This is a genomic window from Terrisporobacter hibernicus (assembly GCF_020809405.1).
GTDB classification, from domain to species: domain Bacteria; phylum Bacillota; class Clostridia; order Peptostreptococcales; family Peptostreptococcaceae; genus Terrisporobacter; species Terrisporobacter petrolearius.
Genome location: NZ_CP081135.1, coordinates 634,386 through 749,728, shown reverse-complemented (window position 1 = coordinate 749,728; position 115,343 = coordinate 634,386). Strand labels below are relative to the sequence as shown.

113 protein-coding genes and 1 other RNA gene (2 of these 114 cut by a window edge) are annotated in these 115,343 nt (G+C 28.4%); 104 read left to right on the top strand and 10 right to left on the bottom strand.

Features of this window, described 5'->3' with window-relative positions; translation table 11 throughout:
- The 26 genes from JW646_RS03630 to JW646_RS03505 form a co-directional block, all read left to right on the top strand.
- A protein-coding gene (locus JW646_RS03630; protein ID WP_074918568.1) for a flagellar hook-basal body protein crosses the window boundary here: on the top strand, nt 1–539 show its 3' portion. Its footprint begins 274 nt before the window's first position; the window shows 539 of its 813 coding nt (coding positions 275–813); its start codon lies off the left edge, out of view; it ends in the stop codon at nt 537–539.
- Between the two features lie 19 nt (nt 540–558).
- Nucleotides 559–1,377 carry a motility protein A gene (locus JW646_RS03625; RefSeq protein ID WP_074918566.1) on the top strand — a complete coding sequence of 273 codons (819 nt, stop codon included), beginning with the start codon at nt 559–561 and terminating at the stop codon, nt 1,375–1,377.
- Nucleotides 1,367–2,071, top strand: a complete 705-nt coding sequence (locus JW646_RS03620; protein WP_074918564.1) for a flagellar motor protein MotB — start codon at nt 1,367–1,369, stop codon at nt 2,069–2,071. Before JW646_RS03625 ends, JW646_RS03620 begins: the two co-directional genes overlap by 11 nt.
- 1 nt (nt 2,072) lies before the next feature.
- Nucleotides 2,073–2,465 carry a flagellar biosynthetic protein FliO gene (locus JW646_RS03615; protein ID WP_074918562.1) on the top strand — a complete coding sequence of 131 codons (393 nt, stop codon included), beginning with the start codon at nt 2,073–2,075 and terminating at the stop codon, nt 2,463–2,465.
- Nucleotides 2,434–3,102 (top strand): flagellar type III secretion system pore protein FliP, encoded by a 669-nt coding sequence (fliP, locus tag JW646_RS03610; RefSeq protein WP_074918560.1) that lies wholly within the window; start codon nt 2,434–2,436, stop codon nt 3,100–3,102. The genes JW646_RS03615 and fliP overlap by 32 nt, the downstream gene beginning before the upstream one ends.
- Before the next feature lie 16 nt (nt 3,103–3,118).
- Nucleotides 3,119–3,388 (top strand): flagellar biosynthesis protein FliQ, encoded by a 270-nt coding sequence (gene fliQ, locus JW646_RS03605; RefSeq protein WP_018589231.1) that lies wholly within the window; start codon nt 3,119–3,121, stop codon nt 3,386–3,388.
- A gap of 3 nt (nt 3,389–3,391) precedes the next feature.
- On the top strand, nt 3,392–5,224 hold the full coding sequence (locus tag JW646_RS03600; RefSeq protein ID WP_074918558.1) for a fused FliR family export protein/FlhB family type III secretion system protein: 1,833 nt from the start codon (nt 3,392–3,394) through the stop codon (nt 5,222–5,224).
- Between the two features lie 22 nt (nt 5,225–5,246).
- Nucleotides 5,247–7,301, top strand: coding sequence for a flagellar biosynthesis protein FlhA (gene flhA, locus JW646_RS03595; protein WP_074918556.1), 2,055 nt, complete (start codon nt 5,247–5,249; stop codon nt 7,299–7,301).
- An 18-nt stretch (nt 7,302–7,319) separates the two neighbouring features.
- A complete protein-coding gene (locus JW646_RS03590; protein WP_083399351.1) occupies nt 7,320–8,033 on the top strand; it encodes a sigma-70 family RNA polymerase sigma factor in 714 nt (237 codons plus the stop codon).
- Nucleotides 8,034–8,045: 12 nt separating this feature from the next.
- Nucleotides 8,046–8,816: a flagellar hook-basal body complex protein gene (locus JW646_RS03585; RefSeq protein ID WP_074918552.1), complete on the top strand. Its 771-nt coding sequence runs from the start codon at nt 8,046–8,048 to the stop codon at nt 8,814–8,816.
- A gap of 17 nt (nt 8,817–8,833) precedes the next feature.
- Nucleotides 8,834–9,595 (top strand): flagellar hook-basal body complex protein, encoded by a 762-nt coding sequence (locus JW646_RS03580; protein ID WP_074918550.1) that lies wholly within the window; start codon nt 8,834–8,836, stop codon nt 9,593–9,595.
- Nucleotides 9,596–9,616: 21 nt separating this feature from the next.
- On the top strand, nt 9,617–10,504 hold the full coding sequence (locus JW646_RS03575) for a flagellar motor switch protein FliM (protein ID WP_074918548.1): 888 nt from the start codon (nt 9,617–9,619) through the stop codon (nt 10,502–10,504).
- 3 nt (nt 10,505–10,507) lie between these two features.
- Nucleotides 10,508–10,771: a flagellar motor switch protein FliN gene (gene fliN / locus JW646_RS03570; RefSeq protein ID WP_018589238.1), complete on the top strand. Its 264-nt coding sequence runs from the start codon at nt 10,508–10,510 to the stop codon at nt 10,769–10,771.
- Nucleotides 10,772–10,799: 28 nt separating this feature from the next.
- Nucleotides 10,800–11,930: a hypothetical protein gene (locus tag JW646_RS03565; protein ID WP_074918546.1), complete on the top strand. Its 1,131-nt coding sequence runs from the start codon at nt 10,800–10,802 to the stop codon at nt 11,928–11,930.
- A 166-nt stretch (nt 11,931–12,096) separates the two neighbouring features.
- Complete coding sequence (locus JW646_RS03560; RefSeq protein ID WP_074918544.1) at nt 12,097–13,812, top strand: methyl-accepting chemotaxis protein; 1,716 nt, start codon at nt 12,097–12,099, stop codon at nt 13,810–13,812.
- A 215-nt stretch (nt 13,813–14,027) separates the two neighbouring features.
- The gene (locus JW646_RS03555) at nt 14,028–15,800 is read left to right on the top strand and encodes a methyl-accepting chemotaxis protein (RefSeq protein ID WP_228416634.1); all 1,773 of its coding nucleotides are present in this window, start codon (nt 14,028–14,030) and stop codon (nt 15,798–15,800) included.
- Nucleotides 15,801–16,016: 216 nt separating this feature from the next.
- Entirely contained in the window at nt 16,017–18,164 is a 2,148-nt protein-coding gene (locus JW646_RS03550) for a chemotaxis protein CheA (protein WP_074918541.1), read from the top strand.
- 30 nt (nt 18,165–18,194) lie between these two features.
- Nucleotides 18,195–19,250 (top strand): protein-glutamate methylesterase/protein-glutamine glutaminase, encoded by a 1,056-nt coding sequence (locus JW646_RS03545; RefSeq protein ID WP_074918540.1) that lies wholly within the window; start codon nt 18,195–18,197, stop codon nt 19,248–19,250.
- Between the two features lie 29 nt (nt 19,251–19,279).
- Nucleotides 19,280–19,894, top strand: coding sequence for a chemotaxis protein CheC (locus tag JW646_RS03540; RefSeq protein ID WP_074918539.1), 615 nt, complete (start codon nt 19,280–19,282; stop codon nt 19,892–19,894).
- 9 nt (nt 19,895–19,903) lie between these two features.
- Nucleotides 19,904–20,383: a chemotaxis protein CheD gene (locus JW646_RS03535; RefSeq protein ID WP_074918538.1), complete on the top strand. Its 480-nt coding sequence runs from the start codon at nt 19,904–19,906 to the stop codon at nt 20,381–20,383.
- Between the two features lie 21 nt (nt 20,384–20,404).
- Nucleotides 20,405–20,887, top strand: a complete 483-nt coding sequence (locus JW646_RS03530) for a chemotaxis protein CheW (RefSeq protein WP_148557946.1) — start codon at nt 20,405–20,407, stop codon at nt 20,885–20,887.
- On the top strand, nt 20,871–21,683 hold the full coding sequence (locus tag JW646_RS03525; RefSeq protein ID WP_083399350.1) for a CheR family methyltransferase: 813 nt from the start codon (nt 20,871–20,873) through the stop codon (nt 21,681–21,683). The genes JW646_RS03530 and JW646_RS03525 overlap by 17 nt, the downstream gene beginning before the upstream one ends.
- A gap of 76 nt (nt 21,684–21,759) precedes the next feature.
- Nucleotides 21,760–22,113 carry a response regulator gene (locus JW646_RS03520; protein WP_018589248.1) on the top strand — a complete coding sequence of 118 codons (354 nt, stop codon included), beginning with the start codon at nt 21,760–21,762 and terminating at the stop codon, nt 22,111–22,113.
- Between the two features lie 315 nt (nt 22,114–22,428).
- Nucleotides 22,429–23,643 carry a carboxylate--amine ligase gene (locus JW646_RS03515; protein ID WP_074918536.1) on the top strand — a complete coding sequence of 405 codons (1,215 nt, stop codon included), beginning with the start codon at nt 22,429–22,431 and terminating at the stop codon, nt 23,641–23,643.
- A gap of 12 nt (nt 23,644–23,655) precedes the next feature.
- The gene (gene cuyB / locus JW646_RS03510) at nt 23,656–24,357 is read left to right on the top strand and encodes a cysteate racemase (protein ID WP_148557945.1); all 702 of its coding nucleotides are present in this window, start codon (nt 23,656–23,658) and stop codon (nt 24,355–24,357) included.
- Nucleotides 24,358–24,403: 46 nt separating this feature from the next.
- A complete protein-coding gene (locus tag JW646_RS03505) occupies nt 24,404–25,918 on the top strand; it encodes a UDP-N-acetylmuramoyl-L-alanyl-D-glutamate--2,6-diaminopimelate ligase (protein WP_206924652.1) in 1,515 nt (504 codons plus the stop codon).
- A 204-nt stretch (nt 25,919–26,122) separates the two neighbouring features.
- Here JW646_RS03505 and JW646_RS03500 read toward each other — a convergent pair whose 3' ends face one another.
- The gene (locus JW646_RS03500; RefSeq protein WP_083399349.1) at nt 26,123–26,524 is read right to left on the bottom strand and encodes a hypothetical protein; all 402 of its coding nucleotides are present in this window, start codon (nt 26,522–26,524) and stop codon (nt 26,123–26,125) included.
- Nucleotides 26,525–26,629: 105 nt separating this feature from the next.
- Between JW646_RS03500 and JW646_RS03495 the strand changes: the two genes are divergently transcribed.
- From JW646_RS03495 to JW646_RS03385, 23 genes are all read left to right on the top strand, one after another.
- On the top strand, nt 26,630–29,374 hold the full coding sequence (locus JW646_RS03495; protein ID WP_228416633.1) for a molybdopterin-dependent aldehyde oxidoreductase: 2,745 nt from the start codon (nt 26,630–26,632) through the stop codon (nt 29,372–29,374).
- A gap of 179 nt (nt 29,375–29,553) precedes the next feature.
- Nucleotides 29,554–31,779 (top strand): pyridine nucleotide-disulfide oxidoreductase/dicluster-binding protein, encoded by a 2,226-nt coding sequence (locus JW646_RS03490; RefSeq protein ID WP_228416632.1) that lies wholly within the window; start codon nt 29,554–29,556, stop codon nt 31,777–31,779.
- A complete protein-coding gene (locus JW646_RS03485) occupies nt 31,780–32,001 on the top strand; it encodes a DVU_1557 family redox protein (protein ID WP_074918528.1) in 222 nt (73 codons plus the stop codon).
- Nucleotides 31,998–32,630 (top strand): DVU_1556 family methyltransferase, encoded by a 633-nt coding sequence (gene trsM, locus JW646_RS03480; protein WP_074918526.1) that lies wholly within the window; start codon nt 31,998–32,000, stop codon nt 32,628–32,630. Before JW646_RS03485 ends, trsM begins: the two co-directional genes overlap by 4 nt.
- A gap of 4 nt (nt 32,631–32,634) precedes the next feature.
- Nucleotides 32,635–33,063, top strand: a complete 429-nt coding sequence (locus JW646_RS03475) for a DVU_1555 family C-GCAxxG-C-C protein (RefSeq protein ID WP_148557941.1) — start codon at nt 32,635–32,637, stop codon at nt 33,061–33,063.
- Between the two features lie 21 nt (nt 33,064–33,084).
- Nucleotides 33,085–34,122: an XdhC family aldehyde oxidoreductase maturation factor gene (locus tag JW646_RS03470; RefSeq protein WP_228416631.1), complete on the top strand. Its 1,038-nt coding sequence runs from the start codon at nt 33,085–33,087 to the stop codon at nt 34,120–34,122.
- Nucleotides 34,119–35,264 (top strand): DVU_1551 family NTP transferase, encoded by a 1,146-nt coding sequence (locus JW646_RS03465; RefSeq protein ID WP_228416630.1) that lies wholly within the window; start codon nt 34,119–34,121, stop codon nt 35,262–35,264. The genes JW646_RS03470 and JW646_RS03465 overlap by 4 nt, the downstream gene beginning before the upstream one ends.
- Nucleotides 35,248–36,366 (top strand): aminotransferase class V-fold PLP-dependent enzyme, encoded by a 1,119-nt coding sequence (locus JW646_RS03460; protein WP_228416629.1) that lies wholly within the window; start codon nt 35,248–35,250, stop codon nt 36,364–36,366. The genes JW646_RS03465 and JW646_RS03460 overlap by 17 nt, the downstream gene beginning before the upstream one ends.
- Nucleotides 36,359–36,643: a hypothetical protein gene (locus JW646_RS03455; protein WP_148557937.1), complete on the top strand. Its 285-nt coding sequence runs from the start codon at nt 36,359–36,361 to the stop codon at nt 36,641–36,643. Before JW646_RS03460 ends, JW646_RS03455 begins: the two co-directional genes overlap by 8 nt.
- A 26-nt stretch (nt 36,644–36,669) precedes the next feature.
- Complete coding sequence (trsS, locus tag JW646_RS03450; protein WP_228416628.1) at nt 36,670–37,995, top strand: radical SAM (seleno)protein TrsS; 1,326 nt, start codon at nt 36,670–36,672, stop codon at nt 37,993–37,995.
- A gap of 3 nt (nt 37,996–37,998) precedes the next feature.
- Entirely contained in the window at nt 37,999–39,318 is a 1,320-nt protein-coding gene (locus JW646_RS03445) for a DVU_1553 family AMP-dependent CoA ligase (protein WP_228416627.1), read from the top strand.
- A 13-nt stretch (nt 39,319–39,331) separates the two neighbouring features.
- Entirely contained in the window at nt 39,332–39,910 is a 579-nt protein-coding gene (locus JW646_RS03440; RefSeq protein WP_228416626.1) for a histidine phosphatase family protein, read from the top strand.
- A 306-nt stretch (nt 39,911–40,216) separates the two neighbouring features.
- Nucleotides 40,217–42,199 (top strand): sensor histidine kinase, encoded by a 1,983-nt coding sequence (locus tag JW646_RS03435; protein WP_228416625.1) that lies wholly within the window; start codon nt 40,217–40,219, stop codon nt 42,197–42,199.
- A 531-nt stretch (nt 42,200–42,730) separates the two neighbouring features.
- Nucleotides 42,731–43,666 carry an iron-hydroxamate ABC transporter substrate-binding protein gene (locus tag JW646_RS03430; RefSeq protein WP_074918506.1) on the top strand — a complete coding sequence of 312 codons (936 nt, stop codon included), beginning with the start codon at nt 42,731–42,733 and terminating at the stop codon, nt 43,664–43,666.
- Nucleotides 43,667–43,792: 126 nt separating this feature from the next.
- Nucleotides 43,793–44,803 carry a FecCD family ABC transporter permease gene (locus tag JW646_RS03425; protein ID WP_148557933.1) on the top strand — a complete coding sequence of 337 codons (1,011 nt, stop codon included), beginning with the start codon at nt 43,793–43,795 and terminating at the stop codon, nt 44,801–44,803.
- 6 nt (nt 44,804–44,809) lie between these two features.
- Entirely contained in the window at nt 44,810–45,817 is a 1,008-nt protein-coding gene (locus tag JW646_RS03420; RefSeq protein ID WP_228416623.1) for a FecCD family ABC transporter permease, read from the top strand.
- A gap of 15 nt (nt 45,818–45,832) precedes the next feature.
- A complete protein-coding gene (locus JW646_RS03415; protein ID WP_228416622.1) occupies nt 45,833–46,618 on the top strand; it encodes an ABC transporter ATP-binding protein in 786 nt (261 codons plus the stop codon).
- A gap of 8 nt (nt 46,619–46,626) precedes the next feature.
- Nucleotides 46,627–47,988, top strand: a complete 1,362-nt coding sequence (locus JW646_RS03410; protein WP_228416621.1) for an MATE family efflux transporter — start codon at nt 46,627–46,629, stop codon at nt 47,986–47,988.
- Between the two features lie 376 nt (nt 47,989–48,364).
- Nucleotides 48,365–49,291, top strand: a complete 927-nt coding sequence (locus JW646_RS03405) for an ABC transporter permease (RefSeq protein WP_074918495.1) — start codon at nt 48,365–48,367, stop codon at nt 49,289–49,291.
- Between the two features lie 19 nt (nt 49,292–49,310).
- Nucleotides 49,311–50,321, top strand: a complete 1,011-nt coding sequence (locus JW646_RS03400; protein WP_074918493.1) for an ABC transporter permease — start codon at nt 49,311–49,313, stop codon at nt 50,319–50,321.
- Between the two features lie 12 nt (nt 50,322–50,333).
- The gene (locus tag JW646_RS03395; RefSeq protein ID WP_074918491.1) at nt 50,334–51,344 is read left to right on the top strand and encodes an ABC transporter ATP-binding protein; all 1,011 of its coding nucleotides are present in this window, start codon (nt 50,334–50,336) and stop codon (nt 51,342–51,344) included.
- A gap of 3 nt (nt 51,345–51,347) precedes the next feature.
- Nucleotides 51,348–52,325, top strand: a complete 978-nt coding sequence (locus tag JW646_RS03390) for an ABC transporter ATP-binding protein (protein WP_083399347.1) — start codon at nt 51,348–51,350, stop codon at nt 52,323–52,325.
- 52 nt (nt 52,326–52,377) lie between these two features.
- Nucleotides 52,378–54,000 carry a peptide ABC transporter substrate-binding protein gene (locus tag JW646_RS03385; protein ID WP_228416620.1) on the top strand — a complete coding sequence of 541 codons (1,623 nt, stop codon included), beginning with the start codon at nt 52,378–52,380 and terminating at the stop codon, nt 53,998–54,000.
- Nucleotides 54,001–54,063: 63 nt separating this feature from the next.
- On the opposite strand, the gene JW646_RS03380 is transcribed toward JW646_RS03385, so the two are convergent.
- Together JW646_RS03380 and JW646_RS03375 are read right to left on the bottom strand one after the other, a co-directional pair.
- Nucleotides 54,064–54,291, bottom strand: coding sequence for a hypothetical protein (locus JW646_RS03380; RefSeq protein ID WP_228416618.1), 228 nt, complete (start codon nt 54,289–54,291; stop codon nt 54,064–54,066).
- Nucleotides 54,292–54,561: 270 nt separating this feature from the next.
- On the bottom strand, nt 54,562–57,468 hold the full coding sequence (locus JW646_RS03375; protein WP_228416616.1) for a fibronectin type III domain-containing protein: 2,907 nt from the start codon (nt 57,466–57,468) through the stop codon (nt 54,562–54,564).
- 180 nt (nt 57,469–57,648) lie between these two features.
- On the opposite strand from JW646_RS03375, the gene JW646_RS03370 reads away from it, so the two are divergent.
- From JW646_RS03370 to JW646_RS03240, 27 genes are all read left to right on the top strand, one after another.
- A complete protein-coding gene (locus tag JW646_RS03370) occupies nt 57,649–58,572 on the top strand; it encodes an exonuclease domain-containing protein (RefSeq protein WP_228416615.1) in 924 nt (307 codons plus the stop codon).
- Between the two features lie 79 nt (nt 58,573–58,651).
- On the top strand, nt 58,652–59,917 hold the full coding sequence (locus JW646_RS03365; protein ID WP_083399346.1) for a SulP family inorganic anion transporter: 1,266 nt from the start codon (nt 58,652–58,654) through the stop codon (nt 59,915–59,917).
- An 87-nt stretch (nt 59,918–60,004) separates the two neighbouring features.
- Nucleotides 60,005–61,351, top strand: a complete 1,347-nt coding sequence (locus JW646_RS03360; protein ID WP_228416613.1) for an MATE family efflux transporter — start codon at nt 60,005–60,007, stop codon at nt 61,349–61,351.
- 66 nt (nt 61,352–61,417) lie between these two features.
- A complete protein-coding gene (locus JW646_RS03355) occupies nt 61,418–62,239 on the top strand; it encodes a MerR family transcriptional regulator (protein ID WP_228416611.1) in 822 nt (273 codons plus the stop codon).
- Between the two features lie 169 nt (nt 62,240–62,408).
- Entirely contained in the window at nt 62,409–63,059 is a 651-nt protein-coding gene (locus JW646_RS03350) for a hypothetical protein (RefSeq protein ID WP_228416609.1), read from the top strand.
- A 189-nt stretch (nt 63,060–63,248) separates the two neighbouring features.
- Nucleotides 63,249–65,150: an anaerobic carbon-monoxide dehydrogenase catalytic subunit gene (gene cooS / locus JW646_RS03345; protein WP_228416607.1), complete on the top strand. Its 1,902-nt coding sequence runs from the start codon at nt 63,249–63,251 to the stop codon at nt 65,148–65,150.
- Nucleotides 65,143–65,598 (top strand): 4Fe-4S dicluster domain-containing protein, encoded by a 456-nt coding sequence (locus JW646_RS03340; RefSeq protein ID WP_228416606.1) that lies wholly within the window; start codon nt 65,143–65,145, stop codon nt 65,596–65,598. Before cooS ends, JW646_RS03340 begins: the two co-directional genes overlap by 8 nt.
- Entirely contained in the window at nt 65,588–66,886 is a 1,299-nt protein-coding gene (locus tag JW646_RS03335; RefSeq protein WP_228416605.1) for an NAD(P)/FAD-dependent oxidoreductase, read from the top strand. The genes JW646_RS03340 and JW646_RS03335 overlap by 11 nt, the downstream gene beginning before the upstream one ends.
- Nucleotides 66,887–67,154: 268 nt before the next feature.
- A complete protein-coding gene (locus JW646_RS03330; RefSeq protein ID WP_228416604.1) occupies nt 67,155–68,489 on the top strand; it encodes a hypothetical protein in 1,335 nt (444 codons plus the stop codon).
- 279 nt (nt 68,490–68,768) lie between these two features.
- Nucleotides 68,769–70,526: a cache domain-containing sensor histidine kinase gene (locus JW646_RS03325; protein ID WP_228416603.1), complete on the top strand. Its 1,758-nt coding sequence runs from the start codon at nt 68,769–68,771 to the stop codon at nt 70,524–70,526.
- A complete protein-coding gene (locus tag JW646_RS03320) occupies nt 70,520–71,272 on the top strand; it encodes a response regulator transcription factor (protein ID WP_074918467.1) in 753 nt (250 codons plus the stop codon). Before JW646_RS03325 ends, JW646_RS03320 begins: the two co-directional genes overlap by 7 nt.
- An 11-nt stretch (nt 71,273–71,283) precedes the next feature.
- Nucleotides 71,284–72,342, top strand: coding sequence for a BMP family ABC transporter substrate-binding protein (locus JW646_RS03315; protein WP_206924679.1), 1,059 nt, complete (start codon nt 71,284–71,286; stop codon nt 72,340–72,342).
- 220 nt (nt 72,343–72,562) lie between these two features.
- Nucleotides 72,563–73,864, top strand: coding sequence for a pyrimidine-nucleoside phosphorylase (locus tag JW646_RS03310; RefSeq protein ID WP_228416602.1), 1,302 nt, complete (start codon nt 72,563–72,565; stop codon nt 73,862–73,864).
- A 45-nt stretch (nt 73,865–73,909) separates the two neighbouring features.
- Complete coding sequence (deoC, locus tag JW646_RS03305) at nt 73,910–74,575, top strand: deoxyribose-phosphate aldolase (protein ID WP_206924681.1); 666 nt, start codon at nt 73,910–73,912, stop codon at nt 74,573–74,575.
- Between the two features lies 1 nt (nt 74,576).
- On the top strand, nt 74,577–75,776 hold the full coding sequence (locus JW646_RS03300; protein WP_074918459.1) for a phosphopentomutase: 1,200 nt from the start codon (nt 74,577–74,579) through the stop codon (nt 75,774–75,776).
- Between the two features lie 16 nt (nt 75,777–75,792).
- Nucleotides 75,793–77,079, top strand: a complete 1,287-nt coding sequence (locus JW646_RS03295; RefSeq protein ID WP_206924683.1) for a NupC/NupG family nucleoside CNT transporter — start codon at nt 75,793–75,795, stop codon at nt 77,077–77,079.
- 114 nt (nt 77,080–77,193) lie between these two features.
- Nucleotides 77,194–78,015, top strand: a complete 822-nt coding sequence (locus tag JW646_RS03290) for a purine-nucleoside phosphorylase (protein WP_228416601.1) — start codon at nt 77,194–77,196, stop codon at nt 78,013–78,015.
- 339 nt (nt 78,016–78,354) lie between these two features.
- A complete protein-coding gene (locus JW646_RS03285) occupies nt 78,355–79,251 on the top strand; it encodes a 3'-5' exoribonuclease YhaM family protein (protein ID WP_228416600.1) in 897 nt (298 codons plus the stop codon).
- Nucleotides 79,252–79,282: 31 nt separating this feature from the next.
- Nucleotides 79,283–80,050 carry a TIM barrel protein gene (locus JW646_RS03280; RefSeq protein WP_083399344.1) on the top strand — a complete coding sequence of 256 codons (768 nt, stop codon included), beginning with the start codon at nt 79,283–79,285 and terminating at the stop codon, nt 80,048–80,050.
- A 68-nt stretch (nt 80,051–80,118) separates the two neighbouring features.
- Entirely contained in the window at nt 80,119–80,787 is a 669-nt protein-coding gene (locus JW646_RS03275; RefSeq protein ID WP_228416599.1) for a hypothetical protein, read from the top strand.
- A gap of 15 nt (nt 80,788–80,802) precedes the next feature.
- Nucleotides 80,803–81,384, top strand: a complete 582-nt coding sequence (folE, locus tag JW646_RS03270) for a GTP cyclohydrolase I FolE (RefSeq protein ID WP_074918449.1) — start codon at nt 80,803–80,805, stop codon at nt 81,382–81,384.
- Between the two features lie 18 nt (nt 81,385–81,402).
- Nucleotides 81,403–82,194: a dihydropteroate synthase gene (gene folP, locus JW646_RS03265; RefSeq protein WP_148557912.1), complete on the top strand. Its 792-nt coding sequence runs from the start codon at nt 81,403–81,405 to the stop codon at nt 82,192–82,194.
- A 2-nt stretch (nt 82,195–82,196) separates the two neighbouring features.
- Nucleotides 82,197–82,562, top strand: coding sequence for a dihydroneopterin aldolase (gene folB / locus JW646_RS03260; protein WP_074918445.1), 366 nt, complete (start codon nt 82,197–82,199; stop codon nt 82,560–82,562).
- On the top strand, nt 82,555–83,049 hold the full coding sequence (gene folK / locus JW646_RS03255) for a 2-amino-4-hydroxy-6-hydroxymethyldihydropteridine diphosphokinase (protein ID WP_074918443.1): 495 nt from the start codon (nt 82,555–82,557) through the stop codon (nt 83,047–83,049). Before folB ends, folK begins: the two co-directional genes overlap by 8 nt.
- A 131-nt stretch (nt 83,050–83,180) precedes the next feature.
- Complete coding sequence (locus JW646_RS03250) at nt 83,181–84,509, top strand: MATE family efflux transporter (RefSeq protein ID WP_228416598.1); 1,329 nt, start codon at nt 83,181–83,183, stop codon at nt 84,507–84,509.
- 24 nt (nt 84,510–84,533) lie between these two features.
- A complete protein-coding gene (locus tag JW646_RS03245) occupies nt 84,534–84,827 on the top strand; it encodes a metal-sensing transcriptional repressor (RefSeq protein ID WP_074918440.1) in 294 nt (97 codons plus the stop codon).
- A gap of 459 nt (nt 84,828–85,286) precedes the next feature.
- On the top strand, nt 85,287–86,048 hold the full coding sequence (locus JW646_RS03240; protein ID WP_228416597.1) for an SH3 domain-containing protein: 762 nt from the start codon (nt 85,287–85,289) through the stop codon (nt 86,046–86,048).
- A 30-nt stretch (nt 86,049–86,078) separates the two neighbouring features.
- Here JW646_RS03240 and brnQ read toward each other — a convergent pair whose 3' ends face one another.
- Nucleotides 86,079–87,371: a branched-chain amino acid transport system II carrier protein gene (gene brnQ, locus JW646_RS03235; RefSeq protein WP_228416596.1), complete on the bottom strand. Its 1,293-nt coding sequence runs from the start codon at nt 87,369–87,371 to the stop codon at nt 86,079–86,081.
- Between the two features lie 490 nt (nt 87,372–87,861).
- On the opposite strand from brnQ, the gene JW646_RS03230 reads away from it, so the two are divergent.
- The 13 genes from JW646_RS03230 to JW646_RS03170 all read left to right on the top strand — a co-directional run bounded on the left by JW646_RS03230 (nt 87,862) and on the right by JW646_RS03170 (nt 99,246).
- Complete coding sequence (locus JW646_RS03230; RefSeq protein ID WP_228416595.1) at nt 87,862–89,070, top strand: NupC/NupG family nucleoside CNT transporter; 1,209 nt, start codon at nt 87,862–87,864, stop codon at nt 89,068–89,070.
- 166 nt (nt 89,071–89,236) lie between these two features.
- Nucleotides 89,237–89,580: RNase P RNA component class A (gene rnpB / locus JW646_RS03225), an RNA gene on the top strand.
- A 179-nt stretch (nt 89,581–89,759) separates the two neighbouring features.
- Nucleotides 89,760–90,851: an SH3 domain-containing protein gene (locus JW646_RS03220; protein ID WP_074918436.1), complete on the top strand. Its 1,092-nt coding sequence runs from the start codon at nt 89,760–89,762 to the stop codon at nt 90,849–90,851.
- A 166-nt stretch (nt 90,852–91,017) separates the two neighbouring features.
- Complete coding sequence (locus JW646_RS03215) at nt 91,018–91,455, top strand: COG2426 family protein (protein WP_228416594.1); 438 nt, start codon at nt 91,018–91,020, stop codon at nt 91,453–91,455.
- 98 nt (nt 91,456–91,553) lie between these two features.
- Nucleotides 91,554–92,885: an N-acetylmuramoyl-L-alanine amidase family protein gene (locus tag JW646_RS03210; RefSeq protein ID WP_074918434.1), complete on the top strand. Its 1,332-nt coding sequence runs from the start codon at nt 91,554–91,556 to the stop codon at nt 92,883–92,885.
- Between the two features lie 390 nt (nt 92,886–93,275).
- Nucleotides 93,276–93,950 carry a sugar transferase gene (locus JW646_RS03205; RefSeq protein WP_139216771.1) on the top strand — a complete coding sequence of 225 codons (675 nt, stop codon included), beginning with the start codon at nt 93,276–93,278 and terminating at the stop codon, nt 93,948–93,950.
- A 168-nt stretch (nt 93,951–94,118) separates the two neighbouring features.
- Entirely contained in the window at nt 94,119–94,880 is a 762-nt protein-coding gene (locus JW646_RS03200) for a glycosyltransferase family 2 protein (protein ID WP_228416593.1), read from the top strand.
- A 130-nt stretch (nt 94,881–95,010) separates the two neighbouring features.
- Nucleotides 95,011–96,006 (top strand): C40 family peptidase, encoded by a 996-nt coding sequence (locus tag JW646_RS03195; RefSeq protein ID WP_228416592.1) that lies wholly within the window; start codon nt 95,011–95,013, stop codon nt 96,004–96,006.
- Between the two features lie 137 nt (nt 96,007–96,143).
- Nucleotides 96,144–96,824, top strand: coding sequence for a hypothetical protein (locus tag JW646_RS03190; RefSeq protein ID WP_228416591.1), 681 nt, complete (start codon nt 96,144–96,146; stop codon nt 96,822–96,824).
- Between the two features lie 14 nt (nt 96,825–96,838).
- A complete protein-coding gene (locus JW646_RS03185) occupies nt 96,839–97,351 on the top strand; it encodes an amidase domain-containing protein (protein WP_148557901.1) in 513 nt (170 codons plus the stop codon).
- A 94-nt stretch (nt 97,352–97,445) separates the two neighbouring features.
- Entirely contained in the window at nt 97,446–98,258 is an 813-nt protein-coding gene (locus JW646_RS03180) for an N-acetylmuramoyl-L-alanine amidase family protein (RefSeq protein ID WP_228416590.1), read from the top strand.
- A gap of 16 nt (nt 98,259–98,274) precedes the next feature.
- On the top strand, nt 98,275–98,733 hold the full coding sequence (locus JW646_RS03175) for a hypothetical protein (RefSeq protein WP_074918427.1): 459 nt from the start codon (nt 98,275–98,277) through the stop codon (nt 98,731–98,733).
- A 111-nt stretch (nt 98,734–98,844) separates the two neighbouring features.
- Nucleotides 98,845–99,246, top strand: coding sequence for a hypothetical protein (locus JW646_RS03170; RefSeq protein WP_228416589.1), 402 nt, complete (start codon nt 98,845–98,847; stop codon nt 99,244–99,246).
- Between the two features lie 67 nt (nt 99,247–99,313).
- Here the strand turns inward: JW646_RS03170 and JW646_RS03165 are convergent, their stop codons facing one another.
- From JW646_RS03165 to JW646_RS03155, 3 genes are read right to left on the bottom strand one after another with little or no spacing between them, the layout of a single operon-like run.
- Nucleotides 99,314–99,886 carry a manganese catalase family protein gene (locus JW646_RS03165; protein WP_148557899.1) on the bottom strand — a complete coding sequence of 191 codons (573 nt, stop codon included), beginning with the start codon at nt 99,884–99,886 and terminating at the stop codon, nt 99,314–99,316.
- Nucleotides 99,887–99,910: 24 nt separating this feature from the next.
- Entirely contained in the window at nt 99,911–100,177 is a 267-nt protein-coding gene (locus JW646_RS03160; RefSeq protein WP_148557898.1) for a spore coat protein CotJB, read from the bottom strand.
- Nucleotides 100,177–100,383 carry a spore coat associated protein CotJA gene (locus JW646_RS03155; RefSeq protein WP_148557897.1) on the bottom strand — a complete coding sequence of 69 codons (207 nt, stop codon included), beginning with the start codon at nt 100,381–100,383 and terminating at the stop codon, nt 100,177–100,179. Before JW646_RS03155 ends, JW646_RS03160 begins: the two co-directional genes overlap by 1 nt.
- Before the next feature lie 153 nt (nt 100,384–100,536).
- Here JW646_RS03155 and JW646_RS03150 point away from each other — a divergent pair, with 153 nt between their 5' ends.
- The 12 genes from JW646_RS03150 (at nt 100,537) to JW646_RS03095 (ending at nt 110,860) form a co-directional block, all read left to right on the top strand.
- The gene (locus JW646_RS03150; RefSeq protein ID WP_074918419.1) at nt 100,537–101,406 is read left to right on the top strand and encodes a tRNA 2-thiocytidine biosynthesis TtcA family protein; all 870 of its coding nucleotides are present in this window, start codon (nt 100,537–100,539) and stop codon (nt 101,404–101,406) included.
- A gap of 95 nt (nt 101,407–101,501) precedes the next feature.
- Nucleotides 101,502–102,512 (top strand): 3'-5' exonuclease, encoded by a 1,011-nt coding sequence (locus tag JW646_RS03145; protein WP_074918417.1) that lies wholly within the window; start codon nt 101,502–101,504, stop codon nt 102,510–102,512.
- A gap of 92 nt (nt 102,513–102,604) precedes the next feature.
- Entirely contained in the window at nt 102,605–103,303 is a 699-nt protein-coding gene (locus JW646_RS03140) for an MORN repeat-containing protein (RefSeq protein WP_228416588.1), read from the top strand.
- Nucleotides 103,304–103,328: 25 nt separating this feature from the next.
- On the top strand, nt 103,329–104,258 hold the full coding sequence (locus tag JW646_RS03135; RefSeq protein WP_228416587.1) for a S8 family peptidase: 930 nt from the start codon (nt 103,329–103,331) through the stop codon (nt 104,256–104,258).
- Nucleotides 104,259–104,435: 177 nt separating this feature from the next.
- Nucleotides 104,436–105,107: a cell division ATP-binding protein FtsE gene (gene ftsE / locus JW646_RS03130; RefSeq protein WP_139216770.1), complete on the top strand. Its 672-nt coding sequence runs from the start codon at nt 104,436–104,438 to the stop codon at nt 105,105–105,107.
- A complete protein-coding gene (gene ftsX / locus JW646_RS03125) occupies nt 105,107–106,003 on the top strand; it encodes a permease-like cell division protein FtsX (RefSeq protein WP_148557893.1) in 897 nt (298 codons plus the stop codon). The genes ftsE and ftsX overlap by 1 nt, the downstream gene beginning before the upstream one ends.
- 18 nt (nt 106,004–106,021) lie before the next feature.
- Nucleotides 106,022–107,134, top strand: a complete 1,113-nt coding sequence (locus JW646_RS03120) for a murein hydrolase activator EnvC family protein (RefSeq protein WP_228416586.1) — start codon at nt 106,022–106,024, stop codon at nt 107,132–107,134.
- Nucleotides 107,135–107,159: 25 nt separating this feature from the next.
- Nucleotides 107,160–107,681: a 3'-5' exonuclease gene (locus tag JW646_RS03115; protein ID WP_148557891.1), complete on the top strand. Its 522-nt coding sequence runs from the start codon at nt 107,160–107,162 to the stop codon at nt 107,679–107,681.
- A gap of 114 nt (nt 107,682–107,795) precedes the next feature.
- Nucleotides 107,796–108,095 (top strand): hypothetical protein, encoded by a 300-nt coding sequence (locus JW646_RS03110; protein ID WP_074918405.1) that lies wholly within the window; start codon nt 107,796–107,798, stop codon nt 108,093–108,095.
- A complete protein-coding gene (locus tag JW646_RS03105) occupies nt 108,086–109,105 on the top strand; it encodes a serine/threonine-protein kinase (protein WP_148557890.1) in 1,020 nt (339 codons plus the stop codon). The genes JW646_RS03110 and JW646_RS03105 overlap by 10 nt, the downstream gene beginning before the upstream one ends.
- Nucleotides 109,106–109,321: 216 nt before the next feature.
- Complete coding sequence (locus JW646_RS03100; protein ID WP_228416584.1) at nt 109,322–109,798, top strand: hypothetical protein; 477 nt, start codon at nt 109,322–109,324, stop codon at nt 109,796–109,798.
- Nucleotides 109,799–109,957: 159 nt separating this feature from the next.
- Complete coding sequence (locus tag JW646_RS03095) at nt 109,958–110,860, top strand: transglycosylase domain-containing protein (RefSeq protein WP_148557888.1); 903 nt, start codon at nt 109,958–109,960, stop codon at nt 110,858–110,860.
- A gap of 426 nt (nt 110,861–111,286) precedes the next feature.
- Here JW646_RS03095 and JW646_RS03090 read toward each other — a convergent pair whose 3' ends face one another.
- A complete protein-coding gene (locus tag JW646_RS03090; RefSeq protein ID WP_228416582.1) occupies nt 111,287–112,204 on the bottom strand; it encodes a CPBP family intramembrane glutamic endopeptidase in 918 nt (305 codons plus the stop codon).
- 851 nt (nt 112,205–113,055) lie between these two features.
- Between JW646_RS03090 and JW646_RS03085 the strand changes: the two genes are divergently transcribed.
- Nucleotides 113,056–113,472 (top strand): DUF3785 family protein, encoded by a 417-nt coding sequence (locus JW646_RS03085; protein WP_148557886.1) that lies wholly within the window; start codon nt 113,056–113,058, stop codon nt 113,470–113,472.
- Nucleotides 113,473–113,599: 127 nt separating this feature from the next.
- Nucleotides 113,600–114,286 carry a YczE/YyaS/YitT family protein gene (locus JW646_RS03080; RefSeq protein WP_228416580.1) on the top strand — a complete coding sequence of 229 codons (687 nt, stop codon included), beginning with the start codon at nt 113,600–113,602 and terminating at the stop codon, nt 114,284–114,286.
- A 57-nt stretch (nt 114,287–114,343) separates the two neighbouring features.
- Here JW646_RS03080 and JW646_RS03075 read toward each other — a convergent pair whose 3' ends face one another.
- Nucleotides 114,344–114,664: a DUF1540 domain-containing protein gene (locus JW646_RS03075; RefSeq protein ID WP_074918394.1), complete on the bottom strand. Its 321-nt coding sequence runs from the start codon at nt 114,662–114,664 to the stop codon at nt 114,344–114,346.
- A 63-nt stretch (nt 114,665–114,727) separates the two neighbouring features.
- A complete protein-coding gene (locus JW646_RS03070; protein ID WP_074918393.1) occupies nt 114,728–115,165 on the bottom strand; it encodes a hypothetical protein in 438 nt (145 codons plus the stop codon).
- Between the two features lie 161 nt (nt 115,166–115,326).
- Here JW646_RS03070 and JW646_RS03065 point away from each other — a divergent pair, with 161 nt between their 5' ends.
- On the top strand, nt 115,327–115,343 hold the 5' end (the start) of the coding sequence (locus JW646_RS03065) for an ion channel (protein WP_228416578.1). Its footprint extends 1,183 nt past the window's final position; the window shows 17 of its 1,200 coding nt (coding positions 1–17); it begins with the start codon at nt 115,327–115,329; its stop codon lies off the right edge, out of view.

Genomic DNA, 115,343 nt, shown 5'->3' with positions numbered 1-115,343 from the left:
CTGATTTAGGTATTGACGGAGATGGATACTTTACTGTTCAAATTGGTCAAAATCAATATGCATATACTAGAGATGGATCTTTTAATATTGATAAAGAAGGTAATTTAGTTACAGCTGATGGATATAAAGTAGTTGGAACTGATAAAAAACCTATTCAAATACCTAAAGAACAAAATGGTCAAAAAGTATTATCTTATAATATATCAAGTGAGGGAGAGGTATCATATCTTTTGGCAGATGGTAGCAAATATCCACAAGGAGGAACTGGTGCTCAGAAACTAGGAATAGCAGTATTTCAAAATCCAGAGGGTCTTGAAGCATTAAGTAGTAACCTTTATGGTGTATCAGCTAACTCGGGAGATCCTATTTTAAATGCAGCTTACGGAAATATAAAACAAGGTGCTATAGAAATGTCAAATGTTGACTTATCAGAAGAGTTTACAGAAATGATAGTAACAACAAGAGCCTTTCAGGCAGCCAGTAAGGTAATAACTACTAGTGATGAGTTATTACAAGAAATTATTAATCTAAAAAGATAGAAAACAGAGGAGGTAAGACATGAAAAAGTCAGACATATTAACTCCTATTGGTTTTTTATTTGTATTAGCTGTTCTATTCTTTGGAATAGCACAAGATAAAGCAGGGGTGGGGGCATTTATAGATATGCCATCCTTTGTTATAACAGTAGGGGGTTCATTTGCTGCAGTATTAATTACATTCTCGTTAGACGATCTAAAACAGATTCCAGGGTCAATGAAAGTAGCTATGCAAATAAACAGAACTAATAAGGTAGATTTAGTTAGTCAATTTAAGGAACTATCTAGAAAAGTTAGAAAAGATGGACTACTATCAATCGAAGATAATGTTGAAGAAATAGAAAATGAATTTATGAAAAACGGATTAGAGCTTGTAATTGATGGTATTGATATGGAAAGTATAGAAGAAATACTAGAAAACCAGATTAATATATTTGAAAGTAAATATGAAAATAGTTCTAAAGTGTATAAATTATGGGGATCCTTTGCACCAGCAATGGGAATGGTTGGTACTTTAATTGGTCTTATACAAATGCTTGCAGGAGGACTTAACGATGCAGCTGCTATTTCATCAGGAATGGCAAAGGCATTAATAACAACTTTTTACGGTACAATACTTGCAAATACAATACTTAACCCAATAGGATACAATATACAAACTAAGTGTGAAAAAGAAGTTCAGCTTATGGAAATGATAATTTGTGGAATAGGAAGTATTCAAAATGGTGAAAGTTCAAGAATTATCGAAGAAAAATTATTAACATATTTAAGTGATTCAGAAAAGAAAAATTACTTTAAAAGAGATGTTGACGATAGTGAGGTAGATGGAGATGTCGCGTAAGAAAAAAAAAGGTGATGATATTAATCCTAACGCGTGGTTAGATACCTATGCAGATACAATAACACTCCTTCTTACATTTTTTATACTTCTATATTCAATGTCATCTGTTGATGCTAAAAAACTAAACGAATTATCAAATGCATTGCAAAGGTCTTTAAGAGGTGATGTTAAAGTAGAAGAACTATCAGATATTAAAGAAATAGCTACTAATAATGAAAAAACTTCAGAGCAAATACAAGAAGATCTAGTAAAAAAGGTAAATGAAACAATTGAAGCAAATTCCTTTACTGATGTTATTAAAGTTAGAGATGAAGATAGAGGGGTAGTGCTTCAACTAGATGAAACAATATTATTTGATCCTGGTAAAGCAGATTTGATGAAGAAAAGTCAAAATGTATTAAATATGGTTACAAAAATCGTTAAGGATCTACCAAATGATGTACTAATTGAAGGAAATACAGATGATATTCCTATGTTTAACAAAGAGTTTCAATCTAACTGGGAATTATCAACTGCAAGAGCAGTAAGTGTTGTAAAGTATTTTGTTTCAGACAAAAAATTAGATCCAACAAGATTTTCAGTTAAAGGATATGGTGAATACAAGCCCTTAGTAAAGAATAACTCTGCAAAAAATCGAACAATAAATAGAAGAGTTGATATATTAATAGTTAAGGAACAGCAAAAGGAGAAATAAAATGGACAATATACTAAAATATATTATAAATTTAATAGTATTTGTACCTTTTACCATTGCTTTAATAATAATAACTATAAGACTTAGTAAATCAAGCATTAATGGAATAGCAAAAAACAAATACATAAAAGTTTTAGAAAGAACAAATTTGAATAAAGATACAGAACTATATGTTTTAAAAGTAGGTGATGAAGGCTGCGTTATAGTCTCATCATCTACCAAAACAGACACAATAAAAGAGCTTACAAGTCATCAAATAGAAGAAATAGAAAGAAAACAAGAAGAGGTTAAAATTAATAATAGAAATAATATAAATTTAAAATTAAAAGACATAAAAAAATTTAGATTAAAGGAGATAAAAAATGAACGAAATAATACAAATGATTTCAAATAATCAACAAGAACTCACTCCTTTAATAGAACTATTTATTGTTATGACCCTTATGATGTTTTTGCCAACAATGGTTTTTATGATGACGAGCTTTATAAGAATCATCATTACATTTTCATTTATTAAGTCGGCTTTAGGTGCTACACAATCTATTCCAAATCAAATATTAATAGGAATAGCATTGTCATTAACAATTTTTATCATGGCTCCTACAATAAACTCAATAAATAATGAAGCTATTAAGCCCTATATGAATGAAGAAATAAAATTTGATGAGGCAGTAGAAAAGGCGCAAGTTCCTATTAAAAAATTCTTGCTAAATCAAACAAGAGAAGATGATTTAAAGCTATTTATAGAAAGTGCTGATATAGATAAAACTAATTTAAATAGAGAGAATGTACCGCTTAGTGTATTAGTACCAGCATTTGCAATAAGTGAATTAAAAACTGCTTTTCAGATCGGGTTTTTAGTTTATTTACCATTTTTACTAATAGACTTGGTAGTTTCAAGTACCCTAATGTCTATGGGGATGTTCATGCTTCCGCCAGCTATGATATCTTTGCCATTTAAATTATTGTTATTTATTATGGTAGATGGTTGGAATTTATTGATTAAATCTTTGTTATTAAGTTTCAAATAGTTAGGAGGAAAGTAGTATGTCAGAAAATATGGTAATGAGTATAGTAAAAGAAGCATTATATACAAGCATGTTAGTTGGGGGACCTATTTTAATTTTATCGTTGTTAGTTGGTTTGCTTGTAAGTATATTTCAAGCAACGACACAAATTCAGGAACAAACACTAACATTTGTTCCAAAAGTAATAGTAATAGCATTAACATTGGCACTAGGTGGAAATTGGATGTTAAATGAGATTATTAAATTTACAACTAAGATTATGAATATGATAGCTGTTATAAAGGGATAAAAAATGTTATTCATATTTATTAGAGTAATAACATTTTTCTCTTCTCTTAATATTTTATTTCCATCAGGAACCCCAAACACTTTTAAAGTATGCTTTTCAATATTAATGTCTATTATAATATCCTCTGGCGTTAATATTGATGTCAATGTACTTAATACATTTGACTTAATTAGATTAGTAGCAATGGAAACTGTAAATGGATTACTTTTAGGTTATATAACAAACTTATGTTTTAATAGCTTGAAAATAGCAGGTAGTTTAATTGACCAGCAAATAGGCTTGTCAATGAGTAGTATTTACGACCCAAATAGCAAAGAACAAGCAACTTTGATAGAAAATCTTATGTACTGGATGGGTATAATTATATTCTTTAGTATGAACGGTCACCACAAATTAATAATAGGCATACAGCAAAGTTTTCACTTAATAAAAATAGGTGAAAATTTAATACAAAATAATTTTTACTACATTATACATGTATTTGTACAGTGTTTTACTATAGGATTTAAAATTGCAGTTCCGGTCATATTATCACTTATATTTACAGATTTAATAATGGGGCTTATATCTAGAAGTGTACCCCAATTAAATGTAATGATAATAGGAATGCCTTTGAAGATGCTAGTTGGGGTGGTTTTCTTTATGATAGCACTTCCGTTTGTAATAACAGAAATACATAACTTATTAAATAAAATACCAGATATATTAGATGGAACCCTAAGTATGGTTAATGGTGATATGATGACATCACTTGGGCCAGTAGGTATAGTACTATCAATGGGTGGTGACAAAACAGAAGAACCTACAGCAAAGAAAAAAAGAGATGCTAGAAAAAAAGGTAATATTGCAAAAAGTAAAGAAGTAACAACCGCTATAACTCTAGTGGCTATGCTAATAATAATTTTTACTATGTCTGATTATATAATATTAGAGATTAAAAATTCTATGATTAACTTACTTAGTAGTAATTTTAGCTTAAACTTTGATAGTGGGGTAATGTTAAATTCACTTGGAAGTAAGATTTTACTTTCATTTATGAAAATATTTTTACCAATAGGATTTATCATAATGATATTTGGCGTAATCGGAAATCTTATTCAATCAGGTATGTTATTTACAGGAGAAGGACTTAAACCACAATTTTCAAAGTTAAATCCAATAAATGGATTTAAAAATATGTTTTCCCTTAAAGCTTTAGGGACTTTAGTTAAAAGTGTAGCTATTATAGGTGTATTATTATATATCGGTTATTCTTTTATGAATAAAAACTTTGAAGGAATTATGAAAAGTGCAGATATTTATCTTCCATATCTTTTAAATACAATAATTGAACTTATAAAATCATTACTTGGAAGAATATGTTTAGCTGTTGTTTTAATAGCCGTAGTAGATTATGGATATCAACGATTTACTCATAATAAAGAGTTAAAAATGACTAAGCAAGAAGTAAAAGAAGAATATAAACAGATGGAGGGAGATCCTCAAGTAAAAGGAAAAATAAAACAAAAACAAAGAGAAATATCTAATCGTAGAATGATACAAGCAGTGCCTAGTGCAACAGTTATTGTAACAAATCCTACACACATATCTATAGCAATTAAGTATGAAAAAGGGATAGATTCTACTCCAAGAGTAGTTGCAAAGGGGGCAGATGTTGTAGCATTTAAGATAAGAGAAGTTGCTAAAGAACATGATATACCAATTATTGAAAATAAACCACTTGCAAGACTTATATATAAAGAGGTTGATATAGATAAGGAAATACCAGAAGAAATGTATCAAGCAGTGGCAGAAGTATTGGTTGCAGTTTATAAAATCAAAAACAAATATAAATAGTTATTAAAGAGGTTAAAAATAGATGGAAAAATTAAATTATAATAAACGATTTGACGTAATAGTTGGATTTGGAATAATTGGTATTGTTTTAATGATAATAATACCTTTACCGACATTTTTACTAGATATAATGCTAGCAATAAATATATCATTTGCAGTATTAATATTACTATTAACTCTTTTATCAACTGATATATTACAATTATCAATATTTCCAACAATATTGCTTGTTACCACATTATTTAGAATAGCCCTAAATATATCGTCAACAAGATTAATATTAGGGCAAGGTTATGCAGGAAATGTAATAGAGGCCTTTGGTAGTTTCGTTGTTGGGGGAAATTATGTAGTAGGGGTAATTATATTCTTGATTATAGTAATTATCCAAATGGTAGTTATAACTAGTGGATCAAGTAGAGTATCAGAAGTTTCTGCAAGATTTACATTGGATGCAATGCCAGGTAAACAGATGAGTATAGATGCAGACTTAAATGCTGGAATGATAGATGAGAAGACAGCAAGAGAAAGAAGAAGAAAACTACAACAAGAAGCAGGGTTTTATGGGGCTATGGATGGTGCTTCAAAATTCGTAAAAGGTGATGCAATAGCAGGAATAATTATAACTTTAATAAATGTACTAGCAGGTATGGTAATTGGAGTTATGATGCTAGATATGAGTTTTTCAGATGCGGTCCAAACATATATAAGACTTACAATAGGTGATGGACTTGTGAGTCAAATACCAGCATTATTGATATCTGTTTCAGCAGGTATGTTAGTTACGAGAGCTGATAGCGATGAAAACTTTGGTAATTTATTTGGAAAACAGTTAATGTCTATTCCAAAAGCTATAGCCATGACAGGGGCAGTATTAATCGTAATGGGATTTATTCCAGGACTTCCTAAACTATCATTTTTTGCTCTAGGATTAGGAGCAATATTAATTGCATTTTTATTAAATAAAGAGGAAAAAGAAAATCAAAGGGTGTTAGAAAATGAAGTATTAGAAAAAAATGATGCACCACCTAGTATAGAAAATGCTGAGGATGTATCTAGTTATATAAATGTTGAGCCAATTGAGGTAGAGATTGGATATGGTTTAATACCACTGGTTGATGAATCTAGTGGAGGGGACTTACTTCAAAGAATTATATCAGTAAGAAAGCAATGTGCTATAGATATGGGAATAATAGTTCAGCCAATTAGAATAAGAGATAATTTACAACTTAATCCAAATCAATATAGCATAAAGATTAAAGGAAACGTTGTTGCAGTATACGACTTAATGCCTAATATGTTACTTTGTATGAATCCTATGGGACTTGCTATGGATATTGATGGAATACAAACAAAGGAACCAACATTTGGAATTGATGCACTGTGGATAAAAAAAGAAAAGGCAGAAGAAGCAGAACTGTGTGGATTCACTATTGTTGACCCAACGACTATATTAGTTACTCACTTACTTGAAATAATAAAAAGTAAATCTCATGAGTTGGTTGGAAGACAAGAAGTTAAAGAAATAATAGATGTGACTAAAGAGAGATATAGCGCAGTTGTAGATGAGTTAATACCAGATTTATTGACTTTAGGTGAAGTACAAAAAGTATTCCAAAACTTACTTAGAGAGAAAGTAGCCATTAAGGATAGGGTTACGATCTTAGAAACACTAGCAGATCATGCAAGAAATACTCGTGATATAGAACTTTTAACAGAATATGTAAGAATGGCAATGAGTAGAAGTATATGTTCAGACTTAGTGGATGAAAACAATTCTATGACTGTTGCAACACTATCTTTAGAATTAGAAAATATGATTAGCAATAATCTACAAAGATCTGTAAATGGAACTTATCCAGCAATTGATCCAGATACTACAAATTATATATTTAAAAATATACAAAATATAACTGAAGATATAAGTTTCAATAATAGACCTATATTATTGGTATCTCCAAAAATAAGGGCACCATTTAGAAAGTTAATAGAAATGGTATTTCCAAACGTAGTAATTTTATCACTTAATGAAGTACCAAGTGATATACAGATAAAATCTCAAGGAGTAGTTTGTATATAGTTAAGGGGGGAATATATAGTGAACACACATGAACAAGAAGAACTTATTGTAAATAATATGTCTCTTGTGAGGCACATAGCATCAAAATACTACACAAATAGAATTGGAATGGAATATGAAGATTTAGTAAGTTATGGAGTAATGGGGTTAATTGATGCAAGTACAAAGTTCGATAAAAATAGAGGTGTAAAATTTTCAACATTTGCATCTATTAGAATATCATCATATATAATTGATGAAATAAGAAGGCATTCCCCTATTTCTAGAACTTACACAAGTAAAATAAAAGAATATAATAAATGTGTTGAGGATTTACAAAATACCTACTATAGGCAACCTAGTTTGGAAGAAATATCAAAATATATGAATATATCTATAAAAGAAGCAAATGACATAAAATTGAAGATGATGAAAAGAAGTAATGTATCTTTGGACGGAGTAATATACGAAGATGAAAGTGAAGTTAAACTTATAGATACAATAAAAGAAAAAGAAGAACAATCACCTAGTGCTATTATTGAAAAGCAAGAGCTTCAAGAAGTAATGGCAAAGGCAATAGATAATTTAAAAGAAAAGGATAAATTAGTATTATCCCTTTATTATTATGAAGAGATGACATTAAAAGAAATAGGACTAGTTTTAGGAGTATCAGAATCGAGGGTATCACAGCTAAATACAAGGGCAATTTCAAATTTAAGAGCAGAGATGAAAAGAATAAAATATATAGATTAAGAAGGGGAAAATATGTTAAGAGGATTATATACATCAGTATCATCAATGTTAACACTTCAATCTAGGCAAGGTATTATTACTAATAATTTAGCTAATATAAATACTACAGGATATAAACAAGAAACTTTGCTTGGTAAGAGCTTTGATGAAGTTATGCTATCAAATAATGATAATTACAAAAATGGAAAAGCAAATAAGCAGATATTAGGAAATATGAGTTTTGGTGTAAGGATTGATGATACATTTACTAACTACAGCCAAGGAACTAATGTTTCAACGGAAAATAATATGGATTTTGCAATAGAGGGTAATGGATTTTTTGAAGTTATGGATAATCAAAATAATAGGTATTATACAAGAAATGGTGATTTTAGCGTTGATGCACAAGGATATTTAATAACAAGCTCAGGTCATTATGTTTTAGGGGTTAATAATACAACTGGAGCAACAGAACGTATTAATGTAGGTAATAACACTATGTCTGTTACTTCAGATAATGCAATTAATATTAATGGTCAAGAAAGATATAGATTTAGAGTAGTTGATTTTCAAAACTACGATAACTTAGAAAATACTGGGAATGGAGTTTATACAGGTACAAATCCAAACAATGCCACAAATTTTAATGTAAAGCAAGGTTACTTAGAAAGTTCAAATGTAGATTCTATAAATTCAGCAGCTTTACTTATGGAAACTGTAAAAGAATTTGAAGCTAACCAAAAAGTTGTGCAAGCAATGGATTCTATACTATATAAAATAGCTAATGAAATAGGAAGAGTATAAGATATGGGGGAAAGAATATGTACAATATATTACGTGCTAGCACATCTGGTATGATTGCAAATCAAGAAAAAATAAATATTGCATCTAATAATATAGTAAACTCTCAAACAACAGGTTATAAAAAATTAGATGTAGGATTTTTAGACTTATATACCAAATCTTTAGAGAGTAATTATAATCCTCATAGTTCAAATGGTAGTTTGACAGGTACAGGGACAAAAATAGCACAAGCAACTAGGAATATGGTTCAAGGACCTTTGAAAAATACTGGTATAGATACTAATTTAGCCATAGATGGAGAAGGTTATTTTTGCCTTATTCGACCTGATGGGACTCATTGCCTTACAAGAAATGGAGATTTTAGTTTAGATGCAAATGGAACCTTAGTTGATGCAAATGGCAATAGAGTAGATATTACATACACTAATGGATACAACAGAGGAAATGTTGACTTATCAGATGGAAAATTAAATATAAATAAAGAAGGACAAATATACCTAGACGACAAAATGGTGGGAAGAATTAATTTATATGTTACAGAAGGTACAAATGATTTGATTTCAGTCGGTGATAGTTTATTTGCTTTAAAAGAGGGAGCAGATATGTATGCATATAATGAAGCAGATATTAGACAGGGACATGTTGAAATGTCTAATGTGAATTTATCAAGTGAAATGACTGACTTAATTACGGTACAAAGAGCATTTCAATTTAATAGTAAGGGTATACAGGCTGTAGATGAGATGTGGAGTATGATTAATAATCTTCAGTCAAGATAAGAAAGGTAAAAGGAAAATACTATGGTACAGGATATAAAAAAATATGATTTTAAAAAACCTCAAAGATATTCTTCCGACAATATGAGATTCGTATCTGTTATCGCAGAGGAATTTTGTAAAAATATTAATATATTTATGAATTATGAATTAAAACAAAAAGATATAGTTTGTAAAGTAGAAAAGATAGAACAAACAAACTATGAAGAATTTACAAACATGGTAACTTCTGATTCTGTTATAGTAGAACATGCAATTCAGCCTTTAGTAAGTGGTCTTATATATCAAATAGATAAAGGTATAGCTCTTACCTTTATAGATTGTATGTTAGGTGGAGATGGTAAATTTGACGATTATACAAGAGAACTTACAGAAATTGATAAACAGTTAATTCATCATGCGAGTGAAAATTTTTTGACAAAACTTCATGTAGTTGAAGGGTGTGAATACAGAGAAGTCTTAGAGGTTCACTTAAACCTTGGCTCTAGTAAAAAATATCCAGTAAGTGAGTCAGTTTTAATTGCTCACATGAAAATGATGCATGATGATAAAGAAGTAGGAAAAATGAGATTTTGTAAGCCGTATAGCTGTATGGAACCAATATTACCACAATTAGAAACAAAAAAACTTTTTAAAAGTAAAAATATTGATTATGACTTTGAATTTACAAATGCAATATATAATAATGTTTACGCGGCTAGTACAGATATTGTAGCCCTATTAGGTAAAGCTGAGATTAAAGTTCAGGAATTATTAGACTTAAACGTTGGAGATGTAATAAAGTTAGATTCCAAAATAGAGGAAGAAATAGAACTTTATATTGCAGGATCAAAATCTTTTAAATGTAAACCAGGCTTAATAGAAAATAAAAGAGGTGTGGTAATTGTTGATAGCATTGGTAAGGAGGAATAAAGTATGGCAGAAAATTTTGATAGAGTTTTAGATATAGAATTAGAGATAAGTACAGTATTAGGAAGAACTAAGATGACATTAAAGGATGTTTTTGAACTTACAAAAGGATCTTTAATAGAGTTAGACACGCTAGAAAATCAGGAACTTGAAATATTTGTAAATGGAAGAAAAATTGGTTATGGAGAGGCTGTGATCGTAGATCAAAATTTTGGGATAAGAATAACAAGTATTCTAGGAGAAGAAGAGCTTGTTAAAACTTTAGAATAATATCTACATAGCAAAGGATGGAAAATTTATGGCGAAAATGTTAAAGAGTAAATATAATAGTACAGGTGAACGATGTGTAGATGCTTGTTTAAATTATGGAGAACTTAGATATGTTAATAAAGATGGATCGCCTATAAAAATAGAAATACCTTGTGACAAATATGAAGAAGCTATAAGTGATTTCTTGGAAAGAATTAAAGAGGGTTTGACTGTAGATCCGGATATAGATCCAAGTAAAGTTTTAAAGAGGGGTACTATAACATATAATCAAGCAAAAGATATATCATATGAAGGAAGAATTAAGGGAATAGAGATATTTGCGATAGATGAAAGTATAGAGTGTGAACATATTCTAGGAATATCTGGAAGTATAGAGTACGCATTAGCAATATGGAATGGAGACAGCAAAGAAAGTGCATTAAAAAAATCAATAATAAGAGCCGTTACAGTGTATGGTGAAGATTTTATAAAGGAGTTAGAATTAACTGATATAATAGGCGAGGATGAATGTAGCAGATTTTGTGACAAAATTAACTACTTAAAAAAAGTAAATAATTTAGATTTATATAAACCATTAGATGTTATGATAGATGATGATATTGGTGAAGATGATGATCTAAAAACAAAGAAAAAACTAATGAAAAATATAAAAACAGCCTCATTAATTGGAGGATTAACATTAGCAATTATAATAATACAGATAATAACTAATGGTGGCACTTTTAAGGATAATCTATATTTATTTTTACCTATTTTTATAATATCTTTTGCAATGAGTATATTAGTAGTATTTTATTTAAAGATAAGTAAATATATAACTGAGCAATATGTTAAAAATAAGGGCCAAACAATAATGGAAATGTTTAATGAAGAGCTGGAAAGAATAACATATGATAATATATTAACGGAAAAAGAATGCAAAGTTATTTTACATAATATAACTAAAGGAGAAATTTCAAAACTACTGTCAGAAATGAAAGGTAGCGTAAATAAAAAAGTATCATGTAATGCATTAGTTAAAAATGAAACACGATTTATATTAGATGAAAGAAAAAGTATTATATTGCCAAGCGAGATTGAAGTTAAAAAATGTATGGAAAAGTTTATGCTTTCGTATAAAGAAAAATTTAGTAAAGAGGAAACTATAAAAACTACTTAAATAATAAAGTGTATAAGGAAAATAAAATTTAACTTATGCACTTTTTTTAGTAAAAAAATATTTTTATTGAAAATTGGTGTTAAATAAATGAAAAAGTATCCGTAGAATTAATAAAATGAAATAATAAGGTAAATAAATTTTGACAAAAAATATAGGGGAGAAAAAAATGAATAGAAGATTTACAAACTTAAAAATTGGGAAAAAAATGGTTTTGGGTTTTGGAATGTTATTAATAGCTTTCGCAATTATAGGCACATTATCCTTGAGGAATTTAAGAGTAGTAGGGGGGCATACAGTTGATTTATTTGAAGGACCATATCAATTAACAAATGAAGCTATGGCAATTAGAAGGGGGATTACTTCTGTTGATCAAAATATAGCTTATGCATTGGTTCAAAAAGATATTTCAAATTTTGAAGCACCTATTAATGAATATTTTAATGATTTATATGAAAGAATAGAGAAAATAAAAAATAATCCTGAAGCAGATATTGATTTAGCTAAAAAATTAGAAACTTCAGTTGGGAATTTTAAACAAGAATATGAAAAAATAAAGGGCGTTATAAATAATGGGAATACAAAAACAATAAATAAATTAATTGTTGATGAAAAAAGCGATTATTTTTTAGCTTATATGGATGTTGCAGAAAATGCAGGAACTCTTTACGATAATGAAATAGAAAAAGGAATTTTATTCAAAGAAAATGTTACTAAAAAGGTAAGAAAAGTTTGGGCAATATGTGTAGTAATGTCTACATGCACTATTATAGGCGCTATAGTAATAGGTATATATATTACAAGAAAAATAAGACAACCTATTGAAGAATTAGAAATTGCAGCAAATAAAATGTCACTAGGTGATTTTGATATTGAGATAGACTATGAATCAGAAGATGAACTAGGAAGTTTATCTAATAGTATGATATCAATGAGTAACACAATAAAAGCTATGATTGGTGATGTGGTTAATGTACTACAAGAAATTGCATCAGGTAATTTTGATGTTGAGCCTAAAGTAGAATATATTGGAGTATTTAATAGTATTGAAAAATCTTTAGAGCACATTACTAATGAATTAAGTGATACAATGTCACAAATAAATGTGGCATCAGACCAAGTTCAATCAGCATCAGATCAAGTTGCAAGTGGAGCACAAATGTTATCACAAGGTACTACAGAGCAGGCAGGATCAATAGAAGAGCTATCTGCAACTATAGCTGAGATATCAAATCAGGTAAAAGAAACAGCTAAAAATGCACAAGAAGCAAATGTATTGTATACAGATGCAGGTAGAGAAGTAAAAGATGGTAATGAAAAGATGAAGAATATGATCGTTGCCATGGATGAAATATCATCTACATCAAATGAAATAGGAAGAATAATAAAAACAATTGATGATATAGCTTTCCAAACTAATATATTGGCATTAAATGCAGCGGTAGAAGCAGCTAGGGCAGGAGAAGCTGGTAAGGGATTTGCAGTAGTGGCAGATGAAGTTAGAAATTTAGCGGAAAAATCAGCAGAAGCAGCTAAAAATACTTCAACATTAATAGAAAATTCTATAAATGCAGTTGAAAATGGTACTAGTATAGTTGATAATACATCTCAATCTTTACAAAGAATACTGGATAAAACTAATAAAGTAGTATCTTTACTTGATAGAATAGCAAAAGGATCTGAAGAAGAATCAGATGCCATTAATCAAGTTACTCTAGGATTAGAACAAATTTCAGCAGTAGTTCAAACAAACTCAGCAACAAGTGAGGAAAGTGCGGCTGCAAGTGAAGAACTAAGTGGACAAGCTCAAATACTAAAATCTTTAATAGATGATTTTAATTTAAAAAACAAAAGTGATGATACAGTTTTAGATTTTAATATTTAAATATTATAACTAATTAGAATCTTAAATACATTTATTTATAATAAAAAAGCTGGTTTCTTAATCAATGAAGAAACCAGCTTTTTGTTTTGATTTAACAATCAACAATAAAATTTTTATATATAGTTGTTTATTATTTTAATAAAGTAAATTATGATTTTTCCGTATATTATAAAAGGTTTAAAATTGTAGAGGGGAAAGTTATGGAGGAATAAATTATGAAACAATTTAGTTTAAAAGAATTTGATTTTAAAGATATGAAAATTGGAAAAAGATTGGGAATGGCATTTGCTATTGTACTTATAATGTCGACCCTAGCATGTGTTTATGCACTGAACAATTTGAAGAAAGCTGGAGAAATGTCGCATAGTATTTATACAGGACCATATCAACTTACAAATCAATCTATGGGAATACGTAGAGATTTATTATCAATATCAAGACAAATTAATAGGGGGTTTGCACTTAAAGAACAAGAAGAGCCAAGAAAAATAATTTTAAAAGATTTTGAAAGCATAAGTGAACGAATAGGAATAATTAATAATACACCTACAACAAATAATGTTATAAAAGAAGATGTGAAAAAGCTGGAAAAAGAAATAAGCTTAGTTAAAGAAGAATATGAAGAAATATATAAAGAAACAAAAAAAGAAAATTTTAGTGGATCATTATCAGATATAGATCTTAGTGAATATACAGCGTTATTTAATAGTTGCACTCAAACTTCCGAAGAAGTGTATGATGAAGCTGAAAATGCTGCTAAAGAATACGATGGCATGGTGTCAAGTAGTGTGAAAAAAGCAGCAATAATAGCACTGGTACTTTTGTTAATAGCAATTGGAATTGGTATAGTAGTGTGTATAAAAATTACAAAGAAAATTAAAGAACCAATAGAAGAAATAGAAATAGCTGCAAATAAAATGGCTGAAGGTGATTTTAATATAGATATAACTTATGAATCACAAGATGAATTGGGTGTCTTATCTGAAAGTATGCGTAAGATGAGTAAGGAAATAAATGTAGTTGTTGAAGATGCTGTTGACATATTAAATGAAGTTTCAACAGGTAACTTTAATATAGAACCTAAGGTGAAATATATAGGTATATTTAGCCATATTGAAAATTCTTTAAAGAAAATTACAAATGAGCTAAGTGATACAATGTCACAAATATTTGCAGCATCACAAGAAGTTGAAACAGCATCAGAACAAGTGGCAAGTGGAGCACAAATGTTATCACAAGGGACAACAGAGCAAGCTGGTGCCATAGAAGAATTATCAGCTACAATAGTTGAAATATCTAATAAAATTAAAAATACAGCAAAAAATGCAGGGGATGCTAACGAGCTATCAATAAGCGCAGGACAAGAAGTGGAAGAAGGAAATGGTAAAATGAAGGAAATGGTAAATGCTATGGAAAAGATATCCTTCACATCTAATGAAATAGGAAGAATAATTAAAACTATAGATGACATAGCATTCCAAACAAATATATTAGCATTAAATGCAGCTGTTGAAGCAGCAAGAGCAGGTGAAGCTGGTAAAGGATTTGCAGTAGTAGCAGATGAGGTTAGAAATCTGGCAGCAAAATCAGCAGAAGCAGCAAAAAATACAGCAACATTAATAGAAAATTCTATAAAGGCAGTGGATAATGGAAGTTTAATAGTTGATAATACAGCAGAGTCACTACAAAGAATAATAGATAAAATTTATCAAGTTATTGTTTTAATAGATGATATTGCAAAAGGATCAGATGAAGAATCAAATGCAATTACTCAAGTAACTTTAGGAGTAGAACAAATTTCACAAGTAGTTCAAACAAACTCAGCAACAAGTGAGGAAAGTGCAGCTGCAAGTGAAGAATTAAGTGGACAAGCTCAATTATTAAAATCACTTATTGATAGATTTAATTTAAAAGAAGATTCTAATTTTAATGATACTATAAATTTCGAAGATAATTTAAATATCAATAACAACTCACTAAATTTCTAAAAATATTTTAGATATTAATATATAAAATTGAAAACTAAAATTGATTTAAATACTGATAAAGTAATTTATTTATAAAACTAAAGAATAAAATTGTTTATCCGTATAGTATATAAATGAATTATGGAAAAAGATTATATTTAATTTGATTTAATAGTTGTATTAAATAACAATGAAAAAATTAAACCTATTAAATTTTTATTATAAAAGGAGACAGATATGAGTGGAATAGATTCTATGAATGAATTTTATGTGCAAGAAAACATGCAGCTATTAGAGCAATTAGAAGAAATTTTACTTGTAGATCATTCAGATACTGGAGGATTGGCAAAGGAAGAAATTGAAGAAATTTTTAGGGCTATGCATACGATAAAAGGTTCTTCTGCCATGATGGGATATGATAGTTTAACAACTCTAACACATTGTATAGAAGATGTATTTGATGAAATACGTAAAGGTCTTGAGGTTTCTGCTGAAAAATGGGAACAAATAATAGATGTTGTATTACTAATTATTGATTTTCTTAAAGAAGAAATTTCTAATATTCAGCAAGGGTTGCTTCCAGAATCAAGTATAGATGAGCTACACGATAAAGTTTTAAACTTATTGAAAGATAATGAAAAAGACAGTGATGAAAGTGCATTAGATATGGACTTTAATTTAGTTGAAGAAGATATAAATCATCAAACTAAAGAAGATAATGATGAAAGTGAACTAATAGGCAGTGAAAAAAAATATTGTATAAAAGTGTTATTTGAAAATGGATGTGGAATGGAAGGCATAAGGGCACTGGGTGTAACAACATCAATAGAAGATTTATGTACTATAAATGAGACTATACCTGCAGATTTAATGGGAGATTGTGATGAAGAAATAATTAAAGATGGATTTACTATGTATGTAAAAACTGAAAATGATAAATCTGCCTTAGAAAAATGTCTTCAAGAAACAATGTTTTTAAAGACTTTACAAATTACTGAAATTTCTAAATCTGCAAATAAAGTAGAAGAAATTAAAGAAGTTGATTTAAAGCATGATGAAGAAGTAGAAATTGCTACTGATACGAAAGAAAAAGAAGTAGAAATTGTAGAAACAAGTACTGAAATAAATAAAATTAATGAAGATTTAAAGAGTAATAAAGATAATCATAAAGAAGTTGAAGATAATAAAAAAGATAAAGCAAGTCATACAAAAAAAGAAAATAAAAATAGCTATTTAACAGTTAATATAGACAAGATAGATAGTCTTATGAATTTAGTAGGAGAAATAGTAACAACTGAATCTATGGTTGAAAAACAATCTCAATTAGAAAATTTTGATCCAGACAATTTTGAAAAACAGGCAAGAAGACTACATCAGTTAACTAATGAATTACAAGATGTTGTAATGTCTATTCGTATGGTACCTATATCATCAACTTTTACTAAAATGCAAAGAGTTGTAAGAGATATGAGTAAAAAAACTGGTAAAAAGGTTGATTTGGTATTACTAGGAGAACAAACAGAAGTAGACAAAAATATATTAGAAAATATATCAGATCCTTTAATGCATATGGTAAGAAATAGTATGGATCACGGAATTGAAACTCCAGAGGAAAGAAAAAACACAATAAAACCAGAAAAAGCAACTGTAACATTAGAAGCAAAAAATACTGGTGGAGATATTCTAATAATAATAAAAGATGATGGAAGAGGCTTAAATAAAGAAACAATTGTTAATAAAGCAATAGAAAAAGGAGTAACTAGCAAGAGTATTAATGAAATTAGTGATAAAGAAGCATACAATTTCATATTAGCACCAGGATTTTCTACAAAAGAAGCTGTAACTGAGTATTCAGGTAGGGGTGTAGGTATGGATGTTGTCTATACCAATATTCGTAAATTAAGAGGTTCTATTAGTATAGATAGTGAGTATGGAAAAGGAACTACATTTACAATACGTATTCCGCTGACATTAGCCATAGTAGATGGTATGAAAATTAAAAATGATGATGAAACATATATTATTCCTTCACTTAACATAAAAGAAGTATTTAGGTATGGTGCTTATGATATTGTTGAAAATCCAAATGGAGAAGAACATAGTATCATAAGGGGAAATTGTTATAAAATTTGTAGATTATCAAAAATTTTAGGGTTAAGTGATATAAAAAAAGAAGATGGAATTATGATTTTAGTAGAATCAGAGATGGGTAATATATGCTTAATTGTAGACAGTATTTTAGGGCAGCAACAAGTGGTAATCAAACCAATACCTACAATACTAACTCAATTTACAGGAGTACAATCTTATTTGGCAGGATGTTCTATTTTAGAAGATGGCTCTATTAGCCTTATACTAGATGTTAATGCTATGATACATAGATAGGATATACTAATACAAAAGGAGAAAGAGTAAATGGATAAAAAAATAAAAGTATTAGTAATTGATGATTCGATTATATTTAGACGTGTTATATCTAAGTACCTTCAAGAAGATCCAGATCTAGAAGTAGTAGAAACAGCTAAGGATTCTTATGATGCAAGGGACAAGATATTACAATATAGACCAGATGTATTAACATTAGATATAGAGATGCCAGGTGTTAATGGAATTGAATTTTTAAAGATTTTAATGAGTCAATGCCCAATACCGACAATTGTTATAAGTGGTGCAAATGACAAATGTTTTGAGGCTTTATCGGCTGGTGCAGTAGGATTTGTAGATAAACCAACATCAAGTACTATGAACGAATTTGCAATAGATTTAGCTACTAAAATAAAGGAAGCATCAGTAGCTAAATTAGATATAAAAAGTAATCTTACAAAGGTTATTAAACCAGTAGAGCAAAAAATAAACTCTAAAAAAACAACTAGGGTAATAAACAATAGTAATCAGATAGTTGCCATAGGAGCATCTATGGGAGGGGTAGAGGCAATAGGAAAAGTATTAAAAGAACTGCCTCTAGGTCTACCTGGAATTGTTATTACACAACATATGCCACCAGTCTTTACAAAGAGATATGCAGAACGTTTAAACAGAGAGTGCATAATTAATGTAAAAGAGGCAGAAAATGGAGAAATTATATTGCCTGGGAATGCATATATTGCTCCTGGTGGTTTGCAAATGGGTATTATAAAGAAAAATAATAAGTTTTTAATTCAAGTTAAGGAAGGCGATAAAGTTAGCGGTCATTGTCCATCAGTGGATTATTTATTTGAATCTGTGGCAAATGAGGCTAAAGAAAAAGCCGTAGCAGCAATTTTAACAGGAATGGGCTCTGATGGAGCAAGGGGATTATTAGAAATAAAAAAAGCTGGTGGATATACTATTGGTCAAAATAAACAATCATGCACTGTTTACGGTATGCCAATGGTAGCAAAGAATATGGGTGCGGTTATAAAGGAAACATCTTTAGATATGATTCCAAACGCAATACTAAATCAACTCAAAAGAAATGAAATGAGAAAATAATCTAAAGATTAGATAGAAAGAGGGTATATATGACAATTACTTGTGATAAATTAAATATATTTCGTGAAATTAGTAATATAGGATCTGGTAATGCTTCAACATCTTTAGCAACAATGTTAAATGAATTAGTAGATATTGGAATACCAAATAGTGATATGATTGAACTTGATGATATTACAAAGAGTTACGACTCTCCAGAAGAATTGGTAGTAGGAACAGTTTTACAACTTTCAGGAGATATGGAAGGTTTCATCATGGTTATCATGAAAATAGATTCTGCTTTTAATTTACTTTCAAAATTATCAGGCAAAGAAATTAATTATAATAAAGATGATTACGAAGAAATGTGTAAAGAATTAAGCTCCATGGGAGAAATCTGTAATATATTATGTGGAACATATTTAACAGCCATATCAGACATGACAAATTTAACTATAACTCCATCTATACCTCATTTTAGTATAGATATGGTAAGAGCAATAATGAATTTACCAATTTCATTATATGGGTTAGACTTTAGTTCAATACTTTGTATTGAAACAGACTTCTTTACTCAAGACAATGATATAGAAGGAAAGTATTATTTTATTCCTAATGTATCATCATGTACTAAGCTGTTGTCATCTTTAGGCTTTGCTGTGTAGGATTATATAATGGAAATGGTAGGTATAGCAGAGTATAAGATTGTAAGAGAGCCACAAAAAATTATGACTATAGGACTAGGATCATGTTGCGGCGTAGTCCTTTATGATGAAATAAATAAAATTGCAGGATTAGTGCATATTTTACTTTCTAACTCTCAAAACGAAAAAATGCTAGTAAATAAAGCAAAGTATGCTGACACAGGAATAGTTGCATTATATGAAGATATGAAAAAACTAGGAGCAAATTCTAGATTTATAAGGGCAAAGCTAGCTGGCGGTGCACATATGTTTAACTTTAATAATTCATCAAGCAGTGTATTTACTATTGGTGAAAAGAATGTAAAATCATGTAAAGAGACTTTAGCCAAACTAAATATTCCAATTATATCAGAAGATACATTGGGTACTTGTGGAAGAACAATTGTATTTGATACAAGAACTAATAAATTGCATGTAAAAAGTGTTGGTAAAGGTGAAAAGTTAATTTAATTAATAAGGGGGACAGTATCTATGTATGCAAATGATGTAGAATCAGAAAATAGAATAGATGATTTGTATATGGTTTTCGTCGTGAATAATCAAAAGTATGCGCTATCATCCAAATACATTATAGAAATTATAGAAATGTTACCAATAACAAAGGTACCATTCCTTCCAAAATACATGAAAGGTATTATAAATTTAAGAAGCACGATTATTCCGGTCATGGATGCTAGAATGAGATTTGATATAGAGCCTATAAATTATGATGAAAGAACTTGTATTATTATAATTGAAAATAATGATAACAAAATAGGATTAATAGTAGATACGGTAAATGAAGTAATTCATATTTCACCAGAACAAAATATGAATATGGACTCTAGTCAAGATGATGGAAAGAGTAACTTTATAAAATCTGTTAGTGAAATAAATAATGATGTACAATTAATACTAGATTGTGATTCATTAATGAAGATAGTTGAGGAAAATAATTATGCAGTTGAAGGATAGAGATTTTGCAAGGCTGAGAGATTTCATGTATAATAATTATGGAATTAATCTTGAAAATAAAAGGACACTAATAGAAACAAGACTACTAATGATGGTTAAACGATTAGGATTTTCTGATTACAACAGTTATATAGATAATTTGATGAAAGATAAAACAGGTGAACAGGTATCCATATTGGTAGAAAAATTAACTACGAATTATACATATTTTATGCGTGAAGAAATGCATTTTGATTTTTTAAAAGAAAATGTATTAATTCCAAGTTTAAAAAGACCACCACTTGGAGGGTTAAAAGTTTGGTCAGCAGCCTCATCAACAGGTGAAGAAGCTTATTGTATTGCCATGTTAGCTTCAAGTGTTTTAGGAATTAACTCAAGTCAAAGAATAGCTATAACAGCATCTGATATATCAAATAAAGTACTAAAACAAGCTAAAGATGGAATTTACTCTAATGACAAAATAGAAAAATTGCCATCAGCATGGGTACAAAATTATTTTAAAAAAATAGATGAAAAAAACTATGAGGTAAATCCAAATATAAAAAAGTTAGTAGAATTTAAATATTTTAATTTGAATAATAACTTAGGTTGGAGTAAGTCAAAATACGACGTTATTTTTTGTAGGAATGTAATGATTTATTTTGATAATATTACAAATCAAAAATTAATTAATAGATTATGTGATTCTCTAAAACCAGGCGGATACTTGATAATTGGAATGTCCGAAAGCTTATCTAATTTAAAGACTGATTTAAAAAGAGTAAAACCATCAGTATATAAAAAAAATAAAGTATAGTTTTTGAATCCTAAAAGAATTAAAATATAAGTATGAGTAAGTTAATAAAATGTATTTGAAACAATGGAGGAAAGTTATGAAAAGAGTATTAATAGTTGATGATGCAGCCTTTATGCGTATGACAATAAAAAATATGCTTTCAAACTATGAGTATGAAATAGTAGGAGAAGCAGAAAATGGTTTAGAAGCTGTTGAAAAATACAAAGAATTAAGCCCAGATATAGTTACAATGGATATAACTATGCCTGAACTTGATGGAATACAAGCTTTGAGAATGATAAAGAAATTAAACCCAGGAGCATCAGTTGTTATGGTATCAGCTCTAGGACAAGAAGCAAAAATGAAAGAGGCTATTATATATGGAGCTAAAGGATTTATAGTAAAACCTTTTAAAGAAGAAATACTTTTAGGTGCACTATCAAAGTTATAAAAAATGAAAATAATGTAAAATTTATACTATAGGTTGATTTATGTAAATAAGTTGATCTATAGTATTTTTAAAATTTAAATAAAAAAATTTTGATGAATCTTATATAAGGATATAAATACTAATTATAGATAAATAAGGAAAGAATAATATTAAAATTTATAAATTTTAATATTATTCTAATATAAAGTGTTGTATTATTATACATATTGAAATTTCAACATTTAGCCAGATTAGCAAAACCGTCGTTTTTTTGACAGATTGTGAGAAATAAAGTATAATAACCAATGTATTTAAAAAGAATAAGAGGTGGATAAAGTGGAGAAGTTTAAAATTCAACCGGTATTGGTTGGTGGAGATATAAACTGCTATTCTGTAGCTAGAGCTTATCACGAAGCTTATGGAGTAAAGTCGATAGCTTTTGGGAAAATGTTACTTGGAGCAACAAAAGACAGTAACATAATAGATTTTAGAGTAGACCCTAATATGGGTAATAAAGAAGAGTTTATAAAAGTTTTATTAAAAACTGCAGATGAACTTGCTGAGCCAAACAAAAAACTTATAATTCATGGATGTACTGATGAGTACGCAGAATTAATAATAGATTATAGAGATGTATTATCAGAAAAGTATATAGTACCTTATATAGGTGCGAAACTTAAAGACAAGCTAATAGAAAAAGAATTATTTTATAATATGTGTGAAGAATATGGATTAGATTATCCAAAAACATATATATACAATAAGGGTGACGAAATAGGTGACTTTGGATTTAATTATCCAGTTATATTAAAAGCATCAGATAGTATATCATTCTTCCAAAATGCTTTTGAAGGAATGAACAAAGCTTATCTTATACAAGATGAAGAAGAATTTAAAAGAGAAATAGCAAAAATATATTCTCATGGTTATGAAAAATCTATGATAGTTCAAGACTTCATACCTGGAGATGACTCTCACATGAGAGTTTTAACTTGCTACTCAGATAAAAATGGAAAAGTTAAAATGCAATGTTTAGGACATGTTTTATTAGAAGAACATACTCCAAAAGGAATTGGAAATCATGCGGCTATAATAACTGAGTACGATGAAGCAGTTATGACTAAATTTAAAAACTTCTTAGAAAGTATAAATTACACAGGATATTCAAACTTTGATATAAAATACGATGCTAGGGACAATAAATACAAAGTATTTGAAATAAACTTAAGACAAGGTAGAAGTAATTATTATGTAACATCTTCAGGAAATAACATAGCTAAGTTTGTTGTAGAAGATAGAGTTAACAACAAAGAGCTAGACTTAAAAATACAAAAAGAACCTTTCTTCTGGAGATGTATACCAAAAGAAGTAGTATATAAATATGTAAAAAGTCAAGAATTAGTAAATAAATGTAAAGAATTAGATGCTGCAGGAAAATCTGCTACATCATTTGGATACGAAGCGGACTTAAAAGGAAACTTCAAAAGGAGATGGTACATCTTCTTATACTATGTAAATCAATTTAGAAAGTTCAAAAAATACTGCAAGTAGATTGGTGATAATATGAATAATATAACTGTAGGTGTTTTAGGTGGCTTAGGGCCTATGGCCTCTGTGTATTTCTATGAAATGGTAGTGAATATGACAGAAGCGAAGACTGACCAAGAACATGTTGATATGATAATAACAAATAGAGCAACAACACCAGATAGAACAGCTTTTATCGTAGGAAACTCTGATGAAGATCCATCAAAGATATTAATAGATGATGCAAAAAAATTAGAAAAATATGGTGTAGACTTTATTGTGATAACATGTAATACGGCACATTATTTCTATGAAAAAATAGTTAATGCAGTTAATATACCTTTAGTAAATATTGTAGAGGAAACTATTAAACATGCCAAAGAGAGTAATCATAAAAAACTAGGCATTCTTGCTACTACTGGAAACATTAAAACTTGTTTATATCAAAACATGTGTAAAAAGTATGATATAGAATATTTAGTATTAGATGAAAATAAGCAGTCTAAAGTAATGGAAATAATTTACGATGATATAAAAAGTGGAAAACCAGCTGATATGCATAAGTTCAATTCTATTGTAGATTACTTAAAGGAAAATAACTGTGATGGAGTTATTCTTGGATGCACAGAGCTATCTATATTAAAAAATGATAATAAATTAGACGGAGATTTTTATATAGATTCTCTGGAAGTCCTTGCTAGAGAAACTATATTAAGAAGCGGAAGAAAACTAAAATAGAGTAGTGAACCTACTCTATTTTTTAAAATCAGAAAGGAAGTATATTATGAAGTTATTTAAACTAATGGAAGATGTAAGTTTTACATCCAACTTACCTTTAGAAAAAATTGATGAAATTGAAATAAGAGATATAGCATATGATTCTAGAAGCTGTAAAGAAGAATTTATGTTTGTTGCTCTTGTGGGAGAAACTGTAGATGGTCATAAATTTTTAAAAAATGCTTATGACAATGGGGCTAGAGTATTTTTACTACAAAAGGGAATGGAATCTAGCCAATATGTTACAGAGCTTCCAAATGATACAGTAAAATTATTTGTGGAAGATACAAGAATAAGTTTATCAAGGGTTTCTCATAACTTTTTTGAAAAACCATCTAGTTCTTTAAAAATAATTGGTGTAACAGGAACTAAGGGAAAAACCACTATAACTAATTATATTGCAACTGTTTTAAATGAATCAGGAGTTAATACGGGTGTAATAGGAACAAATGGAACTTTTTTCAATGGAACTTATGAAGTTACAGCAAATACAACTCCAGAAAGCTATGAGTTACATAGAATATTTAGGAAAATGCTTGATAATGGAGTAACATGTGTATCTATGGAAGTTTCATCTGGAGGAATAATGCAAAATAGGGTGGAGGATGTAGATTTTGATGTTGCCATATTCTCTAATTTATCTCCAGATCACATAGGACCAAAGGAACATCCAACATTTGATCATTATTTACAATGTAAAGCAAGATTATTTAAGATGGCTAAACATGGTATTATTAATATAGATGATGATTATGCAAATGATATAATAAATGCAGCAACTTGTGATGTGGAGACTTTTGGAATAGAAAATGATGCTAATTTAACTGCTAACAATATAAGATATTCAAAAGAAATAGACTCGCTAGGAGTAAGTTTTGACTGTAATACAAAAGAAGAAACATTCCCATGTTTTATATGTTCCCCAGGAACTTTTAGTATTTACAATGCATTAGCAGTCATAGCTGTTTGTAAATATTTAGATGTGAAAAGAGAGATTATGATAGATGCCTTAAAAAATGCTAAGGTAAGTGGTAGAGTAGAAGTTTTACCAATACTTCCTTATGCTACAGTAATAGTTGACTATGCTCACAATGGTGTTAGTTTAGAAAATATATTACAAACACTTAAGAACTATGATCATGATAGATTAATATGCTTATTTGGTTCAGTAGGTGGAAGAACTGCAATAAGAAGAAAAGAATTAGGTGACGTTGCTGCCCGTGAGTGTGATTTAGCAATACTTACAGCAGATAATCCGGATTTTGAAGATCCGATGAATGTTATAAATGATATAGCACAGTCTTTTGAAGGTTCTTCTTGTGAAGTAATAAAAATAGCAGATAGAGAAGAAGCTATAAAATATACTATTAGAAATGCTAAAGAAGGAGATATGATAGTATTTGCAGGGAAAGGTCATGAAAAATACCAATTAATAAATGGAGAAAAATTACCTTTTGATGAAATAGCTATTGCAAAAGATGAAGCAAAAAAAGTAATAGAAGAAAAAGAATTATTAGCTTAATTAATAATTTATAATATGAAAATATTAAAGGCATTACATTTATTATGTAATGCCTTTTTTAAATGAAAATATATTAAAAATTATCAAATTTGTGAATGATTTTTATTAATTGTTATTTATATAATAAAATAGGCACAAATATACTATAGTGAAATTGATTTTTGAAAATTCTTATGATATTATTAAATTAATTAGAAAACAAAATTAGTCATGGCATCTTGATTTATTCAATCCTTGACCAGTTACATCAATTATTTTATTTATTGCAGTGTCAGATAAAAATACAATTTCTGATGGTTCGCCTTTCAAATTTTCACCCATCAACTTTAAACCATTAGAGTTTTCTATGTAAGAAACATCTAGATTTCTCCTGAAAATTCTATTAGTAGTCTTATCCTTAACTTCTACAGTAATTTCATCGCAGCTAATAAAATCTATAGGAGCATTGTTTGGAGTTAAATTATCGTTGAAGTAGTCTAGAATATAACTTATAGTATAATCTCTCAAAACAATTAATTCTTCATTAGTCCTAGCGTTAGATGTAGAAACAAACTTATCAAATATTTCTTTAAAAACTTCTTCATTTAAAACATTATCTTTAATCATAGTAACCTCCAAAATAAGCATTAATTTTGCTAATTAATAAATTTACATAAATTATAGTCCAAGTTTATTAATTTAGAAATAAAAATTTAAAAGGGGGAAATAAATTTGCTACTAAAAAAGGTCCTTTATATTAATGGGGTAAAAAGAACACTACTTGTTGATCCAGAAAGCAGTTTAGCTAATGTACTTCGTGAACAACTATTGCTTACAGGGTGTAAGATAGGTTGTGGTCAAGGTCACTGTGGTACATGTACTATTATTTTAAATAATAAGGCTGTTCGTTCTTGTATAATTAAAATGAAAAAAATTGAGGATGAATCAGTTATACAAACTATTGAAGGATTATCAGAAGGTGAAGAGTTACATCCGCTACAAGTTGCATGGATGGGACACGGATGTGCACAATGTGGTTTCTGTAGCCCAGGATTTATTATGTCAGCGAAGGTTTTATTACAAGAAAACCCTTCTCCAACAAGAGAAGAAGTAAGGGCATGGTTCCAAAAACATAAAAACTTATGCCGTTGTACAGGATATAAACCTTTAGTAGATGCTGTTATGGATGCAGCGGCAGTACTTAGAGGTGAAAAAAAAGTAGAAGATTTAGTTTTTGAACCTGTAGGAAATGAAATATTAGGCACTAAGTATATTAGACCTTCTGCAAAAGCTAAAGTAACTGGTACTTGGGATTTCGGTGCGGATATGAACTTACAAATGCCAGATGGAACTTTAAGATTAGCTTTAGTTCAAGCTGAGGTTTCTCATGCAAATATTAAGGGAATAGACATTTCTGAAGCAGAAAAAATGCCAGGTGTTTATAAAGTAATAACTGCTAAAGATGTTAAAGGTAACAATAAAATAAACGGATTAGTCTTCTTCCCAAGTGCTAATAAGGGAGATGGATGGGATAGACCAATTCTTTGTGATGAAAAAGTATTCCAATATGGTGATGCTATAGCATTAGTAGCTGCTGATACTGAAGAACAAGCTAAAGCTGCTGCTAAAAAAGTAAAAGTAGATTTAGAAGTACTTCCAGCTTATATGAGTGCTCCAGAAGCTATGGCAGAAGATGCTATAGAAATACATCCAGGAACTCCTAATGTTTACTTTAAAACTGATTGTAAAAAAGGTGAAGAAACAGCTCTATTAATGGAAAAACTTCCTAATGTAGTTGAAGTTGAATCTTACTGTAGCCGTCAACCACATTTACCTCTTGAACCAGACTGTGGTCAAGCGTACCAAGATGAAGATGGTAACTTAATTATAAATTCTAAGAGTATAGGAATTCACTTACATCATGCAATGATTTGCACTGGTATAGGTGTTGATCCAGAGAAATGCTTCTTAGTACAAAATCCAACTGGAGGAACTTTTGGATATAAATTCTCTCCAACTATGGAGTCTATGTTAGGTGTTGCATGTTTAGCTACAGGAAGACCAGTAACATTAAATTATACTCAATATCAAAATATAACTTACACTGGAAAGAGATCGCCAGCATTTATGAAGATAAAACTTGGTGCAGATGAAAAAGGTAAAATACTTGCTCTTGAAGGTGAAAACTATATAGATCATGGTCCATATTCAGAATTTGGGGACTTATTAACTATGCGTCTTACTCAATTTGTAGGTGCAGGTTATGGAATACCAAATATAAGAAACACTTCTTATACTGTATGTACTAACCATGCTTGGGGTAGTGCGTTTAGAGGTTACGGTGCTCCACAAAGTTTTATGGGAACTGATACTGCTATAGATGTATTAGCAGCCCAAATGGGAATGGATCCATTTGAATTAAGATATATAAATGCTTATAGACCAGGAGATACAACTCCTACAGGTCAAAATCCTGAAGTTTACTCAATTGTTCCTATGATGGATAAATTAAGACCATTATATGAAGAAGCTAAAGTAAGAGTTAAAGAAAATTCTACTGACAAAGTTAAACGTGGTGTAGGTATATCAATTGGTGTTTATGGATGTGGACTTGATGGAGCGGATTCATCTGAAGCTTATGCTGAAATAACTCCAAAAGGTATAACTATGTACAACTCTTGGGAAGATCATGGTCAAGGTGCTGATATAGGAACATTAACTATGGCTCATGCAACTCTAAAAAAAGCTGGATATAAACCAGAAGATATTAAATTAGTAATGTGTGATATGCGTCAAACTCCAAACAGTGGTCCTGCAGGAGGAAGTAGATCTAATGTTGTTACAGGTAATGCTACTAGAATAGCAGCAGAAAACTTGTTAAAAGCATTAGATAAAGGCGACGGAACTTATCGTTCTTACGATGAGATGGTAGCTGAAGGTTTACCAACTAAATATGTAGGTAAATGGGTTGCTTCTATGTGTTCTGATTGTCAAATAGAAAATGGTCAAGGAGCACCATTTAGTAACTATATGTACGTTGTTAATATGCCAGAAGTTGCTGTTGATATGGAAACAGGCAAAACAAAAGTTGAAAAATTCACTTGTATGGTTGACTGTGGTAAGATAATTAACAAACTTGTTGTTGATGGTCAAGTTTACGGAGCATTAGCACAAGGTATAGGTCTTGCATTAACTGAAGACTTTGAAGATTTACAAAAGCATACTACACTAGTTAAATGTGGTATACCACAAATACAGGATGTGCCAGATGATTTAGAAATATACTATGAAGAAGCTGAAAGACCAGATGGACCTTATGGAGCTTCTGGAGTAGGTGAAGGACCATTAGCTGCACCTCACCCTGCTATACTAAATGCTATATTTAATGCTACTGGAGCTAGAGTAACTAAAGTACCTGCAACTCCAGAAGTAGTTAAAGCTGCATTAGATGAGTTAGCAAGTGGAGCAAATGCTTAAATAAGAAGTAAATATAAGAGAGTGATTTTATGATTGTTGCTCTTGTTTAGTCAAATAAAAGGGCTTAACCTTAAGTATATTTTACAAGAGTTTAAGCCTTTTTTTCATATAAGGAATCTCAAGGAAAATAAATTTTTTTAAAACAAATAATAGATATGTTTTTTTAAGGAGAATAGACTATGGATAATCTTAGTCAAGATAAATTAAAAGAGTTAGAAAGTAAATGTATTCAAGAAGAAGATCCTTGGTGCAATGCAATGTGCCCAATTCATATAGATGTAAGACAGCTATGTAAACTAGTTGCCCAAGGGAATTTTACTGAAGGTAGAAAAATTTATGAAAAAAAAGTTGTTTTTCCAAACATAATAAGCAGAATTTGTGAAGAAAAATGTAAAAGTCAATGTAAAAGAAAAGAATTAGGAAATTCCATAAATGTTAGACAGCTTGAATTAGCTTGTATGAATTATGGAAAAGAAGTAAAGGCCAGGGTTTTATTAAAACCTAAAAAGAAAGAGAAAGTAATAATATTTGGTACTAGCTTAAGTGGATTAAGCTGTGCAATAGAATTAAGAAATAAGGGTTATTTTGTTGACTTATATGAAAGTGAAGAAATTTTAGGAAAAAATATATATGAAAATTATAAAGAGGCATTAGAAGAAATTACTATAAAAACTGATTTACAAAAAGTTGAAGATTCGGGAACTAAGATTTATATTAATTCCTACTTTGAAAAAGAAAAATTAAATGAATATAAAGAAAAATATGATGCATTAGTATTTGATGGAAATATTTATAAAGAATACTTATCTTACAATATGATAACTTTACAACATGAAAATGATAAAGTTTTTTACAGCCCAATGAATGTTTCAGCGGTGGAGTGTATAAGTTTAGGTAAAAGGCTTTCAACATCTATAGATAGATATTTTCAACATAGTAGCATGACTCAAGGAAGAGAAAAAGAAGGAGTTTTTCAAACAAAACTATATACAAATTTAGAAGATATAGATATTGAATATGAAACAATTCCTAGAAACAAAAAGTTTTATTCAGAGGATGAAGCCTTAAAAGAAGGACAAAGATGTATTGACTGTAACTGCCTTGAATGTGTAAAAGGCTGTGAATTTTTAAAACACTATAATTCTTATCCTAAAAAAATGGCAAGAGAAGTTTATAATAACTTATCCATTGCTTTAGGTAACAGAACTTCAAATAAAATGATAAATTCATGTAGCCTTTGTGGACAATGTAAAGCTATTTGTCCAGGAGGATTAGATTTAGGAGAAGTTTGTGAATATGCAAGAAAACAAATGGTAAAAACAAATAAAATGCCACCATCAGCTTTTGAGTTTGCTATTGAAGATATGGAATTTAGCAATAGCAAAGAGTTTTTTACCGTTATAGAGAAAGATAATCTAAATTACGTGTTTTTTCCTGGGTGTCAATTATGTGCATCTGAACCTGACTTAGTAAAAGTAATTTATAATGATTTGAATGATAAATTAAAAAATGAAGTTGGATTAATTCTAGGTTGCTGTGGAGTAATAGGAAAATGGTCTGGAGAGGAAGAAAGGTTTTATGAAGAAATAAAATTAATAAAAAATACATTGGAGAAAATTAATAATCCTATTCTTATTACAGCTTGCCCTACATGTTACAAAATTTTCAGTTCTCATCTAGAAAGTGTAAAAGTTAAAATGATTTATGATTATATTGACGATAAACAACTAAAATTTATTGGAAATAATAATGATATATCCATAGATGATCCATGCACTGTTAGATACGATGACAAATTACAAAGTCAAGTGAGAGAAATAGCAAAAAAACTTGGATTTAATCTAAAAGAGTTGGATTATGGCAGAGAAATAACCACTTGTTGTGGATATGGTGGACTTACTTGTTTTTCTAACAAGGAATTAAAGGAAAATATAGTTTTATCAAGAATTAAAGAAAATAAACTAAATTATTTAACTTATTGTATAAATTGTAGAGATAGTTTTTTAAGCCAAAATAAAGAAGCAAAACATATTTTACAATTTATATATAATTTTGATGGTAAAAACAAAAAACCTAATATTTCTGAAAGAAGATACAACAGAGTCCAATTAAAATTAGATTTAACACAGGAAAAAGATAAGACTAATAATTACAAAATCGATTTAATTATGAGTGATGATTTGAAAGAAACACTAGAAGATAGAATGATTTTATATAAAGATATTGAAGACACAATCAAAAATGCTCAAGAAACTAATGAAAAATTTATAAACAAATCAAACAATCATAATTTGGCTTATTATAGAATAAAAAACGTTACATTTTGGGTTGAGTATACTATTAAAGGAGGAAAATATTTAGTTTATAACGCATATAGTCATAGAATGAAGATAGAGGTGAATTAAATGAAAGAAAGTTATGATGATTTTTATGATTACTCAAGTGAGTCCATGATTTGTGCCAAATGTAATGTGCCCCTTGAAAGGGGAAAAGTAACTCTAGAATATTTAGGCAGTAGTTTTCCTGTTGAGCTACCTAAATGCCCTAAATGCAATAATGTATTTATAGACGAAAGTCTAGTATATTCAAAAATGCTAAGAGTTGAAAAGGCTTTAGAAGATAAATGATAAATAAAAGAGATATATTTAGCTTAGGCGGCCTAAATCTTGTAAATGAAATGATAGAAATGTACAAGACAAATGAGGACGTTAAAGTATTAGATGTAGGTTGCGGAAGTGGGTATTCTGTAAACTATTTATCTGAGAAGGGATTTGATGCAACAGGAATCGATTTCTCTGAAGAAATGATTAATTTAGGCAAGGAAAGATATAAAGATATTAATATAAAAGTAATGGATGCAAATAATTTTGACTTCACAGAAGATTATTTTGATTTAATTTTATTTGAATGTAGTTTGTCAGTTATGAAAAATCCTGAACAAATATTAGAAAGTTGCAAAAAACTATTGAAAAAAAATGGAATAATTTTGCTAAGTGACTTTTTCTTTAAACAAACAAACATATATGATGACACATATACTCTTAATTATTGGAATAAGTTATTTGCAGATTTAAATTTTCAAACTATCAGATTTCAAGATAAATCTCAAGAATGGAAGAACTATCTAGGAATGGTGCTTTGGGAATATGGAGAGTTATCAGGATTACTTAGAGGGAATCAAAATAACAAGATAAATAATGATATTTTTAAAAAAGAAACGGGGTATTTTTTAGTAATACTTAAAAAAAGGGATTGATACTATGGATGAATTATATTTGGAAATGCTGGAATTATCCTCTAAGGGGTATTATTGCAGTCAGATCCTAATGAAGATTATTTTAGACTTAGAAGGAAAAGAAAATCCTGATTTAATTAGGGCCATGGGAGGATTAATAGGGGGCTTGGGTTTTAATCAAAAAATATGTGGAGCTCTTACAGGAGGAGTTTGCGTCTTAGGCTATTTTACATCAAAGGGTGAAGATGAAGAAATAGAAGATGAGAATCTAAGTATTATGACAAATGAATTGATAGAGTGGTTTGAAAATGAGGGTAGTGACAACAAGGGTATAAACTGTGGGGAAATATTAGATGGGAATTTTGATAATAAGTCGAAAACTTGTCCCAATTTAGTGTTGAGTACATTTGAAAAAGTAGTTGAGATACTTAATAAATATGGTTATGAGTTGTAATTAATAAAGGGAGAATAGTTGATGAACATATATGAAGAAGGCTTAAGCCTTTTAAGAAATAAGAAGAATTTTGTTTTAGCTAGTATAGTAAAAAGTACTGGTTCTACACCTAGGTCAAAGGGAACTCAAATGATAATAAGAGAAGATGGTTCCATATTCTCCACAGTAGGAGGTGGAAAAATGGAAGCCTCTTGTATTGAAAAAGGTGTTAATTCAATTAAAAATAAGGAATCTTATATTTATGAGTTTAATTTAGATAATAAAGATGCTAACAAATCAGAAATGGTTTGTGGAGGAAATGGGGAAATTCTTATAAATTATATGGACTGTAACGACAATAATAACTTATTAATTATGGAAAAAGCAACTGAAGCTATAAAAAATCACAAAAAAGGATGGATAGTTACAGTTTTAAGAAAAAATGAAAAAGAAATGCTATTTGTTGATGATAAAAATAATCTGATTGGTCAATATTCAGGAAGTGAATTAATGAGAAATAAATTAGAAAATGGAATTGAAAGATTAAGTATTCACTCAGATGCTATAGATGATGAAAAATTTATTGTACAAAAAGTTCATACCATGGGAAAAGCTTATATATTTGGAGCTGGTCATGTATCTAAAGAAACAGCAGCAATTTTAGATATAATAGAGTTTGAAACTATAGTTTTAGACGATAGATGTGAATTTGCAAATAAAGAAAGATTCCCAAACTCAGAGACTATTGTATTAGATAGTTTAGAAGAAATAGGTGATGTAGGTATAGATGATGATAGTTATATTTTAATAATTACACGAGGACACTTATACGATTATAACGTGCTCAAGTGGGCATTGAGAACAGATGCATATTATATCGGAATGATAGGTAGTAAATCTAAGATTAATATGACTTATGAAAAACTTAAGAAGGATGGTTTCACAGAAGAAGATTTTAAAAGAGTTCATGCTCCAATAGGAATAACCCTAGATGCAAAAACCCCAGGAGAAATAGCAGTAAGCATAGCAGGTGAGCTTATAAATGAAAGGGGAGCAAAAGAAAGAAGATTGGAAAAATGAAGATAAGTGGGTTAATTGTTGCTGCAGGTCTATCTTCTAGAATGAAAGATTTTAAACCGTTAATGGAAGTAGATAATAAGCCACTTATTGTAAACACAATTAATAGCTTAAAACAAAGCGGCGTAGAAGATATAAATATAGTTGTAGGTTATAGGGGCGAAGATATAGAAAATTGTGTAAAAAATCAAAATGTAAATATAATTTACAACAATAAATATGAAAGTACTTTTATGTATGATTCATTTAAACTTGGGCTAAATAAAATAAAAAATAATTGCGATGCAATTATATTTTTACCTGGAGATATAGGTTTTGTATCTAAATATACAATAGACTTATTGATTGAAGAAATAAGTAAAAAAGAAAGTAGTATTGTTTATCCTGTATATAGAAATACCATAGGACATCCACCCATAATAAGTTGGAAATGTTTTGATTATTTGTTAAGCTACAATGGAAAAAATGGATTAAAAGGTGGACTAGACTATTTTGAAAGAGAATCTAAAGAAGTAGATACTCCAGATAAATTTATTTTATGTGATATGGATTATAAAGAAGATTTTTATAAGGTGAAAAAGGATTTTGAAAATAGGCAATATTTATCTTGTGAAGATTGTATTTATCTATTAGCTCATTTCAATGTACCAAAGTCTATAGTTAATCATTGTATAAAGGTGAAACAAATATGTGAAGATTTAAGTCACTTAATCAACAAAGATAAAGAAATTATCAATATAAATTTAATTAATTCAGCCGCTATTTTACATGATATAAAAAGACAAGAAAAAAATCATGAAGAGGTAGGGGCTGAGTTATTACATAGTTTAGGATATGAAAAAATTGCTAGTATTGTAAAAACCCATATGAAACTTGAAGAAGAAATAGAAGATTTAATTAATGAAAATACTATTTTGTATTATAGTGATAAATTAGTAGTAGAAGATGAATTTTCTGATTTAGAAAAAAGATTTAAAATGAAATTAAATAAATATAAAAATGATAAAGAAATTAAAAAAAATATAATTAGAAAATATCAAACAACCCTTAAGATAAAATCCAATATTATTTCAATAATTGGTAAAAATGAGTATGAAAAATTGGAGAATAAATGGAGGGGGAACAAGAATGATTTATTTAAATAATGGAGCTACATCTTGGCCAAAGCCCAAGTGCGTTTTTGATGCTATGCAAAAGGCCTTAAATGAATTACCATGTAGCGCTCACAGAAGTGGATTTGATGAAGAAGAGAATTGTAACTGTAGACAGCTATTATCAAGACTACTTCAAGTGGACAACCCTAATCATATTGTCTATGGCAGTAATGCTACATTTGGACTTAATTTAGCCATACAAGGATTTGAGTTCAATGAAGGAGATAAAGTTTTAACTACAGCAGCAGAGCATAATTCAGTACTAAGACCACTGTACTATCTTCAAAAGAAGAAAGTTATTGAATATGAAATAATTGATGTAAATGAAGAAGGAAGAATAGATCTTGACTTGTGGGAAAAAACAATTAAAGAAATACGTCCTAGAATGGTTATATTTACACATGCATCCAATGTAACGGGAGCAATTAACGATGCAGAAAAATTAGCTGCTATTGCGAAAAAATATAATTGCGTAGTACTTCTAGATGCTTCTCAAAGTTTAGGGTTAATAGATGTATTGCCACAAAAGTGGGATATAGACATGGTAGTGTTTACAGGCCATAAATACTTGCTTGGTCCTCAAGGAACAGGTGGGCTTTATGTATCACCTAAAATTAAATTAAATCCTGTGTTACAAGGTGGAACGGGGATATATAGTGATGAAGATACAATGCCAGAAGAAATGCCTTTGAAATTAGAAGCGGGAACACCAAATGATATTTCATTTAAAGGGTTAGAAGAGGCTTTAAGATGGAGTTTTAAAAATCCTTTAAATAAAGGTAGTATAGATTATTTAGTTAATAAAATAAAAACAGAATTGAAAAAAATGAATGTTAATGTAATAGACGTAAGTGGAGAAATTACTCCTGTAATATCATTTACTATGGAAGAATACAGCGTAAACGAAGTAGGAGAAATACTTCAAATGAGCTTTGACATTATATGTAGAAGTGGACTTCATTGTGCGCCTTTGATCCACAAATGTTTAAATACATCACCAAGTGGAACAGTTAGAATTAGTTTATCCAGATTTACTACAGAAGAGGAGGTAGATTATTTTATTAATTCCATAAAGGATATAATATATGGATAAGTTTAAAGTAAACAAAATTGATAATTGTTTTAAGAACAGTCAAACCTATGAGTATAAATTAAATGTGGAAATAAATATAGAATTTCTTGAAAAGCTACAAAAACTAGGCAAACTAGAAATAAAAAATTTTAGACGACCAATTTTTATGATTGATTGTAAAAATGAAGATAAAATTAAAGGAGTTATTAATTCTAAGATCATAAGAGTGAGTTTTCCAGATTATGTATATGAAGAAAGAAAAGAAGCTTTTGAGAAATTTTTAAATGAAATTTTATAGGCATAACATATTACTGGGGGTAAACTATGGGAAGAATATTAGGTCAAGTTGAGAGTTTATGTCCTTATTGTTTTAAAAAAATAGTAGGGCAAAAAGTAGAATATGAAGATAAAGTATATTTGGAAAAATCTTGTGAAGAACATGGATTTTTTAAAACACTAATCTGGGAAGGAAAGGATTACGAAACTTGGAGTGATGTGGAAAAATTTAAAACTCCTGATGTAGTAAGTAGTAAAGTAAATAAGGGGTGTCCATATGATTGTGGCATTTGTGGTGAACATAGACAAGAAACTTGTTGTGTACTAATGGAAATAACAAATAGATGTAATTTAAAATGTCCTATTTGCTTTGCTTCATCAAATGAAAATACAAAGGAAGATATAAGCATAGAAAGAATTAGTGAATACTATGATTATTTGATGGAGTGTGGAGGTCCTTATAATATTCAGCTATCAGGAGGAGAACCAACTCTTAGAGATGATCTAGATGAGATAATTAAAATTGGAAGAGAAAAAGGTTTTACATTTTTTCAATTAAATACGAATGGTATTAGAATTGGAGAAGATGAAAATTATATAAAAGCTTTGAGTGGTGCAGGATTAAATACAGTATTTTTACAATTTGATGGTCTTAGTGATGAAGTATATTCTAAACTTAGAGGTAAAAAATTACTTAGAATAAAACTAAAGGCCATAGAAAATTGTAAAAAAGCAGGAGTAGGAGTAGTTCTTGTTCCTACCATAATGCAAGATGTAAATGTTAATCAAATAGGGAAAATTATTAATTTTGCAATAGATAATATGCCTGCCATAAGGGGAGTACATTTTCAACCAGTAAGCTTCTTTGGAAGATATGAAAATAGAGATGAAAGCTATAGAATAACAATTCCAAAAATGTTAAGAGAAATAGAAAAACAAATGAAAGGTAAGATGAAAATAGAAAACTTTATGGGTGGTGGAGCAGAAAATTCATACTGTTCTTTTCATGGAAATTTCCTAGTAAATGAGGATAAAAGTTTAAAGCCTTTAGGTAGTAAAAGCAATTGTTGTTGCAAACCAACTTCTTCAAAACAATCTAGAGAATTTGTGGCAAAACAATGGTCAGCTGTGAAAAATTCCTCAAATAAAAAAGATGCTAAAAATAATTTTACAAAATCTTTAGATGATTTTCTAGATAGATTTGATAATTATACTTTGGCCATATCTGCCATGCTATTCCAAGATGTATGGAATGTGGATTTAGATAGGCTAAAACAATGTTATATACATGTAGTAAGTGAAGATATGAAACTTATACCTTTTTGTGCATACAACTTAACAAATATAGATAATAAAAGTTTGTATAGGAGATAATGTATGAGATTAGATAATTGGATATGTGAAAAAATTAAAGTAAAGAACAATTTAAGTAGAGAAGAACTAGAAAAATATCAATTAAATGCATTAAATAATTTAATTAAATATGTAAAAGAAAACTCACCTTTTTATAAAGAATTATATAAAAATTTAGATGAAATAAATTCTTTAGATGAGTTACACAAAATACCAATTATTAATAAAGATGATATTATTGAAAATGGAAATAAAATGGTTTGTGTTCATCAAAGTGATATAAGTCGAATAGTTTCACTAGATACATCTGGAACAATGGGTAAATGCAAAAGAATTTATTTTACTGAAGAAGATCAAAAACTTACAATTGATTTTTTTATACAAGGACTTAGTTTTCTTGTTAAAAAAAATGATGTAATGATGATTATGCTTCCTTTTGAAAGAGAAAATAGTGTGGGGGATCTAATAAAACAATCTTTAGAAATTATGAAGGTTAAACCTGTTATGAATGGGACTTTATCTTCTTTTAAAAAAACTACAGATATCATAATAAATAATAAAGTAAACTCTATTGTAGGTATGCCAACTGAAATTTTAGCTTTAGGAAGATATATAAAAAAAGAAAATTTGCCTATAAAAATCAAGAGTATTTTATTAAGTGGGGATATGGTAAATAATACATTGATTGAAAAAATAAAGAATGTATATAATTGTGAAGTCTTTAATCATTTTGGAATGACAGAAACTGGCCTTGGATGTGCAGTCGACTGTAATTATCATGAGGGAATGCATATTAGAGAAAATGATTTGATAGTAGAAATTGTAAATCCTGTGACAAAAGAAAAAGTAGAAGACGGAGTAAGTGGGGAAATATTAATTACTACTTTAACAAGAGAAGCAATGCCTCTTATAAGGTATGCAACAGGAGACATATCATCTTTTGCAGTAGGAAGTTGTAACTGTTCTAGTGTTTTAAAAAGACTAGACCAATTAAGATATAGAATGGATGATAGGGCTCATATAGGTAAAAATTTGTATATAAATATTAATTCTATAGATAGTAATTTATTTAATTTTAATAACCTTACAAATTATAAAGTAGATGTGGAAAATATAGATAATTACTATGAGTTAAAATTACAACTTGTTTTTTTTGAAGAGGAAAAAATAATTTTATCTAATGACAATAAAAAATTAAAAATAAAGATTAAAGATTTGTTGTTAAAAAACCCAAGGATTAAGAAGTCTTATGAAATGGGAATGTTAAAAATACATATAAATCTAATGTACACAGATGAATATATTAATTTATATAGTGGAAAGAGAAAAATTAACTCTATTTAAAAAAGGATGAAATATGAATATTTATTTAGTAAGGCATGGAGAGCTATACTGGGAAGATAATATAAAAAAGTGCATAGGAATCACAGATATTAATTTAAGTGAAAAAGGTATTAAAAGAGCTGAATTAGTAGGTTTATATTTAAAGGATAAAAATATTAGCAAAATATATACAAGTAACTTAAATAGATGTAAAAAATCTGCAGAGATTATATCGTCTATTTTAAATGTTCCTTATCATGTAGACAATCAACTTGTGGAAATAAATATGGGGATATGGGAAAATAAATCCTTTGATTATATTAAAGTGAAATATGAAAAACAGTATGAAAATAGAGGGAAAAAACTATCAACTTTTAGAATTAAAGATGGGGAAACATTTGAAGAATGTTATGAAAGATCAAATAGTGAATTTAGAAAATTATGTGAAGAAAATTATGATACTAATATTGCTATATTATGCCACAGTGGTGTTATAAAATCCATAATCTGTTCCATTGAAAAGATACCTCTAGATAAAATATTAAGTATTAAATTAGGATATGGACATATTATACATATTAATTACAACAAAAAACAGTATAAAATAGTATAAAAAACCATGAAATATAGATATAAATCTATATTTCATGGTTTTTTACTTCTAATAATCATAAAAATTTGTCTATGGAAAAATGTAAAATGCAAAGTTTTACATAGACTTGATAATAAAGATGAAGCATACTTTTATTATTTGCATAATGAATTTGAAAATAATAAAGAATCTTAGCTAAACAATAGCTAGGATTTTTAAATTCTCATAAATGCTATATTTATTAATGAAAATTTGTTACTATATATTTGTGTAATATTATCAAAAATAGCAAAATAAAAGAGAGATATATATAGGGGGATTAAATTTATGATTAACAATATCATAAGTGATAGGAGCTTAATAGAAAAAGAAAAGAAACTATTTGAAAAGATAATATTTTTTGTATTATTAGTTTGTTGTATTTATGTTTTTAATATATTTTCTAAAATAGGGGAAGAAAAATCTTACTTAGAATCGACTTTATTTTTTATAAGAAGTTTTAGTTCTATACTATCGGTATTGGCTTTTGGGAGTTGTTTAATTTCTTATAATAGATTAAAAAAAGATAGCATTTTTGTTATATCTTTAATGTATCTAGGATTATCTGTAGGAATAGTATCTGGACAAATAGATTTTCTTAGTTTTTATTATGAAGAGTATAACTTGTTTAATTATATCACTGTATCTACTTCTATTCTTAGGATTATTTTGCTATTAATAGCTATAATGCCTAAAAGTAAAATTAAAACATTAATTGTTAATAATAAAAAAATATCAATTATATTTGTAGTGTTATATACGATACTATTTAATTTGGTAGAAAAAAATCTTTACTTTCTTCATTATTTTTATAGTACGGATTTTTTTATAATATATAATTATTTTCTAACATCAGTATACTTTATTTGTGCAATAAGACTACTTGCTATAGGTATTAAAGACAAAGAATATATATTTGTAGTATTAGCTTCTAGTATTTTTATGCTAGCTATAAAAGCAATTTATGCAGTATATGCAGTAGATACAACATCATTTTATGTGAAGTTAACATCGGTGTCTATTACGTACATAATATTTTTGATTATTATTGCTGGGTCTTTTATTGAATTATATTTGTACATAAATAGAACAAAAATACTTAATGAAAATTTAAGTCTTTTTTACAATTTAACTGATAATCATAAACATAGTTTTATGTTTATTTGTAGAGAAGATGGAGAAATAATATATGGTAATAAGAAGTTTAAGGACTATTACAAAATTAATTCTCCTGAAGATGTAAAAAGAGTTAAGCTGTCATTTTCAGTATTAGCTAATAAATTAGAGAATAAGGATGAAATTATAAAAAGCTTAAATACTAAAGGGGTATGGAGAGGAATAATTAAAAATCCAGATGAAAGTAGATCAGTTGATTGTTCATTACAAGTTATTGAAACCTTAGATGCAAAAAAAGAGTTTGCCATAACTTATATGGATGTATCAAAATTAATACGTAAAGAATTAGAGTTAGAAAAATTAAAGGTATACAACAAAGAGAAGACTGAATTTATGTCTAATATATCTCATGAGCTTAGGACTCCAATAAATATTTTTTATTCAACAATTCAACTTCTTGATATTTCACTAGTAAAATCAGATAAAGATTTTAAGCAGATGTATAGAAGATATAGAAAAACATTACATGTAAATTGCAAGAGGATGTTAAGGTTAATTAATAATGTGGTTGATATTTCTAAAATAGAAACAGGAATATTAAAAGGAAAATTTGACTATTATAATTTAATTGCCATAGTTGAGGATGTAACTTTATCTGTTGTAAATTATGCTCAATTAAAATTCATTAATATACAATTTGACACAAACGAAGAAGAATTTATAGCAAAATGTGATCCATCTATGATAGAGAGAGCCTTGTTAAATTTACTTTCAAATGCTATAAAATTCACTCCTGAAAATAAAAATATTTATGTTAATATATATGTTAATGATGACTTTGCAGAAATTAATATAAAAGATGAAGGTATTGGGATATCAAAGAGTGATAAGACTGCCATATTTGAAAGGTTTGTTCAGGCAGACAAATCATTGACCAGAGAAAATGAAGGTAGTGGGATAGGATTAAGCATAGTAAAATCCATAATTGATCTTCATGATGGCTATATTAGTGTTGAAAGTAAAGTTGGCGAAGGTAGTACTTTCAAAATAATACTTCCCAATAGATGTGATGAGTGTATTGATTATAAAATTTATGATATAAGTAATTACAATACAGAATTGGAATTATCTGATATATATGAAATATTAGTATAAAAATCCCCTATTTGGGGATTTTTTTATTGTCACAAACTTAAGTATTATTATAATAGTCAACCAATTTATTCAAATGACTAAACTTATTTAAATTCAGGAATATTAGGTGGATGTGTAGAGATTGGGCAAAGTTATGCAAAAGGAGCAGTAGATTTAATAATAAAAACTTTTAATAACTTAGATTTGTCAACATATTATGCAGAGGTAGAACTATTAGCTAAGATATATGTTGTATTTATGAATATGATATAAAAATTACTGATTTTGACTACGAAATGGACATAATAAATAAAAATTTCTACCAATTGTTATTACCCGAAAAGATTAAAGTTATTATTTAAGAAAAGAAAAGAGAAGAAGCGACTAATTGAATGAGATTATTATAACTATATTTTTGATTTCCAAAAATATAGTTATAATTTTCTTGACCGAAAAAAAAATGGATGATATAATTGAAATACAAAAATGATAATGATTATTATTTATAATGAATAATGATAATTAATGCTATAACAACAAGGAGATATAAACGTGAAAAAAATAAAAGTATTAGCAGTGCTAGCATTAGCACTTACAACATTCGGATTAATAGGTTGTTCTTCAAATGAAGCAGAAAAAAAAGAGGAAGATACAAGGGTAGTTGAGACAGTAAAGGGAGAAGTAAAAATACCAGCTAAACCCCAAAAAATAGTAGATATATCAGGAAGTAGTGAAGAATTATTATTATTAGGGCAAAATGTAGTAGGTACAGCAAACGTAGATTCTTATGATACAAAAAAAGTACCTTCATATATGAAAGATTCATTAGGTGATGCAAAAGTAGTGGGACATTCAATGATGGAAACAGCTGATATAGAAGCAATACTTGCTTTAGAGCCAGATTTAATTATAATGGCACCAAGACAAGAAGAAATATATGATCAATTAAAAGAAATAGCACCTACAGTTATGCTAGAAGATAAATCAAATGATTGGGAAGCAAAATTAAAAGATGTGGCTAATTTATTTGGACAAGAAGACAAAGTAAAGTCTTGGCTAGATGCTTATTATAAAAAAGCTGAAAAATTAGGTAAAGAGATAAAATCAGCTAATGGTGAAGATACTACTTATTTAACAGTTTTAGCAAGTTCAGGTTCGTTTATGGTATTTAGTGAAGGTGGAATAGGAACAGTGTTAAAAGAAGATATGAAGTTACCTCAACCAACCAATATGCCTAAGCAAGATAGTATAACTCTACCAACTGTTACAATGGAAGGATTATCAGAAATAGACGCTGATCACATAATAGTAATAGCAACGCAGTCAGATAAATCAGACCTAAAAGATAGTTCAGTTTGGTCAGAAATAAGAGCTGTAAAAGAAGGGAATGTAACTATATTAGATGCAAGTCCATATTTCTCTCAAGCTTACAATCCAATAGGAAGAGAATTAATCTTAGAGTCTGTTAAAGACGCTGTTATAAAATAATAAATCAAGTTGGTGGGGAGAAGATCTGATTTCCTCACCTTCTTTAATTTTATTCAATAATTATGACAAATTGAATGTATATCACTAGATGAAAAAGCTAAGAAAACCTTATAAGGAGGAGAGTAAGTGGGTAAGAATAAGAAGAAAAAAATAGCATTAATAATGATGACACTTGGAATTATAGTACTTATTGGTGGGATAGTAGTGTCAATATCACTGGGTGCAAAAAATATAGATATAGGAACAATAATAAGTAGTATTTTTTCTGATAAAAATGATATAAATACAAAAATAATTAGAGATGTTAGAATACCAAGGGCTATAGCAGCCGCGCTAGTTGGTGGTTTTTTAGCGGTGTCTGGAGCTATTATGCAAGGTATCACAAGAAATCCTATAGCTGAACCGTCTGTTATGGGAATTACTCAAGGAGCGACTTTTATGATAGCTGTAGGTTTAGTTTTACAAAGAATTTATCCTAACTTAGTTCTAAATAGTTTTATTAAAATGATATTTGCATTTTTAGGAGCTAGTATAAGTGGATTATTAGTTTATTTTATAAGTTCTAGAAGTATTAGAAAAGTTGACCCTGTAAAACTGGCGTTAGCGGGTACTGCAATGGGAACTTTGTTAATTTCACTGGCAATGGGAATTTCCATGTACTTTAACTTATCGCAGGAATTAAGTTTTTGGATAGCTGGCGGACTTACATCAGCTAAGTGGCAAGGCGTAAAATTACTTTTAATAGTTGGAGGAATTGGATTTATTGCAGCTGTGATAATGGCACCTAAGGTTACAATTTTAAGTTTAGGCGAAGAAGTTGCCATAGGATTAGGGCAAAAGACTAACTTAGTAAGATTTATATCTTTAATAATTGTGATAGGACTTACAGGAGCATCAGTTTCGGTAGCTGGAAATATTGTATTTGTAGGACTTATAGTGCCTCAAATAATAAGAGGAATTATAGGAGCAGATTACAAATATATAATTCCATTTTCAATGTTGTTTGGGTCAATTTTATTAGTATATAGTGATATATCAGCAAGAATGATTAACCCTCCATATGAAACACCAATTGGATCTTTAACAGCACTTCTTGGAGTTCCAATATTTATTTACCTTGTGAGAAAGGAGAGTTAAAAGTTGATGAAAAAGAACAAGAAATATTTATTAATCACAGGAATATTATTAGTTTTCATACTAATTACATTTTTAGTTAGCTTAAATATGGGATCTTTATCAATAGGACCATTTGAGGTAGTAAAAACTTTTTTAGGGCAAGGATCTAAGGCCCATGAGATTGCTATTTTTAAATTGAGGTTGCCTAGAATTGTAATTGCCATATTAGTAGGAATTGCTTTAGCTACTGCAGGTACAATTTTACAAGGTGTTACCAAGAATGATTTAGCAGATTCAGGAATACTTGGTATAAATTCAGGGTCAGCCTTATTTGTAGTAATGTATATTTATTTTATGAATGGAAACGTATATGAGGGTGTAAGTAACTTAACCATATTCACTATGCCAATAGTAGCTTTAAGCGGAGCACTATTCGCTGCTTTTTTAATTTATATATTAGCATGGAATAAGGGAATAAGCTCTTCAAGATTATTATTAATAGGTATAGGAGTAAATATAGCATTCACTTCATTACTTACAATTTTCCAACTTAAATTTACTACAAAAGAATTCAATAGAGTAATGGCTTGGACTTCGGGAAGTATTTGGGGTTCTAACTGGAAATATGTAATGGCAATTTTACCGTTTATATTAATAATAATGGCACTTACACTTTATAAAGCTAGATATTTAGACGCACTAAATCTAGGAGATGAAGTTGCAAAGGGGTTAGGAATAGAAGTGGAAAAAGAAAAAAGAAAATTAATAATTTATGCTGTTGTATTATCAGGTGTGTCAACATCTGTAGCAGGAAGTATAGGATTTTTAGGACTTGTTGCTCCACATATAGCCAGGAAGTTGGTAGGCCCGAAGCATAGTAAGTTAATTCCAATCTCCGCACTTATAGGTACGTTGATTTTATTAGTTGGAGATACCATATCAAGAAATATAATAGCACCTATGGAAATTCCGGTGGGAATAGTTGTAGCAATAATAGGTGTACCATACTTTATTTATTTAATGTTAGCAGAGTAGAAAGAGGTAAAAATTATGACAGCTATAAGAACTAATAATTTAAATATATCTTACGGAAACTTAGATATTGTTAAAGACTTGAATTTAGAAATCCCTAGTGGAAAAATAACAACTATAATAGGTGCCAATGGTTGCGGTAAATCTACAATTTTAAAAACTATCGCAAGAATATTAACGCCTAAAAGTGGTGATATATTTATAAATGAAAAAAATATAAAAGAACAATCTTCAAAGGATTTAGCTAAAATAATGTCAGTACTGCCTCAAAGTCCACAAGCACCAAAAGGACTTACAGTAGAAGAGTTGATAGCTTATGGAAGATTTCCACATCAAAAAGGGTTTGGAAGATTAAAAGAAGACGACGAAGATATAGTAACTTGGGCATTGGAGGTTACAGGAATAAAAGAATTTAGAGATAGACCAATTGAAGCTTTATCTGGAGGTCAAAGACAAAGAGCTTGGATAGCAATGGCACTAGCTCAACAAACAGATATACTAGTGTTAGATGAGCCAACTACTTATTTAGACTTAGCTCATCAGCTAGAAGTATTAAATTTATTACAAGAATTAAATGAAAAGCATAAGACAACAATTGTCATGGTTATACATGAATTAAATAATGCAGCAAGATTTGCTCATCATATGATAGGAATAAAAAAAGGGAAAATATCTTGTGAGGGAAGTGCTCATGAAGTAATGACAAAGGAAAATCTTAAAGAATTATTTAATATTGACGCAGAAATTGTGGAAGATCCTAGATCTAAAAAACCTGTTTGTATAACTTATGATATGGTAGGATAGGAGACATAATGGAAAATCAAGGAGCATTAAGACATGAAAATATAAGCAAACTACTGATTAAGTATTCAGTTCCTGCCATCCTTGCTATGATGGTTACTTCATTATATAACACCGTTGATAGAGCATATATAGGTTCCATGGAAAATGTAGGTGCTTTAGCTATATCAGGACTAGGAATTACTATGCCGCTATTTACCATACTTGGAGCTTTTTGTGTGGCGATAGCTGTAGGAGGAAGTACCAATATATCAATAAAACTTGGAGAAGGAAATAAAGAAGAAGCAGAAAAAATAATGGGAAGTACAGTGGCTTTAGAATTTATCGTAGGAATTATTATGGTGTTGATAGGAATACTTTTCTTAGATAAGATTCTTTATGCTTTTGGAGCAAGTGATGATACTATAAAATATGCGAAAGATTATATGAGTGTGATTTTTGCAGGAACTTGGTTTAACTTACCTGGATTTGCACTAAATAGTTGTATAAGAGGTGAGGGAAATCCAAAATTATCTGCTAGAATGATGATAACATCATGTGTTCTTAACTTAATACTAGACCCCATATTCATATTTGGATTAGGTATGGGTATAAAAGGAGCGGCAATAGGTACGGTGGTTTGCCAGTTATTTATATTTATTTGGTCGATTTATTATTTTACTTTTGGTAAATCAAACTTAAAATTAAGACTCAAAAATATAAAATTAGATAAAAAATTAGTGAAAATAATATTAATTATAGCCCTAACGCCATTTTTTATGGAGTTAGCTGCTGGGTCTATACACTTAGTTACAAATAAAGTATTAAAAATATATGGAGGAGATTTATCTATAGGAGCTATGACAGCAGTTACATCGATTTCGCTAATGTTTTTAATGCCTATATTTGGACTAAGCCAAGGTATGCAAACTATAATTGCTTATAATTATGGGGCAAAACAATTTGGTAGAGCTAGAAAAACTCTTTTACTTGGAATTTTGTATGGTACAATAATTTTAACTATAGGATTTATTTTAGTTAAATTATTTCCAGAGGTTTTCATTGGAATATTTACAAAAGATGAAAGTTTAATGAATATGGCAATTGAAGGTACAAATATACATTTAACTACGATACCTATAGTTGGAGTATCAGTTCTTGGTTCTGTTTATTTTCAATCCATAGGTAAAGTTAAAAAGTCTATGTTTTTAAGTTTACTTAGGCAGGTGATTATATTAATACCAGTCATAATAATACTTCCAAAGATGTATGGTTTAAAGGGAGTATGGGCTTCTCAGCCAATATCAGATTTATTTGCTATGTTTATAATTGCATTATTCTTATACAAAGAGTTTAAAAGAGAGAAAATAAATTTATCTGAAATATGTAAATAGAAAAAGACAAAGTTAATTATTTTAACTTTGTCTTTTTCTATTTACATATAATAAATTAAAACTTAATTGTTAAATTCATTAAATTATGCATATAAACTAATTGTTAAAAGAATATTTATACAAAAAAATACAAGGAAGTACAAGATATATTATTTTTTATTAGAAAAAAACAACGAAAAACATATTAATTAAATGAATTATGTAAATTTTCTGATTAATTTATCTGAAAATGTAAATTACCAAATATTGACTTTGAATTAGGCCTAAATTAATATTTAAGTAAATAAAAAACATCGATAATATGAAAAAATAAACAAATGTAAAAAAGTTATTGTTAATGTATAAATTAAAGGTTAAATAAGAAAGGGGAAAAAAGATGGACACGGCAAAGTTTGTTTTTAAGCGTATTTTAATGGCTATTTTTACTATTTTTGTTGCAGCTACTATTACATTCTTTTTAATGAAACTAGTACCTGGAAGTCCATTTGCTTCTGAAAAAGCAAATGAAATAGCCCAACAAGCATTAAATGAGAAGTATGGTTTGGATAAGCCTGTATTTGAACAATACAAAATATATCTTCAACAATTATTGCATGGAGATTTGGGGGTAAGTTATAAACTTCAAAGAAATGTACCAGTCATGACAATAATCAAGCAATCATTTCCTATATCAGCAAAAATTGGAGCAATGTCAATTATATTCGCAATATTATTTGGAATTCCACTAGGATGTTTATCCGCGTTGAAAAGAGAAAAATGGCAGGATAGTGTAATTCGTGTAATATCAACTTTAGGCATTGCAGTACCGTCTTTCGTAATTGCAACAGCGTCAATGTTGCTGTTTGCAATTCAATTAAAAATATTACCTACATATGGATTAAGTGGTCCGTCTAGTTATATATTACCTGTATTCACCTTGGGATTTTACCCTATGTGTTATATAACAAGATTAATGCGTTCAAGTATGTTAGATGCTTTAGGTCAAGATTATATTAGAACAGCAAGAGCAAAGGGAATGTCCGAATTTGTAGTTACATTTAAACATGCTCTTAAAAACTCATTAATACCAGTTATAACTTATTTAGGTCCTTTAGTTGCATTTACTCTTGTAGGAGGATTTGTTGTAGAAAAAGTATTCAACATTCCAGGACTTGGGAGATACTTCATTAAAGCAATAGATGCAAGGGACTATAACATTATAATGGGTACAACTGTATTTTTGGCTACATTTGTAATATTAATGAATTTACTTTGTGACGTTTTATACAAATTAGTAGACCCTAGAATTAAGTTAGATGATTAGGTAAGGGGGGATAAATATTATGATTCTAGAAAAAAGTAATAAATTTAGCACACAACTAAAATTATCTCCAGAGGATTTTATCCCAGTTTCTAAACAAGAACAAGAAAGCCTAATTACTATGGGGGAAAATACTAGTTACTGGAGAGATGCATGGAGAAGATTAAAGAATAATAAAATAGCAATGATTTCTTTAATAGTAATATTATTATTTATTGTATTTGCGTTTATAGGGCCTTATTTAAGCCCTTATACATACGATCAGCAAATAAGAGGAGATGAAAACTTAAGACCTTGCGCTGAACATTTGTTTGGGACAGATAAGCTTGGAAGAGATTTGCTAGTAAGAACTATGGTAGGAGCGAGAATATCACTATTAATTGGAATAGGTTCAGCTCTTATAGTATTAGTTATAGGTTCTATATATGGCTCTATTTCAGGTCTTGTAGGTGGAAAAGTAGATATGGTAATGATGAGAATTGTTGAGATAATCTACTCGCTACCAGACATGCTAGTTATTATCTTACTAAGAATAGTGTTACAAGATCCTTTAACAAAGGCATTTGACTCGGGGCATTCTGTTGGTGTGTTGCAAACTCTAGGACCAGGTATTTTAGCCATGTTTATAGTTTATGGTCTGCTTTATTGGGTTGGTATGGCAAGAATAGTTCGTGGTCAAGTTTTACAACTTAAGGAAATGGAATATGTTAGTGCAGCAAGAGCTCTTGGTGCCAACAATAAAAGATTAATATTTAAACATTTGCTTCCAAACTGTGTAGGTCAATTAGTTGTAACTACTATGTTACAAATACCTTCTGCAATATTTACAGAGGCTTTCTTAAGTTTCTTAGGCATAGGTGTAAGTAAGCCACTTGCATCACTAGGTTCATTAGCTTCAGATGCACTTGATGGAATAGCATCTTATCCATATAGATTAATGTTTCCAGCTGTAGCAATAAGTATTATAATCCTTGCATTTAACTTATTTGGTGATGGTCTAAGAGATGCACTTGACCCAAGATTAAAGAAATAGGGGGACGATTATATGGAAAATACAATTACAAAACAAGATGTATTATTGAAAGTTAATGATTTGGAAGTATCTTTTTTTACTCATGCGGGAGAAGTAAAAGCAGTTCGTAAAATATCTTATGACTTAAAATATGGTGAAGCTATGGGAATAGTAGGAGAGTCTGGAAGTGGAAAATCAGTGGCATCTTATGCACTTATGGGAATTATTCCAGACCCAGGAAAGATTATTGGTGGAAACATTGATTTTCAAAACAAAGAAGTAACAACTTTACCAGAATCTGAAATGTTGAGGTTGAGAGGCAAAGAAATGGGCATGATATTTCAAGACCCTATGACATCTTTAAACCCAATATTTACAGTAGGCAGTCAAATAGATGAAAGTTTAAAAAAACATACGGATTTAGACAAAGAAGGAAGAAGAAAGAGAATAATTGAATTGTTTGAACTTGTTGGTATAAATCAGCCAGAAAAAAGATTAAAACAATATCCATATGAATTTTCTGGCGGAATGAGACAACGTGCCATGATAGCTATGGCTCTTGCTTGTAATCCAAAACTTCTAATAGCAGATGAACCTACAACTGCGCTAGATGTTACAATTCAAGCACAAATAATAGAATTATTAAAAGAATTAAAAGAAAAAATCAACATGTCCATTATATTTATAACTCATGATTTGGGAGTTATATCAGAAATATGTGATAAAGTTGCTGTGATGTATGCAGGTAATATTATTGAAAGAGGATGTATAGATGATATTTTTTATAATCCAAAACATCCATACACTCATGGTTTATTAAAATCTATACCTAAAATAAATAATGACACTCATGAAAGATTGATACCTATAGAAGGTAATCCAGTAGATTTAATTCATCCACCCAAAGGATGTTCTTTTGCCCCAAGGTGTGAGCATTGTATGAAAGTATGCATGGAAAATGTGCCTCCTGTTTACAAAGTTGACGAAAATCATGAAGTTAGCTGTTGGTTATTAGTTAAAGAAGAAATGGAAAAGGAGGAGTAAATCATGGAAAATGCAAATTCGAACTTAGTTGAAGTAAAAGGGTTAAAAAAATACTTTCCAGTAAAAGAAGGATTTCTTAAATCAAATTTTATAAAAGCTGTAGATGATGTAACTCTTCATATAAAAAAGGGTGAAACCTTAGGATTAGTAGGAGAAAGTGGATGTGGCAAAACTACTTTAGGTAGAGCTATACTTAGGCTTCACGAACCAACAGAGGGAAAAATTATTTATGACGGTAAAGACATTACTAATGTGAATATGCATTCTTACAGACGAAGAATGCAAATAATTTTTCAAGATCCATATGCTTCTCTAGACCCAAGAATGACAGTTGGAGATATAATTGGAGAACCATTAGACATTCATAAATTATATAACAATAAACAAGAAAGACAAGATAAAATTTATGATCTGTTAAAAACAGTTGGATTAAATAAAGAGCACGCAAATAGATTTCCACATGAGTTTTCTGGTGGGCAAAGACAAAGAATAGGTATAGCTAGAGCCTTGGCTGTGGAACCAGAATTTATAGTTTGTGATGAACCTATATCAGCACTAGATGTGTCAATACAAGCACAAATAGTAAATATGCTTGAAGATTTACAAAGGGAAAGAGGTTTTACTTATTTATTTATAGCCCATGATTTATCTGTAGTAAAACATATAAGCAATAGAATTGGAGTTATGTATTTAGGACATTTGGTGGAACTTACATCGAGCAGTGAATTATACAATAAACCTATGCATCCTTACACAAAGACATTATTATCAGCTATTCCAATAGCAGACCCTAAATCTAGTAGACAAAGAAAACGTATAGTACTACAAGGTGATATACCAAGTCCTCTAAATCCGCCAAGTGGATGTACTTTTAGAACAAGATGTCCATATGCAACTGAAGAGTGTAAAAATTCAGCGCCATTATTGAAAGAATACGAAAAAGGACATTTTGTAGCATGTCATAATATAGAAAAAATATAAGATATATATTACAGAGGGTATATATATAAATTATTAAAAAAGGGGGAGCAGTATGAAATTTAAGAAAAAAATAGCAGTCTTATTAGCATCAGCTTTAGCCATGTCTACAGCTTTAGCTGGATGTAGTAACTCGGGTAGTGGAGGATCGTCAAAAGGAGTAGAACTTAATGTTAACGTAGGTCCAGAACCAGCAACAATAGACCCAGCAAAAAACAGTGCAGTTGATGGAGCTACGCTAATAAATCATGCTTTTGAGGGGTTAATGAAACTAGATAAGGACAATAAAATAGTAGAAGGTCAAGCAGCAAAATATGAAGTTAACAAAGACGAAACAGTTTATACATTTACACTTCGTGAAGGTATAAAATGGTCTGATGGTGAGCAAGTAAAAGCAGAGGATTTTGTATATGCATGGCAAAGATTAGTAGACCCAAAAACTGGTGCAGACTATAACTACATGATAGATATGGTAAAAAATGCTAATGAAATAATGGCTGGAAAGAAAAAGCCAAAAGAATTAGGAATAAAAGCATTGGATGAGAAAACTGTAGAAGTAACATTAACAACTCCTACACCATATTTCTTAGAAGTATGTGCGTTTCCAGCTACATTCCCAGTGAGAAAAGACATAGTAGAAGCTAATGCAGATACTTGGTCAACAGATCCGAAAACTTATATAGGAAATGGACCATATGTATTAAAATCATGGGAGCATCAATCTAAAATGACATATGTAAAAAATGAAAATTACTATGATTTAAAAAAATTAGGACCAGATACAATTAATTTTGTACTTATGGAAGATAAAAATACTATGTTATCAGCATACAAAAATAATGAAATATTATTTGCTGATGATTTACCAAGTGAAGAAATAGACGCAATGAAAGATAAGGGTTTAGTAATAGAAAAACAATTAGGAACTTACTTCTTATCTATAAATGTTAAAAAAGAAGGATTGGATAATGTAAAAGTAAGAGAAGCTTTATCTTTAGCATTAGATAGAGATTATATAGTTGAAAAAGTAGCTAAAGGTGGTCAAATACCTGCAGATTCATTTGTGGCTACTGGATTAACTGATGCAGATGGAAAAACTGAGTTTCATGAAAATGCTAAAAAATGGTATGATGCAAAAGATTATAAAGGTAATGTTGAAAAAGCAAAAAAACTTCTTAAAGAAGCTGGATATGAAAATGGTAAAGGTCTTCCAAGTATAGAGCTTATGTGTAATCCAGGACATGAGCCAATAATGGAAGCAGTTCAAAATATGTGGAAAGAAAATCTTGGAGTAAATGTTACTATATCATCTCAAGACTGGAACGTATTTTTAGAAACAAGAAAACAAGGAGACTTCCAAGTTGCTCGTGATGGTTGGTTAGGTGACTACAATGATCCTGTATCTTTCATAGACATATGGGTAACTGGTGGCGGAAATAATAACGCTCAATGGTCTAATAAAGAATATGATAAAATAGTATCTGAAATAAAATCTACAACTGATTCAAAAGAAAGATATGCAAAAATGCATGAAGCAGAAGATATATTGGCAAAAGATATGCCAATAATACCAATATACTTCTATACTGATTTATACTTAATATCAGATAAATTAGAAGGTATGTATACTTCACCACTTGGATACAAATACTTTATGTATTGCACAGTAACTGAATAGTAGTTTAATAAATAAAAATAATATCACTCACTATGCCAAATAAGGCTTAGTGAGTGTTTTTTATTATAGAATATTAAATGTATATCTAATTTTTCGTGGTAAATCTAATATGTATTCTACAGAGCCATCTGAAAAAGTGTTTTTTTCATAATTTGGAATACTTCCGCCAATCCATTCAGCAATAGTATTTTCGATATTATCAGTTTCAATTTCTTCGAAAAAATTATCATCAAAAATATATACGCCGGCACAAGGGTTATATATTTCTCTGGATACTTCATATTTTTTCATGAATTTCCTCCTTATATAATTATTTATTCTATAAAATATATAAGTAAAAACTCTTTAGTATAATTTTGAGTATTTATTTTATTATACAAAGAAAACTACCTATTTTGTACTGTACTTTAAATATTATAATTTTGGTATAACAATTTGGGTAAGGTACATTTACAGATGGTTTTGATTTTATATTTTTATGAATTTAATATTTTAGATATAAATAATTAATTTGAATTTTTAAATATTAGATTTAAATTAATTTACAGTCAATTGGTAAAATTATTTTACTGTAGCAGAAACATTATTTTTACTAGTATAAGAATTATAGCTCATACCATTATAAGCTCTTACTAAGTAAGTATATTTTTTACCTTTTGATAACCCACTAACTGTATATTTAGTACCAGTTGTTGTTCCTATTGAAGTATACTTTTTAGTAGATGTATTGTATTTGTAGATACGATATTTACTAGCACCTTTTACAGATTTCCAACTTAGTGCAATATTTTTGCTTCCACCTTTAGCAGTAACTTTTGGCGAAGAACAATAAGTTCTAGATGACACTACATCATCTAAAGTATAAGAACTCCATGAATTACCATTGTAAGCTCTGACTAAATAAGTGTATTCTGTACCACTAGATAATTTTTTTACAGTATATTTAGTACCAGTAGTATCAGCTATTTTTGTGATTTTATTAGTTTTTTGATTATAAGAATAAATTCTATATTTAGTTGCACCAGTAACTTTACTCCATGAAATTGTTATTTGGTTCTGCCCATCATTGGAAATAGTTCTAGGTGAAGCACAAAGTGTAGAGCATGATATATTATTTTTGGATCTAGTATGATAATTATAGTAAGTACCATTATAAGCTTTTACTAAATAAGTATATTCTGTACCATTAGATAAGTTAGATACAGTATATTTTAAATCTGTAGTATCTGCAATTTTTGTATATGTACCAGTTTCCTTATTAAATGAATAAATTCTATATCGAAGAGCGCCTTTTACATATTTCCAACTTAATGTAATACTTTTATTTCCACCTTTAGCAGTTGCATTTGGAGCAGCACAAAATGTTACTGCAGAGATGTTGTTTGAAGAAGTATAATTACTCCATGATGAACCATCATAAGCTCTTACTAGATAAGTGTATTTTGTACCATCCTTTAAATTGCTAATAGTATAGCTTGTTTTAGTAGTATCAGTGATTTTTGTGTATTTTTTTGTACTTTCATCATAGGAATAAACTCTATATTTAGTAGCACCAGCAACTTTATTCCAATTTAAAGTGATTTGATTCCTTCCACTATCAGCGGTAACATTTGGAGCAGTAGTTATAGTTTTTGATACATATATGTATTTTCCATATTTCAATTTATAGTAAGTAATACTACCATCTGTTGCATCCCAAATTGCCACATCGTACTTATCTTTGTCTTGGAACTCTACCATATAATTTGTATGATTTTGTTTTGCAAGTTTTCCAAGTTCACTAGAATAATCAGTTAAAGGACTTATATAAAAATCTAGTAATGATGAATAAGATTCACTACTTGCACTAGCTCTTGTACGACCAAATAATCCACAAGCTGTGTCAGCAGATGCACTCATAAAAGTTGTTGAACTATATCCAGACATAGAAATATCAGGATAGAAGAACAAAATAAGTTCAGCTGCAATAGATGACTCAATATCAGTAACACCTAATTCTGATAATTCTTTCTGTTTACTTTCATAGAGATTTGTAGGTGTTGAAGGATGACCTTTATAGTAATAAATATAGTCGTCACCATAGTAAGTTTTTAGGAATTTTGTATAATCAGAAAAATTGCTTTCTAGGTTAACTCTAGTCCCCAAAATCATCATAACTTTTTTGTTTTTTTGTGTAGCCTCACTAAACATAGTATCATTAAAATGGTATAAAGTTTTGAGCTCATTAATGACATTATCACCTTTAGTTTGAAGGTTTGTAAGCATACTAGAAATATTAGTTATCTTTATAGCTGGACAATTTTTAGCTTGATTAAGGAAGTTGGTATCACTAATGTTAAATGTATCATTAACACGTGAAAGCCACCACTGAGTGTCATTTTTACTTTCTTCGTTTACAATAACATAAGCATAATAACGTAAAAGGCTATTAGAATTTCCAGCGTAAGCATACTCTAATTTTGATAAATCAATATAGTTACCCTTACTATATTGTTCTTTAACATATGCCCATTCTTTAGCCATAGAGTTATATACATTTTGTGGGTTTGAAACATTAAATATTTTATTAAAATCAGCATAAGATGCAGTACCATCAGATAAAACTCTTAAACTATATTGATTTGATGGTATATTATTTTGAATAATAACTGTTAAAAATGTTTTTATAGTGTAGTCTACAGTATATAAATTAAATTTTGAGTCTGGATTTAATTCATATAAATCTTTAACATATTGAGACATCATGTTGATTTTACTTTGGAAAGAGGTATTATCTCTATTTGTTAAGAAAGGAACTTCATAAACATTTTCTGGAATATTATTCCAATTGTAAGCATCACTTCTAGTTAAGGCTACAAATGTTGGAACTGGTTCATTATTTGAATTATCTTTCATATCCCAAAGAGATAGTGTAAATTGAACAACTGGGAAAGTTGCATTTAAAGCGGCTAGATTATATTCCTCAGCAACTACACCTACAGTAGAAGTATTTCCATTAGTAACTACTTTATCATTTTTATAATAAATAGCTTGTACAGAAAATTTACCGTATGTAGGAAAGTTTATTTCGAAGGAGTTGTCTTTAATATCAGATAACTTAATTTTTTTTGAAAAACTTTGAACAGTTGTGCCATTATAAGACATATTCCCCTTTATAACAACTGAATCGGCTTTGTCTAAATTAATAATACGTTTAAGGTTTGGAATATCGACAGTGACATTTTTGTAGTTTATTTTTGTTTGATCATAATTAGTTTCATAAAGATAAGAGCCTTTAGCAAGTTGAGAATCTTGGCAAACGTTTTCTTGAGATTCGAAGGAGTCAGTATTTTCATCTTTACTAGATTCAACTGATTGAGAACTATCTAATGCATCATTATATAATTCTGCATAGGTAAATGTAGGAATAGATGAAAATAAGATAACAAGTGATATTATAAATGATAAGAATTTACTTGTTTTTTTCATTTTAATTATTACCCCCAATACTAATTTTTATAATAACTTAAAGATAGAATACTATAATAGGATAATATAGTCAATATGTTTGCTAGGGATATATTTAAGTATAAATAAGTAAATTTAATTACAAATTCAAACTCTATGATATAATGAGTACCATTAAAATATAAATTTGTGGAGGATTTTATGAACTTTGTAGCTATAGACTTTGAGACAGCAAATGAAAAAAGAGCTTCTGCATGTTCTTTAGGTATTACTGTTGTAAAAGATAATAAAATAATAGAAGAAAAATACTGGCTAATTAGGCCAAAAACAATTAGATTTGAACCAAGAAATATAATTATACACGGAATTAGGGAAGAAGATGTGATTGATGAAAAAGAATTTGATAAATTATGGCCAGAGATAAAAACATATTTAGAAGACAATTTGGTAATAGCACATAATGCATCCTTTGACTTTTCAGTACTTAGAAATACACTAGATATTTATAATTTAGAATATCCAAATTTAGATTATGCATGTACTTTAGTAGCTTCAAAATTATTTTATAGTTATTTAAATAATCATAAGTTGAATACAGTAAATAGACATTTATGTTATAAGTTTAATCATCATCATGCTAGTGCGGATGCTACTGCTGCTGCCAATATTTTAATAAATATTTCTAAAGAATTGAATTTAAACAATATAGACGATATAGCTAATATTGTAGGATTCAAGCTAGGCAGTATAGGTGATAATACTTATGCACCATGTAAAAAAATAAGAGAAGGCGTTGTTTCAAATAGATGTGAAGATAATGAGTATGTAAATAATATACTTTCATCAGAAACTGATTACTTTAAAAATAAAATAGTAGTATTCACAGGAGAACTAAACTCTATGAGTAGAGCCGAAGCAACAAAAGTTATAAATGATTTAGGTGGAATAACAAGGAACTCTGTTACTAAAAAAACTAATATTTTAATTACTAATGTTAGAAATATTGAAGATTTAAGCCAAAACCAAATGAGTAATAAGTTAAGAACAGCAGTTAATTATATAAATCAAGGACAAGATTTAATAATAATAAATGAAGAAAAATTAGAAAAAATATTAAATATATAAAAATATATTTCTTTGACTTTATTACTTTCTAAGAGTATGATACAGAAGTACGAAGTTTTAAAGGAGGTAATATAATAGAATGTCGCCAAAGTTAATCACAATGTTTAGAAATAATGAAATAAGTGGTGAGCTAATGAAAAATGATATAATAGCTGGTTTTATAGTAGCAATAATAGCACTTCCGCTATCTATAGCTTTAGCTATATCATCAGGAGTGTCACCAGAGAAAGGCCTTATTACAGCTATATTTGCTGGATTTATGATATCTTTTTTAGGTGGTAGTAAGGTGCAAATAGGGGGACCTACAGGTGCATTTGTAGTAATTGTTTATGGTATTGTAAAAACCCATGGAATTGATGGTCTTATTATTGCAACAATAATGTCTGGAATAATACTAGTTATTATGGGTATGCTGAAAATGGGAAACCTTATAAAATATGTTCCGCAAACGGTCACAGTAGGATTTACCAGTGGAATTGCAGTTACTTTGCTAATCACACAAATTAAAGATTTATTAGGATTAAATATAAAAGATGTTCCAGCTGAAGCGTTACATAAAATTGTAGCCTATATGGAAAATTTAAATAGTTTTCATGTAATTACATTTTTAATAGGTTTAGCATGTATTTTGATAATGGTATATTGGCCAAAAGTAAATAAAAGTGTGCCAGCATCAATAATAGCCTTAGTATTTGCAACATTAGTTGTAAAAATATTTAGTTTAAATGTTGATACAATTGGAAGTTTATATTCCAACATATCCTCAACTATACCAATGCCAAGCATTCCGAAAATTAATATTGATAAAATAATTCAATTAATTCAGCCAGCCATAACCATAGCAGTTTTGGCTTCCATAGAATCACTCTTATCTTGTGTTGTTTCAGATAAAATGATAGATGATAAACACGACTCAAATAGTGAACTTGTAGCACAAGGTTTTGGAAATATTGCTTCAGCTATATTTGGAGGAATACCTGCAACAGGTGCAATAGCAAGAACAGCTGCAAATGTAAAAAACGGAGGAAGAAGTCCTATATCTGGAATAATCCATGCAATTACACTTCTTTTAATAATGATATTATTAATGCCATTAGCAAAAATGATTCCTATGACAGTTTTATCTGCAATATTAATAATAGTTTCTTATAATATGGGTGAGTGGAAAGAAATGAAAGAAATGATGAACCTACCTAAAATGGATGTAGTAGTTCTTTTATCCACATTTATTTTAACAATAGTATTTGATTTGGTTATTGCCATAATAGTTGGTATGAGTATACATTTAATCTCTGTTTTATTTATGAATAAAAGTGATGATAAAGCTACTAAAGAAGTTGCTTAATACACAAATATTTTTCGAAATATGTATTGACTCTATACTTAGTATAGACTTTATAATATACCTTAGTATTTTAATAGGAGGTATATTATGGTTACAGAATTTTTAAGTTATGCAATACCATCTGCTTTGGCAAACTTTATTTCATCTTTATACACAGTCGTAGACGGAATATTTGTAGGTCAAGGTGTTGGAGATACGGCTTTAGCTGCCGTAAATATAGTACTTCCTTTTACTGTTGTATTATTTGGAATAGCAAGTATGCTAGCAGTAGGTGGAGGAGCATTAGTATCAAAGAATGTTGGTGCTAATAATATAGATAAAGCATTAAATATATTTAGACAAGTAATGAAATTATTATTAATAATATGTATAGTTACAACTATAGTTTGTGTGGCATTTCCAGAACAAATAGTTAGGATGCTTGGAGCAACAGATAATTTAGAGCCTATGGCAACAGAATACTTAAGATATTATGCAATTTTCTGCACGCCAAACTTAGTAGGTATAGTACTAAATTCATTTGTTAGAAATGATAATAGACCAAAACTTGCCATGGTTTCAACTATAGCAGGTGCCATTACAAATGTAATTCTTGATTACGTATTTATATTCCCACTTGGTATGGGTATAAAAGGAGCTGCAATAGCTACTGGACTTGGTCAAATAGTTACAGTTTCAATGTTATTACCACATTTCTTAAGAAAAAGAGGCGTATTAAGTTTTGGGAATGCATCACTAAACAAAGATACTTTAAAAGAAGTATTAAACGTTGGATTCCCATCATTCTTTGGACAATTAAGTTTCTCAATAATAGTATTCTTACACAATATCGCATTTTCAAATTACATGGGAGAAATAGGAATATCAACATATAGTATAATAAACTATATAACAACAAATATATATATGGTATTATTAGGATTAACATTCGGAGCACAGCCGCTTATAAGTTATAATTTTGGTAGAAAAGATAAACATAAAATGTTGAAATTCTATAAAATTAATGTAATATCATCTTTAGTAGTAAGTATAAGTGCAGCTGCAATTTGTTATATATTTGGAACTAGTGTAGTTGGTATATTTACAACAGATCCTAAAATAGCTGAACTTGCTTATAATGGTATAAAAATAGCATGTCTTGCTTATATAGTAGGTAGTGTAAATCTAGATACATTAGTTTATTATCAAGCAGTTGAAATACCTTTATTCTCAAATTTATTCTGCATATTTAGAGCAATGGTATTTTTACCAATATGTTTATATGTATTACCTAAGATATTTGGGTTAAATGGAATTTGGGCAAGTGTCTTAATATCAGAATCACTAACATTTATAGTTATGTATATAATTGCTAATGTAAAAAAATATACAGATATTGTTTTAAATAAAGAAAAAAAAGCAGCGGAAGCACTTGAAGAAGCTACTATAATATAGATATAATGAGGACATTAATATTTAAATTAATGTCCTTTTTATATACATAATTATGGAGGTGATAAATTGGGAAAGTATTTGTCTATTGGTCAAATGGGAAAATTAAATAACTTATCAGTACAAACTTTAAGGCATTATGAAAAGGTTGGATTGTTAAAACCTTCTTATATAAATGAAGATACAGGTTATAGGTATTATTCTATGAAAGATTTTAATACTATAGATTTAATAAAACAGTGCAAGGCTATGGGGCTATCCTTAGAAGAAATAAAAGAGGTTACAAATAACTACACATCTTTGGAATCCATAGTTGATATACTAGGAAACCAAAAAAAAATAGTAACAGAAAAAATGAAAGAATTAGAGAATATAAAAAATAAAGTGGAATCCCTAGAAGCTAAAATAAAAATATCTTTAAATATAGGTATAAATGATATTTTTATAAAATACAATGAGGAAAGAAAATTTATTCAGTATAATTTTACTGATCGTTTTTCTGATGAGTTTGAAATTAACTTAAGGAAAATTCTTTTAGAAGTAGAAAGAGATTATGACAATGTTAATGCGGAAATAGCTTTTACTGTATCATATGAAGATGTGAAAAGAGAAGGACGAGCAGAGTGTAAAAATGTAATGATTAATTTGGGAGAAAATGTGTCTTATAAAGACGATAAAATAATTTCAATGGAGAAAGGAAATTATTTGACTATGTATTTTGATGATACTTACAGAGATTCAGGGAAATATTATGACGTGATTATGAAATACATAGAAAGTAATAATATAAAAACTATTGGAGACTTTAATGAAATATATATAATGACTAGAGTAGGAAATGATGGAAAAGAAAAATCACTTGGACAAATAGAAATTTTAATAGAAGATTAATTAAAATAAAAATAAGCTATGAAAAAAATTCATGATAGCTTATTTTTATTTTGAAATTTCACATTAATTAATTATGTAATTTGCTGGTAATGTATATAATCTTTATAAGCATATATTTATATAGTACAACTTATGAATTAAGTGGGGATTTATGTAAGGAGGTATTTTATTGAAAAATAGAAGGAAGTATTTATTCATAGGAATAATATTTTTTGTTATTACAAGTTTATTTTTTATAGGCAGAGTTGAATGGAAAAGTAGAAATGATAATAGTCCTAAGGTAGATATGAATGTAAATACAAATTTTAATTTACCACAAAACCAAATAGAATATATACAGTCACTAGTAGGGTTGGAATCAAAGGATATGAAAATATTGGACAATCCATTGAGAATAGAGGGAAGTTTTTATATACCAGAAGATACAATATTAAGTTATGTTAGTCATTATTTGAAAAATACAAACAATAAAGATATTGAAAATATAAAAATTACAATTAATGAAAATGGATTAACTATAGGAGGTCAATATAAGCTTCTTGCTTACTTGAAAACTCCAATAGATATAGATATATTGCCTACGCTAACTGAAGATAATGATTTGAAACTTAATTTAAAAGATATTAGAGTATTAAATTTAAGTTTAAATAACGATATTGTTGATGCTATAGCTGATAGCTGGTTTTCAAACTTAGATAATATTACTGTGGATAAGGGTGATATAATAATAGAAAAAACTTTTTTTAAAAATACCCATATAAAATCAATATCTGTTGAAAAAGATTTTTTAGTAGTAAATTTAAGCACAAGTCTAAAATAAAATTGATAGATTAATTTCTATCTTTTTTTTTGAAAAAAATACAAAAACATGTTTAGGAAAAAGTTTTCAAGGTATGTATAGTAATAGGAAGAAAAAATTGTTAGTTAATAAACTATCACAAATACTAAGCTAATCAAAAACCACTTCTTAGGATGTAAAAATCAAAAATTATTTTTAGGGGGAGTTAAAATGGATTGTAATAGTTGTAAAATGTGTAAAAGTGCAGATGAGAGATTGGAAAGTTTTGTAGCAAGTAAGGAGTTTGATACAGCATTTCATAGAACAGAAACTCAAAAACAAAAATGTGGATTTGGTTTACAAGGAGTTTGTTGTAGACTCTGTTCAAATGGACCGTGTAGAATAACACCTAAATCACCAAAGGGGATCTGTGGAGCTGATGCAGATACAATAGTTGGTAGAAACTTTTTAAGAGCAGTTGCTTCAGGATCAGCATGTTATATTCACGTAGTAGAAAATACAGCTTTAAATCTAAAACATGTGGGAGAAACAAAGGGGATAATCAAAAGTGAAAAAGCATTAAATCATTTAGCTGAAAAATTGGGAATAGAAGCAAATGATAAATATGAAAAATGTATTAAAGTTGCTGATGCAGTTTTAAATGATTTATACAAACCTAGATTTACAAAAATGGAACTTGTTGAAAAAATAGGATATGGACCAAGAGTTGAAAAATGGAAAGAGCTAGGAATTATGCCTGGTGGAGCTAAGTCAGAGGTGTTTGATGGGGTAGTAAAATCGTCAACTAATTTAAATTCAGATCCAGTAGACATGTTAATGAGTTGTTTGAGTCTTGGAATTTCAACAGGGCTTTATGGACTAACACTTACAAATCTTATTAATGACATAATGCTAGGTGATCCAGTTATAAGAATGGCACCAGTTGGATTTAGAGTAATAGATGAAGATTATATAAATATAATGATTACAGGTCACCAACATTCAACATTTACATCATTCCAAGAAAAATTAAAAGAACCAGAAGTTGTTAAACTTGCAAAATCTGTGGGAGCAAAAGGATTTAGACTTGTAGGATGTACATGCGTAGGTCAAGATTTACAACTTAGAGGAGAACACTATCAAGAAATATTTGCAGGTCATGCTGGAAACAACTTTACAAGTGAAGCTGTATTATCAACAGGGGCAATAGATATGGTAGTTTCAGAATTTAACTGCACAATACCAGGGCTTGAACCTATAGCAGATGAATTAAAAGTTAAAATGATATGCCTTGATGATGTTGCTAAAAAGAAAAATGCAGAATATATTTACTTGGATAGAAATAAATACGATGAAATAGATAGAAAATTAATAAATGAAGCTTTAGAATCTTATAAAAATAGAAGAAGCGAAGTTAAAATAGATATACCAAAAGATCATGGATTTGAGCAATCTTTAACTGGAGTTAGTGAAAAGAACTTAAAAGAATTTTTAGGTGATTCATGGAAACCATTAGTAGATTTAATAGCTAATGGAACAATTAAAGGTGTGGCAGCAATTGTTGGATGTTCAAATATGACTGCTGGTGGTCATGATATGAATACAGTTGAGTTAACTAAAGAATTAATTAAGAGAGATATTATAGTATTGTCAGCAGGATGTTCAACAGGAGGACTTGAAAACGTAGGATTAATGTCACCAGGAGCAGAAGAATTGGCAGGAGAAAATTTAAAAGCTGTATGCAAACAACTTAATATACCGCCAGTATTAAACTTTGGCCCATGTTTAGCAATAGGTAGACTTGAAATAGTTGCAACAGAACTTGCTGCATACTTAGGAATAGATTTACCACAGTTACCACTTGTACTTTCAGCACCACAATGGTTAGAAGAACAAGCACTTGCAGATGGAGCATTTGGTCTAGCATTAGGTCTTCCTCTACATTTAGCACTTCCTCCATTTATAACAGGAAGTAAATTAGTGACAGAAGTTTTAACAGAGGGGTTAAAAGATATAACAGGAGGTCACGTAATAGTTAATCCAGACCCTAAATCAACTGCAGATCAGTTAGAAGAAATAATAATAGATAGAAGAGTAAAACTTGGGTTAAAGGATGTGGAATCTTATGCATAGAATTTTAATTGATAAAGACTTATGTAAAGGTTGTAAAGGTTGTGTTCTAGCTTGTATGTTAAGAAATAGTAATGCTGAAGATATATACACATTAGATTTAGATAGTATAGATACTGAAAGTAAAAATCATATAGAAATGGACAGAAATAATCAACCAATACCTATATTTTGCAGACATTGTGATGAGCCAGAGTGTGTAATAACTTGCATGAGTGGGGCTATGAGTAAAGATGAAGACAGCGGAATAGTTTCATATGATGAGAGTAAATGTGGATCTTGCTATATGTGTGTAATGTCATGTCCTTATGGTTTATTAAAAGTAGACGATAGAAGTAAACAAAAAATATTAAAATGTGATTTATGTAAAAATGAAGAAATTCCTAAGTGTGTAGCTATGTGTCCTACAGGAGCAATAAAGCTACAAAAGGAGGATGCTTATGCTAGATAAATTATTTAATAAATTGTCATCTAATAAAGAAAAAAATTATATTGATATAAAAAATACTCCAAACAGTTATGTAATTATAGGAGCTAGTGCAGCAGGAATAAATGCAGCAAAAACTTTAAGACAACTAGACCAAAAGTCAAGCATTACACTCATATCAAAAGACGAAAAAATATATTCTCGTTGCATGTTACATCATGTGATATCAGAACATAGAAGTGTGGAAAGTATTAATTTTGTAGATATGAATTTTATGGAAAAAAATAATATAAAGTGGATAAAAAATACTGAAGCAAAAAGTATTGATACTAAAAATAAAATAGTAAATTTGGAGCTTGAAAATATAAGTTATGATAAATTATTAATAGCAACAGGAGCAAAATCTTTTGTGCCACCAATAAAAAATGCAAAAGAAGGAAATAACATATATTCCCTTAGGGATCTTGAAGATGTAATTTATATAAAAGAAAAAATCAAGGATAGTAAAAAAGTTGCAATAATAGGTGCAGGACTTATAGGTATAGATATATTGACATCACTTTTAGATAAGGGAAATTTAGACGTATCTTTAATTTATCCAAATGAGTATATATTAGATTTACAACTTGATAAATATTCAGCTAAAGTATATGAAAGTAAATTTATAGACCTTGGTGCAAAATTATATTCTTCATTACCAGTAAATCGAATTCTATTAGATGATAATAAGAATGTTAAAGGTGTTGAATTGGGGGATAATAGTATAGTTGAATGTGATTTGTTAATAATTGCTACTGGTGTTAGACCTAATACAGAAATTGTTGCTAATACTAATATTGAAGACAACAGAGGAATAGTTATAAATGACAAATGTGAAACTACAGTAAAAGATGTATATGCGGCAGGAGATGTGGTTGGCAAAAATGCAATTTGGCCACTAGCTGTAAAACAAGGAATTGTAGCAGCTTACAATATGGCTGAAGTTGAAAAAATTATAGACGATGAATTTACCTTTAAAAATAGTATGAATTTTGTAGGCATACCAACAGTTTCTTTAGGAATAGTTATACCACCAAATGATACTTATGACGTAATTACTAGATGTGATAAGGATGGATATAAAAAGTTTGTTATAAAGGATAATGTAATAACAGGATTTGTTGCCCAAGGAGACATTTCTTATACAGGACCTATTACTTATTTAATAAAACATAAAGTTGAAATACCTAATTTAAGGGATAGGGTATTTCATATTGGATATGCAGACTTCTATTCTTTGAAAGAAAATGGAGAGTTTGAGTATAATATTTAAAAAATTTATATAAACTTTAAATAAATTTCTTATTATCTTTTTAAGAATTGTAAAATGCCAGAAAGCCTTATTTTTTAGGTGCTTCTGGCATTTTTACTATTACACATATATTCATGACAATTATTAAAAAAAGTTCATATAAGTTACAATAAATTGTTTAATCTAATCATGTATTTAGGTAGAATTTCTTTCCTTATCGTTTTGACAATACAATCATAAAGGGGTATAATTTTAGTTCAAAATAACGATTAAAAAAGAGGTGTATCCTGTGAAAAATCTATCTGTTGCATTAGGAGAGGCATTAGCTGAAGGAGCGGTAATAATACCAAATGTAATTTTTGCGGGCTTAATTTATCAGCATAATGGTAATTATCAGTTCTTGCTTCCATTTGTCTTGTTATATTCTTTTGAAAAAGCAGGTGTATTTGCTATACAAGGATTTGGAACTGTTAAGAATCCTTATAAAATCTTGGAATGTTGCTTATTGACAGCTATTACTGGGATCATACTTTGTATATTTGGTACTTATTATCATTATCTATGGGAAATAGGTGCGATTCTAGTAGGTATTGGCTTGTCTAACTATACTGCTTTATTTAGGACAATCAGAGATATATTAAAAAACGCAGGAAGTTGGAACTATGAAAATGCATTGATAAAAGGTTACTTTATTTTGGCGGTAATAATGGGATTTTCAATATTTCTTCGCCACATATCAATAAATATAATTTTCATTGTATTTTTGGTCATTTTGCTTAATATTCTTATTTTCATCCATAAACTTGATAGTAATTCTGAAATGAGGTTTCAGCCGCTTTTCGAAAAACAAAACTGTGCATGGCTAAACTTCTTACCTGCTTTAGGTATGCTGATATTTACTTTTTTTACAAGAACACTAAAGCAGACATCAGATATAAGATACATTCTATATGTAGGATTTGGTTTTTGCATACTTATATTAATAGGAGCGTTTTTAAAAAAATTATCTTTTAATCTCCATTCAATACAAACCTTGTGGTTTGGTGCTGTAAGAAACTTTTTAATTATATATAGCTTGATATATTTTATAGCCGTTGATAAAAGTTATATGGTTGGCTTTTCCTATGCAATGATAGCCATAGGTATTATGTTATCTATTACAATAAAAAGGAAAATAAAATTACTTTCTTTAAAGATAAATCCTGAAATTATTTGTATATGCGCAAGTATGATAAGTCTTATACTACTTTTTTCTTCATATACTTATCTGCTTGGTATTATGTTTTGCTGTGCTTTTGTTGCTACTGGCAACAGTTTAGTCTTGCAAAAGTTTATAGAAGATAATACATTTCCAATGTTAGAGCGAAGAATTATTCGTTCAAAGTTTTACGGACTTGGCGCTATTATCCAACAAGCTATATTGCTGTCTATATTGATAGTAGTATCGTGGATAAAAAACCAAAATGGAAGTATTGCATTGCGAGCTTATGCCCTTTCAAATGGTACAATTGCATTACAAAGCACTTTTTTATATGTAAAAATAATTTGCATATTGTTTATTATTTTAAGTGGTGTGTATTTAATGTATTATACTAGAAAAAAGTTAGGGTATTTCAAAAAATAGATATTGTATAGTAAAAGTAATATGTGTATTTTAGTATGCATTGTTTGTATATGGTATTTGTCCCCAAAAGAGCACGATTTACTTTTTAAAAATTAGGATCATATTACATATACTAACCCTTGACTAGAATCCGCCAATATAATTAGACGCGCATTATCACTCATTAAAGAGAGAGATCAATTATAAAATAATATACAATATAAAATATAATTGATTAAAAAAAAGATATAGTTTAAACTTAATTACTATAACAAGAAATTTTTAAGGATGTTAAAGTAAATGGGAAATATTTTCAAAATGAGAAAAAGTATTACGTTAAAATTATTTTTGCTTCTATTCATGCTTATATTATTAATATCATTTGCTATTTCTTTTTGGGAAGTGAAAAATACTAATAAAATAGTTGATAAAGAAATGAAAGTAATGAGGGAACAAGTTTTAGATGAAGTAGCAAATAATATATCTATTTTGTTATCTAATGTTGAAATCATGGGAGATAATATTGTAGTGGATAGTAATTTGATGGAAATGTTGGCGACTTCATATAAAGATATTTCTTCTAATAAGAATCTGGAAAAAAATATGAATTCTTATGTGGAAGGATTATTAAATGATGTAGTGTGGGAGTATGGAAGATATAATATGAAGCCAGAGCTATATATTGTAGGTAATAATGGATATACATACAGCACATACTCAAAAAATAAATATTATTTAAAAAATATAAAAGAGGAACCATGGTATGAAGAAATTGTAAAGGCAGATGGGGATACTGTTTTAATTAATACATATAAAGACGAAAATGGTATTGGACCTTATAAAAATATTTTTAAAATGGGAAGGTTAATTAAGGATATTATAACTAATGAAACTCTCGGAATTTTAATAATGGATATAAGTGAAACTATGCTGTATGACAGATATTCAAAAATAATAGACTCAGGTTCTGACATTTATATAACAGATTCAAGTGGAAAAATTATATCAAGTAAAGATAAAAGAGACATTGGTAAAAACTATGAAATTATATCAAATAATAATGGGGATATTGAGGGGTATATGAAAAGTAACACCAAAATTATTTCTAAAATTGAAGCGTATAATTGGAAAATAATACAAGATATCCCAAGTGATATTAGTATGAAAATATCAAACCAAATTGTATCCATAACAACTATTATAATAATATTAGTAAGTTTTATAGCTTTGATAATAACATATAAACTTTCAAAGTGGATTACAAAGCCTATTATACAAACAAAAGATAAAATGCAAGAAGTAACTGGTGGAAATTTGAAGTCACATATTATTGTTAATAGAGATGATGAAATAGGAGACTTGCAAGAATCATTTAATAGTATGGTAAATCAACTTAGTGCATCTATAGAGAATATAAAAGAGTCCGAAAAACAAAAGCGAGTAGCGGAGCTAAGTTTTTTACAAGCTCAAATAAATCCACATTTTTTATACAATACCTTAAGTGGAATTAGATTCTTAATATCTATGGAAAAAAACGAAGAAGCTGAAGAAATGCTGTATAGATTTACAAAGTTGCTTAGATCCATATTACCAAAAGCAAGTGAAATGATTACTTTAAGCGAAGAAATCGAAAATATAAAAAACTATGGTGAATTACAACAAATGAGATATCCAAATTCTTTTACAATCGAATATGATATTGATGAAAAAATATTAGATTTTAAAGTTCCTTCGTTTGTATTACAGCCCATATTAGAAAATGCAATATTATATAGTATGGAAAAGGAAAATAATTTTGGAAATATAAAAATTACTGCTTTTGAGAAAGATGAATATATTAAAATAATAATTGAAGACAACGGAATAGGCATGTCAAAAGATAAATTGAAGAATGTATTGAATAAAGGTGCAAGTATAAATTCTATTGGTGTTACTAATGTACATGAAAGAATCCAATTAAATTACGGAGTAAGATATGGATTAAAAATAGAGAGTATAGAAGGTAAAGGCACGAAAGTTATATTTATGTTACCAAATTTAAGGGAGGATATATGCTAAATATTTTAGTAGTTGAAGATGAAGCGCCAATAAGAGATTGGATAGTATATAATATTTCAAAAATTTCAGATGATTATAAAGTATTAGGCAGTGCCAACAATGGAAAAGAAGGATTTGAATTGGCTAAAAGCTTAAGTCCAGAAGTAATAATAAGTGATATAAAAATGCCATTGATGGATGGAATTGAGCTTACAAAAAAGATAAAAGAAATAATGCCAAATATTTACGTAGTATTATTAAGTAATTATGCAGAATTTGATTATGCAAAGCAGGCTATAAGTTATGGTGTATTTGAATATTTAATTAAATCAGATATAAGACCGGTAGAATTAAAAGAAGTATTTTCTAAAATTGAAGAGGATATGATTGCTAAAAAAGAACTAATTATTAACAAGGAAAATGAAAGTAAAGAAGTGAATAAGGATGAAAATAAGTATTCTAAATCAATAACAATGGCACTTAAATATATTGATTCTAATTATAAAGAACCTATTTGTCTAGCAGATATATCTAAAAATGTATTTTTATCACATGAATATTTTTCAAGATTATTCAAAGAAGAAGTGGGAGAAAATTTTTCTACATACCTTACAAACTATAGATTAAATAAAGCAGAGTATCTTTTGAAAAATAGTGATATGAAGGTGGGAGAAATAGCCTTGGAGGTTGGATATCAAAATCCAAGCTATTTTTCTAAGACATATAAAAAATATAAAGGCATATCTCCTGATGATGATAGGTATTAAGGTGAGTATAAATGAATAAAACTCATATTAAAACAATTCTAATATTATTTATAGTAATGTTATTTATGTTTTTTTTAGTAGATAGTAATAAAAAAAATTTACTTTATAATGAAGAAGAGAAAAAAATATTTAAGATAGCTATTATATTTAATCAAACAGGACTTGGGGACAAGTCTTTTAATGATTTATGTTACGAAGGTATGTTACAAGCTCAAGAAAAGTTAGGAATAGAATTTGATTATATACATGTGAAAAATAATGAGGATTATGATGACGCATATTTAAATTATGCAAAAGATGATACATATGATTTGATAATAGGATTAGGAGAAGAACAAGAAGATTCTATTAAAAAAATAGCAAAAGAATATCCAAAACAAAGATTTACTGTTATAGACTCTAAATTAAGTTTGCCTAATGTTAGCTCAATATACACAAAATGGAATGAGCAAACATTTTTAAATGGTGTTTTAGCGGGATTATGTACAACTGAAGCAAAACAAGAAAATGATAGCGTAGGTGTGATTTTAGGAAAAAACTTAAGTTATTTGGAAGAAGGTGCTATTGGATTTGAAGCTGGAGTGAAATATATTAACCCTAATATAAATGTTATAAAGGCCACTGTAGGTGATTTTGATAATCCAGCAAAAGCAAAAGAAATTGGTCTTTTAATGTATAAAAAAGGTGTGAATTATATTCAGCAATTGGCAGGTCAATCGGGATTTGGAGTATTTGCTGCAGCGAAAGAAATGAATAAATATGTTTTTGGTGTGGATGCTAATCAAAACATATACGAGCCAGATTATATAGTTTCAACAGCAACTAGGTATGCCGATATGATCATATACAATGAGATTGAGTCTTTAGTAAATGATAAGTGGGTGGCAGGCACAAAAGAGTTAGGGTTAGTAGATGATGTTATAGGATATGAAAGAGAAGGTTCTAATGTTAAAATTACTTCTAACATAATTAAAAAAGTAGAAGAAATAAAAAAACTAATTATTAATGGGAAAATTATAATACCATCTACCCAAGATGAACTAGATGTATACTTAAATAATAAAAAATAACTCACATTTATGGTGGGTTATTTTTTATTGCGTGTCAATATTTTTATAAAATGTCAAAAATATTGCATATTAGTGTTCGTTTAGAAATGTATCGATGAAAATACATCAATATTGTTATAACAAACCTCAATATAATTTATGTAAAGAAAATGTTTTCCTTTGTATAATAAAATATAGAAAATGTAGTGAGATAATTTTAACACATAAGGGGGAAAAACCAATGAGAATGTACGATATTATATCTAAAAAAAGAGACAAAGAAGAATTAAGTAAAGAAGAAATAGAATTTTTTGTAGAAAAATATACAAATGGTGAAATACCAGATTATCAAACATCTGCATTATTAATGGCAATATATATAAATGGATTTACTAAAGAAGAAACTGCAAATTTAACTATGGCAATGGTTAATTCAGGAGATGTAGTTGATTTAAGTATGATAGATGGAATAAAACTTGATAAGCATAGTACTGGCGGAGTTGGAGATAAAACATCTTTAATATTAGTACCTATGGTTGCAGCAGCGGGAGGAAAAGTTGCTAAATTATCAGGAAGAGGACTTGGGCATACAGGAGGAACATTAGACAAATTAGAATCAATACCAGGCTTTGATATATCTGTGGAAGAAGATAAATTTAAAGAAATGGTACAAAATGCAGGGCTTGTTATTGCAGGACAAACACAAAACTTAGTACCAGCAGATAAAAAAATATATGCACTTAGAGATGTAACTGCAACTGTGGACAGTATACCTTTAATAGCGGCAAGTATAATGAGTAAAAAAATAGCTTCAGGATCTGATGCCATATTACTAGATGTTAAATATGGTGAAGGTGCATTTATGAAAACAGCTGAAAATGCTGAAGAATTAGCAAAAGCTATGGTTAGTATAGGGAAAAGTTTAGGAAGAAATACTTCAGCTGCAATAACTTTAAATGGAGAGCCTTTAGGATATGCAATAGGTAATGCTCTTGAATTAAAAGAAGTTATAGAAATATTAAAAGGAAAAGGACCAGAAGATTTAAGAGAATTAGTTCTTCAATTAGGATCAAGAATGTTAATGCTTGGTGAATTAGTTGAAACTATGGAAGAAGGAAGAATCAAATTAGAAAAATGCTTAGAAGATGGAAGTGCACTAGCTAAATTAAGAGAATTAGCAGTACTTCAAGGAGGAGATCCATCTGTAATAGATAATTCAGAGTTATTTACAATAGCACCTCTAACTCATGAAGTTAAAGCCACTAAAGAAGGATATGTATATGCATTAAATGCTGAGAAAGTAGGAATATCTTCATTATTAACAGGAGCTGGAAGACATACTAAAGAAGATGACTTAGATTATGGAGCAGGAATCATATTAGAAAAGAAAATGGGAGATTATGTGAAGGTAGGAGATGTATTAGCAACTCTTTACTCATCAGATGAATCTAAGTTTGAAAAAGCAGAAGAAGAGTTATTAAGTGCTTATACTATAGCAGATGAAAAAGCTGAAAAAGCTCCAATAATTCATAAAATGATATAGAAATTAAAAGCTTGAAAATAAACAGTATTTAATAGGAGAGAGACAATGGATAATAAAACTATTTTAAAAACAGTAGATCATACTTTGTTAAAGCAAACATCAACTTGGGAAGATATAAAAACAATATGTGATGATGCTATGAAATACGAAGTAGCATCAGTATGTATACCACCTTCTTTCGTAAAAAAAGCAAAGGAATATGTGGGAGATAAAATGCAAGTTTGTACAGTAATAGGATTCCCAAATGGATATAATACAACGGATGTAAAAGTATATGAAACAAAAGATGCTATATCTAAAGGAGCAGACGAAATAGATATGGTGATAAATCTAGGAATGGTAAAAGAAAATAGATTTGATGAAATAGAAGAAGAGATAAAAGCAATAAAAGAAGCATGTGGTGAGAAAATATTAAAAGTAATAATAGAAACTTGTCTTTTAACTGAAGAAGAAAAAGTTGCTATGTGTAAATGTGTAACAAATGCAAAAGCTGATTATATAAAAACTTCAACTGGATTTAGCAGTGGAGGAGCTACAGCACAAGATTTAAAACTATTCGCTGACAATGTTGGAAAAGATGTACTTATAAAAGCTGCAGGTGGAATATCTGATTTAGAAACTGCTTCTCAGTTTATAGAAATCGGAGCTACAAGACTTGGGACAAGCAGAATAATAAAATTAATAAATAATGAAGAATGTTCAGGGTATTAATATGAAAAAATTTAAAAGAGTATTTTTAACAGTATTAGACTCTGTAGGCATAGGTGCTTTAAATGATGCAAAAGAGTATGGGGACGAAGGTGCCAATACTCTTTGCAATATAGCTAAAGCAACAGGAGGATTAAATCTTCCAAACATGCAAAAAATGGGTCTTGGAAATATTCAAAAAATAGATGGTGTAAAATCTGTAGAAAATCAAACAGCTTATAGTACAAAATGTGGCGAATTATCTAAAGGAAAAGATACAATAACAGGACATTGGGAAATGGCAGGAATACTTATAAAAGAACCATTTAGAGTATTTACAGATACAGGATTTCCAAAGGAGTTAATAGATGAACTTGAAGAGAAAAGTGGTCATAAATTTATAGGAAATATTTCAGCCTCAGGAACAGAAATAATAAAAAATTTAGGTGAAGAACATATACAAAGCAAAGCATTAATTTTATATACTTCAGCAGATAGTGTATTACAAATTGCAGCAAATGAAGAAATTATACCTTTACAAGAACTTTATAGAGTTTGTGAAATAGCTAGAGAAATCACTCTACAAGAAGAATACAAGGTTGGTAGAATTATAGCTAGGCCTTTTGTAGGAACAAATAAAGAAAACTTCAAACGTACAGCAAATAGAAAAGATTATGCCTTGAGACCACCTAAAAACACAATATTAGATGTTCTTAAAGAAAAAGATTTAGATGTGGTTGGTATAGGAAAAATAGGAGATATCTACTCTTATCAGGGTATAACTAAAAGCATAAAAAGTAAAAGCAATGAAGATGGAATAAATGAGCTTATAAATATAGCGAAAGAAAATTTATATGAAGGACTAGTATTTTTAAATTTAGTAGATTTTGATGCACTATTTGGTCATAGAAGAGATCCTATAGGATACAAAAATGCTTTAGAGTCTTTTGATAAAAAGCTTGGAGAATTAATAAAAGAAATGAATGATGATGACTTGTTAATTATCACAGCAGACCATGGAAATGATCCAACGTTTAAAGGAACTGATCATACGAGAGAATATGTTCCAGTTTTAATTTACAATAAAAATTTAGAAAACCCTATTAAATTAAATGAATTAAAATCTATGGCAGATATAGGAATGACTATCTTGAATAATTTTAATGATGACAACAAAGAATATGATTTTGAAATAGGAAAATCATTCTTAGAATTAATAAAATAAAAAATGGGAGAATAAGATGACGATATTAATTAATATTATAGGAATAATGGTAGTAATATGTGGGCTATATTTATTTTCGTCCAATAAGAAAAATATAGATAAAAAGATGATATTAAAAGCTCTTGTATTGCAATTTATATTAACTTTTTTATTAGTAAAGTTCCCTCTGGGTAGAATAGGTATTCAAAAAGTATCTGATGTTGTTACTAATGTATTAAGTTATGGTAGAGAAGGCTTAAACTTTGTATTTGGATCATTATCTAATTCAAATGCTCCTACAGGAATGATATTTGGAATATCAGTTCTTGGAAATATTATATTTATTTCTGCTTTAGTTGCAGCGCTATACTATTTAGGAATTATAGGTGCTGTTGTTAAAGTAATAGGTGGAGCAATAGGTAAAGTACTTGGAACTAGCAAGGTTGAAAGTTTTGTTGCTGTTGCAAATATGTTTCTAGGACAAACTGAATCACCAATTCTTGTATCAAAATATTTGCCTGGAATGAGCGAAAGTGAAATAATGCTTGTATTAATATCTGGTATGGGAAGTATGTCAGCTACTGTTCTTATGGGATATGCAGGAATGGGTATACCAATGGAATACTTATTAATAGGTGGAGCATTGGTTCCTCTTGGAAGTATTATAGTTTCTAAAATACTTCTACCAGAAAATAAAAAAGAAGAATTAGCCAATATAAAGGAAGATATTACTAATGTCGATGACACTCTTATAGAGGCTGAAATTGCAGAACCTATAGCAACAGAAATAGTTTGTGATGAAGTCACAATAGATAATAAAGGTGATAATGCCAATTTAATATCAGCTATTTCCCAAGGTGCTAACGATGGACTTAATATGGCTCTTGGTATAGGGGCATCCCTTATTGCCATTATATCTTTAGTTGCTCTTGTTAATGGAGCCTTAGGAGCAGTAGGCCTTTCTCTAGAAAAAATTCTATCTTATGTATTTTATCCTCTTGGGTTCTTAATGGGATTAGATAAGGCAGAAATATTTACTGCATCTCAGTTACTTGGAAGTAAATTAGTATTAAATGAGTTCGTTGCATTTGGCCAATTAGGACAAATAATAAATGGATTAGATTATAGAGCTGGTCTTATGATGACAATATCTTTATGTGGATTTGCCAACATATCTTCAATGGGTATATGTATATCAGGAATATCAGTATTTTGTCCAGAAAAAAGAAATCAACTTGCAAAACTTGCCTTTAGAGGAATGATAGGTGGTTTCTTAGTAAGTTTATTAAGTGCTTTAATAGTTGGAGCAGTAGTTGCTATATAAATTATATATAAAAACTTTATTTGGAAATAGATTGAAAGAAAAAAAGAAAATGGGTAAAATAGATTTATAATAAAAAATTATTATTAATTTAATAAAGACATATGAGGTGAAACAATGAAAGATTTATATACTAAAATAAAAGAATCAGTAGATTATATAAATTCAAAAACAGAAATAAAACCAAATATAGGATTAATATTAGGATCAGGTCTTGGAGTATTAGCTGATGAAATAGAAAATCCTATAAAAATAAAATACGATGAAATACCAAACTTCCCTGTATCAACAGTAGAAGGTCATGCAGGACAATTAGTTATAGGTAATTTACAAGGAAAAACTGTTGTAGCAATGCAAGGAAGATTCCACTACTATGAAGGATACTCAATGGAAATGATAACTTTCCCAGTAAGAGTAATGAAAGAATTAGGTGTGGAAACTATATTTGTAACTAATGCAGCAGGTGGTGCTAATAAAGATTTTAAACCAGGAGACTTAATGATAATACAAGATCATATAAACTTATCTGGAAACAATCCTTTAATAGGACCTAATGATAATAGAATAGGGACAAGATTCCCAGATATGTCATCTGCATATACAAAAGAATATGTTGAACTAGCTAAAAAATGTGCAGATAAGTTAAATATAAAAGTTCAAGAAGGTGTGTATGCATTTTTCTCAGGCCCAACTTATGAAACTCCAGCAGAGGTAAGAATGGCAAGAGTTTTAGGAGCGGATGCAGTTGGTATGTCAACAGCTCCAGAAGTTATAGTTGCATCACACAGTAAACTTAAAGTTGTGGGAATTTCTTGTATAACAAATATGGCTGCAGGAATACTTGACCAACCTTTAAATCATGAAGAAGTAATAGAAACTACTCAAAAAGTTCAAGGAGAATTCTTAGCATTAGTTAAAACTATAGTTAGTGAATTATAATAGTTTAAAAATAGACATGCAAATTGCATGTCTATTTTTACTAATATATTTACGTGAAGTTATGATAAATTTATATGACTTATGATATTTTTTATTTTTGCATTAAAATTAAGTTAGTGGTTAATATAATAATAGTTGATTAAATATCAACAAAATCTCAAACTAACTAGGTAAAAGCTAGCATTGTCTAACCTTTTGATAGTATTAAAAAGTTTGAGAAACATAAGTCAAAAGCTTAGGCTATCACCTATGTCTTTTGCGAAAAGCTCTAGATTAGATAGTTTATATTTCAATCTAGAGCTTTTTTAATGACTAACTTTATAATTAAGGAGAAATATTATGGCAGAAAAAAAATTATATCTTAAAGATTTAAAAGATGGAAGTGTGAAAATTTCTCTTATGGTAAATAAAAAATTATATAAAGATGGAAATAAGATGCTTTATTTATTAAGTGATAAAAGTGGATATATAAATGCAAAAATTCCTGTAAAAGTAAAACTAGAACCAGGTGAAGTTATTGAAATTGAAGGTGTTAAAAATTATATATTAGATGTTTTTCAAGTTAAAATAATAGAAGAATATAATGTTGATGATTATCTTGCAACTGTAAGTAGAAATATAGATGAAATTATGGAAGATATTGAAGCCATAAGTAGAGAATGTATAATATCACCACAAGGCAAAATACTAGATGATTATTTTTTTAAAGATGAGAAATTTTTAGAAAAATTTAAACGAGGAATAGGTGGAGTTAGCATGCATCATAACTATATTGGAGGTTTGGCTGAGCATACTTTAGGCGTAATGTATTTGACAAAAACATTATGTGATATATATGATTGTAGAAGAAGAGAAATTGCAGTTTTAAGTGCTAAACTTCATGATATAGGGAAAATATACGAAATGGATTATAGTGGTCCTTTTAAATATACTTTAGAAGGAGAATTAGAAGGTCATATTGTTATTGGAGTGCAAATGATTGATAGGGCAATTATAGAATTGAATATTCCTTTTGGTGAAGATTTTATAACAAGAATAAAGGGATGCATTACTCAGCATCATGGTAAGCTGGAATACGGATCCCCTAAAAAAGCTAATATGGAAGAATCAATAATATTAAATTTTGCTGATACGGTTGATGCTTCTTTAAACAAAATAAACAAAATAAAAGAAGAAACAAAAGAAGATACTTGGTCTATTTATGACAAAAAGATGGAAACTAAGCTTTACTTATAATTACATGAACATAAAATAAGGGGATAAAATGATGGATGGTAAAAATATAAGGGTAGGCATATCTTCATTAATATTTAATATAAATGAAGCTTTAGAAATATGTAATAAAAATAAAGAAATAAACCATATAGAGATAGGTATTGATAACCTTTATGATTGTGAAGAGCTTATAAAATATGATAATGATATAAAAAAACTTGATTTAAGTGTGGGGATTCATTTACCCATGGAGCTTAATCCTTGTGAAGATATTATGTTTATTAAGGAAAAGTGGATAGAGTATATTAACATACTAAATGAGAAATTGAAGTTTTTAAATGTATCATATTTTAATATGCATTTAGGCTATGCTATGACAACTAGGTTAAGTAAAAACAAAGAAAAATACTTAAACAATATAGTAGATTTTTTTGATAAATTATTATTAGAAAAGGATAATCTACATATTACAATAGAAAACACTTATACAAAAAGAGGAGATTTTTCTAATTTGGGAAGTCATGTAGAAGATTTTAAGTATATATTTGAACATAATAAATTCATAAGTTTTTGCTTTGACAGTGGGCACAATTTAATTTGTAAAAGTAACTATAACTTATTAAAAAATAAAACAAAAGTAATCCATCTTAATGATAATTATGGAACTGAAGATGAACATTTAGGTATATTGAAAGGAAATTTAAGTGAAGGCGAATTAAAAAATATTTTATCGTTAAAACCAGAATTTGTAGTACTTGAGATGGATTTTAATTATATAGAAGAATCATTAGATATTTTAAAACAACAAAATGTTTTTTAATGGAAAAATAGCTTATATTATTGACAAAAACATAACGAATATGTACTCTTACTCCTAGGAGGGAGTTTATGAACAACGATATTTATAGTACTTTTGAAAAAGTAATAGAAAATTTAAAGAAAGATAAAAATGTTAAGTCTATTATTCATGTAGGCTCTAGTAAAGAAAAAATTTATGAACAAAATCCTAAAGTAAATGATGTAGACTTATTTATTATTATAAAAAATCAAGAAAAAAATCAAATTAGAAAAATTGAAAAGATTGATGAAATAGAATTTGATTTTAATTACATTTCTATAAAAGGTTGTTATGACTTTATAGAAAGTAAAACATATTTTTTTCTAAACATAAAAGATGGGAAATTATTATATGATGAAAATGATTTTGGAAAAGGAATTTTGTCATTATGTGAAGAAAAATATAATGAAGGGCCAAATAAATTATCAAAAGAAGAAAAAAGACTTCATGCTAGTCAATTATTATCAGATATATCAAGACTGAAATGTGAAGAAGAGTATGAAGAATTTGAATATGATTTTCTCATTTATATGTACTTAAATAAAATCATAAAAATGTATTATATTATTAATGATATTTGGTTACCAAAAGATAAAAAGTTACTAAAATCTTTAAAGGTTCAAGATCCTATATTATATAAAATAATATGTAATGTTTGTGGACCTGATAAATATAAAAAAATGATAAAAGTAACAGACTATATTTTAAAAAACTTATAATTTTGGAGGTAAGCAATGGGGGAAAGAAGAACAGTTGATAAACCTGCTATAGAAAAGGCAGTTAGAGAGATATTAATAGCAATAGGAGAAGACCCAGATAGAGAAGGATTAATAGGCACGCCAGATAGAGTAGCAAGAATGTATGAAGAAATATTTAGCGGACTTCATGAAGACCCTAGAGAACATCTAAAGGTTTTGTTTAAAAATGAAAACCATGAAGAAATGGTAGTAGTAAAAGACATACCGTTTTATTCTAGTTGTGAACATCATTTAGTTCCTTTTTTTGGTAAAGCTCATGTGGTATATATACCAAAGGATGGAAAACTTACAGGGCTTTCTAAATTAGCAAGAGTTATAGAAACCTTTGCAAGGAGACCTCAGCTACAAGAAAGAATCACAAAGGAAACTGCCAATATTATTATGGAGGAATTAGAACCATATGGAGTAATGGTTGTAGTTGAAGCTGAGCACATGTGTATGACAATGCGTGGTGTTAAAAAGCCAGGAAGTAAAACAATAACATCAGCTGTTAGAGGGATTTTTGAGAAAGATGCTTTAGCAAGAAGCGAGGCTATGAGTTTAATTAAATTTGATTAATATATGAGGAGAAATCTGATGTTTGAATATGGTAAAAAAACTTACATAATGGGAATCTTAAATGTTACTCCAGATAGTTTTTCAGATGGAGGTAACTACACAAGTGTGGAAATAGCAGTTAAACATGCTAAAGAAATGATTGAAGAGGGAGCAGATATAATAGATGTTGGAGGAGAGTCTACTAGACCAGGTCATAAATTTGTTTCAGTTGAAGAAGAAATAGAAAGAATAGTTCCTGTAATAAAAACACTTAAAAATAGTATTAATGTGCCCATATCTATAGACACATATAAATCACAAGTGGCTGAAGAAGCATTAAAGTTGGGAGTTTATATGGTTAATGATGTTTGGGGATTAACTTATGATGAAAATATGGCTAATATTATAGGGAAATATGATGCTTCTGTTTGCATTATGCACAATCAAGAAGGAACAGACTATGATAAAGATATAATGGAAAGTATAAAAGAATTTTTGAATTGTAGCATAGACAAAGCTTTAAAAGCGGGAGTGAAAAAAGAAAAAATAGTTTTAGATCCAGGAATAGGATTTGGAAAAACTTTCGAACAAAATTTAGAAGTATTAAAAAGGTTAAATGAACTTAAAACCCTAGGATATCCAATTTTACTTGGAACATCAAGAAAATCTGTTTTAGGAAATATAGTTGGTGGAGAACCTAGAGAAAGAGTTGAAGCCACTGTAGCAACAACAGTTTGTGGAATAAGAGATGGTGTTGAAATAGTTAGAGTTCATGATGTAAAAGAAAATTTACAAGCTGCAAAAATTGCAGATAAAATATATAGAGGTTAATTATGGATAAGATAATTTTAAGCAATTTAGGTTTTTACGGTTATCATGGAGTTTTAGAAGCAGAGAAAGTATTGGGACAAAAGTTTTTTATAGATGTTGAGCTTTTTCTTAGTACAAAGGAAGCTGGCAAAAGTGATGATTTAACAAAATCTGTTAGTTATGCAGATATATATGAAATAATAAAAGATATAACAGAAAATAAAAGATTTGATTTAATAGAAGCTTTGGCAGAGGCCATTGCAGGGGAGGTTTTAGAAAGCTACGCTATGATTAAATCTATTATGGTGAGAGTGAAAAAACCAGAAGCGCCTGTAAATGGTATTTTTGATTATTTTGCTGTGGAAATTAGGAGAGATAAAGATGAATAGAGCTTACTTAGGTCTAGGAACTAATATGGGACATAGAGAAGAATATTTAAGACAAGCTTGTAAAACTCTTCAGGAACATGGAAATATTAATATTTTAAAAATATCAAAAACCTATGAAACAAAGGCATGGGGATATACAGAGCAAGAGGATTTTTTAAATATATGTATGGAGATAGAAACTTCATTATCTTCTATAGAACTATTAGAAGTTTGCCATGCAATAGAAGAGATGCTAAATAGAAAAAGAGTAATAAAATGGGGACCAAGAACTATTGATGTGGATATTTTGTTTTTTAACAATATAATAAGTGATGATGAAAAGTTGACTTTACCACACCCGAGAATTAAAGAAAGAGCTTTTGTATTAATTCCTCTTATGGATTTAAACAAAGGATTGATTATTGATAATAAACCAATATCATATTATATTTCTAAATTAAGTAAAGAAGAAATAGACGAAGTTAGAGAAGTTAGCGTAAACATTTAAGTATTTTTAATTAATAAAAAGAAGGCTAATTTGCATATTTAGTGTAAATTAGACCTTCTTTTTTATTGTCAACGATTTAAGTAAGTGCTATAATTTCTATAACCCCCTAGGGGGGATATGGGAGGGATATTATGAACTATTTACTTAAAAATAAAAATAACATAATAACTATTATTACCTTAGCCATTCCTGTAATTATAGAGAATATACTTCAAACTCTACTTGGAACTGTAGATACTTATTTTGCTGGACAAATCAATGATAATGCTATTGCAGCTATAGGTGTAACTAACTTAATTATGAATGTATTTATTGTATTTTTTACAGCTATTAGCATAGGAACAAGTGCCGTTGTTGCAAGAAATTTTGGAAAAGGAGAAATGGATAAGGTTAAAGAAGCTACGGAACAATCAATTTTTTTAGGAATTGTAATTAGTTTAGTTGTAGGAATAATTAATATATTATTTTATGGGCAGATTTTAAACGTGTGTGGAGCAACTAATGAGGTTTTAGACTTTACTATACCGTACTATTTAGTTGTTGCTGTTCCAATTATATTTTTGTGTTTATCATTGATTTTATCTAGTTGTTTGAGATCAACAAAGGATACAAAAACGCCTATGATTGCCACTGCTTTCGCTAATATATTAAATATAGTATTAAATATACTTTTTATAAAAATGAATATGGGGATTATAGGATTAGCTTTAGCAACGACTATATCTAGGTGTATAAATGTAACTATATTATTAATTAAGCTTAAAACGTCCAATATTTATGTGAGAATTAATAAAGAAGCTATTAAAGAGGGAAAGGATACTTTAAAAGCTATAATTAAAATTGGCGCACCTGCAGGAATAGAAAAGTTAATAATGAGATTGGGTCAATTAGTTTATAATAGTATGATTATTTCTATTGGAGTTTCAGCTTATGTTGCTCATAATATTGCAGGGAATATTGAAAGTTACACTTATATTCCAGCTCTAGGATTCGGTGTGGCAACAGCAACTCTTGTTGGTATTAGCTTAGGAGAGGGAGATAGTGAAAAATCAAGAGAAATAGTATATTTAGCTGATATAATAACTACTGCTTGTATGGTATTGATAGGTATACTTTTATTTATATTTGCTCCACAAATAGTAAAAATATTTACAAATACTGATCAGGTACAAATTATGGTAATTAATGTGCTTAGATTAATTGCACTTTTTCAATGCTTTATTGCTATAACACAAATCTTTACTAGTGCACTACAAGGAGCAGGAGATACTAAATTTCCTATGTATACCACGTTAGTTGGAATTTGGGGTGTAAGAGTTGGTATAGGATATTTTTTAGGAATAATAATGAATTTGGGGTTATTTGGTGTATGGATAGCATATGCTATTGACATTACTGTAAGATCATTCATACTTATTATAAGATTTAATCATGGAAAATGGAAAAGTATAGCTATATAATTAAGAAGAAGGGAGATTAATAACATGGAAAATAATAAAGAACATAACCACAATCATTCTCACAAAAATACAAAAGCAGTAATCAATAGACTTTCTAGAGCTATTGGACATTTGGAGTCTGTAAAAAGAATGGTAGAAGATGGACGAGATTGTAGTGAAGTTTTAATACAAGTTTCAGCTGTAAAATCTTCTATTAATAATATAGGGAAAATAATTTTACAAGATCATATAGAACACTGTATTGTAGATGCGCTAGAAACTGGAGATGAGAAAGTGCTTCAAGACTTAAATAGTGCAATAGATAAATTTATTAAGTAAAAATAGTATATATTAAAAATGTTTTAGAGGTGTAGGTTTGGGTATATATACTATTGACTTACTATTTAATAATACTTTTAAAGTTAATATGCAATTATGAAGTTTTTGACTTGTAGGGTAAAATAGTCATGTGTAAATTTAATTAATGTAATATATAGGAAAAAGAGAGGAGTAAAATCCTCTCTTTTTTTATTAAAAAACAAATAAAGTTAAAAAAATAAAATATTTTTTCTAACTAAAATAATTTGAGACTAACACAACTGAAACTGTTGAAAATGCTTATGTGATTTTATATAGAATAATTAAGAAAATAAAGAAGTTTGTTACCTGTTTGTAACTTTTACACAAAAAAACCTTTTAAAAGTTACAAAAATGTAATAAAATAGATTCATGGAATTGCAAAATTCGACAATAACGAAAGCGATTAAATTAAAATAAAACAATAACGGGGGAAGACTTATGATAAAAAAAACAATAAGAACTATAACATTAACAGTGGCTATGATGTTAACTGTATCAGCTTTTGCACCAATAAGTAAGGCAGATGCAGCAAATGTTACAGGAACAGTTACAGTAACTTCATTAAACGTTAGAAGTGGAGCTTCTACATCATACTCAGTATTAGGAAAGATTAGCAAAGGCGAAAAAGTAGAAATATTATCATCAAAGGATGGATGGTATAAAATAGAATATGGCGACAACAAAACTGGATGGTCATGTGATGACTATATATCAAAAAATACTACTTCAGGAACAGTAATAACAACTTCATTAAATGTGAGAAGTGGTGCGTCAACATCATATTCAATAATAGGAAAACTTGGTAAAGATGAAAAAGTAGAAATTTTATCAACAAATAATGGATGGCATGAAATTCAGTACTCACAAAATAATACAGGATGGGTAAGTACTGACTATATTACTACAACATCAGATAATGCATCAAAAGATGTAGAAAAGACTTTAAATGTTAAGGCTTATGCGTATACTGGAGACGGAATAACAGCTACAGGTACAGTTCCAAAATACGGGACTATAGCAGTAGATCCAAGTGTAATACCATATGGAACAAAGGTTTATATAAAAGAGCTAGATAAAGTATTTACTGCAGAGGACTGTGGTGGAGCAATAAAAGGAAATACAATAGATATATTTATGCCAACAGAAAAAAATTGTAATGACTGGGGTATAAAAAATATAACTATAGAAATATTAAAATAAAAAAATGGCCAACTATATGTTGGCCATTTTTTATGCACTAATTTTATTTAAATCATTTTTAGTTGTTTTATTTTTTATTATAAATTTCCCTATAAGGCCTCCTATTATAGCAGGTACTACCCAGTTAAATCCTATGGAGTCTAAAGGCAATTTATGTACAAAGTTTATATTTATACCTAAACTATCAATGACATTTAATATACTTATTAATAAAGTTATATAAGCTGAACATTTAAAAACTGCTGATTTAGAAAAACATTTGTTAAACGTACTCATAACTACCAATAATAAAGATACAGGATAAATAATAGTTAAAATTGGAGCTGCTATAGCTATTATTTTATCTACACCTAGGTTAGAAGCTATAGAACTAAAGATACAAATAAAAGTAACTAAATGAGAGTATTTTAATTTTTTATTAGTTACATCTTCAAAATATTTAGCAGTAACAGAGGTTAATCCTATAGATGTAGTAAGACATGCAAATGCAACAATTATACCAAGTAATACAATTCCACTTTTACCTAGTAAAGTATGAGTTATATTTACAAGTAAAGCAGTTTGAGAAATAGATGCATCGTATACTGTTGAAACTGTTGCTCCTAAGTATGCTAATCCACCATATACAATAACTAGTCCACATCCAGCAATGATTGCAGATTTTAAAGTCATAGATATATTTTCTTTTTTATCAATATATCCTTTACTTATAAAAGAAGTTAATATTAAAGTTGTAACTCCTCCTATACCTAAAGCGTCCATAGTTTGGTATCCTTGGCTAATTCCATTTACAAATAAGTTATTGTCAGTATTTATATTCAGTTGACCAATAGGAGACATAATTCCCTTTGTTATTAAAAATCCTAAAGCAATTAAAAGAACTGGAGTTAAAAATTTGCCTATTATATCCATAACTTTTGTTGGTCTTATTGTTAATATAAACGTCAATCCAAAAAATAAAACAGAAAAAATTACTGAATTAATAGAAGAAGTAAGTGGTAATATACTCATTTCAAATGTTGTAGCTGCTGTTCTTGGTATAACTAGTATAGGACCAAGACAAAGCATCATTATAACTTCTAGAGCAACTCCAAATTTTTTCCCTGCCTTTCCAACAACACTTTGGAAAGAACCAGATTTAGCCACAGCGTTGATTGATAACAAAATTATTCCCACATCAGCTAATACAAACCCTAAAAAACTTATTATCCAATTACTGCCTGAAGTCATACCTATGAAAGGAGGGAATATTAAGTTTCCTGCTCCAAAGAACATAGAAAAAAGGGCAAAACCAATTATTATTATATCTTTATTTTTATTCATTTTTCACACCTCAAATTTAAATTTTAATATATAAAAAGCCACATAGCATACACTATGTGGCTTTAGGCCTAGGATTAATAAAAGCCACATAGTGATTATCCATGTGGCTTTGCATAACAAATTAATTCTAGCCATCATAGATACAAATTTTTTAGATTTGTACCTATGATGATTTTATATATCTCATAAATACAAATCTATCTAAAATAGCTAAAATAATATAAATTAAATTGTGTTTTTTTAGTTAGACTCATATTTTTCATTTTTTTCTCCTTTAAGTTATGTTAATTTTGTTTTATGAAGTAATGATACAAAATTTACTGAAAATTGTCAACATATAAATTTTATTACTTTCCATAAAACTGTTGTAGAAAAATGTAGAAAATTGTATAAAAATATTGAAAAGATACATAGGTACAGTATATAATGATTGAAGTGTTAATATATATAAATAAATTGATACAAAAAATATGGAAGATGGGTTGATAAAATGACAATATTATTAAACATAATAGGTATAATTCTTTTGCTAGGTATATTATATTTCTTCTCTTCAAATAAAAAGTTGATAGACAAGAAGATGATATTAAAAGCATTAGTGTTACAATTTGTATTAGCATTTTTGCTAGTTAAATTTCCTTTAGGACAAGTAGTAATTGAAAAGGTATCAGATGTAGTAACTAATATATTAGGTTATGGAAGAGAAGGTCTTGAGTTTATATTTGGATCTTTAGCTGATGGTGGAGCACCAACAGGATTTATATTTGGAATACAAACATTAGGAAACATAATTTTTATCTCAGCTTTAGTTTCAGCATTATACTATTTAGGAGTTATAGGAGCTGTTGTTAAAGTTATAGGTGGTATAATAGGTAAAATACTTGGAACTTCAAAAGTAGAGAGTTTTGTTGCTACTGCAAATATGTTCCTTGGACAAACTGAATCACCAATATTAGTAAGTAAATACTTAAAAAATATGACTGAAAGTGAAATAATGCTTGTTTTAGTTTCAGGAATGGGTAGTATGTCAGCTACAGTACTTATGGGATATTCAGGTATGGGTATACCAATGAAATATTTATTGATAGGTGGAGCTTTAGTTCCTCTAGGTAGTATAATAGTTTCAAAACTTATGTTACCAGAAGATAAAGAATTAAAAATGGATGAAGCTGAAGAAATAAAAATTGATAATAAAGGTGATAACCCTAATTTAATTTCAGCAATATCTCAAGGAGCAAATGATGGACTTAATATGGTTCTTGGTATAGGAGCATCTCTTATAGCAATACTATCTTTAGTTGCGCTTGTTAATGGTATCCTTGGAATATTTGGACTATCTTTAGAACAAATATTTGCTGTATTATTTGCACCACTAGGATATTTAATGGGACTTGATATGAATAATGCTCAGCTTGCAGGTCAATTACTTGGAAGTAAATTAGTATTAAATGAATTTGTTGCCTTTGGTCAATTGGGAGAAGTTATAAAAACTCTTGATCCAAGAACAGCTTTAGTTCTTTCTGTTTCATTATGTGGATTTGCTAATGTTGGTTCTATAGGTATATGTATATCTGGAATATCTGTATTTTGTCCTGAAAAAAGAAATCAATTAGCAAAGCTAGCGTTCAGAGGAATGATAGGTGGTTTTACAGTAAGTGTACTTAGTGCATTAATAGTTGGATTAATAGCAGCAATATAGTTTGTATTAAAAGGAGTCTTTAAGACTTCTTTTTTTTACAATAATACATTTTTTATTTTAATTTTAAATAATATTTAAATAATATTTAAGAAAAATAAGTTATTTTAGTATTTGGAATATAATGGTTTTGACAAAAATAATTTTATATGGTAATATAAATGAATATTAAGTAAGTCAGATAATCGCAGGTAGCATTTGCTACGTGAGGAAAGTCGGAGCTCCATAGAGCAGGGTGCTAGGTAACGCCTAGTGGGAGTGATCCTAAGGAAAGTGCAACAGAAAATTACCGCCAAGATTTTCTTGGTAAGGATGAAAAGGCGAGGTAAGAGCTCACCGTTTCTCAGGTGACTGAGAAAGCCGTGTAAACCCCACCTGGAGCAAGACCAAAAGAGGACCAAAAGAGTGTTGCTCGCACTCTCCGGTAGGTAGGTCGCTTGAGCATATTGGTGACAATATGCCTAGATAGATGATTATCAAATACAGAACTCCGCTTATAGATTTGCTTGATTATAAGAATCCTAGAAGGGTTCTTTTTTTATACATTTTTTTATACATATAATTAATTATTATAACAAAGATAATATATTATATTGAAGTTAGGAAAAAATATTAGAAATATTGGTTTTTTTGGTAAATTATGTTAAAGTTTTAATATGGGGAAAGATTTTTGTAAATATGGGGGAAAACAAATGAAAAAAATTGAAAAAGTAATACTTGGTTCTTTAGTAATAGGAACAACGTTATCATCTAGTGTAATTTTTACACAGGCTGAGAAATTAGGGGAGACTCAGTACCATCTGACTGATAATTTAAATATGAGAAAGGGACCAGGAACAGACTACATATCTATAGGAACCTTAAAAAAAGGTACAATAGTAACACCTTTAGAGTATTCGCAGGATAAATTTTGGGTTAAAGTTAAATATAATAACCAGTGTGTATGGATATGCGCAAAATACATTAAAAAAGTTGAAAGTAGTAATGAAACTGATAAAAAACTTGGAGATTATAAAACAAAGGAAAAATTAAATCTAAGAAGAGGGCCATCTCTTGATAATATAATAATTTTAACCATACCCAAAGGTAATACTGTTAAAGTCAATGACTTTTCTAGTGATAATAATTGGGCTAAAGTTAACTATAACAATCAAACAGGTTGGGTGAGTACTACTTACATAGAAAAAATCACATCACAAGGTGACAGTTATGAAGATTACATAACTACTTCATCAGTGAATGTTAGAACAGGACCGTCAGCTAAATACAATAAAATAGGAGCATTGTCTAAAGATGTAGTAGTAAAACCATTAGGTTTTGACAAGTATGGTAATTGGATTAAATTTAATTATAATGGAAAAGAGAGTTGGGTTTGTAAATCTTATTTAAAAAAGGTAAGCAATAACAATATATTATATGCAGGTGAAAATGTAAATTTAAGAACAAGCTCAAGTGTTAATAGCACAAAGATATGCACAATACCAAAGAATGCTAAGGTAAATATCGTATCATATAATAGTGACAAAACATGGGCACAAGTAAAATATAATGATAAATTAGGATGGGTAAGTTCAAAATATTTAACATCAAAAGCCACACAAGATTATAAGCTGGGTAATACTACAACTAGATTAAATCTTAGAGCATTACCTAATTTAGATGGTAGGACATTAACTACTATGCCAACTGGGGCAAGTATTAAAATATATGAAGAAAAAAATGGGTGGTTAAAAGTAAGCTATAATAACATTATAGGTTACTGTGCAGCCGTATATGTAAAATAAATATTTGTTACAAAAAGCATCTTATATAATATAAGATGCTTTTTTATATGAGAAATTAATAGGATAAATTGAATAATATGCAAAATGTAATAAATTTAACTTATACTAAAGAATATAATGGTAAATTTAAGGGGGGTACTATGGTATTAGTTACAGGAGGTATAAATTGGAGTATTTAAGAATTATGATTTTATCAATGGTTCCTATTACAGAACTAAGAGGTGCCATACCTATAGGGATAGCACTAGGTTTAAATCCTATAGGGGTATATATTGCAAGTGTATTTGGTTCCACATTAATTGGTATACCTCTTGTGTTAGCGTATAGGCATATTGTGAGATTTTTAAGAGACAAGAAAATATTTGTTTTCCTATTAAATAAGATAGATAATAAAATAAAAGATAGTATGAAAAAGATGAAGGCAGTCTCCATAATAGGGATTATCTTATTTGTAGGAGTGCCTTTACCTACTACGGGAACATGGACAGCAGCAGCTATAGCATCTATCTTGAGAATGAGGTTTAAAGAAGCACTATGTGGGATATTAATAGGAAACGCACTATCTGGATTAATTGTAAGTCTTTTGTCTTATCATATAATTTAAAAAAGCGTGTAATAAAATTGTCATCATTTATGGGACCAAAATATGTTAGAATATTATTGTATAATATTTTACCTTATCATAGGCAAGGGGGGAAAAGTATGAAAAAAAGGTTTAAATCATTTTGTACAATATTATTGGCAACTGTTATGATATTAGCGTCGAGTGTTCCTGTAGCAAATGCAGCAACTCATCAGTTAATTATAGTCAATTCAAAAAATAATACTTTGAATTTCTATGAAAATTATACTTTAGTAAGAAAATTTAAATGTGCAACAGGAAAGTCAAGTACGCCAACACCACAGCGTAAAACAACTATAGTTAATAAAATTAAAAACAGACCATATTATAAAGGTAATATTCCTGGAGGAGATCCAAGAAATCCTTTAGGAAAAAGATGGATGGGATTAAATATGTATGGGCGTGGAACTACATATGGGATTCATGGAAATAATAAAGAAAGCTCTATTGGCAAAAATGTAAGTGGTGGATGCATTAGAATGCATAACAAGGATGTAGAGTGGTTATACAATAAAATCAGAGTTGGTGCTACAGTAATAATAAAAAGCACATCTAAAGATGATGCGTGGATAGCTAATCAATATGGTATAAAGCTTAGAAATATGTGGAATACAAATAGTGGTTACAAGTATTATCGTAAGTCAAATGGTAAATATGCAACTGGTTGGTATACTATTGACAGTAAAAGATACTACTTTGATAGTAAGGGAAGAATGCAAACTGGTTTAAAGACAATATCTGGTAAAAAATATTATTTAGGAAAAGATGGAGCAATACAAACAGGATGGAAAACAATATCTGGTAAAAAATATTATTTTGTAAAATCAGGAAATGCTAAGGGCCAGGCAGTTAAAGATAAGAGATATATCGATAAATCTTACTATTACTTTGACAAGAACTATGTAATGGTTGCAAATAAAAAGATTAAAATAGGAAATAGCTACTATTACTTTGGTAAAGATGGAAAAATGAAAACAGGATGGCAAACAGTATCTGGTAAAAAGTACTACTTTAAAAAATCAGGAGATACGAAGGGGCAAGCCCTTAAAGGTAAGAAAAGTCTAGATGGAACTTATTACTACTTTGATGATAATTGTGCAATGGTAATTGACAAAAATGTTAAAATAGGAAATGATTATTACCGTTTTGGAAGCAATGGAAAGATGATAAAGAATCAAGAAAAGGATTCTTATTATTTTGGTAGTGATGGAAAAGCTTATAAATCTTGTGAAAAACAAATAGATGGTTATATTTATACTTTTGATAAAACAGGAAAAATAATTAATAAAACTAAAATAGAAGAAAATTCAAGTACATCAAAAAAAGTTTATGATTCTAAAAATATGGATGAATCACGTCCTAAAGATACAAAAGAAAATAATGAAGATTCTTCTTTAAAAGAGGCTATGTAAACATAAAAGGTCTCCTCATTGATTAACAATGGGGAGGCTTTTTATTTATGACAAAAAAGTAAGAAAAACTTAATGATATATACTTTGCATTTATATACCAAATAAGTTATAATTTTCTAATATAAAAATAAAGTACAATGGGGGAACCATAAAAGAAAAATTTTAAATTTTTACTGTAAGGGAAGTGCTATTTGCCTTTACTGTTTTTTAAAATTAATTAACTTATGTTTAAAATTAACTTAACATCAATATGAATTTAATATGAAAAACATTGAAAACAAATTAAAGGTGTTGATATAAATAAATTTATAAACTATAATGTTAATAGAATGTTAAATGGCATAATATGGTAACTACAATTATGTTTGTGCACAGGGGGGTATAAGCACAATGATGGGTCAATATGTTGAGAAATTTGAAAATGATGTTTGTAATTTTAGTAGTGAAATATCAGCAAGCATAGATTACTCTATAGTAAATGACTCTTTCTTATTTAAAATATATCATAGAATACTCGACATAATTATTTCAATAATTGGACTGGTAATTTCTATACCTATGATAATAGTTTTTGGCTTTTTAATTAAAAAAGAAGATGGTGGCCCTATATTTTATAAACAGGATAGACTGGGAAAAGATGGGAAAATAATCTTTATATATAAATTAAGATCCATGAGGATTAACTCAGAAACCAATGGAGCAATATGGGCAGAAAAAAATGATCCAAGAATTACGAAGGTTGGAAAATTCATACGAAAGACAAGAATCGATGAGATACCACAATTTTTAAATATTTTAAAAGGAGAAATGAGTGTAATTGGTCCTAGACCAGAGAGACCTACTTTAACTATGGAATTTAATGACGAAATACCAGGGTTTATTAATAGACTGGTAGTTAAACCTGGTCTCACAGGATATGCTCAAGTACATGGAGGATATGAAATATCTCCAGAAGATAAAATAAAAGAAGATTTATATTACATCAAAAATAGAAGTGTTTTTTTAGATTTATCTATATTATTTAAAACCGTCAAGGTGATTTTTACTGGTGAAGGTGCTAGATAAATAAAAAAATTATTATTCATTATAACTTTTCTTGAAAAATTTTCGTAAAATATATATAATAAAATAATAAAAATATAACAAAAGTAAAACATGACGAAAAAATAGGGAGAGATTGATAATAATCTCTCCCTATTTTTATATATTAAATTAAGAGGGGGGAAAATCTATATGGAAAATAAATTAGTATCTATAATTACTCCTGTATATAATGGTGAAAAATATATTGAAGAATGTATAAAAAGTGTCCTAAATCAAAGTTATAAAAATATAGAGATGATAATTATTGATGATGGATCTACTGACAATAGTGAAAATATAATAAAAAAATATACTAAAAGCTTTCCATTTATAAAATATATAAAATGTAACGAAAATAATGGAATATGGGCAGCTCGAAATATAGGTATAGAAAAAGCAAAAGGTAGATTTATTTCATTTTTAGATGCAGATGATATATATAAAGAGAATAAAATTAAAAATCAAATAAATTTTATGTTAAAAAACAATTATTCATTTACATATACAGCTTATGACTTAATAAATGAAAATAGTACAAGTTTAAATAAAGTTATTAAAGCAAAAGAATATGAAGATTATGATAGACTTTTAAAAGGAAATGACATAGGATGTTTGACAGTTATGATAGATAGACTAAAAATTAATACTCCTATAAAATTTGAAAATTATCACCACGAGGACTATGTCTTATGGTTAAAAATATTAAAAAATAATGTAGTTGCCTATGGAATAGATGAGATTTTGTCTTCTTATAGAAAATCTAATTCATCTGTAAGTCATAATAAAATAAAAGCAGCCCTATGGACTTGGAATATATATATTAATGTTGAAAAGTTACCCTTAAATAAAGCTATCTATTATTTTTTTAAATACACATTGAATGGTTTTAGAAAAAATAGTTACAAAAAGTAAACTACAAATATCTACTTATTTTATAGTAAATATTTGTTAGAAAAAAATTATTTTTGTAAAATAGTGGTAATTAGAATTTAAACTATGTTATAATAGTTACAAATAAGTTACAAGGGGGGATGTGTGGAGTATGATTTTTAATAAAAATAAGAAGGCAATATCAAAAGTGATGGCAATGGGGATACTTGGTACAAGTATGGTGCCTGTAGTTGCTTTAAATGAAAATGTGGAAGCAAAAGAAGTTAGATCCACAAGTCAACAAGAGAAAACAACTAAAGTTGTGGAGGTAACATGTTCAGCTCTTAATATTAGAAAAGGTCCAAGTAAGGATTATTCTATAGCTGGTACAGTGACTAAAGGAACTAAGCTTAAATATATTTCTACAAGCAGTAATGGTTGGTATAAAGTTGAATATAAAGGTAGTACTAGATATATAAGCAATAATTACTCAAGATTAAAGTCTACATCAGCAACATCAAATGAAAATAAGGATACTATAAAAAAAGTAGGAAAAATAACATGTTCTGCTCTTAATGTTAGAAAAGGTCCTGGAACAAATTATGGTGTCAAAAAGACAATAAAAAAAGGTAGTGTTGTAGGAGTAATAAAATCATATAGCAATGGATGGTCTAAGGTAAAAATATCTAACTCTTCAACAGGATATGTATGTTCTGATCATATGAAAACATATTCAGGAGATTCTGGTGATATTAAAGTAACATATACTAAACCTCCTACATCATCAACAACTAACAAAAAGATTGATAAAGTAGTATCTACAGTAAAAGCACAAGTAGGTAAGCCTTATATATATGGAGCAGCAGGGCCAAACTCTTTTGATTGTTCTGGACTTACATACTACTCTTATAAAAAGGCAGGAGTTTATCTTAACAGAAGTTCTAGAGATCAAGCATCAAATGGAAAATATGTTAGTAAGAGCAATCTAAAACCAGGAGATTTAATATTCTTTAACAGTGGTACAAATAGCATACGTCATGTAGGTATGTATGTAGGAAACAATAAATTTGTTCACTCACCAAGTCCAGGAAAAACAGTAAGATATGAAAGTTTATCAACTTCATATTATGTTAAAGGATATGTAACAGCAAGAAGAATAATTGATTAATTGATATAAGTAGCTATAATGAAAATTTTATTTTCGTTATAGCTTTTTTTATTGTTATTATGTTGAATATTAAATAATAAAAATAAAGTCATTTTCATATTATTAAATATAAAAGTATAAAGGGGAGGGCAGCGATTATGGTTGTAATTGCAAAAGAACTTCTACAATATGAGAAAGATTATATTAAATACTATATAAACTTTCCCAAAATATATTATAAACAGGATAATGACAAAGATTATATAAAAAATGAAATGATAGAAAGTGTAAATCAAATTATATTTGAAGACATAATGACTTTTATGGATGTGGTAGAGGATACCTATAATGTAAATAGTGAAGAGTATACTCATATTAATAGTATTACAGAATTTCAAGTTGGATATTTGTCAAATGACATAATAAGTTTGGCTATTGAATTTTCACAACTAGCAGGATTTTATGATATAAGTTATTTGAAAGGTTATAATTTTGATTTTAAATTAAAAAATAATATTAGCTTAAAACATTTATTTAAGGAAAATGTGGACTATATAAAAATACTTAAAAAATATATATTAATTCAAGCTAAAATACTAATTTCAGAATTGCAAAAATATAATGAAGACAATTTATATAAAATAGTTGAAGAGAATATTTGCTTAGATGAAGAAAATATATTTTATTTTACTCAAGAGTATTTAATATTACCGTTTTCTTCTTGTGAAATAGATAAAGAAATTTTAAATTTAATTGAATTTAAAATACCTTTTAATAAAATTTACAATTACCTTAGTGATTATGCTATAAAAAATATTGTAAAAAAAATAGTGCTTTAGTATGGGGTGAAATTATGTTTTATGAATATGATAGGAGAGGTGCTACTCAATATGCCAGGGGATGGGCACTTAGCAGAAATCCTAAATTTCAAGATTATGAAGAGTGGGGAGGAAATTGTACTAATTATATTTCTCAATGTGTAAATGCAGGTGGCATTCCAATGGACCCTTATGGTGACAATGTTATGAAAGAGTGGTATTGGTATAGTGATAAGAAGAGAACACCTAGTTGGACGGCAGCTCAACCATTTTTTGAGTATTTTACTAGAAATAACAATGATAATACAAATAATTTTGGAGCATATGCAGCAGAATCTAACTATGAAGAAATGGAGCTAGGTGATATTGTCCAATTAATAAAAGATGGTAAAGCATATCATACAATGATAATCACGGGAATATTATTTGCTGGAGATGAAGTTTATGATTACTTAATAAGCCAAAATACTTATGACTTATTAGACTATCCTTTAAGTTTGAAGGTTGGAGAAAGGCGATATTTAAAAATATTTGGATATTATATGTGATTTGTAAAGTTGAAAAGAATCATTCTTGGTGTTAAAATAAATTTATCAGAATTATTTTCATTATATGGGATAATATGCTAAGAAGGGTGAAATTATGGCAAGACAAAACAAAAAAGCAAAACATGGAAAAAAAAGAACTAGAATAAATAAAAGAAAGTTGATTATTGTAACTGTAGGGCTATTAATAGTAGCATTTGGTTTATTTAAAATTTTTCAAACTGTATTTTCTGGGATATCTGTAGCAAAGGAAAATGTAGGATCCCTTATTACAGCAGTATTTGGAGTTGGTGAAGATACTAGCAAAGTAAACAAAGAAAAACAATTTGATTTAGAAGAGGAAGGTATTACAGAAAAGAAGAAATATGTAGTATATATTGATGTAGGTCATGGTGGTACAGACGTAGGATATAAAACAAGTAATGGGGTTTTAGAAAAAGATTTAGATTTACAAATAAGTAAATTAGTATCATCTAGGCTATCTTCTCAAGGGGATCTTAGTGTGGTTGTGTCACGAAATACAGATACTACTTTATCTAATAGTGAAAGAGTAGAAGATGCAAATAAACAAAATGCTGATCTCTTTGTGTCCATTCACATGACTGGTAATCAAGATAATAAAGCAGAAGGTGTTCAAACATTTTATAGAGTAGGAGCAGATGATGCTTCAGATGAACTTGCAACACTGATACAAAAGTCTGTATCAGCATATGTGAACTTGAAAGATAGAGGAGTTACACCTTTTACATTTGACGTATTACAAGGCAACAATATGCCAGCAATATTAATACAATGTGGTTTTTTAAGTAATCCTAAAGAAGAAAAAAAATTAACAAATCCTGAGTTCCAAAAAGATTTGGCAGAAGGGATATATCAAGGAATTTTATCTTTTTTAGATACTCAAGGATAAAACAGGAGGAGAAATAATGGAAAATCTACAAGTAAAGAAAGTTTTACTAGAGGAAGCCTTAAGGAAAAAATCTATGGGAAATATGTTTACTATTGTAGAAAAAGAAAACCTAGTTTTATTTAGATCTTTTCAAGAAATTTATGCTAATAATTGTTTGACAGCAATAATATTAAGTGAATCTGCTTATACAATGATTAATATTTTCTTTGGAAAATTAGTACTAGAAGATAAAAGAAATGAAGTATTAAACTTAATCAATAGTTTGAATACTACTTATACAGCAAATAAATTTGTACTTAGTAAAAGCAATGAACTTATTCTTCAAGTACCATATATATCATTAGCAGATGATTTTAATGGAGAATTGGTAATTGATTTGTTGAGAGAGTTGTTAATAATATTAGTAAAAAAAGAATATATTAAGTTTAAAGACATACTTGGAGATAGTATGATAATGGACTTTGTAAATAATTAATTAAAAATCCTTAAGCATTTGCTTAAGGATTTTTTAGTTAGGCAATATGTATAAAACATTGTACATGATGGTAATAATCTTTAATAAGAAATTTTAAAGAAAGGATTTATTATGTGTAAGATAACTGATTTTTATCAATATAAATACTGTAGAGGAAATTACTTTATCAATGTATTTATTAATAAAGAGTCAGCAAAAGGAATTAAGTCATTATTAATAGAAAAACTAAAGGAAAGAAATTTAAATAAAGAATATAGATGTGTTTATACTATTTTGTTGGACAAAATTAATAAAAATATTAAAGAAAGTGTTTATGTAAAACTTAGAGTAAATAAATGCTATTTACAATATTTAAAGGACTTATATTATGATTATTATGATAGAAAAGAAAGTTTATATGTTAAAGAAGTAATATGTCATTTACAGTATTTTATTGAAGAGGATGGAGAAAATATTTTTAAATTTTATGATTTGATGGAAAATACTAAAATAAGTGCTTTATCAAAAATGTAGACAATTATTTAAGGTTGCAGGTGAAAAAAATTACTTGCAACCTCTTTTAAATATATATTATTAAATATTAAAATATTTTTTTACAATCGTTGTATTCATAGACATCCATCAAAGCTTCTCCAAATCTTTGATAATGAGTAATTTCTCTTTGTGCTAAGAATCTAAGAGTGTCTTTAATGTCAACATCATCAGTTAAGTTTATTAACTGATAGTAAGTAGCAAGAGCTTTTTGCTCAGCCGCCATATCTTCGTGTAAATCTGTAACAGGGTCACTTAGAACAGCTATTGTAGAAGCGCTAAAAGGAACGCCGTTAGAATCAGCAGGAAAAATGCCATGCCCATTTTGAGCATAATTGCTACCTAGACCATATTTTTTCATTTCTTCTGGAGTAGCCCCGTCAGTTAACTGGTAAACCATAGTAGATATCATTTCTACATGGGCAAGTTCTTCAGTACCTATATCAGTTAATAATCCTATTGTTTTTCCAGTAGGCATAGTATATCGTTGTTGTAAATATCTAAGTGCAGCACCTAATTCTCCGTTAGGTCCCCCAAGCTGCGTATAAATATATTTAGCCATTTGCAAATCCTGATTCTGTAGATTTACTGGAAATTGTAATGCCTTTTCATATATCCACATAAATTAAATCCCCCTATAATATTTTTATTCGTAATATTCTCTTTGCCATGGCCAAGGTTCATCTATCCACTGGAAAGGACAAGAACTACTACTATGACCAAAGTTCATCAAAGGTCCATATTTTTTTTCATATGCTTTTACTGCTTGTTCAAACTGTTGTCCTAGTGAGTTATATAAACAGATAGCATTTTTATCTGTAGGATTAGTATCTAAATATAAATTTAAATCTAAACATGCAAAACAAAGCTCTTGGACTTTGAGTATTTGTTCAGCTCTACTCATGCTTGTCATTATCTTCTGCCTCCTCTTTTTTTAGGTGATGAATATAATGCAGGGTTATACATTTCAGAATTAAATAAGTTTAACTCTGGAAAAATTGTACCGTACTTAAGTGCGCATTCAAGATTATATATTTTTGTGAGCACTTGATCATTTACATATGGTCTGGCTAAACAGTTACCACAGTTTTGTGAAACTCCTCTTGACGTATTATCCATATTGTCAAAACCTCCTTGTTGAATTAGATATTTCTATCTTAGTTTTATACTATTCCAATTATTCGAAATCGTGAGTACTTGCTTGTATAAAACATATGAAATATGATAAAATTAATTTTATGCATAGATATGTAGAGAATATGAGGTGAAAAGATGAGTGAATTAGCAGGAAATGGCTGTCAAATAATAGTACCTTTTGACGAGCGTAAACCTTTAAAAGAAATTGAAAAAAGTATATTAAAAAAATATAGAAAATACACTTGGTCTAAATTTATAAAAGCAATTAAAGATTATAAATTAGTTGAAGAAGGAGATAAAGTAGCTGTAGCAATATCTGGGGGAAAAGATAGTTTACTTATGGCAAAAATGTTTCAAGAATTAAAAAGACACGGACAAGTAAACTTTGAATTGGAATTTATAGCAATGGATCCAGGGTATCATAAAGATATAAGACAATTACTAATTGATAACTGTGAGTACCTAGAAATACCAATAAAATTATTTGATGCAAATATATTTGAAGTTGCAGATGAGATAGCAAGTGATTACCCTTGTTATATGTGTGCGAGAATGAGAAGAGGGGCATTATATAATAAAGCTGAAGAACTAGGATGTAATAAGCTAGCTTTAGGTCATCATTTTGACGATGTTATAGAAACTACAATGCTTAACTTATTATGTGCTGGAAACTTTAAAACAATGCTTCCAAAGCTTAATTCAACAAACTTCGATGGAATACAAATAATAAGACCTCTTTACTATATTAGGGAAGAAAGTATTATAAAATTCATTCAAAATAGTGGAATATGGCCACTAAATTGTGCATGTATGGTTGCAGCTAAAAAAACAGGCAATAAAAGATATGAAATTAAAGACTTAATTAAATCCTTAGGTGATAATTTCCAAGAAGTTGAAAAATCCATATTTAGATCGGCTCAAAATGTATATTTAGATTCAGTTTTAGGCTGGGAGCAAGATGGAAAAAGACATTCTTTCTTAGATAAATTTGAAGATGAAGAATAAAATATAAAATAACCGTTGAAATAATAATTCAACGGTTTTTCTTTATATTAATTATGATAAAATATAATTATAGCTATAAAGAGAGGGGAATTATTTTGAAGAAAATTTACATGGATTTTGAAATGAATATGCCAAGTTCCAAAAGTAAGAGGGAGGGGTTTAAAGCAGAAATCATAGCAATAGGTGCAATTAAATATGATACTAAAAGTGGAAAAATAGATAAGTTTAAATCTTTAATCAAACCTGTAACTAATCAAGAAGTGTTTCCTCATATTGAGGAACTTACTCATATTACAACTAAAGATTTGGAAACTGCTCCAACTTATGAAAATGTTATGAGGAATTTTAAATCATGGCTTGGTATATATTCAGATATTGAAGGAATTTATACCTTTGGAAATTTAGATTTAACTTGTTTTAACTATACAGATAGATTAAGCTCTCAAAAAAATAATCATCCGAGATTTTTAAACAATATAAAAAATTTATTTGTGGATATTAAAGATAAGTATATAAATTATGGTATGAAGTGTATGAATTATGTATCTTTAAAAAATCTTTTAGAATATGCAAATGTAAAGTTTTGTGGAGATGCACATGATCCACTGTATGATGCATATAATTTATATATTTTAGACAAAGTCTTAGAAGAAAATGATAAAATAAGAAATTTATTAATAATACACGATTTTTTAAAACCACCCTTCACGGCTTTAAATGAAGATTTGGAAAATAGATTTGAAGAATACAGACAGTACTTATATAATCAAAATGGGGAATTTGATATTTACTGTATATCTTTAGAAATTATTAAAACTATTAAACTATATTTATTATCCATAAAAGAAATAAATGTTCACGAGATAGATATTATTCGAGATGTAAGTAAAAAACTAGAATCCTTGGATAAATTAAAGGATATAAAAGAAGGTTATTTTTATGTTTTAGATAATTTGTATCTAGATATGAAAGAATTATTAGACGATGCTCTTTTGTATAAATTGAATCAACAAGAATATGAGGAAGAAATTGATAATATAATTGATTTATTTAATGAAGATTTAGAAGTAGAAAATATAACTGAAGTAGCAACAGATATAACGTAAAATGATTTCAAAAGAAATCATTTTTTTTGTTTTAAATAATAAGTATGATAAATATAAATAAGAAAGAGGATTATGTAAGAGGAGGAGGTTGTATGTTTATAACTACAGTTATAAAAATGTCTACTTTAATAAAAATAATATTTTTTATTGTTATTGCAGTGGTAATAGTTAGATATATAAAAAATATTAAAACATCCGTAGTGGGGAGCAAAAAAACTATTAATTACTTATTAAGAAGAAACACAAAATCATTCCTTAAAAATAGGTACAATATGTTTAATATACATAGTAGGAATGAAGATGCAAAGGTGTACAACATAAATAGTGATGAGGATGTAATAAGATATGCTAATGGAGATATTTATAAAGGTCAAATTAAAAATGGTATAAGAGAAGGTCTTGGAACTTGCTACTTTGCCAATAAGGATCTTTATGAAGGAATGTGGAAAAACGACAAAATGGAATGTGTAGGTAAATATGTATTCGCAGATAAATCCTTTTATAGTGGTGATTTTAAAAATGGATGTAAGGAAGGTATTGGAGTTTATACTTGTGAAGACTACAAATATATTGGCCAGTATTATGCAGATAGAAAGGGAAGAGTAGGAACGTTCCATCTACCAGAAAATTCATATTTGAAAGTTATTATTGAAAATGGGACTATTGTCGAAGGCACATATATAAGAGAAGGGCAGGAAGAGGAATATATTTATAATATTGATTTAAGTAATGAAAAAGAAGTTATTAAGAATATTAGATCTTATTTTGTAAAGGATGTTTCTAATATATAATTTAATAATATTGGAGTGAAATATTATGAAAAACCAAAATGATGATTATAAAGTAAAACTTATTCCTTTTATAATGAATAGAGGAGTAAAAAATACAGGAAAAACACCTTATGGAGTAACCATGATACAAGCAAAAAATATGTGGAGTGAATCTAGTAGAGGGGAAGGGATAAATATTGCAGTAATAGACTCAGGTTGCGATATTGACCATGAAAGCTTAAAAGAGAATTTTGCATTTGTTAGAAATTTTACAGATGAAGATAAGAAAAATCCAAATATAGTAATTGATAGGGTTGGTCATGGTACTCATGTGGCAGGAATTATAGCTGCAAATGGAAATAATAATACAGTAGTTGGAGTAGCTCCATGGGCTAATTTGTACATTTTAAAAGCTATTGATAAAACTGGAAGTGGAAAAGTAAGTTGGGTTATTAATGCGATAAATTATGCTGTGGAGAAAAAAGTTGATATTATATCTATGTCACTTGGTATGCCAAACAATGACCCAAAGCTTGAAAAATCAATAAAACACGCCGTTAATAATAATATATTAGTGGTATGTGCTGCTGGTAATGAAGGTGACGGAAATTCAGGTGATTTTGAATACTCATATCCTGCATCTTATGTAGATGTAATATCAGTGGGTGCAGTAGATAAAAAAGGAGTTCCAGCTAGTTTTTCAAATGCTAATTTGGTAGTAGATTTGGTAGCTCCAGGGGTGGATGTAGTATCTACTTATCCTAATAATCAATTTGCAAGTTTAAGCGGAACAAGTATGGCAGCTCCACATGTCAGTGGAAGTTTAGCATTACTCAAAAATTGGTCTCATGAAGAATTTCAAAGAGATTTAACTCAAGAAGAGATTTATGCACAGCTTATAAAGTATACAAAAAATTTAGGATATCCTAGAACAGTGCAAGGTAATGGATTGATTTATTTAAAAGATAAAAAATAAATAGTTTTTTCTAGCTTGGAACTTAATTATAATAAGTTTCAAGCTATTTTTTTTACAAAAAATATAAAATTTCATTTTTTATCTCAAAATTTTACAAAAAAATGATATAATGAATTAGAAAGTAACAAAATTGTAACTTATTAGATGCTTAAAATTAAAATATATGGAGTTGAGACAATGATTAAATTTACAAAAGTTGAGAAGCAATACTCTGACGGAAATAAATGTCTAAAAGATATAAATCTTACAATAGATAAAGGAGAATTTGTTTTTTTAGTAGGACATTCAGGGGCAGGGAAATCAAGCCTTCTAAAAATAATAACTAGAGAAGAAAAAGTTACAGATGGGACGATTATAGTTAATAAGGAAAACATAACTAATATAAAAAACTCAATGCTACACAAATACAGAAGAAATATAGGAATAGTTTTTCAAGATTACAGATTAATTAAAGAAAAAACTGTATATGAAAATGTTGAATTAGCCCTTAGAGTAGTAGGAGAAAATCCTAAAAATATAAAAGCCAAGGTTATGGATGTTTTAGAAAGAGTGGGTATAGCACATAAATATAAAAAATATCCAGATGAATTATCAGGTGGTGAGTGTCAAAGAGTTGGTATAGCCAGGGCACTAGTAAATAAGCCATCTATTATAATTGCCGATGAATGTACCGGAAATCTAGATATGGACAATTCTATTTCAATAATGAAGCTATTACAAGATATAAATAAAGTAGGCATAACAGTAATCATGGCTACTCATAATTTGGAGTTAGTAAGAGAATTTCCTAGGAGAATTGTTAAAATTGAAAATGGCAAAATAATTTATGACACAAAGAGGTGTGAATAATGAAGATAATATCAAAAATAACATATAGCTTGAAACAAGGATTAAAAGGTGTATTTAGTAATAAAACTATGAGTTTGATTTCTGTAGTTTCAGTTACATCAGTTCTAGCTATACTTGGAATAGTGTTATGTATAGTATTAAACATTAACTCATTTATGGAACAAACACAAAATGAAGTAAATGAGATAAGAGTAGCATTAGATCCAAAACTAAGTGAAGATAACACGTTAAAAGTAAAAGCAGAATTAGAAAAAATAAATGGAGTTGAAAGCGTCAAATATCAAACGAAGGATGAAGCTTTTGATGATATGAAAGAAAGCTTTGGAGACGACAAAGAGTTGTTAGAGGGAGTGAAAAATCCTTTGGATGACTATTTTATAGTAACTATTGCTGATTCTCAGGAAATAGAAACTTTAGCTAAAAATATGGAAAAAATAAAAGGTGTTATAGAAGTTCAATATTATAAAGAAATAATGGAAAACTTTATAACAGCATCTAATACAGTAAAACAATTTGGAGGAATTGTAATAGGATTCCTATTAATAGTTTGCTTAGTATTAATATCTAATACAATAAAAGCTAGAGTGTATAGCAAAAAAGAAGAAATACAAGTTATAAAATACATAGGTGGTAGTAATAGATTTGTTATAGCTCCATTTATAGTAGAAGGATGTATAATAGGCTTATTTGGTTCTTTAATATCCCTTGGGATATGCACAGGAATGTATAAGTATGTAGTTGAAAATATGCAAATATCTCTAAATTCAATTGTTGGGGATATGATGTTACCTCTTTCAAGTGTATCATACTTATTAGTCTTAGTATTATTTGTTACAGGAATAATGGTAGGGATATTAGGAAGTGGATTATCTGTAAAAAAATATTTAAAAGTATAAAACAATTTGGGGGAAAATATGAAGAAAATAATATCAACAGCTTTAATTTGCTCAATGTTATTTTCAGCTAGTAGCATGGTATATGTTAGCGCTGAAAATACAGAAAGTAAGCTAAAGTCTAATCAAGAAAAGCAAGAGGAATTAGATGTAAAGATAAAAAATTTAAATGAAAAGAAAGAAAAAGTTGAAGAAAAGATTAATCAAGCAAACAAAAAAATAGAAACAATAAACAATGAATCAGAAAAATTAAAAGAAGACATTAAGAAATTAGAAAAAGATATAACTTCAAATGAAGAAAGCTTAGGAGGCAGATTAAAAGTTATAAATAGTAACTATACATTAGGATATTTAAAGGTTATACTAAGTAGTAATTCTATTTCTGACTTTTTAAATAATGTTTATATAGTGCAAGAAGTTGTAGAACAAGATAAACAAATGTTAAAAGATTTAGAATCTGATAAGAGTGAAATAGAAGAAAAGAAAACAATATTAGATAAAAATAAAGAAGAAGCTAAAGTAATTAAAGATGAGTTAGTGAAAGATAAAAAAAGCTTAGAGGAAGATAAAGCAGAGCTAAAAAAATTAAAGAGCCAATTAGTTAATGAAGAGGAAGCGTTAGAAGAAAAGCTACAAAAAATAGCAGCAGAAAATGCAGCAACTTCTAGTGAATCAAATTCTAATAAATCAGATTCTAACAAATCAGATTCTAACAAATCGGATTCTGGTAATTCAAATGCTGTAATATCAAATGGATCATGGCCAGTACCTGGACATAGTACAATATCTTCACCTTTTGGATATAGAATACACCCTGTGTTGGGAGTAAGTAAATTACATACAGGAATAGATATACCAGCGCCTACAGGAACTCCAGCAGTTGCAGTTGCTAGTGGAACTGTAATTTATTCAGGTGTTCAAGGAAGTTATGGAAATACAGTAATGATAAGACATGATAATGGATTAGTATCACTTTATGCTCATAATAGCTCTTTAGTAGTTAAAGTGGGGGATAAGGTTAAAAAAGGACAAGTTGTTACTAAAATAGGATCAACAGGAAGATCAACAGGGCCACATTTACATTTTGAAATTAGAGTAAATGGAACTCCTCAAAACCCATTAAATTACTTATAATATTTTTGGATAAGGAGTAGTATTTATGAAAGAATATGTGGTAGTAGATTTAGAAACTACAGGACTAGACCCATATAGCGGTTGTGAAATAATAGAAATAGGTATAACAGAAATAAAAAATAATAAGATAGTAAGAAATTATTCAAGATTAGTAAAACCGGATACAATTATACCTTCTTTTATAACAGAAATAACTGGTATAACAAATGAGATGGTAGAAAATGAAGAAAGCATAGAAACTGTTTTACCAAGATTTAGAAAATTCTTGAGTGATAGAGTTATGATAGCGCATAACGCTAAATTTGATTTGAAGTTTCTAAATTATTATTTACAAAAATACAATTTAGAACCAATAGATAATCATATATGTACCCTAGAAATGCTTAAAAAATGTAAATCATATAAAGGGAAAAATAAAAAACTGGAAACTGCATGTAATTATTATAATATCATCAATGAAAATGCACATAGAGCTGATAGTGATACTAAGGCTACAGCAGAATTATTCTTAATAATAAAAGATGAAGTATTTCCACAAAACATGTAATTAAGACTAAGAGCTATAGATAAACCTATGGCTCTTTTTTATATTGTAAATTTTGTGTTCAATAAAAGTATAGATTCATAGTATATATTAGTAGGAATAATAGGGGGATTAGATATGAATCACATTTATGTAAATATTTATACAGATAAAGTTAAGTTTTACATAGTTTACTATGATCAAAGTGAGAGAAGACAGATTAAAAATGATGAGATTATATTGCCTATTTCTTTTAGTATGGGCGATAAATTATACTATATAAAAAAAATAATAAGCACCATAATAAAACAGTATAATATAGAATCATACTGTTTGGAAGTGGATAGTGATATAGGTGTGGACATAGTAGAAGCAGTTAAAATGGAAGGAGTTCTAGAAGAATTATTCTCGAGTAAAGGAGTAATGCTATGGAAATAAGTCCAAAACTAAATTTAAAAATAGTACAAAAGATTAATTCAGAAGGAGTAAATTCAGCTTTATATATAGTTGAAGATAGGCAGCTTAATTGTGAGATGATATTAAAGCAAATAGATAAAAAAAAATTAAAAGAGTATGATAAATATTTTGAAGAATCAAAAAAGATATCTTCATTGAATCATCCTAATATAATAAAAATTAACTATGCAACTTATGATGATGAGTACATTTATATAACCATGCCTTATTATAAAAAAGGATCATTAAATCACATATTGGATTATAGAAGTTTAACAGTAAGGGAAATTATAAAATACTCTTTAGACTTTCTTTCAGCTCTTTACTATGTACATGATAATAATATAATTCATTGTGATATAAAACCAAATAATATTCTCATAGATGATAATAATCAAGCCATACTTGGTGATTTTGGTTCTGCCATAAGACTTGATATTCATGGGTGTGGTAAGTTAAAAAATGTTTATTATAAGCACATAGCACCAGAACAGTGTTTTACATCAACTGTTGATAGTAGTATTGATATTTATCAAGTTGGAACTACCTTATATAGGATGTGCAATGGAAATGAGGAATATAATAATCAACTTAAAAGATATAAAAATTTAAATGATTTAAAAATTGCTATATCAAAGGGAAAATTTCCTGTAAGAAAAAAATATTTGCCGCATATACCTAAATCTTTAATTGAAGTTATAGAAAAATGTTTGCAAGTAAAAAGAGAAGAACGATATGAAAATATATTAGATATTTTAAATGATTTATCAAAAATTAAAGAAAATCTTGATTGGAGATACGATAAAAGGAGCAAGGACTACTTTACATGGATAAAAGATGATAAATACATTATATTAAAGCGAGAGGATAAGATATGGTTTATAGAATCAAATATTATAAAAGGAACTAGTAATATGGAAGTAGAAAGCAAGGCGCAAGGATATCGAATAATAAGAAAAATTATAAAAGAAAATGAAAAAACCCTACTTTAATCCGTTCAAGTAGGGTTTTTCATTAAAATATATTATAAAAAGGGGTTTATTAGGGAATATATTTTGTTTGGGGAGTAATCAGTTATTGGGGAAATAACTGTATATTTATAATAACAAAATTCGACAAAATATGCAAGTGTTTTTAAAAAAATATATTTTAGTTAAGAAATATATTTGAAAATATTGGTTAAAATACTTTTAATAAGGAGGAGTATAATGAAAAAAGAACTAATAATTTATATATTAATGCTAATAGGAGTATTTACGTTTAATAATGTATCCTATTCTATTAATAAAATTAATCCATCTCAAAGTTCAATATATGTAAATAATATTAATGACAAAGATATTAAAATAGAAATCACAAATGTGGAAACAATAAATAGTGCAATTAGTTTAGACGAAATTTATGACTCGTATTCTATTATTACTATGGATATAACTAATACTGGACTAGATGATGTAGAATTATCTAATATAAATTACTCTGTTTATCAAGATAATAAAAAGCTACAAACATTTATACAAAGCCAAAATAAATACCTAGGATTTGTAGGAACATTAGGAAGTGGAGAACAAAAAAAAGTGACAATAGGAGTAGTATTAGAGAAAAAAAATAAACCACTAAAGGTGGTTTTTGAAAATTTAAGCGATTGTAGTAAACAAAAGATTATAAAAATAATAAATATTTAACATATTAATAAAAATAATAAATAATAGTTTGAATATTGATTTTTTTCAACATATTAATCATTTATACCTTACAATTGACATAGTGTAATATTACAATTTTGTACTTTGATTTATTTTAATTTACAATGTATAATTAATTTAACAAGTAAGGAGGTATATATGAGCTATTACGATAGTAGTGATAATAAAATAAGACGAAAAAAAATTAGTTCTAATAATTCAAATAAAAGTAATCAAAATGCAGTTAGTACTAAAAATAAACAAGAAATCAATAGAGTTAATAGAAAAGAAATAGATGAAAATTTTGAATTAGAGAAAGAATTATTCTATAAAAAAAGAGATAAAAAAAGACGTAAAAGAAATAGTCTTATAAAAAAATGTTTAACTGTTTTGTTAATACTAACATTTATAGGAAGTATATTTGCCTCTGTATTAGTAGCTGTATCACTAAAGGGAACTCCCGATGTTACTAAAGATTTAATTTATAATAGTTATGTATCTAAAAATGTGGTTCCAGTTAATGAAATTCCAGACAACTTAAAACACGCTATTGTTTCAACGGAAGACAAGAGATTCTATAAACATAAAGGTGTTGACTTTAGGTCCCTAACTAGATCTGTTGTTAATAATGTTTTATCAGATTCAACACAAGGTGGAAGTACGATTGATATGCAAGTGTCTAAAAACTTACTGACTAGTGAAGAAAGGACTATGAAGCGTAAAATTAGAGATATGTATAATGCCATGCAAATGAATAAAATAATGACAAAGGATGAAATTTTGTCTACTTATTTAAATAATATATATTTTGGAAAAGCAAGTTATGGTGTGGCAGATGCGGCAAAAGTTTATTTTGGGAAAGACGTTAGAGATTTAAATTTAAGTGAATGTGCTATGTTAGCAGGAATTACAAATAATCCAGCAAAATACATGCAACATGATGAGGCAAAAAGAAGGCAAAAAGTTGTGCTAAAACATATGTATGAGCAAGGTTATATAAGTGAAGATGAATATAAGGACGCACTTAATGACCCAACACCTTTTAAATCTGAAATTGCTTAGATAATTAAAATGTCAATAAGTAAAACTTATTGGCATTTTTTAGACTATGCTCTTGATATTAAAAAATAAGGATATAAAAAATGTTAAGAATTGATAATAAGAGTATGTAAAAATGACAGAATTCAATTAGTAAAATTAGATTATTCGAAAATTATAATAGATTTCTAAGCTCTTTTATATTATTTTTAATTTACCAGTATATCTAGTACCTACGGCTAATAGTGTAGAAACTAACATACACAGATCTTAGGTTAATTGTTGAGTTGATATCTATACATACCCTGAATGTGGTCATTTAGTTGGAGATTATATTAAAAATAGAAGTATAATATGTAAATAATGTATAAAATAGAATTAAGGATGAGGTATTTTGATAAATATCACATCCTTAATTGCATTTATACAACCTATTTTTTATTTAAAGCTTTACTCATATTTTGAAAAATATCCTTTTTTCTGTAGTAACACTAATACTAATATAAAAATTAATATTACAACACTACATACAAGACCTGCTTCTGGTCCAAACTCTCCACCTGTAATGCTTTTATTTCCTACTAAGCTTAAATCTATTAACGTTCCTGCACTACTTTCATTACCACTAACTGCAAATCCAAATACGTTTCCTTGAGCAAAGTTCCATGCACTATGCATACCACAAACTATCCATAAATTATTAGTATATATAACACATAATCCAAAGAAAATACCAATCAATACAATATTTAATAAAGCTATATAGTTTACATTAGGATTCATTAAATGTATTCCTCCAAATAATAAGGCTGATGCTATTAGTCCTACTGTAATGTTATACTTAGCACCTAATACATTCATTAACCATCCTCTTGTTATAACTTCTTCACTTGCACCTTGAAGCATCCAGACCATAAATACAAATGGAATATTTGTTAAGGCAGCCATACCTACAGGATGTAAACTATTTGTTTGTACTGTTATATCACCTAACATAAATAATATCAGTACTACTGTACTCATTAATCCTAAGCCTATTAAAATGCCTGTTATATATTTTATAACCCAATTTTCCCTGTAAAATCCAAGAGACATTATTTTTCTTTTTTCTATAAATTTAACCCATAAAAATACAGATGATAACAAAAACACACATATAATTCCTACCTGAAGTACACCTATTAATTCTTTATGTTGAGCAAAAAATCCATTTACCACCAATAAATTTATAATAAAACTACCAATTTTTGCACCTACCAACCCACCTATTTGAATAAATATATATGCCATTATCATAGCAATTATAATGTTTAATAGTACTCTACTTTTTTTAGCTTCTTCTGTAAGTCTTGTTTGTTTTATAAGCATAAAAATCTTTCCTCCTTATTAAATGATATTTTTAAAAATTATTATTTTTGTGGATATTTAAAATATTACCTTATTAAAGATTCATTTATTGCTTTTGATTATAATAATAATGTATTTTAAAGTATGGTTTTTCATTATAGACTGTAATTTATATTTTTTATTATTTTAACCAATTGTTCTAATTAAATGCAAATAGACATACTCACTCTACATTTCTTTACCATATTAATTGTATCTTCATCATATTTTTACTATAATTTTAATATAGAAGTTTGTAATTTTGTGTTTATAATGATAAAATGAATAAATCACATTAGATATAATCATAATTAAATAGCTTGATATTAAAAAATAAGGATAAAAAATGTTAAGAATTAATTATAAAAGGACAGAATTCAAGTAGTAAAATTAAATTATTCAAAGAATTAGAATAAATTTTTAATATCTTTTAATTTACACAATTTAACTTATGGGTACGTTTAGTACCTACGACTAATAGTTCAGAAACTAATATTAACAGATTCGCTATTGTATTTTTGATTAATTGATTGTAATTTCAGTACTACAAAACTTTTAAAAAGTGCGTGCCTAGAGTACCCTTTCTGACCATATATCGAAGGTATGTACTCATCTATATTTGATAGGCTAAGAACCTTAAAAATTGCACGAAAAAATTTTGATAATTTATCTTTCAATTTAATATCTACTTAGTTTTAATATTTTGAAAGTATAATATTCACAATGAAGTTTTGATAGGAGTGATAATGATTTTATGGCTTTTCAAAGGCTTGAAATAAAACGGCTATGAGTTATTCTTATGCCACAGTATATTAAATAAAAGAGGTGACTAAATGTTTAAATTTAACTATGATGAAAAAGAATATATATTAGATGATGAAAATTTTGATGAATTAATCAACGATGATGACAAACCTGTTAAAGATATTGATAAGGATCTAATCATAGAATTGCTAAGAAATTCTCCAGAAGAAATAATATTTGATGAAGAGTTTTATATAGAAGCATGTCCAAAGTGTTTAAAAGGAATAAAAGAAAAAGAAAAATTTTTCCCTTTTTTAGAATATCATTTTTATATTTACACTAAGGAAGGAAAATATGTTATAAGCACTATAGACAAAGATTATAAAGGCAAATCATTTAACAAACTATCAAGATCAAATATTGTAGATGATAGTTATATAGTGAGCATAATAATATGTAAACATTGTAATGATTATATAATACAAGTAGAAAATTGTGAAGTGTAATAAAGTATATATTAAAGACATATCTTTTGATATGTCTTTTTTACTAAGTGAATTTTTATATTTAAAATTAGATACTATTTTTTGTATTTATTTGTTATGATTAATTTGAGAGGGAGGGAATAATATTATGAACAAAATAATTAAAGTTACAGCTAGGTTATTATTAGGATTTATAATATATGGTCTAGCTATAGTAGTAATGATACATGCAAATATTGGGCTAAGTCCTTGGGATGTATTACATCAAGGAATTTCTTTAAAAACTGGTCTTACTATGGGGCAAATATCCATAGGAGTAGGAGTTATAATTATAATAATTGATGCATTTATGGGTGAAGGAATTGGATTTGCCACATTAGGAAATGTATTTCTTATAGGAATTTTTTTAGATATATTTGAAGGTCTTAATATAGTACCTTATGCAAATAATTTATTTATTGGTATTCTTATGATGCTAATAGGAATAGTTTTAGCTGCCATAGCAACTGTACTTTACTTAAAACCCGCTCTTGGTAGTGGACCTAGAGATGGTTTAATGCTAGCTATAAATAAACGATCATCAAAATCTGTAGGAACGATAAGAACTATTATAGAATTAACAGTCTTAATAGTAGGTTGGCTTTTAGGAGGTAGTGTGGGAATTGGGACAATAATAAGTGGATTTGGATTGGGCTATGCCATACAAATTGCTTTTAAAATAAGTCATATTGATTCTAAATCACTAACTCACCAAAGTGTTATTGAAAGTATAAAATCTTTAAAAAATAGAAATTCCATTCAAGTTGAAACTTGTATGGAAGCTGATGAAGAATAAAAAGAGAAGCTACAGTTAGGTAGCTTCTTTTTATTTTAAAAATTTTATATTAAATATTTAATTTTCAACAAATGTATCACAGCTAGCATTACCGCTGTTTATTTTAATTTTTTTTGCTGTGCAATACTTATTATCGTTGTAGGAACATTTTATTGCATCGCATTTTATATTTTGTATAGTAGTAGGATCTAACTTATTCTTATTTTCACCGTAGATAGAACTAGTAAACTGTTGATAGTCCTTTTCTTTAAAAGTAGAACAGTAAGTGTCATCAATATCATCTGCAAGAAAACCATCAATGCTTATTCTTCCAGCATAACAATGATTATCATTGTTATGTATACATCTAGTTGCATCACATCTTAAACTAGTATTCAATTTTAGACCTCCTTAACAAACTATATTAAAGATAATATATGTAAGTTGTATTATTTTATACAATTACTTTTTATTATTTGGAAAACATTTACTACATAAAACAACCACATCTTCATCTGTTTCTCGGCCTAACTTTTTATTTATATGATATACATCTACATTTTCAATACTATTGCAAATAGAGCAGGTATAGTTGTGTTTTTTTAGTATATTATCTTTAAATAATTGCCAATATAATGAGTTAAGATAATCTTCATATTTAACTCTAAGACTAGTTTCTAAAAAGTCTAAATATAAATAATCTAAATCACAAGTTGTTAGGTTAGTATGCTCTTGATCAAAAAACTGACAACAGTCTGTTGGTCTTGGAATTTTATTGTTAATAACACATTTTATATAATACCTAAAGTTTTCGTCAGGACCTTCCAAACTTAAGTGAGAGCAAAAAGTACAACAATTTTTTGGTAATTTATCCTCTAAAATTTTATTTTCCTTTTTCATAATATCCCTCCAATTTTCTAAAGGAGTAAATTTTTATATATAATACATATTAAAAATTTTTTTATATTATTACAAAATGAAAAACAAAAATATCTAACAATAAAGGATTTTAAAAAATAAAAATCAATATATATATTAAATACTTAAATTAAGGTGATATTATGCGAATTTATGATTT

Bases quoted from the DNA above. Each gene is read 5' to 3' on its own strand.
- JW646_RS03210 (WP_074918434.1), top strand. From the start codon at position 91,554: ATGAAAAAAAGGTTTAAATCATTTTGTACAATATTATTGGCAACTGTT.
- JW646_RS03415 (WP_228416622.1), top strand. From the start codon at position 45,833: ATGACAGCTATAAGAACTAATAATTTAAATATATCTTACGGAAACTTA.
- JW646_RS03615 (WP_074918562.1), top strand. From the start codon at position 2,073: ATGGACAATATACTAAAATATATTATAAATTTAATAGTATTTGTACCT.
- JW646_RS03490 (WP_228416632.1), top strand. From the start codon at position 29,554: ATGGATAATCTTAGTCAAGATAAATTAAAAGAGTTAGAAAGTAAATGT.
- JW646_RS03240 (WP_228416597.1), top strand. From the start codon at position 85,287: ATGATAAAAAAAACAATAAGAACTATAACATTAACAGTGGCTATGATG.
- JW646_RS03580 (WP_074918550.1), top strand. From the start codon at position 8,834: ATGTACAATATATTACGTGCTAGCACATCTGGTATGATTGCAAATCAA.
- ftsX (WP_148557893.1), top strand. From the start codon at position 105,107: ATGAAGATAATATCAAAAATAACATATAGCTTGAAACAAGGATTAAAA.
- JW646_RS03525 (WP_083399350.1), top strand. From the start codon at position 20,871: ATGCAGTTGAAGGATAGAGATTTTGCAAGGCTGAGAGATTTCATGTAT.
- JW646_RS03140 (WP_228416588.1), top strand. From the start codon at position 102,605: ATGTTTATAACTACAGTTATAAAAATGTCTACTTTAATAAAAATAATA.
- cuyB (WP_148557945.1), top strand. From the start codon at position 23,656: ATGAATAATATAACTGTAGGTGTTTTAGGTGGCTTAGGGCCTATGGCC.
- JW646_RS03110 (WP_074918405.1), top strand. From the start codon at position 107,796: ATGAATCACATTTATGTAAATATTTATACAGATAAAGTTAAGTTTTAC.
- JW646_RS03455 (WP_148557937.1), top strand. From the start codon at position 36,359: ATGGATAAGTTTAAAGTAAACAAAATTGATAATTGTTTTAAGAACAGT.
- JW646_RS03385 (WP_228416620.1), top strand. From the start codon at position 52,378: ATGAAATTTAAGAAAAAAATAGCAGTCTTATTAGCATCAGCTTTAGCC.
- JW646_RS03560 (WP_074918544.1), top strand. From the start codon at position 12,097: ATGAATAGAAGATTTACAAACTTAAAAATTGGGAAAAAAATGGTTTTG.
- JW646_RS03230 (WP_228416595.1), top strand. From the start codon at position 87,862: ATGACAATATTATTAAACATAATAGGTATAATTCTTTTGCTAGGTATA.
- JW646_RS03165 (WP_148557899.1), bottom strand. From the start codon at position 99,886: ATGTGGATATATGAAAAGGCATTACAATTTCCAGTAAATCTACAGAAT.
- JW646_RS03485 (WP_074918528.1), top strand. From the start codon at position 31,780: ATGAAAGAAAGTTATGATGATTTTTATGATTACTCAAGTGAGTCCATG.
- JW646_RS03200 (WP_228416593.1), top strand. From the start codon at position 94,119: ATGGAAAATAAATTAGTATCTATAATTACTCCTGTATATAATGGTGAA.
- JW646_RS03445 (WP_228416627.1), top strand. From the start codon at position 37,999: ATGAGATTAGATAATTGGATATGTGAAAAAATTAAAGTAAAGAACAAT.
- JW646_RS03520 (WP_018589248.1), top strand. From the start codon at position 21,760: ATGAAAAGAGTATTAATAGTTGATGATGCAGCCTTTATGCGTATGACA.
- JW646_RS03285 (WP_228416600.1), top strand. From the start codon at position 78,355: ATGGCAGAAAAAAAATTATATCTTAAAGATTTAAAAGATGGAAGTGTG.
- brnQ (WP_228416596.1), bottom strand. From the start codon at position 87,371: ATGAATAAAAATAAAGATATAATAATAATTGGTTTTGCCCTTTTTTCT.
- JW646_RS03290 (WP_228416601.1), top strand. From the start codon at position 77,194: ATGAAAGATTTATATACTAAAATAAAAGAATCAGTAGATTATATAAAT.
- cooS (WP_228416607.1), top strand. From the start codon at position 63,249: ATGGATTGTAATAGTTGTAAAATGTGTAAAAGTGCAGATGAGAGATTG.
- trsS (WP_228416628.1), top strand. From the start codon at position 36,670: ATGGGAAGAATATTAGGTCAAGTTGAGAGTTTATGTCCTTATTGTTTT.
- JW646_RS03160 (WP_148557898.1), bottom strand. From the start codon at position 100,177: ATGACAAGCATGAGTAGAGCTGAACAAATACTCAAAGTCCAAGAGCTT.
- JW646_RS03155 (WP_148557897.1), bottom strand. From the start codon at position 100,383: ATGGATAATACGTCAAGAGGAGTTTCACAAAACTGTGGTAACTGTTTA.
- JW646_RS03205 (WP_139216771.1), top strand. From the start codon at position 93,276: ATGATGGGTCAATATGTTGAGAAATTTGAAAATGATGTTTGTAATTTT.
- JW646_RS03295 (WP_206924683.1), top strand. From the start codon at position 75,793: ATGACGATATTAATTAATATTATAGGAATAATGGTAGTAATATGTGGG.
- JW646_RS03620 (WP_074918564.1), top strand. From the start codon at position 1,367: ATGTCGCGTAAGAAAAAAAAAGGTGATGATATTAATCCTAACGCGTGG.
- JW646_RS03340 (WP_228416606.1), top strand. From the start codon at position 65,143: ATGCATAGAATTTTAATTGATAAAGACTTATGTAAAGGTTGTAAAGGT.
- JW646_RS03470 (WP_228416631.1), top strand. From the start codon at position 33,085: ATGAACATATATGAAGAAGGCTTAAGCCTTTTAAGAAATAAGAAGAAT.
- trsM (WP_074918526.1), top strand. From the start codon at position 31,998: ATGATAAATAAAAGAGATATATTTAGCTTAGGCGGCCTAAATCTTGTA.
- JW646_RS03185 (WP_148557901.1), top strand. From the start codon at position 96,839: ATGTTTTATGAATATGATAGGAGAGGTGCTACTCAATATGCCAGGGGA.
- JW646_RS03405 (WP_074918495.1), top strand. From the start codon at position 48,365: ATGGACACGGCAAAGTTTGTTTTTAAGCGTATTTTAATGGCTATTTTT.
- JW646_RS03100 (WP_228416584.1), top strand. From the start codon at position 109,322: ATGAAAAAAGAACTAATAATTTATATATTAATGCTAATAGGAGTATTT.
- JW646_RS03465 (WP_228416630.1), top strand. From the start codon at position 34,119: ATGAAGATAAGTGGGTTAATTGTTGCTGCAGGTCTATCTTCTAGAATG.
- JW646_RS03365 (WP_083399346.1), top strand. From the start codon at position 58,652: ATGTCGCCAAAGTTAATCACAATGTTTAGAAATAATGAAATAAGTGGT.
- JW646_RS03280 (WP_083399344.1), top strand. From the start codon at position 79,283: ATGGATGGTAAAAATATAAGGGTAGGCATATCTTCATTAATATTTAAT.
- JW646_RS03475 (WP_148557941.1), top strand. From the start codon at position 32,635: ATGGATGAATTATATTTGGAAATGCTGGAATTATCCTCTAAGGGGTAT.
- JW646_RS03275 (WP_228416599.1), top strand. From the start codon at position 80,119: ATGAACAACGATATTTATAGTACTTTTGAAAAAGTAATAGAAAATTTA.
- JW646_RS03325 (WP_228416603.1), top strand. From the start codon at position 68,769: ATGGGAAATATTTTCAAAATGAGAAAAAGTATTACGTTAAAATTATTT.
- JW646_RS03600 (WP_074918558.1), top strand. From the start codon at position 3,392: ATGTTATTCATATTTATTAGAGTAATAACATTTTTCTCTTCTCTTAAT.
- JW646_RS03310 (WP_228416602.1), top strand. From the start codon at position 72,563: ATGAGAATGTACGATATTATATCTAAAAAAAGAGACAAAGAAGAATTA.
- JW646_RS03190 (WP_228416591.1), top strand. From the start codon at position 96,144: ATGGTTGTAATTGCAAAAGAACTTCTACAATATGAGAAAGATTATATT.
- JW646_RS03545 (WP_074918540.1), top strand. From the start codon at position 18,195: ATGGATAAAAAAATAAAAGTATTAGTAATTGATGATTCGATTATATTT.
- folP (WP_148557912.1), top strand. From the start codon at position 81,403: ATGTTTGAATATGGTAAAAAAACTTACATAATGGGAATCTTAAATGTT.
- JW646_RS03090 (WP_228416582.1), bottom strand. From the start codon at position 112,204: ATGCTTATAAAACAAACAAGACTTACAGAAGAAGCTAAAAAAAGTAGA.
- JW646_RS03220 (WP_074918436.1), top strand. From the start codon at position 89,760: ATGAAAAAAATTGAAAAAGTAATACTTGGTTCTTTAGTAATAGGAACA.
- JW646_RS03115 (WP_148557891.1), top strand. From the start codon at position 107,160: ATGAAAGAATATGTGGTAGTAGATTTAGAAACTACAGGACTAGACCCA.
- JW646_RS03565 (WP_074918546.1), top strand. From the start codon at position 10,800: ATGGCGAAAATGTTAAAGAGTAAATATAATAGTACAGGTGAACGATGT.
- JW646_RS03120 (WP_228416586.1), top strand. From the start codon at position 106,022: ATGAAGAAAATAATATCAACAGCTTTAATTTGCTCAATGTTATTTTCA.
- JW646_RS03420 (WP_228416623.1), top strand. From the start codon at position 44,810: ATGAAAAAGAACAAGAAATATTTATTAATCACAGGAATATTATTAGTT.
- deoC (WP_206924681.1), top strand. From the start codon at position 73,910: ATGGATAATAAAACTATTTTAAAAACAGTAGATCATACTTTGTTAAAG.
- JW646_RS03360 (WP_228416613.1), top strand. From the start codon at position 60,005: ATGGTTACAGAATTTTTAAGTTATGCAATACCATCTGCTTTGGCAAAC.
- JW646_RS03180 (WP_228416590.1), top strand. From the start codon at position 97,446: ATGGCAAGACAAAACAAAAAAGCAAAACATGGAAAAAAAAGAACTAGA.
- JW646_RS03530 (WP_148557946.1), top strand. From the start codon at position 20,405: ATGTATGCAAATGATGTAGAATCAGAAAATAGAATAGATGATTTGTAT.
- folE (WP_074918449.1), top strand. From the start codon at position 80,803: ATGGGGGAAAGAAGAACAGTTGATAAACCTGCTATAGAAAAGGCAGTT.
- JW646_RS03410 (WP_228416621.1), top strand. From the start codon at position 46,627: ATGGAAAATCAAGGAGCATTAAGACATGAAAATATAAGCAAACTACTG.
- folB (WP_074918445.1), top strand. From the start codon at position 82,197: ATGGATAAGATAATTTTAAGCAATTTAGGTTTTTACGGTTATCATGGA.
- JW646_RS03435 (WP_228416625.1), top strand. From the start codon at position 40,217: ATGATTAACAATATCATAAGTGATAGGAGCTTAATAGAAAAAGAAAAG.
- JW646_RS03535 (WP_074918538.1), top strand. From the start codon at position 19,904: ATGGAAATGGTAGGTATAGCAGAGTATAAGATTGTAAGAGAGCCACAA.
- JW646_RS03135 (WP_228416587.1), top strand. From the start codon at position 103,329: ATGAAAAACCAAAATGATGATTATAAAGTAAAACTTATTCCTTTTATA.
- JW646_RS03335 (WP_228416605.1), top strand. From the start codon at position 65,588: ATGCTAGATAAATTATTTAATAAATTGTCATCTAATAAAGAAAAAAAT.
- JW646_RS03400 (WP_074918493.1), top strand. From the start codon at position 49,311: ATGATTCTAGAAAAAAGTAATAAATTTAGCACACAACTAAAATTATCT.
- JW646_RS03585 (WP_074918552.1), top strand. From the start codon at position 8,046: ATGTTAAGAGGATTATATACATCAGTATCATCAATGTTAACACTTCAA.
- JW646_RS03095 (WP_148557888.1), top strand. From the start codon at position 109,958: ATGAGCTATTACGATAGTAGTGATAATAAAATAAGACGAAAAAAAATT.
- JW646_RS03550 (WP_074918541.1), top strand. From the start codon at position 16,017: ATGAGTGGAATAGATTCTATGAATGAATTTTATGTGCAAGAAAACATG.
- JW646_RS03070 (WP_074918393.1), bottom strand. From the start codon at position 115,165: ATGAAAAAGGAAAATAAAATTTTAGAGGATAAATTACCAAAAAATTGT.
- JW646_RS03300 (WP_074918459.1), top strand. From the start codon at position 74,577: ATGAAAAAATTTAAAAGAGTATTTTTAACAGTATTAGACTCTGTAGGC.
- JW646_RS03500 (WP_083399349.1), bottom strand. From the start codon at position 26,524: ATGATTAAAGATAATGTTTTAAATGAAGAAGTTTTTAAAGAAATATTT.
- JW646_RS03540 (WP_074918539.1), top strand. From the start codon at position 19,280: ATGACAATTACTTGTGATAAATTAAATATATTTCGTGAAATTAGTAAT.
- JW646_RS03395 (WP_074918491.1), top strand. From the start codon at position 50,334: ATGGAAAATACAATTACAAAACAAGATGTATTATTGAAAGTTAATGAT.
- JW646_RS03250 (WP_228416598.1), top strand. From the start codon at position 83,181: ATGAACTATTTACTTAAAAATAAAAATAACATAATAACTATTATTACC.
- fliN (WP_018589238.1), top strand. From the start codon at position 10,508: ATGGCAGAAAATTTTGATAGAGTTTTAGATATAGAATTAGAGATAAGT.
- fliP (WP_074918560.1), top strand. From the start codon at position 2,434: ATGAACGAAATAATACAAATGATTTCAAATAATCAACAAGAACTCACT.
- JW646_RS03080 (WP_228416580.1), top strand. From the start codon at position 113,600: ATGAACAAAATAATTAAAGTTACAGCTAGGTTATTATTAGGATTTATA.
- JW646_RS03505 (WP_206924652.1), top strand. From the start codon at position 24,404: ATGAAGTTATTTAAACTAATGGAAGATGTAAGTTTTACATCCAACTTA.
- flhA (WP_074918556.1), top strand. From the start codon at position 5,247: ATGGAAAAATTAAATTATAATAAACGATTTGACGTAATAGTTGGATTT.
- folK (WP_074918443.1), top strand. From the start codon at position 82,555: ATGAATAGAGCTTACTTAGGTCTAGGAACTAATATGGGACATAGAGAA.
- JW646_RS03390 (WP_083399347.1), top strand. From the start codon at position 51,348: ATGGAAAATGCAAATTCGAACTTAGTTGAAGTAAAAGGGTTAAAAAAA.
- JW646_RS03320 (WP_074918467.1), top strand. From the start codon at position 70,520: ATGCTAAATATTTTAGTAGTTGAAGATGAAGCGCCAATAAGAGATTGG.
- JW646_RS03105 (WP_148557890.1), top strand. From the start codon at position 108,086: ATGGAAATAAGTCCAAAACTAAATTTAAAAATAGTACAAAAGATTAAT.
- JW646_RS03245 (WP_074918440.1), top strand. From the start codon at position 84,534: ATGGAAAATAATAAAGAACATAACCACAATCATTCTCACAAAAATACA.
- JW646_RS03460 (WP_228416629.1), top strand. From the start codon at position 35,248: ATGATTTATTTAAATAATGGAGCTACATCTTGGCCAAAGCCCAAGTGC.
- JW646_RS03170 (WP_228416589.1), top strand. From the start codon at position 98,845: ATGTGTAAGATAACTGATTTTTATCAATATAAATACTGTAGAGGAAAT.
- ftsE (WP_139216770.1), top strand. From the start codon at position 104,436: ATGATTAAATTTACAAAAGTTGAGAAGCAATACTCTGACGGAAATAAA.
- JW646_RS03380 (WP_228416618.1), bottom strand. From the start codon at position 54,291: ATGAAAAAATATGAAGTATCCAGAGAAATATATAACCCTTGTGCCGGC.
- JW646_RS03370 (WP_228416615.1), top strand. From the start codon at position 57,649: ATGAACTTTGTAGCTATAGACTTTGAGACAGCAAATGAAAAAAGAGCT.
- JW646_RS03440 (WP_228416626.1), top strand. From the start codon at position 39,332: ATGAATATTTATTTAGTAAGGCATGGAGAGCTATACTGGGAAGATAAT.
- JW646_RS03555 (WP_228416634.1), top strand. From the start codon at position 14,028: ATGAAACAATTTAGTTTAAAAGAATTTGATTTTAAAGATATGAAAATT.
- JW646_RS03375 (WP_228416616.1), bottom strand. From the start codon at position 57,468: ATGAAAAAAACAAGTAAATTCTTATCATTTATAATATCACTTGTTATC.
- fliQ (WP_018589231.1), top strand. From the start codon at position 3,119: ATGTCAGAAAATATGGTAATGAGTATAGTAAAAGAAGCATTATATACA.
- JW646_RS03625 (WP_074918566.1), top strand. From the start codon at position 559: ATGAAAAAGTCAGACATATTAACTCCTATTGGTTTTTTATTTGTATTA.
- JW646_RS03575 (WP_074918548.1), top strand. From the start codon at position 9,617: ATGGTACAGGATATAAAAAAATATGATTTTAAAAAACCTCAAAGATAT.
- JW646_RS03085 (WP_148557886.1), top strand. From the start codon at position 113,056: ATGTTTAAATTTAACTATGATGAAAAAGAATATATATTAGATGATGAA.
- JW646_RS03150 (WP_074918419.1), top strand. From the start codon at position 100,537: ATGAGTGAATTAGCAGGAAATGGCTGTCAAATAATAGTACCTTTTGAC.
- JW646_RS03195 (WP_228416592.1), top strand. From the start codon at position 95,011: ATGATTTTTAATAAAAATAAGAAGGCAATATCAAAAGTGATGGCAATG.
- JW646_RS03175 (WP_074918427.1), top strand. From the start codon at position 98,275: ATGGAAAATCTACAAGTAAAGAAAGTTTTACTAGAGGAAGCCTTAAGG.
- JW646_RS03315 (WP_206924679.1), top strand. From the start codon at position 71,284: ATGAATAAAACTCATATTAAAACAATTCTAATATTATTTATAGTAATG.